Origin of the sequence: Bacillus sp. AP8 (assembly GCF_000321185.1) — a bacterium.
GTDB lineage: Bacteria > Bacillota > Bacilli > Bacillales > DSM-1321 > Bacillus_AD > Bacillus_AD massilioanorexius.
The window spans coordinates 230,686-346,028 of the sequence record NZ_CAPG01000027.1; the positions used below are offsets into that span (position 1 = coordinate 230,686).

The 115,343-nt window shown below is 33.7% G+C and carries 119 protein-coding genes and 2 pseudogenes (1 of these 121 running past the window's edge); 107 read left to right on the forward strand and 14 right to left on the reverse strand.

Features of this window, described 5'->3' with window-relative positions; all coding sequences use genetic code 11:
* Window positions 1-445 precede the first annotated feature (445 nt).
* Entirely contained in the window at window positions 446-643 is a 198-nt protein-coding gene (locus BN349_RS05800; RefSeq protein WP_034293760.1) for a helix-turn-helix domain-containing protein, read from the reverse strand.
* Between the two features lie 272 nt (window positions 644-915).
* Here BN349_RS05800 and BN349_RS05805 point away from each other — a divergent pair, with 272 nt between their 5' ends.
* The 19 genes from BN349_RS05805 (at window position 916) to BN349_RS05905 (ending at window position 11,523) form a co-directional block, all read left to right on the forward strand.
* A complete protein-coding gene (locus BN349_RS05805; protein WP_157381019.1) occupies window positions 916-1,284 on the forward strand; it encodes a hypothetical protein in 369 nt (122 codons plus the stop codon).
* The gene (locus tag BN349_RS05810) at window positions 1,278-1,523 is read left to right on the forward strand and encodes a hypothetical protein (protein ID WP_019241338.1); all 246 of its coding nucleotides are present in this window, start codon (window positions 1,278-1,280) and stop codon (window positions 1,521-1,523) included. Before BN349_RS05805 ends, BN349_RS05810 begins: the two co-directional genes overlap by 7 nt.
* A gap of 535 nt (window positions 1,524-2,058) precedes the next feature.
* Window positions 2,059-2,643 carry a hypothetical protein gene (locus tag BN349_RS05815; RefSeq protein ID WP_019241339.1) on the forward strand — a complete coding sequence of 195 codons (585 nt, stop codon included), beginning with the start codon at window positions 2,059-2,061 and terminating at the stop codon, window positions 2,641-2,643.
* A 24-nt stretch (window positions 2,644-2,667) separates the two neighbouring features.
* Window positions 2,668-2,895, forward strand: a complete 228-nt coding sequence (locus tag BN349_RS05820; RefSeq protein WP_019241340.1) for a helix-turn-helix domain-containing protein — start codon at window positions 2,668-2,670, stop codon at window positions 2,893-2,895.
* Between the two features lie 354 nt (window positions 2,896-3,249).
* The gene (locus BN349_RS05830; protein ID WP_019241342.1) at window positions 3,250-4,485 is read left to right on the forward strand and encodes a hypothetical protein; all 1,236 of its coding nucleotides are present in this window, start codon (window positions 3,250-3,252) and stop codon (window positions 4,483-4,485) included.
* Window positions 4,486-4,499: 14 nt separating this feature from the next.
* Complete coding sequence (locus BN349_RS05835) at window positions 4,500-5,486, forward strand: hypothetical protein (RefSeq protein ID WP_019241343.1); 987 nt, start codon at window positions 4,500-4,502, stop codon at window positions 5,484-5,486.
* A gap of 70 nt (window positions 5,487-5,556) precedes the next feature.
* Window positions 5,557-5,784, forward strand: coding sequence for a helix-turn-helix transcriptional regulator (locus tag BN349_RS05840; protein WP_019241344.1), 228 nt, complete (start codon window positions 5,557-5,559; stop codon window positions 5,782-5,784).
* Between the two features lie 193 nt (window positions 5,785-5,977).
* The gene (locus BN349_RS23430; RefSeq protein WP_157381020.1) at window positions 5,978-6,379 is read left to right on the forward strand and encodes an HNH endonuclease; all 402 of its coding nucleotides are present in this window, start codon (window positions 5,978-5,980) and stop codon (window positions 6,377-6,379) included.
* On the forward strand, window positions 6,372-6,584 hold the full coding sequence (locus tag BN349_RS05850) for a hypothetical protein (RefSeq protein ID WP_019241346.1): 213 nt from the start codon (window positions 6,372-6,374) through the stop codon (window positions 6,582-6,584). Before BN349_RS23430 ends, BN349_RS05850 begins: the two co-directional genes overlap by 8 nt.
* Before the next feature lie 132 nt (window positions 6,585-6,716).
* The gene (locus tag BN349_RS05855) at window positions 6,717-6,923 is read left to right on the forward strand and encodes a hypothetical protein (RefSeq protein ID WP_019241347.1); all 207 of its coding nucleotides are present in this window, start codon (window positions 6,717-6,719) and stop codon (window positions 6,921-6,923) included.
* Complete coding sequence (locus BN349_RS25805; protein WP_019241348.1) at window positions 6,913-7,086, forward strand: hypothetical protein; 174 nt, start codon at window positions 6,913-6,915, stop codon at window positions 7,084-7,086. Before BN349_RS05855 ends, BN349_RS25805 begins: the two co-directional genes overlap by 11 nt.
* Before the next feature lie 163 nt (window positions 7,087-7,249).
* Window positions 7,250-7,561 (forward strand): hypothetical protein, encoded by a 312-nt coding sequence (locus tag BN349_RS05870; protein WP_019241350.1) that lies wholly within the window; start codon window positions 7,250-7,252, stop codon window positions 7,559-7,561.
* The gene (locus BN349_RS05875; RefSeq protein WP_019241351.1) at window positions 7,552-7,986 is read left to right on the forward strand and encodes a hypothetical protein; all 435 of its coding nucleotides are present in this window, start codon (window positions 7,552-7,554) and stop codon (window positions 7,984-7,986) included. The genes BN349_RS05870 and BN349_RS05875 overlap by 10 nt, the downstream gene beginning before the upstream one ends.
* Window positions 7,970-8,593, forward strand: a complete 624-nt coding sequence (locus BN349_RS05880; RefSeq protein WP_019241352.1) for a hypothetical protein — start codon at window positions 7,970-7,972, stop codon at window positions 8,591-8,593. The genes BN349_RS05875 and BN349_RS05880 overlap by 17 nt, the downstream gene beginning before the upstream one ends.
* A complete protein-coding gene (locus tag BN349_RS05885) occupies window positions 8,586-9,035 on the forward strand; it encodes a hypothetical protein (protein WP_019241353.1) in 450 nt (149 codons plus the stop codon). The genes BN349_RS05880 and BN349_RS05885 overlap by 8 nt, the downstream gene beginning before the upstream one ends.
* On the forward strand, window positions 9,035-9,268 hold the full coding sequence (locus BN349_RS05890; RefSeq protein WP_019241354.1) for a hypothetical protein: 234 nt from the start codon (window positions 9,035-9,037) through the stop codon (window positions 9,266-9,268). Before BN349_RS05885 ends, BN349_RS05890 begins: the two co-directional genes overlap by 1 nt.
* A gap of 47 nt (window positions 9,269-9,315) precedes the next feature.
* Window positions 9,316-9,645, forward strand: a complete 330-nt coding sequence (locus BN349_RS05895; RefSeq protein WP_019241355.1) for a hypothetical protein — start codon at window positions 9,316-9,318, stop codon at window positions 9,643-9,645.
* The gene (locus tag BN349_RS05900) at window positions 9,635-11,239 is read left to right on the forward strand and encodes a hypothetical protein (protein WP_019241356.1); all 1,605 of its coding nucleotides are present in this window, start codon (window positions 9,635-9,637) and stop codon (window positions 11,237-11,239) included. The genes BN349_RS05895 and BN349_RS05900 overlap by 11 nt, the downstream gene beginning before the upstream one ends.
* Window positions 11,239-11,523: a hypothetical protein gene (locus BN349_RS05905; RefSeq protein WP_019241357.1), complete on the forward strand. Its 285-nt coding sequence runs from the start codon at window positions 11,239-11,241 to the stop codon at window positions 11,521-11,523. Before BN349_RS05900 ends, BN349_RS05905 begins: the two co-directional genes overlap by 1 nt.
* 114 nt (window positions 11,524-11,637) lie before the next feature.
* On the opposite strand, the gene BN349_RS05910 is transcribed toward BN349_RS05905, so the two are convergent.
* The gene (locus tag BN349_RS05910) at window positions 11,638-11,952 is read right to left on the reverse strand and encodes a hypothetical protein (RefSeq protein WP_019241358.1); all 315 of its coding nucleotides are present in this window, start codon (window positions 11,950-11,952) and stop codon (window positions 11,638-11,640) included.
* 538 nt (window positions 11,953-12,490) lie between these two features.
* Here BN349_RS05910 and BN349_RS05915 point away from each other — a divergent pair.
* From BN349_RS05915 to BN349_RS05930, 5 genes and pseudogenes are all read left to right on the forward strand, one after another.
* A complete protein-coding gene (locus tag BN349_RS05915) occupies window positions 12,491-13,120 on the forward strand; it encodes a recombinase family protein (protein ID WP_019241359.1) in 630 nt (209 codons plus the stop codon).
* A 191-nt stretch (window positions 13,121-13,311) separates the two neighbouring features.
* Window positions 13,312-13,845: a hypothetical protein gene (locus BN349_RS05920; RefSeq protein ID WP_019241360.1), complete on the forward strand. Its 534-nt coding sequence runs from the start codon at window positions 13,312-13,314 to the stop codon at window positions 13,843-13,845.
* A gap of 110 nt (window positions 13,846-13,955) precedes the next feature.
* A complete protein-coding gene (locus BN349_RS05925) occupies window positions 13,956-14,432 on the forward strand; it encodes a hypothetical protein (RefSeq protein WP_019241361.1) in 477 nt (158 codons plus the stop codon).
* A gap of 200 nt (window positions 14,433-14,632) precedes the next feature.
* Window positions 14,633-14,728: pseudogene (locus BN349_RS25810) on the forward strand (sporulation initiation factor Spo0A C-terminal domain-containing protein); the annotation flags it as partial.
* A 456-nt stretch (window positions 14,729-15,184) separates the two neighbouring features.
* Window positions 15,185-15,928: a glycerophosphodiester phosphodiesterase gene (locus BN349_RS05930; protein WP_019241362.1), complete on the forward strand. Its 744-nt coding sequence runs from the start codon at window positions 15,185-15,187 to the stop codon at window positions 15,926-15,928.
* A 77-nt stretch (window positions 15,929-16,005) separates the two neighbouring features.
* Here BN349_RS05930 and BN349_RS05935 read toward each other — a convergent pair whose 3' ends face one another.
* Window positions 16,006-16,239, reverse strand: coding sequence for a DUF2627 domain-containing protein (locus tag BN349_RS05935; protein ID WP_019241363.1), 234 nt, complete (start codon window positions 16,237-16,239; stop codon window positions 16,006-16,008).
* Between the two features lie 335 nt (window positions 16,240-16,574).
* Between BN349_RS05935 and BN349_RS05940 the strand changes: the two genes are divergently transcribed.
* The 11 genes from BN349_RS05940 (at window position 16,575) to BN349_RS05990 (ending at window position 31,824) form a co-directional block, all read left to right on the forward strand.
* Entirely contained in the window at window positions 16,575-18,644 is a 2,070-nt protein-coding gene (locus tag BN349_RS05940; RefSeq protein WP_019241364.1) for a sigma-54 interaction domain-containing protein, read from the forward strand.
* Between the two features lie 489 nt (window positions 18,645-19,133).
* Window positions 19,134-20,558, forward strand: a complete 1,425-nt coding sequence (lpdA, locus tag BN349_RS05945) for a dihydrolipoyl dehydrogenase (RefSeq protein ID WP_019241365.1) — start codon at window positions 19,134-19,136, stop codon at window positions 20,556-20,558.
* 256 nt (window positions 20,559-20,814) lie between these two features.
* Window positions 20,815-21,804, forward strand: a complete 990-nt coding sequence (locus tag BN349_RS05950; protein WP_019241366.1) for a thiamine pyrophosphate-dependent dehydrogenase E1 component subunit alpha — start codon at window positions 20,815-20,817, stop codon at window positions 21,802-21,804.
* A 17-nt stretch (window positions 21,805-21,821) separates the two neighbouring features.
* A complete protein-coding gene (locus tag BN349_RS05955; RefSeq protein ID WP_019241367.1) occupies window positions 21,822-22,805 on the forward strand; it encodes an alpha-ketoacid dehydrogenase subunit beta in 984 nt (327 codons plus the stop codon).
* Between the two features lie 26 nt (window positions 22,806-22,831).
* Window positions 22,832-24,088, forward strand: coding sequence for a dihydrolipoamide acetyltransferase family protein (locus tag BN349_RS05960; protein ID WP_019241368.1), 1,257 nt, complete (start codon window positions 22,832-22,834; stop codon window positions 24,086-24,088).
* A gap of 248 nt (window positions 24,089-24,336) precedes the next feature.
* A complete protein-coding gene (locus BN349_RS05965; protein ID WP_019241369.1) occupies window positions 24,337-26,202 on the forward strand; it encodes a methylmalonyl-CoA mutase family protein in 1,866 nt (621 codons plus the stop codon).
* Window positions 26,203-26,250: 48 nt separating this feature from the next.
* A complete protein-coding gene (scpA, locus tag BN349_RS05970; protein WP_232423527.1) occupies window positions 26,251-28,389 on the forward strand; it encodes a methylmalonyl-CoA mutase in 2,139 nt (712 codons plus the stop codon).
* Window positions 28,389-29,417 carry a methylmalonyl Co-A mutase-associated GTPase MeaB gene (meaB, locus tag BN349_RS05975; RefSeq protein ID WP_019241371.1) on the forward strand — a complete coding sequence of 343 codons (1,029 nt, stop codon included), beginning with the start codon at window positions 28,389-28,391 and terminating at the stop codon, window positions 29,415-29,417. Before scpA ends, meaB begins: the two co-directional genes overlap by 1 nt.
* Before the next feature lie 259 nt (window positions 29,418-29,676).
* The gene (locus BN349_RS05980; RefSeq protein WP_019241372.1) at window positions 29,677-30,114 is read left to right on the forward strand and encodes a BrxA/BrxB family bacilliredoxin; all 438 of its coding nucleotides are present in this window, start codon (window positions 29,677-29,679) and stop codon (window positions 30,112-30,114) included.
* 185 nt (window positions 30,115-30,299) lie between these two features.
* Window positions 30,300-31,304 carry an aromatic acid exporter family protein gene (locus BN349_RS05985; protein WP_019241373.1) on the forward strand — a complete coding sequence of 335 codons (1,005 nt, stop codon included), beginning with the start codon at window positions 30,300-30,302 and terminating at the stop codon, window positions 31,302-31,304.
* A gap of 10 nt (window positions 31,305-31,314) precedes the next feature.
* Entirely contained in the window at window positions 31,315-31,824 is a 510-nt protein-coding gene (locus BN349_RS05990; protein WP_019241374.1) for a L,D-transpeptidase, read from the forward strand.
* 286 nt (window positions 31,825-32,110) lie between these two features.
* On the opposite strand, the gene prli42 is transcribed toward BN349_RS05990, so the two are convergent.
* Complete coding sequence (prli42, locus tag BN349_RS25815; RefSeq protein ID WP_019241375.1) at window positions 32,111-32,206, reverse strand: stressosome-associated protein Prli42; 96 nt, start codon at window positions 32,204-32,206, stop codon at window positions 32,111-32,113.
* A 341-nt stretch (window positions 32,207-32,547) separates the two neighbouring features.
* On the opposite strand from prli42, the gene mce reads away from it, so the two are divergent.
* Both mce and BN349_RS06005 read left to right on the forward strand, forming a co-directional pair.
* Window positions 32,548-32,964 (forward strand): methylmalonyl-CoA epimerase, encoded by a 417-nt coding sequence (mce, locus tag BN349_RS06000; protein WP_019241376.1) that lies wholly within the window; start codon window positions 32,548-32,550, stop codon window positions 32,962-32,964.
* Window positions 32,965-32,966: 2 nt separating this feature from the next.
* On the forward strand, window positions 32,967-34,517 hold the full coding sequence (locus BN349_RS06005) for an acyl-CoA carboxylase subunit beta (protein ID WP_019241377.1): 1,551 nt from the start codon (window positions 32,967-32,969) through the stop codon (window positions 34,515-34,517).
* Window positions 34,518-34,805: 288 nt separating this feature from the next.
* Here the strand turns inward: BN349_RS06005 and BN349_RS06010 are convergent, their stop codons facing one another.
* Window positions 34,806-35,720: a class I SAM-dependent methyltransferase gene (locus tag BN349_RS06010; RefSeq protein WP_148335287.1), complete on the reverse strand. Its 915-nt coding sequence runs from the start codon at window positions 35,718-35,720 to the stop codon at window positions 34,806-34,808.
* A 288-nt stretch (window positions 35,721-36,008) separates the two neighbouring features.
* Between BN349_RS06010 and BN349_RS06015 the strand changes: the two genes are divergently transcribed.
* From BN349_RS06015 to BN349_RS06060, 10 genes are all read left to right on the forward strand, one after another.
* Entirely contained in the window at window positions 36,009-37,127 is a 1,119-nt protein-coding gene (locus BN349_RS06015; protein WP_019241379.1) for a M20/M25/M40 family metallo-hydrolase, read from the forward strand.
* Window positions 37,128-37,359: 232 nt separating this feature from the next.
* Window positions 37,360-37,848 carry a GNAT family N-acetyltransferase gene (locus tag BN349_RS06020; protein WP_019241380.1) on the forward strand — a complete coding sequence of 163 codons (489 nt, stop codon included), beginning with the start codon at window positions 37,360-37,362 and terminating at the stop codon, window positions 37,846-37,848.
* 219 nt (window positions 37,849-38,067) lie between these two features.
* A complete protein-coding gene (locus BN349_RS06025; RefSeq protein WP_019241381.1) occupies window positions 38,068-38,718 on the forward strand; it encodes a YfbR-like 5'-deoxynucleotidase in 651 nt (216 codons plus the stop codon).
* Window positions 38,719-38,870: 152 nt separating this feature from the next.
* On the forward strand, window positions 38,871-40,130 hold the full coding sequence (locus BN349_RS06030; protein ID WP_026089196.1) for a DNA polymerase IV: 1,260 nt from the start codon (window positions 38,871-38,873) through the stop codon (window positions 40,128-40,130).
* Between the two features lie 141 nt (window positions 40,131-40,271).
* Window positions 40,272-41,675, forward strand: a complete 1,404-nt coding sequence (gndA, locus tag BN349_RS06035; RefSeq protein WP_019241383.1) for an NADP-dependent phosphogluconate dehydrogenase — start codon at window positions 40,272-40,274, stop codon at window positions 41,673-41,675.
* Between the two features lie 468 nt (window positions 41,676-42,143).
* Window positions 42,144-44,507, forward strand: coding sequence for a penicillin acylase family protein (locus BN349_RS06040; RefSeq protein WP_019241384.1), 2,364 nt, complete (start codon window positions 42,144-42,146; stop codon window positions 44,505-44,507).
* Between the two features lie 289 nt (window positions 44,508-44,796).
* Window positions 44,797-45,303, forward strand: coding sequence for a TlpA disulfide reductase family protein (locus tag BN349_RS06045; RefSeq protein WP_019241385.1), 507 nt, complete (start codon window positions 44,797-44,799; stop codon window positions 45,301-45,303).
* A gap of 353 nt (window positions 45,304-45,656) precedes the next feature.
* Entirely contained in the window at window positions 45,657-45,788 is a 132-nt protein-coding gene (locus BN349_RS25270; protein WP_019241386.1) for an FbpB family small basic protein, read from the forward strand.
* Window positions 45,789-45,841: 53 nt separating this feature from the next.
* The gene (locus BN349_RS06055; protein ID WP_019241387.1) at window positions 45,842-45,985 is read left to right on the forward strand and encodes an acid-soluble spore protein N; all 144 of its coding nucleotides are present in this window, start codon (window positions 45,842-45,844) and stop codon (window positions 45,983-45,985) included.
* A 363-nt stretch (window positions 45,986-46,348) separates the two neighbouring features.
* Window positions 46,349-46,765, forward strand: a complete 417-nt coding sequence (locus BN349_RS06060; protein ID WP_019241388.1) for an acyl-CoA thioesterase — start codon at window positions 46,349-46,351, stop codon at window positions 46,763-46,765.
* 74 nt (window positions 46,766-46,839) lie between these two features.
* Here BN349_RS06060 and BN349_RS06065 read toward each other — a convergent pair whose 3' ends face one another.
* From BN349_RS06065 to BN349_RS06075, 3 genes are all read right to left on the reverse strand, one after another.
* Window positions 46,840-47,127: a HesB/YadR/YfhF family protein gene (locus BN349_RS06065; protein WP_019241389.1), complete on the reverse strand. Its 288-nt coding sequence runs from the start codon at window positions 47,125-47,127 to the stop codon at window positions 46,840-46,842.
* A 77-nt stretch (window positions 47,128-47,204) separates the two neighbouring features.
* Window positions 47,205-48,644 carry a methyl-accepting chemotaxis protein gene (locus BN349_RS23435; RefSeq protein ID WP_019241390.1) on the reverse strand — a complete coding sequence of 480 codons (1,440 nt, stop codon included), beginning with the start codon at window positions 48,642-48,644 and terminating at the stop codon, window positions 47,205-47,207.
* Between the two features lie 291 nt (window positions 48,645-48,935).
* Complete coding sequence (locus BN349_RS06075) at window positions 48,936-49,130, reverse strand: hypothetical protein (RefSeq protein ID WP_019241391.1); 195 nt, start codon at window positions 49,128-49,130, stop codon at window positions 48,936-48,938.
* A 194-nt stretch (window positions 49,131-49,324) separates the two neighbouring features.
* On the opposite strand from BN349_RS06075, the gene BN349_RS06080 reads away from it, so the two are divergent.
* Both BN349_RS06080 and BN349_RS26605 read left to right on the forward strand, forming a co-directional pair.
* The gene (locus tag BN349_RS06080) at window positions 49,325-49,714 is read left to right on the forward strand and encodes a protoglobin domain-containing protein (RefSeq protein WP_019241392.1); all 390 of its coding nucleotides are present in this window, start codon (window positions 49,325-49,327) and stop codon (window positions 49,712-49,714) included.
* A gap of 27 nt (window positions 49,715-49,741) precedes the next feature.
* Window positions 49,742-49,930, forward strand: a pseudogene (locus BN349_RS26605) (methyl-accepting chemotaxis protein); the annotation flags it as partial.
* 188 nt (window positions 49,931-50,118) lie between these two features.
* Here BN349_RS26605 and plsY read toward each other — a convergent pair.
* Window positions 50,119-50,700 (reverse strand): glycerol-3-phosphate 1-O-acyltransferase PlsY, encoded by a 582-nt coding sequence (gene plsY, locus BN349_RS06090; protein WP_019241393.1) that lies wholly within the window; start codon window positions 50,698-50,700, stop codon window positions 50,119-50,121.
* Window positions 50,701-50,870: 170 nt separating this feature from the next.
* Here plsY and BN349_RS06095 point away from each other — a divergent pair, with 170 nt between their 5' ends.
* The 7 genes from BN349_RS06095 to BN349_RS24785 all read left to right on the forward strand — a co-directional run bounded on the left by BN349_RS06095 (window position 50,871) and on the right by BN349_RS24785 (window position 60,956).
* A complete protein-coding gene (locus tag BN349_RS06095) occupies window positions 50,871-52,160 on the forward strand; it encodes a purine/pyrimidine permease (RefSeq protein ID WP_019241394.1) in 1,290 nt (429 codons plus the stop codon).
* 90 nt (window positions 52,161-52,250) lie between these two features.
* Window positions 52,251-52,664, forward strand: a complete 414-nt coding sequence (locus BN349_RS06100; protein ID WP_019241395.1) for a CoA-binding protein — start codon at window positions 52,251-52,253, stop codon at window positions 52,662-52,664.
* A 633-nt stretch (window positions 52,665-53,297) separates the two neighbouring features.
* Entirely contained in the window at window positions 53,298-55,280 is a 1,983-nt protein-coding gene (parE, locus tag BN349_RS06110) for a DNA topoisomerase IV subunit B (RefSeq protein ID WP_034293678.1), read from the forward strand.
* A 3-nt stretch (window positions 55,281-55,283) separates the two neighbouring features.
* Window positions 55,284-57,719 (forward strand): DNA topoisomerase IV subunit A, encoded by a 2,436-nt coding sequence (gene parC / locus BN349_RS06115; RefSeq protein ID WP_019241398.1) that lies wholly within the window; start codon window positions 55,284-55,286, stop codon window positions 57,717-57,719.
* Window positions 57,720-58,121: 402 nt separating this feature from the next.
* Complete coding sequence (locus BN349_RS06120; RefSeq protein ID WP_019241399.1) at window positions 58,122-59,525, forward strand: amino acid carrier protein; 1,404 nt, start codon at window positions 58,122-58,124, stop codon at window positions 59,523-59,525.
* Window positions 59,526-59,675: 150 nt separating this feature from the next.
* Window positions 59,676-60,182, forward strand: coding sequence for a hypothetical protein (locus BN349_RS06125; RefSeq protein ID WP_148335289.1), 507 nt, complete (start codon window positions 59,676-59,678; stop codon window positions 60,180-60,182).
* Between the two features lie 21 nt (window positions 60,183-60,203).
* Window positions 60,204-60,956, forward strand: coding sequence for a hypothetical protein (locus tag BN349_RS24785; RefSeq protein WP_019241401.1), 753 nt, complete (start codon window positions 60,204-60,206; stop codon window positions 60,954-60,956).
* Between the two features lie 234 nt (window positions 60,957-61,190).
* Here BN349_RS24785 and BN349_RS23445 read toward each other — a convergent pair whose 3' ends face one another.
* Window positions 61,191-62,105 (reverse strand): alpha/beta fold hydrolase, encoded by a 915-nt coding sequence (locus tag BN349_RS23445; protein WP_019241402.1) that lies wholly within the window; start codon window positions 62,103-62,105, stop codon window positions 61,191-61,193.
* A 267-nt stretch (window positions 62,106-62,372) separates the two neighbouring features.
* Here BN349_RS23445 and BN349_RS06140 point away from each other — a divergent pair, with 267 nt between their 5' ends.
* Both BN349_RS06140 and BN349_RS23450 read left to right on the forward strand, forming a co-directional pair.
* The gene (locus tag BN349_RS06140) at window positions 62,373-63,686 is read left to right on the forward strand and encodes a TrkH family potassium uptake protein (RefSeq protein WP_019241403.1); all 1,314 of its coding nucleotides are present in this window, start codon (window positions 62,373-62,375) and stop codon (window positions 63,684-63,686) included.
* 15 nt (window positions 63,687-63,701) lie between these two features.
* Window positions 63,702-64,355, forward strand: a complete 654-nt coding sequence (locus BN349_RS23450) for a potassium channel family protein (RefSeq protein WP_019241404.1) — start codon at window positions 63,702-63,704, stop codon at window positions 64,353-64,355.
* Window positions 64,356-64,589: 234 nt separating this feature from the next.
* On the opposite strand, the gene BN349_RS06150 is transcribed toward BN349_RS23450, so the two are convergent.
* Window positions 64,590-64,862, reverse strand: a complete 273-nt coding sequence (locus tag BN349_RS06150) for an amphi-Trp domain-containing protein (RefSeq protein ID WP_019241405.1) — start codon at window positions 64,860-64,862, stop codon at window positions 64,590-64,592.
* Window positions 64,863-65,004: 142 nt separating this feature from the next.
* Between BN349_RS06150 and BN349_RS06155 the strand changes: the two genes are divergently transcribed.
* The 44 genes from BN349_RS06155 to BN349_RS06375 all read left to right on the forward strand — a co-directional run bounded on the left by BN349_RS06155 (window position 65,005) and on the right by BN349_RS06375 (window position 108,157).
* Window positions 65,005-65,526 (forward strand): staygreen family protein, encoded by a 522-nt coding sequence (locus tag BN349_RS06155; protein WP_232423520.1) that lies wholly within the window; start codon window positions 65,005-65,007, stop codon window positions 65,524-65,526.
* A 230-nt stretch (window positions 65,527-65,756) separates the two neighbouring features.
* Window positions 65,757-66,275 carry a hypothetical protein gene (locus BN349_RS06165; protein ID WP_019241408.1) on the forward strand — a complete coding sequence of 173 codons (519 nt, stop codon included), beginning with the start codon at window positions 65,757-65,759 and terminating at the stop codon, window positions 66,273-66,275.
* Window positions 66,276-66,560: 285 nt separating this feature from the next.
* On the forward strand, window positions 66,561-67,220 hold the full coding sequence (locus BN349_RS06170; RefSeq protein WP_019241409.1) for a TetR/AcrR family transcriptional regulator: 660 nt from the start codon (window positions 66,561-66,563) through the stop codon (window positions 67,218-67,220).
* 25 nt (window positions 67,221-67,245) lie between these two features.
* The gene (locus BN349_RS06175) at window positions 67,246-68,388 is read left to right on the forward strand and encodes an acyl-CoA dehydrogenase family protein (RefSeq protein WP_019241410.1); all 1,143 of its coding nucleotides are present in this window, start codon (window positions 67,246-67,248) and stop codon (window positions 68,386-68,388) included.
* A 100-nt stretch (window positions 68,389-68,488) separates the two neighbouring features.
* Window positions 68,489-70,132, forward strand: a complete 1,644-nt coding sequence (locus BN349_RS06180) for an AMP-binding protein (RefSeq protein ID WP_019241411.1) — start codon at window positions 68,489-68,491, stop codon at window positions 70,130-70,132.
* Window positions 70,133-70,136: 4 nt separating this feature from the next.
* A complete protein-coding gene (locus BN349_RS06185) occupies window positions 70,137-71,498 on the forward strand; it encodes an acetyl-CoA carboxylase biotin carboxylase subunit (protein WP_019241412.1) in 1,362 nt (453 codons plus the stop codon).
* The gene (locus BN349_RS06190; RefSeq protein WP_019241413.1) at window positions 71,495-71,707 is read left to right on the forward strand and encodes an acetyl-CoA carboxylase biotin carboxyl carrier protein subunit; all 213 of its coding nucleotides are present in this window, start codon (window positions 71,495-71,497) and stop codon (window positions 71,705-71,707) included. The genes BN349_RS06185 and BN349_RS06190 overlap by 4 nt, the downstream gene beginning before the upstream one ends.
* 148 nt (window positions 71,708-71,855) lie before the next feature.
* Window positions 71,856-72,746 (forward strand): hydroxymethylglutaryl-CoA lyase, encoded by an 891-nt coding sequence (locus tag BN349_RS06195; protein WP_019241414.1) that lies wholly within the window; start codon window positions 71,856-71,858, stop codon window positions 72,744-72,746.
* A gap of 14 nt (window positions 72,747-72,760) precedes the next feature.
* Window positions 72,761-73,543, forward strand: coding sequence for an enoyl-CoA hydratase (locus tag BN349_RS06200; protein ID WP_019241415.1), 783 nt, complete (start codon window positions 72,761-72,763; stop codon window positions 73,541-73,543).
* Window positions 73,544-73,561: 18 nt separating this feature from the next.
* The gene (locus tag BN349_RS06205) at window positions 73,562-75,088 is read left to right on the forward strand and encodes an acyl-CoA carboxylase subunit beta (RefSeq protein WP_019241416.1); all 1,527 of its coding nucleotides are present in this window, start codon (window positions 73,562-73,564) and stop codon (window positions 75,086-75,088) included.
* Window positions 75,089-75,572: 484 nt separating this feature from the next.
* The gene (locus BN349_RS23455; RefSeq protein WP_019241417.1) at window positions 75,573-76,421 is read left to right on the forward strand and encodes a nuclease-related domain-containing protein; all 849 of its coding nucleotides are present in this window, start codon (window positions 75,573-75,575) and stop codon (window positions 76,419-76,421) included.
* Window positions 76,422-76,784: 363 nt separating this feature from the next.
* A complete protein-coding gene (gene nadE, locus BN349_RS06215) occupies window positions 76,785-77,618 on the forward strand; it encodes an ammonia-dependent NAD(+) synthetase (RefSeq protein WP_019241419.1) in 834 nt (277 codons plus the stop codon).
* A gap of 115 nt (window positions 77,619-77,733) precedes the next feature.
* Window positions 77,734-78,270 carry a GNAT family N-acetyltransferase gene (locus BN349_RS06220; protein ID WP_019241420.1) on the forward strand — a complete coding sequence of 179 codons (537 nt, stop codon included), beginning with the start codon at window positions 77,734-77,736 and terminating at the stop codon, window positions 78,268-78,270.
* Between the two features lie 300 nt (window positions 78,271-78,570).
* Window positions 78,571-79,317: a YveK family protein gene (locus tag BN349_RS06225; protein WP_019241421.1), complete on the forward strand. Its 747-nt coding sequence runs from the start codon at window positions 78,571-78,573 to the stop codon at window positions 79,315-79,317.
* Window positions 79,307-80,011 (forward strand): CpsD/CapB family tyrosine-protein kinase, encoded by a 705-nt coding sequence (locus tag BN349_RS06230; RefSeq protein ID WP_019241422.1) that lies wholly within the window; start codon window positions 79,307-79,309, stop codon window positions 80,009-80,011. The genes BN349_RS06225 and BN349_RS06230 overlap by 11 nt, the downstream gene beginning before the upstream one ends.
* 35 nt (window positions 80,012-80,046) lie before the next feature.
* The gene (locus tag BN349_RS06235; RefSeq protein WP_019241423.1) at window positions 80,047-80,814 is read left to right on the forward strand and encodes a tyrosine-protein phosphatase; all 768 of its coding nucleotides are present in this window, start codon (window positions 80,047-80,049) and stop codon (window positions 80,812-80,814) included.
* A gap of 235 nt (window positions 80,815-81,049) precedes the next feature.
* Complete coding sequence (galU, locus tag BN349_RS06240; RefSeq protein WP_019241424.1) at window positions 81,050-81,946, forward strand: UTP--glucose-1-phosphate uridylyltransferase GalU; 897 nt, start codon at window positions 81,050-81,052, stop codon at window positions 81,944-81,946.
* A gap of 83 nt (window positions 81,947-82,029) precedes the next feature.
* Window positions 82,030-82,629 carry a sugar transferase gene (locus BN349_RS06245; protein WP_087960616.1) on the forward strand — a complete coding sequence of 200 codons (600 nt, stop codon included), beginning with the start codon at window positions 82,030-82,032 and terminating at the stop codon, window positions 82,627-82,629.
* 41 nt (window positions 82,630-82,670) lie between these two features.
* Window positions 82,671-83,789 carry an EpsG family protein gene (locus BN349_RS06250; RefSeq protein WP_019241426.1) on the forward strand — a complete coding sequence of 373 codons (1,119 nt, stop codon included), beginning with the start codon at window positions 82,671-82,673 and terminating at the stop codon, window positions 83,787-83,789.
* Window positions 83,790-83,810: 21 nt separating this feature from the next.
* Window positions 83,811-84,812: a glycosyltransferase family 2 protein gene (locus BN349_RS06255; RefSeq protein WP_019241427.1), complete on the forward strand. Its 1,002-nt coding sequence runs from the start codon at window positions 83,811-83,813 to the stop codon at window positions 84,810-84,812.
* Between the two features lie 85 nt (window positions 84,813-84,897).
* Window positions 84,898-85,620, forward strand: coding sequence for a hypothetical protein (locus BN349_RS06260; protein ID WP_019241428.1), 723 nt, complete (start codon window positions 84,898-84,900; stop codon window positions 85,618-85,620).
* Between the two features lie 30 nt (window positions 85,621-85,650).
* Window positions 85,651-85,980: a hypothetical protein gene (locus BN349_RS06265; protein ID WP_019241429.1), complete on the forward strand. Its 330-nt coding sequence runs from the start codon at window positions 85,651-85,653 to the stop codon at window positions 85,978-85,980.
* Between the two features lie 83 nt (window positions 85,981-86,063).
* Complete coding sequence (locus BN349_RS23460; protein WP_019241430.1) at window positions 86,064-86,774, forward strand: glycosyltransferase; 711 nt, start codon at window positions 86,064-86,066, stop codon at window positions 86,772-86,774.
* A gap of 107 nt (window positions 86,775-86,881) precedes the next feature.
* Complete coding sequence (locus tag BN349_RS06275) at window positions 86,882-87,721, forward strand: 6-hydroxymethylpterin diphosphokinase MptE-like protein (RefSeq protein WP_019241431.1); 840 nt, start codon at window positions 86,882-86,884, stop codon at window positions 87,719-87,721.
* A gap of 309 nt (window positions 87,722-88,030) precedes the next feature.
* Complete coding sequence (locus tag BN349_RS06280; RefSeq protein ID WP_019241432.1) at window positions 88,031-89,035, forward strand: glycosyltransferase; 1,005 nt, start codon at window positions 88,031-88,033, stop codon at window positions 89,033-89,035.
* A gap of 78 nt (window positions 89,036-89,113) precedes the next feature.
* Window positions 89,114-89,509 carry a sugar 3,4-ketoisomerase gene (locus BN349_RS06285; protein ID WP_019241433.1) on the forward strand — a complete coding sequence of 132 codons (396 nt, stop codon included), beginning with the start codon at window positions 89,114-89,116 and terminating at the stop codon, window positions 89,507-89,509.
* Between the two features lie 82 nt (window positions 89,510-89,591).
* The gene (locus BN349_RS06290) at window positions 89,592-90,734 is read left to right on the forward strand and encodes a DegT/DnrJ/EryC1/StrS family aminotransferase (RefSeq protein WP_425457743.1); all 1,143 of its coding nucleotides are present in this window, start codon (window positions 89,592-89,594) and stop codon (window positions 90,732-90,734) included.
* A gap of 90 nt (window positions 90,735-90,824) precedes the next feature.
* A complete protein-coding gene (rfbA, locus tag BN349_RS06295; RefSeq protein WP_019241435.1) occupies window positions 90,825-91,715 on the forward strand; it encodes a glucose-1-phosphate thymidylyltransferase RfbA in 891 nt (296 codons plus the stop codon).
* Window positions 91,716-91,733: 18 nt separating this feature from the next.
* Window positions 91,734-92,771, forward strand: coding sequence for a dTDP-glucose 4,6-dehydratase (rfbB, locus tag BN349_RS23465; RefSeq protein ID WP_019241436.1), 1,038 nt, complete (start codon window positions 91,734-91,736; stop codon window positions 92,769-92,771).
* A 187-nt stretch (window positions 92,772-92,958) separates the two neighbouring features.
* Complete coding sequence (locus BN349_RS06305) at window positions 92,959-94,506, forward strand: lipopolysaccharide biosynthesis protein (protein ID WP_019241437.1); 1,548 nt, start codon at window positions 92,959-92,961, stop codon at window positions 94,504-94,506.
* Between the two features lie 30 nt (window positions 94,507-94,536).
* Entirely contained in the window at window positions 94,537-95,289 is a 753-nt protein-coding gene (locus BN349_RS06310; protein ID WP_019241438.1) for a 3-deoxy-manno-octulosonate cytidylyltransferase, read from the forward strand.
* Entirely contained in the window at window positions 95,282-96,898 is a 1,617-nt protein-coding gene (locus tag BN349_RS06315; RefSeq protein WP_019241439.1) for an aldolase catalytic domain-containing protein, read from the forward strand. The genes BN349_RS06310 and BN349_RS06315 overlap by 8 nt, the downstream gene beginning before the upstream one ends.
* Window positions 96,899-96,913: 15 nt before the next feature.
* Window positions 96,914-97,567: an HAD hydrolase-like protein gene (locus BN349_RS23470; RefSeq protein ID WP_019241440.1), complete on the forward strand. Its 654-nt coding sequence runs from the start codon at window positions 96,914-96,916 to the stop codon at window positions 97,565-97,567.
* 350 nt (window positions 97,568-97,917) lie between these two features.
* On the forward strand, window positions 97,918-98,481 hold the full coding sequence (locus BN349_RS06325) for a D-sedoheptulose 7-phosphate isomerase (RefSeq protein ID WP_019241441.1): 564 nt from the start codon (window positions 97,918-97,920) through the stop codon (window positions 98,479-98,481).
* A 1-nt stretch (window position 98,482) separates the two neighbouring features.
* Window positions 98,483-99,967 (forward strand): D-glycero-beta-D-manno-heptose-7-phosphate kinase, encoded by a 1,485-nt coding sequence (gene rfaE1, locus BN349_RS06330; protein WP_019241442.1) that lies wholly within the window; start codon window positions 98,483-98,485, stop codon window positions 99,965-99,967.
* Window positions 99,968-99,999: 32 nt separating this feature from the next.
* Window positions 100,000-101,142 carry a glycosyltransferase family 9 protein gene (locus BN349_RS06335; RefSeq protein WP_148335293.1) on the forward strand — a complete coding sequence of 381 codons (1,143 nt, stop codon included), beginning with the start codon at window positions 100,000-100,002 and terminating at the stop codon, window positions 101,140-101,142.
* Window positions 101,139-101,672, forward strand: a complete 534-nt coding sequence (locus tag BN349_RS06340) for a D-glycero-alpha-D-manno-heptose-1,7-bisphosphate 7-phosphatase (protein WP_019241444.1) — start codon at window positions 101,139-101,141, stop codon at window positions 101,670-101,672. Before BN349_RS06335 ends, BN349_RS06340 begins: the two co-directional genes overlap by 4 nt.
* 46 nt (window positions 101,673-101,718) lie before the next feature.
* A complete protein-coding gene (gene galE / locus BN349_RS06345; RefSeq protein WP_019241445.1) occupies window positions 101,719-102,699 on the forward strand; it encodes a UDP-glucose 4-epimerase GalE in 981 nt (326 codons plus the stop codon).
* A gap of 99 nt (window positions 102,700-102,798) precedes the next feature.
* Complete coding sequence (locus tag BN349_RS25825; protein ID WP_019241446.1) at window positions 102,799-103,638, forward strand: GNAT family N-acetyltransferase; 840 nt, start codon at window positions 102,799-102,801, stop codon at window positions 103,636-103,638.
* 29 nt (window positions 103,639-103,667) lie between these two features.
* Window positions 103,668-104,666, forward strand: coding sequence for a GNAT family N-acetyltransferase (locus tag BN349_RS23480; RefSeq protein WP_034293685.1), 999 nt, complete (start codon window positions 103,668-103,670; stop codon window positions 104,664-104,666).
* A 233-nt stretch (window positions 104,667-104,899) separates the two neighbouring features.
* Window positions 104,900-106,192 carry an O-antigen translocase gene (locus BN349_RS06365; RefSeq protein WP_019241449.1) on the forward strand — a complete coding sequence of 431 codons (1,293 nt, stop codon included), beginning with the start codon at window positions 104,900-104,902 and terminating at the stop codon, window positions 106,190-106,192.
* Between the two features lie 14 nt (window positions 106,193-106,206).
* Complete coding sequence (locus tag BN349_RS23485) at window positions 106,207-106,530, forward strand: hypothetical protein (RefSeq protein ID WP_034293688.1); 324 nt, start codon at window positions 106,207-106,209, stop codon at window positions 106,528-106,530.
* Window positions 106,531-106,535: 5 nt separating this feature from the next.
* Window positions 106,536-107,267, forward strand: coding sequence for a glycosyltransferase (locus BN349_RS23490; protein WP_034293691.1), 732 nt, complete (start codon window positions 106,536-106,538; stop codon window positions 107,265-107,267).
* A gap of 224 nt (window positions 107,268-107,491) precedes the next feature.
* Window positions 107,492-108,157: an acetyltransferase gene (locus BN349_RS06375; RefSeq protein WP_019241450.1), complete on the forward strand. Its 666-nt coding sequence runs from the start codon at window positions 107,492-107,494 to the stop codon at window positions 108,155-108,157.
* Between the two features lie 222 nt (window positions 108,158-108,379).
* Here BN349_RS06375 and BN349_RS23495 read toward each other — a convergent pair whose 3' ends face one another.
* Complete coding sequence (locus tag BN349_RS23495; RefSeq protein ID WP_019241451.1) at window positions 108,380-108,733, reverse strand: SGNH/GDSL hydrolase family protein; 354 nt, start codon at window positions 108,731-108,733, stop codon at window positions 108,380-108,382.
* A gap of 376 nt (window positions 108,734-109,109) precedes the next feature.
* On the opposite strand from BN349_RS23495, the gene BN349_RS24795 reads away from it, so the two are divergent.
* The 5 genes from BN349_RS24795 (at window position 109,110) to BN349_RS06415 (ending at window position 111,975) form a co-directional block, all read left to right on the forward strand.
* On the forward strand, window positions 109,110-109,433 hold the full coding sequence (locus tag BN349_RS24795; RefSeq protein WP_019241453.1) for a hypothetical protein: 324 nt from the start codon (window positions 109,110-109,112) through the stop codon (window positions 109,431-109,433).
* Window positions 109,434-110,028: 595 nt separating this feature from the next.
* Window positions 110,029-110,169, forward strand: coding sequence for a hypothetical protein (locus BN349_RS25830; RefSeq protein WP_019241454.1), 141 nt, complete (start codon window positions 110,029-110,031; stop codon window positions 110,167-110,169).
* 481 nt (window positions 110,170-110,650) lie between these two features.
* Complete coding sequence (locus BN349_RS06405; protein ID WP_019241456.1) at window positions 110,651-111,013, forward strand: hypothetical protein; 363 nt, start codon at window positions 110,651-110,653, stop codon at window positions 111,011-111,013.
* A gap of 331 nt (window positions 111,014-111,344) precedes the next feature.
* Window positions 111,345-111,488 (forward strand): hypothetical protein, encoded by a 144-nt coding sequence (locus BN349_RS25835; protein WP_019241457.1) that lies wholly within the window; start codon window positions 111,345-111,347, stop codon window positions 111,486-111,488.
* Complete coding sequence (locus BN349_RS06415) at window positions 111,475-111,975, forward strand: VanZ family protein (protein WP_148335302.1); 501 nt, start codon at window positions 111,475-111,477, stop codon at window positions 111,973-111,975. The genes BN349_RS25835 and BN349_RS06415 overlap by 14 nt, the downstream gene beginning before the upstream one ends.
* A gap of 926 nt (window positions 111,976-112,901) precedes the next feature.
* On the opposite strand, the gene tagU is transcribed toward BN349_RS06415, so the two are convergent.
* The gene (tagU, locus tag BN349_RS06425) at window positions 112,902-113,837 is read right to left on the reverse strand and encodes a polyisoprenyl-teichoic acid--peptidoglycan teichoic acid transferase TagU (protein WP_019241460.1); all 936 of its coding nucleotides are present in this window, start codon (window positions 113,835-113,837) and stop codon (window positions 112,902-112,904) included.
* Between the two features lie 205 nt (window positions 113,838-114,042).
* Window positions 114,043-115,343 carry the 3' portion of an AMP-binding protein gene (locus tag BN349_RS06430; RefSeq protein WP_019241461.1) on the reverse strand. Its footprint extends 643 nt past the window's final position, so the window shows 1,301 of its 1,944 coding nt (coding positions 644-1,944); its start codon lies off the right edge, out of view — the gene reads right to left on this strand; it ends in the stop codon at window positions 114,043-114,045.

Genomic DNA, 115,343 nt, shown 5'->3' on the forward strand with positions numbered 1-115,343 from the left:
CAACAACTTTGTCCAAAGCCGTTTTCCATGATCTCAACCAAAAGTAAAAGGCGCAGCATAGCTCGTCAACATATTTTCGCTTATATCCCGAAAAAATCATCCGGTACACTTTCTCCTAATTCCTTCAACGCCTTTTTTGATTCGATTAATAGTTTCAAATTTTGGCGACCCAACTTTCGCAGCAGCAGGTGCGGTAAATGGTGTCATAACACAAAAGGTCGTTAATGCGTTTGATCCGTTAATTCAATTAGTGCAAGCGCTCAGCTATCCCGTGGCAATGGTGTGTATGTTGCTTGGCGGAATCCAGGTAATGATCGGACATAGTGAGCGCGGGCTATCGGCAATACAGAAGGCCGGCGGCGGGTTCGTGCTAGTTCAGCTATTACCTACCTTGTTAGACTTATTGGTACAAATAACTAAATCGCTTTAAACAAAAAAGGCGCCGTTATTGGTCGCCTTCTTTCTTTTCGATGAATTCAACTATATCTACTATATTGCAGTTTAGATATTCGCAAATTAAAGCTATTATATCTAACGCAACAAACTCGTTATTCCCCATTTTCGCTAAAGTTGATGAGGAGATTCCTAAATCTCTTTTGAGGTCAGCTTTAGTCTTATCCTTCTTAATTAATGTAATTTCCATCGGTTTAAATGAGGGTATTAAATATTCCGGCTTTCTTCTTTTTAGTTTTTTCTTTTTGTTATCTTCCACTCTGTTCACCTCGGCTAGCTTTTTTATCATTATAACACAAATTCAAACTATAGATTCGAAAAATCAAACTTTTCTTTCGAAATGTGTTGACATCGATTCGTTATAAAGTTAATATAATAAACAAGAGGTTTGATAAAGCGAACCAAAGGTTTTCAAAATGAAATTAATTGGAGGGAATTAGTGTGAAAAAAGAAGAAGTATTAGTGGCTTATATCTATGAGGGTAAAGTTAAACAATGTGAAATTGAAAGAGGTATAGTGTTAAGTAAGGATAGAGTATTTGTTGACGGTGAGTCAGGACCTTCAGTATATGCGTATAGTCGAGTGCCGGGTTCGAATTTGGTCACAGTTAACTTAGACAACGGTTATACGGACTACTTGCGAAGAGATTACAGTTTGATCGACATTATCTTGGGGATTAACCGTAAACCTATTGCTAAGCATATAGCATACTACAAAAAGAAAGTGGCAGCAGATAAAGGTAAAATGACTCAATCGAGACAAAATCGTCTCTTTAAGTATAAATTGGCGCTCCGAGAACATTTAACAGAAATGGAGTGGTCACTATGTTAATTTGGTTCAATGCAGATGGCACTACGGCAAATGTGCAAGTGAAGTTTGTTAAAACGATTGTAGGTTGGTTCAATGTTTATCATATCGCAAGTGGTAAAGTCGTTAATTTGTCGCCAGAAATATTCGGCAAGTATTTTGGCGGAGTAGACAAGCGTGTAAAGATGGGATGCGCAGAGCTGAGCGAGAAAGATGCGGTTAAATTGTTCGGAAAAATCGCAAAAATTGTGCAACCGGCATAAAAAAGCCTATCCGAAAATGCACGGCAATGCATTGGATAGGCACAGCGAAAACTATTGTTTAGTTAAATGTAACATGTACAAGCCTGGCAGCGCAAGTATAAATAAAAAGGCATTATGTCGCACCAATTGAACGGATAAATACACGTCATTCGTTGCCATTAGGCGGGGCAATGAGTGGCGATAATATAAGATGATCGCTGCAACGGTCGTCTTTTTATTTTGCGATAAATTGTTCGAAATTAAATCGGCTGGCGTAAGTAAGGATGTAAAGCAGGAAAGTTTTGCGAAAAAGTGCGCGACTTTGTAAATTGAATCGGCAAATATTGTGTAGGACGAAAAAGTTTCGTAAAAAGTGCGCGAGGTTGCTTTTCAAAACGTCCTATAAAGTAAGGGGCGATAAAAAGTTTCGCAGAAAGTGCGCGGAGTTGTTAGTGACCGCCTATTATATTGTGTAGGTTGCGAAAGAAGTAAAGTTATTTTCAAACGCAGGCAACTGCGAAAAATAAAATTATGCGAAAAAAGGGAGAGATTATTTATGGAAAAGAGATTATATGTGATTGGTGAGCCTAATTCTGACAAATGGGGAGCTTTTATTGCTTTTAATGACGCTGAGATAAAACATATTGGTTCACATTTCTTCGGTATAAAAAAATCCGAAGTTATCATTCGTGAAAGTAGGGTTGCGACAGAACTTGAAAAAGCTACTCATGCTGCAAAAGTAGCCGAACATAAATTTCATCAAGTTGATACTCTGTGCCAATCATTTATGGATATAACTGATAATTACAGAAATATACCAAATTTACCTCCATACGAAATTGTAAACGGCATTCAGAGATTGAGAGAGCAGGTAGATGCCTTTTCTAATATAGAAGTGATGGCTAATTTAGTTGATGTAAAAAGGATACAAAGAGAATATGTTAAATACATAAAAGGAGTTATTTTATCGCTGATGAGCGGAGATGTGAAAAATTTTAATAAGAAAGATACAGAATTTCGCAAGCTAGTCGAAAGATGCGTGAATGTTCTAGGTAATGGTCGGATTTATTGGCAAGAAGAATATGACAAGGCGATTGTTAAGGTGATAGAAATTGACCCAAGCGCCGTAAGTGCTAACTAGGGTGATTGAAGAGGAGGAGATAACATGAGCCCGCAACTATTCCGATTCATGCGCCAGGCAGCCGGCTATACTCAACAACGGCTCGCTGCCGAGCTTGGCGTCAGTAATATATTAATCTCACGAATTGAGCACGGAGATCGACGTATAACAGAAAAGATTGAGCGAAAGTTCCGCGAAGTGGTCGGCATGACGGTAGAACGTGAGGAGAGCGCGAAGGCACTACTTAAAATAGGAGGAGATGCGAAATGGTAATGGATGATGCGCTCGATTATTTTGAGGACAAGCGCAAGGAATCGATGAAAAGCGAGCAAGAAGCGATTGAACGCTATACACCAGGCTAACGCCTGCCAGCTCCTAAAGTCGCTGGAATCTATCATTACACCTTTATCGCAAATAATTTAAGAGCGTAGCGATAAAATGATAAGTGGCGCCGAATGAAGCCCGTTTTTGGGCTGAATGAAGGCGCAGTGTTTTAAAAAAAGTTACTCTTTTTCTTTTAAGGAAGGGGCGCTATAAACCGCGTCATATCAACGTTTCTGAAAAATTTTAGGACGTTTGCTTCCTAAAAGCGAAATCGAGTAGCGACAATTTTAAGGAGGTTGTTGTATGGAGAAAATTACAGTAGTAGATTCAATTATGGGTAGCGGTAAAACTTCGTGGGCTATTCAGTATATGAATGAAGCGGACGACTCCGAGAAGTTTATTTATATTACGCCATTTTTAGCTGAGGTCGAACGTGTTAAATCATCCGTTACAAAAAGGACTTTCTTCGAACCTAATAACGCTAATGGTGACGGACGCAAAATGACGAGTCTAAAAGACTTGATTGTTAATGGTGAAGATATAACGAGTACTCATTCGCTTTTTCAAACGGCAGATGATGAATTAATTGAGCTTTTAAGGGATTCAGGCTATACGCTTATTTTGGATGAGGTGATGGATTGCGTTGAACCGGTGAATATTAAAAAGTTGGACATAAAAAGGCTTTTGGCTAACGGTGATATAGAGATAGTAGATAATAATGTTCGTTGGATTGGCGATGAAAACGATGATAGCCGTTATAGTGATATTTGCGTACTCGCTAGAGCTGGTAATTTATATTATCATCGCGGGAAGTTTCTCGTTTGGGCATTTCCACCGTCCGTTTTCAGAGTTTTGGACAAAGCATATGTAATGACTTACTTGTTTAGCGCTCAGATGCAACGATATTATTTCGATTTGTTCGCATTTGATTATGAATATAAGAGTGTGAAAGAAGTAGATGGACGATACGAGCTAACACAATATGAAAAAGGAAAAGAGAATAGAGAGGCGTTATATTCATTAATCGATATATACGATGGAAAGATGAACGAGTTAGGAAAGCGGAAAAACGCATTAAGTGCAACGTTTTTAAGAAATGCAAATGTTGAAGTATTGCAGGAGATTCGAAATAATCTCTATAATTTTTTCCAAAATGTTGCGAAGGCTAAACGCCATGAAGTTTATTTTTCAACCTTGAAGAAAGTTGAGGTAGTAGTGGCACCTAGAGGTTATAAAGAGCCGCGCAAAAAGGCTTCGGAAAGTAAAAAAGAAGTCTGTATTTCACTGAACGCAAGAGCAACTAATGACTATGCCGATCGTCGTGCAATTGCCTATATCTATAATCGCTATAATAATCCTCACATTAATAGTTTCTTCCAAGATAACGGAGTTAGTATCGATGAGAACTTACTGGCAGTGTCCGATTTGTTACAGTGGATTTGGCGATCTCAAATTCGAAATGGCGAACCAATTCAACTATATTTACCAAGTAGCAGAATGAGAGGATTGTTGCAGCAATGGGCTAAGTACGAAATATAAGGAGGGTTATATTATTGGAATACTCGGAAATAATATCTGAAATTAATCAATATTGTCCTAATAAATATCGCCGACATTTTAAGCAATATGTTCAGGAAGGATCGTTATGGTCGCGAATGAATATATCAGAAGGCTTGGCGCATGAAATAAATGAGCATTTTGTTGGACTACAGCGTGACGGATATAAGGCGAGCGAGCAGCCTCGCCCCGTTATGTTGCCGCCAAATAAGAATGGGCTAGCTGTGGAATTACTAACAGACTACGTGCTATCAAACTATCATTTGCAAGGAGTCACATTGCGCCGAGATTCGGTAATTGGACAATTGAAAGATGACGAAGAGTTTCCACCACTCGGTTCCGGTGCCAAAGAGTATCATCAACGCGAATGGGTTGCGGGCGTGCCGATTAGCATTGCGGAGCGTCGACTTACGAAAATCTGCGAAGGTTGTTATGCTCCATTTATCGATACAAGTAGAAATAAATTAGCAAAAGTCTGCTCGCAAGAATGCCGTAAAAGAAAGGATGCTATGCGTAAGAGGGCTGAATATAATGCGTCAGAACTTGGACTTTACGCTGAGAAACGATTAAAGCGATACCGTGATCGTCAGCAATTAGAATATCCGTTTTTATCGCCTTTAGAAATGAGGGATTCAGGACAGCGAAGTGAGTTCACTAAAGAAGATAAAGTTATTGACAACGTTGCTTATAAATTTGATGAAGAATTTGATGGAATCCGATTTGAAGGTAAAAGAAAGCCAGGATATATCGGACGTGATGAGTTTGATAAGAAGCCGTTTAATTATCGCCCAAAAGGAAGAAATCCAAAGGGAAAAGAAGAAAAACCAGGTCCGGTATTAGTTAGAAATCTATCAGAAATTTCGCAAGAAGAATTAGATGCTGAGAAGTTCGTTGAAGCAGATAAAATGAGAGGGGTATGGAGGTTTAAATTCAGTAATACCAACGGTTCAACGCATTATACCTCGGAGAAATATGCTATATGATGAGAAGGGCAAGGCATGATGTTTTGCCTATTTAATTTGAACGGAAATGTGAGAAAAGGGAGGTTTTGTAATGGATAGAGAAATGAAGTTAGATAAGTTTATAGCAATTAGGACGTTTCTTGAAAAATCACAGCCGGAGTTTGCTGAATTTTTGGGTGTGAGTCCTAGTAATATTTACATGATAGAGAAAGGATCACGTCGAATCTCAAAACAAATGATTGGAAGAATCGCTAAGAAATTCGATGAAAGCTCGGAGTTTATAGAGTACTACCAACGAACTAAAAAGCTAGTAGATTAATTTATTGGAGGTGTCAATAATGAAAACTAGAGTATGTAGTAAGTGCGGAGAAGAAAAAGTACTTGAGGATTTTTCGAGCAATAAAAAGTGCAAGGACGGTCGCGAAGGTGTTTGTAAAGCCTGCCGTCGTAAACATAGAGCTGAGAACGGTAAATACTTAGCGGAGAGGCTTCGCAAGTACCAACAAAGAGCTGTGAGTAGCGGAGTAGTTAAAATAACAGTAGAGGAGTTAAAGGAACTATTGCGCCAGGATGATTGTACTTATTGCGGGGAATCGGTGTCAGGTTACGATAAGACAGTCGATCATGTTTACCCGATTAGCGAAGCGTATGGAGGAACTAATATTATCCAAAATATCGTAGTCAGCTGTCGCACATGCAATATGTCAAAGGGCGGTAAGCATGTTTTTGACTTTTACAGCAATAGTTCGCGATTCACTGACGAAAATTGGACGGCATTTGTTCGCTATTATATGGAACGACTACTTAATCGCAAATTAACAGATTTAGAGGTTGAGCAAGCAAAGCGAAATTTTGCCGATGAAGCTGCAGACCTTGCGAGAAATAAACGAAAGCAGTTAGTTGCCAATGAGTAATGAATTATGGAAGCTCGAAACGGGATGGCTCGCTGGTTACACGGAAGATAAAAGTTTGATAAGAAGGATACGGCGATACAAAGACGATTGGCTAGTAATGGCTGAATACTACCAAAAAGACAAGCCGTTCGCTCTTCAATTTAAGATTCCGATAGAACAACGACGACCAGCTGAGCGAATGTTTGGCGTGACCGTTTCTAAGTAAAATTAAACGATTTTAGCGCGTTTAATCTGCTCATGATTAATTACTAGCCGTTAATATTTTAAAGGCTATTTCCAATCGATTTGATACAAAAATCTGTTCATTACACATATTTACGAAGGGGGTTTGCGAACGATGGCTAAGAAAGAATTAGAAGTAATGCTTTGCCCGGTATGTTTAGAATCTCAGCCAAATGAACGCTATCACTATGCGCGAGTATCAGACGGAAAAAGAACGGCAGTGTTTAAGTTCGGACGACATATAAAGCTACATTATGTAAAACAACAAGTTCCGGTTGTGTGGGATCGGTACACGAAAGGCGGTGGCAAACGTGACAGATAAATTACAAGTTAAATATTTCCGCAAAGGTAAGCTGATAGAAGCGCAGGTATTCGATGGAGAAACCGAGCGCTCTTTTTATTTTGGTGGAAATTATTCTTTAAGTCATATACATTCGCAGATTCCACGCCTTTATATGGATGAACGATTTGAAAGGAGTGCATAAGTAATGAAAAAGAAAAGGAAGCGAATACCACCAAAGCGAGGATTTAAGCTTGCGGTACTTATCGGGAAACAAACTGAACAAATGCTTAGAAAACAAGTTAGGAGGTCAGCGCCGTGATTTATTCGATTTTCTTAAAATATTATCGAAAGCGAGGTTGTAAATTGTGATAACATCACGCAATTTGTACGTTGAAGAGCCGAGGGACAAATATGACGTAGGTAAATGTTATAAAGAGGCACCACCATCGCCAGCAGTTGAGCCTACCGCAAAAGTAATAGTTAACCGCCATAAAGAATTCGGCTCAGTTTGGGCAACATTAAAGCTCTCGGCAGTTGACATAGAAACGGGCGAAATTATTAAAGAATCTGAATCGAGGCTACAAAGTTGGATTCCTAAAAATTCAGCGGAAGAAACGGGCCGCGTTGCAAGATTTATCGACGAGGTAAGAAATGAGGGCTATATAGTATGTACTTAATTATCGCAAATATTGAGCGAATTAGTATGAGCGAGTTTATTGTTGCTTGTGTTTATGATGATAACGGACAGTTAGTGGATCAGATTGCGAAACCTTTTGAAAGTTATGAGCAAGTTACTGATTTGTTATTAGACGAGTTATTCGCAATTAATCAGCGCCAATTTGAAGTTTGGACTAGTGACGGAAAGCTTTACGGTCATTTACTCGCTTTGCCTGGCGCAGCTGCTTTATTAAAGCATAGCGATGATACTTACGACACGAAACTAATCATCAAACAAAACGAAGAGATATTACGAGATTTATATGAACTCGGACCTGCCGTTGTGTTGCCAGCTTTACCAAAATGGCGCGAATGGTTGTATGACTTATCGCTGAAAATAACTTATTTCATTGGAGGTAACGGAAAATATGACAGTACAATTTAAAAAACTAGAAGAGTTTATAAAGGAAAGAGAAGCGTCGCAAAAAGTCCAGAGCGAAATGCAAGGGCGCTTAAACGATGCAAACGCGAAGTATGAACAAAAAAAGGCTGAGTATGAAGCAACAATAACGGCGGCAGCTCTCGAAGGCAAGGATATGACTGCGAAACTAGATAAATTAGATGAGGAAATAAAGGAAGCAAAGGCAGCAGTTGAGCGTCGACAGAAAGAAATACAAATATATTTGGCAGCTAACCCACTTATAAAAATAAAGCCAGAAGAAGTTGTTGCGTCATTTAATAGTGAAGTAATGCCGGAATTTAGAAAAGTTCGTTTTGACGCTGTATTAACTCGTCTACTGAAAGCGAAAATTGAGTACGAACAAGCCGAACTAGATTATCAAAAAGCTGTAGAAGAGTTTGAGGATATTAGAGATAAAGGGCGTGGAGCTCTTGGTGAAGAGTATTTCTACAAGTTTAATAGCATTAGATTTGGCACTAAGGACAGCAGGAGTAAATACTTAATCACTCAAAACGACCTAACGGATTTAGGAAGAGGACGCCAAATGACTAGTATCCAATATGTCGATAGAGAGGAGTTAATGAATGATTAATTATAAACAATTGGCAAACTTAAATGAAATGAAGATGATGGCTCGCGGTAATCCGCAAAAACTTGCTGAGTATACAATGAAAGAACGTCATTTAGAGTTAATAAAAGATGAACACTTTTCGGAGGAACATCCGTTTATTGACGGATTTTTAGAAAGTCATTTGCAGCAGCTTAAAGATTTCGCGGAAGCTAATCCCGATGATGAGTCGGCACAAGTTCGCTACAATTTGCAGAAGGAGCGCTTTGCAGTTCGTGAGGCAGAAAAAACACGTCATATTGATACTCGTATCATGAAAAGTGAAATTAATCAAAAGATGCAAGAAGGAAACATAACTACAAGTGACTTGAAAAAGGCTGAATACTTAGCGCGGACATATGGCTCATTGCAAGATTTAGCCAGATATGCGCAAATCAAAAGACAATTAGAAGGAGATGTTGAGTAATGAATATTTATAAAACGGGAGAAGGAAAATTTGTCTTTAAAGGTGACGAAGCGTTAGCGGAAAAATTAAACGGAGCAAGTTACGCAGATACAGATATAAGTGATTTACGAGTAACTGCCGATGACCTGGCGCGATTGTTTGCCATAGCAGAGAAAACCGGAACAGTTGGAAATATTAAGCGTTATTTTGCGCTAAAAGATAAATATATCAAAACGTATGAAGCTGCCGAATAATCGGTGGCTTTTTATTTTTACTATTAAAATTTGAGAGGATGAAGAAAATGAGAGTTAAACAGACGGAGAAACTAGTTGAATTTGGCGTACTAATTAATCGTATCGCTGAGTACCAAAGTAAGGTTCCACGCAATATAGTGCGCCAATTAAACAAGCACATTAAGTGGTTAAACGCTAATCAAAATGACGCAATATTTGGCAAGCTAATAACCGCAAATTTAAGAGTTGCCGAGCAAGTTGAACTATATGTAAAGGCACGTAATGCAGGCGACGAAATGGGAGCAACTGAAGCGAAGAAAAAGTCGGAAGAACTGTGGCATTTAACGGAATTGCTCGCTAATCACATTCATAGGGAGATGATGAGAAGTGGCGTTTGATTTAGTAGCGAAACTTAGCTTAGAAGATAAATTTTCCAACCCTATGCGTAAAGTTGAACGTCAGCTTAAGAGCACACAGCGAATAATGGACCAGATGAAAACGACTACTGAGCGTACTAGTTCAGCAACAAGTCGAGCTGGCGGTAGTTTCGCAAGTTTAGGGCGTGGTGCTGGCGGAGCTTTAAAGAATATCTTCAGCTTAAAGTCGGGCTTGCTCGGCTTAGTCGGAACCTATGCGACCGTTGCCACAGCGAATAAAACCTTCATGGCTACTGTAGGTCAAGCGATGGAACGTGAGCAGTCAAACGTTATGATTAAAGCGATGTTTGACGACAGCCAAGCGTCTAAACAATACGTGAAAATGGTTAGTGATATGGCGATAAATAGTCCGATACTTGACTCGAAGGCTATGCTCGGAAACTCAAAGTCTTTTATTACAGTTTCAAAAGATATGAAACAACTTGAAAAAATGTGGAATCTAGCTGAGCGTATGGCAGCCATCGACCCATTACAAGGTACGGAGGGTGCTGTATTTGCTCTAAGGGAACTATTTAGTGGTGATTCACAGTCGATCGTCGAACGATTCGAAATGCCTCGAGCAATTATGAACGATATTAAGAAACTTCCACTAGATCAGCAACTTGCGAAGCTAGATAAATACTTTAACAAAATAGGTATGACGCAGAAACTTATTGACGAGATGGGCGGAACAACGCTCGGTAAGTGGCAGCAAGTAAAAGAAAAATTTAATCTTATTCTTAGCGATATGGGTACGCCAGCCTTAGATACAGTTTCGACCTTTTTTGATGATTTACTTAAGCGTTTCGATAGTGATGACTTTACAAGGTTTGGAAAAATCGGTGGCCGCATGATAGATGGTATTTTAATAGGTCTAACTAGCGCTACTATTGACGTTTACGATTGGTTTACCGGTCTCGTTAACTCGGAGGACTTCAAGAAAAAGACAACTGTTTACGGAAAAGTTTCATTCGTGATTGATGACGTTTATAAACGCTTTTTAAAATGGCTTGATAAGGACGGAAAAGGCAAGATCGAAGCTACATCAAAGATACTTATACAATCGTTAGCAGCTGCGATCGATACTTCTTTGCCTATCTTAGTTCCTATCGCAATTAAAGTCGGAGCGGGAATCGGTAAGGGTGTTATCGAAGGATTTAACGCATCTGTTAAAGATTCATTCATCCTATCGGCATTAAGCGGAAAACAGGCTCAGCGAGAATATATAACTAAAAAAGTTAAGTCTATCGGTACGGATATAGTGGTTGATAAATTTAAGAAACACTTAGAGGTAAGGGGTAAGAAGGACGATTCTAAGAAGTCTCCAGGTAAAAGCCACAACGGCGGACTTAATTACGTCCCGTATTCAGGATACCAGGCAGTTTTGCATAAGGGTGAAACAGTCTTAACACGCGGTGAGGCGCAAGCATATCGCGAAGGTAAAAGCGGAGGAAACGGAGGTAATACGTACCACTTTAACGTTACCTTAGGCGCAGGCTCAATTAAGGCACAAGCCGATGAGTTTTTCGATTACTTCGTTACCAAAGTAGAAATGAGCGGGGAGGCTGGCGCATAATGGCGATTGAAAAACGACTAGGAATTGAGGGATCAAACGCGGCAAAGTTCGTCCAACTCATTCGTAAGTACGGGCATAACCGAGATACTAATGTTGAGATAGCGATAGTAGTTTCGCCATTTCCTTCGCTAAGCTTACGAGTATATGACGGTGTGGTGCTCGAGAGTGAGGACTTAATCATATCGCGCACAGTGCGTCAAATAGACTTGAAATCGGGCGATAAAGTAATCGTATTGTGTGATGAGAGTCAGCAAGCATTTTACGTGATAGATCAGATAGTATAGAGAATAATGGCGGAGTCCTTTCGATAGGGGCTTCGCTCTTTCTTGGGAAAGTATAGTATAGCAGAATGTTAAAAGCCGACCATTAGGACGGCTCATTTTCTTGTTTGGATTAAATTATTCCCAAGGCTTTTTCTCTTCCTTGTATTTTTCTAAAGGTGAATCCCAAGGGTGACTAGTAGGTGTACTATTTTGATTTCCTGAATCATAAACATCGTTAGACTCATAAGAGTCATTTGAATCATAATCATCGGATGTATTGTTAGAAGAACATCCATAAAAAAGAATTCCTAGTGCGATTACTAAACAGACAGCTGCTCCAATCCAATATTCCAATTTTACACTTGTAGATGTTGCGCGAAGTGCCAAATTGGCATTACGAGCTGCGAATCCGAGAAGAGCAATAGCGATTAGTGTAAATATGATACCCATTACAAATCAACTCCAATAAAAATAAATTCGACATTATTTATAATAATATAATTTTTTCGATTTTGCAGATAACTCAATGACTACTTTATGAACAATGTAAAATAGGGATAATTGTATTTGAACACAATGTTAATTGATAATTAGAGTACGTAAATAATTTTCTTTAAATAATAATTTTTGATACGTGGAATTGGAGTGCAAAATGAATTGGTAAGTGAAATTTACCTACAATAAGGGTTCGTTTTGATGTTGAAATGCGTTTTATATCGCATAATATAGAAGGAAAGCGGAATGATTACGATTTATATTCAACATAATACAACGTAAATCAATTGCGAGGGGCTGCCGGAGCGTGGACGCCTTCTGAACTCAGGGGGTTATTTCGTTCGTAAACGTATACTTCGCGAACTATCTCAGAAGCCTTGATATTACGGTCGTAAAGGCGTTATTTTTTATTTATGAACGTTCGTATATTTTGTTGATCTTTGCGGAATGATTGGCTTATAATGGTAGTAATAAACGTGAAGGAGCGGACGCCATGTTGAAATTAGGATATGTGCGAGTAAGTGCGAAGGATCAGAATGAAGGGCGCCAATTATATAAGATGCAGGAAAAGGGCGTTGAGCCGTTACGGATATATGTCGATAAGGCAAGCGGCAAGAACTTCGACCGACCGCAATATCAGTTAATGAGGCAAACATTGCGCAAAGGTGACTTATTATATATCGACGCATTAGACCGACTTGGACGTAATTATGACGAGGTTATCGCAGAATGGAAATACATAACGAGGGATATTGGCGCCGATATTGTTATCCTTGAAAATGAAACGTTATTTGATAGTCGTAAGTTTCGTGAGATGGGCGACATAGGACGCTTAATGGAGGATCAGTTCTTATCGCTGCTATCCTATGTTGCGGATCAGGAACGTAAGAAGATAAGGCAGCGCCAGGCAGAAGGAATTGCGCAGGCTAAGCGAGAAGGTAAGCACGTCGGTCGTCCGATTATTAGTTACGAAACTCTTAGCGATAAGCAGAAGCGAATTATAGAAGAGACTTATACAAAATGGAAAGCCGGGGATATAACAGCGGTGGACTTCATGCGTTCGCTTGATTTAAAGAAAACATCGTTTTATAAAGTTATTAAAGAATATGAATCGAATAAATAGCAACGAATAAAGGCGCAAAATCCCCATAGCGCCTCTCCTAATACTCTCCAACTGAACTACGCCATTAGCGCACAATTTTTCAAAACTCACTTTATCGCATTAAAGTATCTATAGTCGAAAAAATATACGCAGTATTTTTTAAACTCAGGGGTTGTGATATGGTAAAATATTACTGTAAAGGGGGCTGCTGAATGAAGAAGATAACGGGATTTATGGGCGCACTATTATTATTCTTACTTATCGCAGGATGTAGCGCAGAGCCAGCGGAAAAGCAAGAGCCGGACATAGTGACGGAAGAAGAGCCGGAAAAAGAGGAAGTTACGGAGCCGATTAAAGTAGAACAAGCGGAGGAAATTAAGCCTGCGCCACCGAGTCCACCGATTGTTAATTTCGCTAACTTTGACAAGGCAAATAAGCGTGACACAGAGGAAAAAGTCTATATGGACGGCTTATTTATCTTAGAGAATGGCGAAAGAGTTACAGCAGATTATATTATGTATGCTGACGGAGCTTACTACGAGTATGCAAGCGCTATATTTAGTGAGGGTAAACTCGCAAGAATTAAACTAGAAACTAGTGCAACTATTGGCGATATAGAAAAAGGATTAGGAATAACGTTTGATGATAGCATTAAGGTAGACGCAACTAGAATCGGCTACGAAATCATATTTAATCCGACTTTTGACTCTAATAATATATATCGCTATCCATTTGAATTAGATTAATAGAACGCCCCTACCTGGTAATACCTATTACTTTTATGTTTCTTCTCGTAAAAGGGAAATATTGGTATAATGATCTTGGTAAGTTATTTAGTTAGGTGGAGGTTGGCGAAATGGGGATAAAATTCGATAGAACTACGTGGAAAGTTATTATAATATTCGGGGTACTTTCAGTAATTTTGGTTTTTGGAGCGATCGGTAACTACGTTAATAGTGAAGATCGCACGTTCGAAAAAGAGTCGTTTTTTACAAGTGACTTCAACGGGCTAAAAGTAACAGCTCACGATATAAGTTTCGATAAAAATGCTGACACGGGTAAAGTCATTATGACAGTGGCGGTTCAGTTTGAAAATTCAAAAGAAACATCGTTTAAAGTAGGAAAACCGTTATTCAGCAGTCTATCTTTAATCGATATAGACAAAAAGGTAACTGGCGATACTACTTCGCGCGGATATATAGAATATCAAACAAAAACGAATTCAATTAAAGCAATCGAAAAGAGAACGCTAAGAATTGAAGTAAGCGACATGTCCACTGATGATTGGTCGTACATTGATATAAAAATTCCGGATAAATACTTTAAAGAGTAACATTTCGCCCTAGCCTTCGTGGTTAGGGTTCCTTTTTTTGCTAAATTTAACGAGTTTCTTCATATTATATACTTGCTCTTCCTCTATCGCTCAGATATAATAAAGACAACTATCACTCACCGGTAAATATTCGAGTGATAAACCGATAAAGAAAGCGCAGTTTACGTTATTTGAGTAACTAAAAACACTGTTAAATCAACGGTTACACCGTATCCATGTCTAAAGCCAAACCTACTAACTCAGAGTTCATCGCGATGGTCGCAGATAAGCTTCGATTAGAACATAAAGCTTCTTGAAAGAGTTAGGCAGGCTTTGAATTAAAGTCCTGATTTTCTATAGAATATGTAAAAAAGATCCAATCGATTTTTCATCAATTGGTCTTTTTTTATGTTTACTTCAAGCATTGTTAAGAAGTCAAAGAAGTGGCAGAAATGATATAATTATTAGAAAAAGGTCTTTTGATAGTACGACGAGATAAAATAAGGCTGATTTTGCATCTGTTGAAATAGTCTTATTAAAAGGGTTTAGGTGAGTTCCACTTCAGGATACTCGCTTTCTGAGGTACATTTATTAGGTGTTAGGGTCTCGCTTGTAACATACTTCCGCAGAAGTCTTACAGCTTACACTCAATAGCTTATATATGCTAATTTAATTTACTGAACTTATTTAATAACAACAATCTTTTTGAAAACAGCCAAAACAAAAAGATCTATTATGGATGTTTATCAAAGAATATGGAAAGGAGCTTGCTTGTGATTATTACGACACAAATCTTTGCGCATAGGGGAGCTGCTGGGACTTTTCCAGAAAATACAATGGTGGCCTTTAAAGAAGCAGAAAGAGTCGGTGCCGATGGTATTGAATTGGACGTTCAACTAACTAAAGATGGTAAAGTTGTTGTTATTCACGATGAACAATTAGATCGCACGACGAACCAAAAGGGTTTGGTCATGGACTATACTCTTAAAGAATTAAAACAGTTCGATGCTAGTTATAAATATGGGAAAAAAACAGGTTTTGTAGAAATACCTACACTTGAGGAAGTATTAACTTGGCTTCAAGGGAATAGTATGCTTCTAAATATTGAGCTGAAAAATAGTGTTATTTTATACCCTGGTCTTGAAGAAAAAGTTATTAACCTGGTAAAACAATATAATATGCAAGATCGTGTCATATTTTCTTCTTTTAATCACTATAGTATTGTGCATTGCTATCAGTTAGCTCCAATGATTGAAACAGCGCCTTTGTATCGAGATGGATTGTATATGCCTTGGGTTTATGCAAAAGCAATTCAGGCAAAAGCGATTCATCCGAATATTAAAGCTGCACCAAATATGATCATTACTAGCGCTATGAATGAAGGGATTGCTGTACGTCCGTATACCATTAACAATGAAGAGCAAATGACGAATCTTTTTTCCATTAATTGTTCAAGCTTTTTCACAGATTATCCTGAAAAAGCGATTCAGTTAAAGCAAAAGTTAATGAGTAAATGATATAAAGAAACAAGAAACAAATCAAATCCCTAACAGAACGAGGGTCTGTTAGGGATTGATTTCTGACTTTAGGGTTTTCATCTAATAAATCGCTTTTGAACTTTATTTCGTTTACGATCTCTATGTAGTATAAAACCTGCTATAAAACCAATTCCACCAACCATCATAATAAATCCGACCAAAAATTGTAGAATGAGTGAAGGAAAAGGAAATTGTAATATTCCGAAAATCATATCACGCATAAATTTAATCCCCATTGCAGCACATACACCTGGAATAAATAAAATTAGAAATGCTATTAATCTTCCCATTGTATTGTCCCCTTTAAAATATGTCTTCATCCCGTTAAAAAACCTGTGAAACTTCGTCATAAAATGTAATCTCGTAAGGAATAGAAAAGGAATTCCGAAGAGGAGTGTCTGAAGATGCTATTGAAGCTAAGGAATTAGAAACAAGGAAAAATGGTTTATCGAATATATACTCTCTTTATTGTAGAATAGAATATTTATTAAATTTGTCAATAGACATATCAGGTTTTTGATGGAAAAAATATATAAAATGTGGAAATTCTGCTAACATATAAGGGAATCATTAGTTAACTGTCACAAGATAAATTCTATAAATGCTGATGAAGAAGGTGAGCGGCTTGCAAAAGGTTATGATCGTGGGAGCTGGAAAAGGCGGAACTTCGATTTTGAAATTATTTTTAGAGGCTGATTTTTTACATGTTGGTTCCATTATTGATCAAAATGTTAACGCTGAAGGATTAGAGCTAGCAAAACAAATAAGAATCAATTACGGTACGGACTGGAGAGAGTTTCTTGATGAAACATACGATATTATTATTGATGTAACGGGGAGTCAAAAGACATTTCAGGAAATTCGTAAAGCAAAACATTCACATACTATTTTAATTCCAGGAACAGTTGCTTTTATTATTGCAAAACTACTTGAAGAAAAAGAGCTACTTATTGATACTTTACAAGATGAATCCTATAGAAGAGATCTAATTTTCAACTCGACTGAAGAGGGTATGATTGTAATTGATGAAAATGCGAGAATAACCTTATTTAATGGTAGTGCAGAAAAGATGGTTGGTGTACTACATAAGGATGCCATTGGCAAGCATGTTAAGGATGTTATTCATAATAGTCGCTTACCAATCATTTTAGAAAGTAAGCAGGTTGAGACTAATAAAGAACATGAATTAAGCAATGGGTTAAAAATCATCACGACGAGAATTCCGATGTTGAATGAAAATGACGAAATCATTGGAGCGTTTGCTGTATTTAAGGATATTTCTGAAGTCGTTAATTTAGCAGAAGAAATTACAAATTTAAAAGAGATTCAAACGATGTTACAGGCGATTATCCATTCAAGTGACGATGCTATTTCTGTCGTTGATGAGCATGGAAGAGGTATTTTAATTAATCCAGCTTACTCTCGTATTACAGGCCTAAAAGAAGAAGAGGTAATTGGTCAGCCAGCATCGACGGATATATATGAAGGAGATAGTATTCATATGAAGGTGCTTCAGACGCGAAACCCGATTCGTGGTACTAAATTAATTGTTGGACCACATAAAAAAGAAGTCATCGTAAATGTAGCACCGATTATCGTAGAAGGAAATCTTAAAGGTAGTGTAGGTGTAATACATGATATGTCAGAAATACAAGAGCTTACCCAAGAATTGCATAGGGCACGTCAAATTATCCGCACGTTAGAAGCAAAATATCGTTTTGAAGATATTATTGGCTGCTCCGAAGAAATGACGTTGGCTATTGAGCAGGCTAGAATAAGTGCTACAACACCTGTAACGGTTTTGTTACGAGGGGAATCTGGAACAGGAAAAGAATTATTTGCTCATGCTATTCATAATGAAAGTGATCGAAAATTTAATAAATTTATTCGTGTCAATTGTGGGGCAATTTCTGAATCTTTACTTGAGAGTGAACTTTTTGGTTATGTGGAAGGAGCATTTTCAGGTGCGAAAAGAGGAGGTAAAATAGGTCTGTTTGAAGAAGCGAACAATGGAAGTATTTTTTTAGATGAAATAGGAGAAATGAGCTTATCCATCCAAGTGAAATTACTTCGAGTATTACAAGAAAAAGAAATTGTAAAAGTAGGAGCAACTAAAGCAACTCCAATTAACGTTCGAATAATAGCAGCAACAAATGTTAATTTAGAGCAAGCGATTAACAATGGACAGTTTCGGGAGGATCTTTATTATCGATTAAATCGCATGCCAATATTTATACCTCCGTTAAGACAGAGAAAAGAAGATATCTCGTTATTAACGAATCATTTATTACAAAAACTCAATCAAGAGTATGGCAGAAAAATAGATGGGGTAACGGATGATGCGTTGCAGCTGCTCATTCGATATAATTGGCCAGGTAATGTAAGGGAATTAGAAAACGTATTAGGGCGAGCAATGATTTTTATGAAATTTAGTGAAAAAGTGATTGATGTACCACATCTATCTATTTCTTTAAACACAAAAGTAGAAAGTCAACAAGTAAATGATCAATTGACTGTTAAAGAAGCAACTTCACTAACAGAAAGAGTGGATGAATTCGAGAGACAAATCATTGAGAGATGTTTGGATTTGAATAATGGAAATAAAACAGCAACTGCTAGAGAATTAGGTATTTCGGTAAGAAATCTGTATTATAAGATGGATAAGTATATGTTAGAAAAAAATAGCATGCAATAATTTTCATGCTATGAAAATTATTGCATGGTTTATGATTCCTTCATTTGGGGTATTGTGGTATGGATGAAATATAAAGTAAGAGGTACGGTTAACGTGCCTCTTACTTTTTTGCATTATACAAAAACTGAATTCTTGTGATTTTATAAAGTTGGCATAGATTTTGCAATAATTTGTTATACAAGTAAATTCTCATTCTCTTATCTTCATACAATTTAGTTATTGTAAATATAAAGAAAAAGAATAATCTTCATTTTTTATTGATAATATGGAATCTTTCTGAAGGGCTATATATCAAAGAAAATCATACACCTATGATTTATAGTGTAAAAAAATAACAGTGCAACATTTATAATCTGTTGCTTTAATAATATGGAGGTTTATTCTAAATGTAAGGTGTATTTTAAATTGGATAAACATTTAAAAATATTAGTGTTTGCCTTACGAATTTAAGACTTCACTGATCGATCTATAACAGGGAGGTAGTTTTTTATGTCGAAAGAGTATGATTTAGTCATCATTGGTGGAGGTCCGGGGGGATATGTGGCTGCGATTCGCGCATCTCAATTAGGATTAAAAACAGCTATTGTTGAAAAAAATTTACTTGGTGGTACATGTTTGCATAAGGGGTGTATCCCATCGAAAGCGTTGCTTAGAAGTGCTGAAGTGTTTCAACAAACACAAAATAGCTTAGAGTTCGGAGTCATTTCTAATGATGTAACATTAGATTTCTCAAAAGTTCAAAATCGAAAAGAAAATATTGTAAACAGTTTATATAACGGTATAAAGCATTTGATGAAAAAAGGAAAAATTGATGTGTATGATGGGATAGGTAGAATACTAGGTCCGTCCATTTTCTCACCACTTCCAGGCACAATATCAGTTGAGATGAATGATGGTAGTGAGAATGAAATGCTTATTCCGAAAAATGTAATACTTGCCACAGGTTCAAGACCTAGCTCATTACCTGGATTAAACATTGATGGAGATAAAGTATTATCATCTGATGAAATGTTGAAACTAGAAAGTCTTCCTAAAAGCTTGTTAATTGTAGGTGGAGGAGTAATCGGTATCGAATGGGCTTCTATGATGAGTGATTTTGGCGTTGAAGTAACGGTTGTAGAATATGCGTCGAGTATTTTACCAGCTGAAGATCATGAGATTTCTAAAGAACTGCAAAGATTATTAAAAAAGAAAAATATACAAATTGTGACGAAGGCAAAAATTTTGCCGGAAACCATAAGTCACGAAAAAGAAGGAATAACGGTTAAAGCAGAAGTAAATGGGATTGAAAAAAGCTTTTCCGCAGAAAAAATGTTAGTTAGTGTTGGACGAAAAGCAAATTTAGAAAAAATTGGTCTTGAGAATACTGAGATTTTAGTTAATAATGGTTATATTAGTACCAACTCCTATTATCAGACAAAAGAAAGTCACATCTACGCAATTGGTGATTGTATAGGTGGATTACAGCTTGCTCACGTCGCATCACATGAGGGGATTATTGCTGTTGAACATATAGCAGGGTTGAAACCTCAAGTACTAGAGGCTACTTCTGTATCGAAGTGTGTATATTCTAATCCAGAAGTAGCAAGTGTTGGATTAACTGAAAATCAAGCAAAGGAAAAAGGATTCAATGTTAAAGTAGGGAAGTTTTCATTTAAAGGTATAGGCAAGGCGTTAGTACTAGGTGATAATAATGGTTTTGTAAAAATAGTTGCTGATCAAGAATCAGATGATATTCTTGGAATTCATATGATTGGACCTCATGTAACTGATTTGATTTCGGAAGCTGGATTAGCGAAGGTTTTAGATGCTACACCATGGGAAATTTCCCATACTATTCATCCTCATCCATCATTATCCGAAGCGATTGGTGAAGCGGCGCTTGCTGTTGAAGGAAAAGCACTACATTCCTAGGTTATGAATACTCTTCTTCATTTAAGGGTTTAGGAAAGTATATGAACTAAAATACTGTCTAGCTCCAGCACTATTAAACTTGCTAGGCAGTTGTAGCTTTCTTATTTTCAGAACTAGTCGAATCATTTCTAAATTGATAGTACTAAAACCTTCAACACTTTTTAGAAGATTGTTAACTGTCCTATAATAAGGCAAATTTTAATAACTATAGAAAACTTTAAAAGAGCAATTTGTAAAATGATTGGAGGATAAACATATGGAAAATCGCCATAAAGAACTGGGTTTGTCGAACGAAAAACTTATGGAAATGTATGAAACAATGATTCTTGCAAGAAGAATTGATGAGCGCATGTGGTTATTAAATCGTTCAGGAAAAATACCTTTTGTTATTTCTTGCCAAGGACAAGAAGCGGCTCAAGTAGGAGCGGCTTTTGCACTTAATACTGAAAAAGACTATATATTACCTTATTACAGGGATGTCGGAGTTGTATTAACCTTTGGGATGACTGCAAGAGAGTTAATGCTTTCAGGATTTGCGAAAGCGGAAGATCCGAACTCAGGTGGAAGACAAATGCCAGGACATTTTGGTCAGAAGAAGAATCGTATAGTAACAGGTTCTTCACCCGTTACTACACAAGTTCCTCATGCTGTTGGGATAGCATTAGCTGGAAAAATGGAAGGGAAAGATTTAGTCTCCTTTGTAACATTTGGAGAAGGGTCTAGTAATCAAGGAGATTTTCATGAAGGGGCAAACTTTGCGGGTGTTCATAAGCTTCCGGTAATCTTTATGTGTGAGAATAATAAATATGCGATTTCTGTTCCAATCGAAAAACAATTAGGTTGTGCTAGAGTTTCAGACCGTGCCATTGGGTATGGTATGCCTGGGGTTACAGTCGATGGAAACAATCCTCTAGAAGTATATAAAGTGGTTAAAGAAGCTGCTGAGCGTGCTAGAAGAGGTGATGGTCCTACTTTAATCGAAACGATTACTTATCGACTAACGCCGCATTCAAGCGATGATGACGATAGAGCGTATCGAGCGCAAGATGAAATATCTGAAGCGAAATCAAATGATCCAATTCAATCTTTTGCAACTTATCTAAAAGATTGCGGTATTTTGAATGATGAAAGTGAAAAAGAAATTAATGATCGCATTATGAAAATAGTAAATGACGCAACTGATTTTGCAGAAAATGCACCGTATGCAAATCCAGAACATGCTTTAAATCATGTATATGGTAACTAGTAAGGAGGGAGAATAATATGCCTGTAATTTCATATATAGATGCAGTGACGATGGCGATTCGTGAAGAGATGGAAAGAGACGAGAAGGTTTTTGTATTAGGTGAAGATGTTGGAAGAAAAGGTGGGGTCTTTAAGGCAACACAGGGATTATATGAACAATTTGGTGAACATCGAGTACTAGATACACCTTTAGCAGAGTCGGCAATAGCTGGTGTAGGTATAGGGGCAGCCATGTATGGAATGAGACCGATTGCTGAAATGCAATTTGCAGACTTCATTATGCCTGCTGTTAATCAAATTGTGTCTGAAGCTGCAAAAATTCGATATCGTTCAAATAATGATTGGAATTGTCCTATCGTCATTCGAGCTCCTTACGGTGGTGGTGTTCATGGCGCCTTATATCATTCTCAATCAGTAGAAGCGATGTTTGCTAATACACCGGGTTTAAAAATTGTAATGCCTTCTACTCCGTATGACGTAAAGGGTTTATTGAAGGCTGCTGTTCGTGATCCTGACCCTGTGTTGTTTTTTGAACATAAAAGAGCTTATCGACTTATTAAAGGAGAAGTGCCACAGGAAGATTACGTATTACCAATTGGAAAAGCAGATGTTAAACGTGAAGGTGAAGATGTCACTGTCATAACTTATGGTTTATGTGTTCACCATGCTTTACAAGCAGCTGAAAAACTTGCTTCTGATGGCATATCCACTCATGTTTTGGATTTACGAACAATATATCCTTTAGATAAAGAAGCTATCATTGAAGCGGCTTCGAAAACGGGTAAAGTATTGTTAATCACTGAAGATAACAAAGAAGGTAGCGTTATTGGAGAGGTAGCAGCTATTATTGCAGAGAATTGCCTCTTCGATTTGGATGCACCAATCATGAGATTAGCTGGTCCAGATGTTCCAGCTATGCCTTATGCACCAACAATGGAAAAATTCTTTTTAGTCAATAGTGACAAAGTTGAGAAAGCAATAAAAGAGCTCGCTGAATTCTAAATACTTACAGATAGGGGGGACCTAAGTTGGCAATTGAAACAATGAAAATGCCGCAGCTTGGAGAAAGTGTTACAGAAGGCACAATAAGTAAATGGTTAGTTGGACCTGGAGATTCTGTAAATAAATATGATCCAATTGCTGAAGTAATGACTGATAAAGTAAATGCAGAAGTGCCTTCTTCGTTTTCTGGTATTATTAAAGAACTAATTGCTGAGGAAGATCAGACTTTAGAAATAGGAGAAGTTATCTGTACGATAGAAGTGGAAGAGCAAAATGAGGAAAAAGTAGTTGTTCAGTCTAGTAATCAACCTGAAGTGACAAAAATCGAAAAGCCTTTAGCAAGCGCTCGTTACTCACCTGCTGTTTTACGTTTATCTCAAGAGCACAACATTGATTTAGCTCAAATCACAGGAACTGGGGCAGGTGGTAGAATCACTCGTAAAGATATTTTACAAGCTGTTCAAGCTGGTGGAATTAACGAAAAGCCAGTTGAAAAAGAGAGTGTTCAAACTAAAATGACATCAGCAGAAATTCAACCACTTGTATCTAAGTCGGCAGAGGAGAAATCTTATGTACCTGTAAATGGTGATCTTGCGTTACCTATAAACCCTGTCCGAAAAGCAATTGCAAACAATATGCTGAAAAGTAAACATGAAATTCCACATGCTTGGATGATGATAGAGGTTGATGCTACTAATCTAGTTGCTCTCCGCAATAAAGAGAAAAATCGCTTTATGGAGAAAGAAGGCTATAATCTAACTTATTTCGCGTTTTTTGTTAAAGCTGTTGCTCAAGCGTTAAAGGAATTTCCAGAAATTAATTCAACATGGGCTGGCGATAAAATCATTCAAAAACGTGATATACATTTAAATATTGCGGTAGCAACAGAAGATTCTTTATTTGTTCCTGTAATTAAACATGCTGATGAAAAATCTATCAAAGGTGTTGCTAGAGAGATTACAGATCTTTCTCGAAAAGTTAGAACTGGTCAGTTAAAGGCAGAAGAAATGCAAGGTGGTACTTTTACTGTTAATAATACGGGGTCATTTGGTTCGGTTCAATCAATGGGTATTATTAATCATCCGCAAGCTGCTATACTACAGATTGAATCGATTGTGAAACGTCCAGTAATCATTGATGGCATGATTGCGGTTCGTGATATGGTCAACTTATGTTTATCGTTGGATCATCGAGTGCTTGATGGCTTGGTTTGTGGGAAATTCTTAGCAAGAATTAAAGAAATTATTGAAAATATGTCAGACGAAAATACGTCGATTTATTAATGAAAAAGCACTTTTGAAGAGCGTATTGCTTGTTCTCAAAAGTGCTTTTTTTGATTTTTTTTGTAAAGGATAATTGCAGGAAAAGGTTAGCTGTACTAGAATAGAGTTAATAGTTGAAATATTTATACAAATTTCGACATTAGTTGCGTTTTCATTTCATAAAGGGGGGTGTAGGCTTTTATTAGGATTAAAACAGCATGAATTGAAAGCGTTCACGCTAGGATAGTACTTAATAAAAGCGAACAAACATGAATCTTCAAGAGACAAAAGCGGTTACTTTTCCACTAGCTACTATGGAAGATTGGGAAAAGAAGGCTGAGGCAAGTTTAAAGGGGAAATCTTTAGCTAAACTTAAGACATCAACTTATGAAGGTATAGAATTAAAGCCTTTATATACTGAAGATAGTTCTGTAATAAACGAAGAATGGCCAGGATTTGCACCATACACAAGAGGTACAGATGCTTTAGGTTATGCTAAGCGACCATGGTTAGTTTCACAAAAGATTTTTGGAGACAGTGCTGAACAAATTTTAGCAAACTTTAATCAATTGGTAAGCCGCGGCCAAAATTCATTAGCGGTTGATTTTAGCCAATTGGCAACGATGAATAGTGATGAACTACAATTCTTTTTACAAGAAGCGTCGAAAAAAGAACAACCACTTTTCGTAGATACTAAAGGTGGTCAAAAAGCTTTGCTTTCACAGGTGAAAAAATTATCCAAAGTAGAGCAAGAAGGACTTAAAGGCGTGTTAGCGGAAGATCCAATAGCTGAGGGAGTTATCCAAGGTAAAGGAATTTTAGATCCAGAAGCTTTTTTTGCTGAATGGTTTGAACATTTGAAAGAGGCGGATTTACCTAATGTAAAGAAAATCTTAGTGAAGTCTACAGCTGTTCATAACGCTGGTGGGAATGCTGTGCAAGAGTTAGCTACAGCTCTAGCGACTGCTTCAGAATATCTACACTATGGAATGAAAAATGGGTATACAGCAGAAGATGTGGCTAAAAATATCGTGTTTGCTTTTGGGATAGATTCAGCTTTCTTTATGAATGTTGCAAAATTACGAGCAGCAAGACGTTTATGGTCTTTATTAGGTCAAGAATTTTCTACGGATCCTGAATGCTTTAAAATGTACATTCATGCAGAAACTTCAACGTTCACGTCTACTTTATTTGATTCATATGTAAATTTACTACGCCAAGCTAACCAAGCTTTTGCAGCAGTTATCGGTGGTGTCCAATCATTAGAGGTAAAAGAATATAGTGTTGCTTCAAATGAAACATCATCTTTCTCAGATAGAATCGCAAGAAATATTCACTTAGTGATAAAAGAGGAAACGCTAGTGGATAAAGTAGTAGATCCTGCTGGTGGTTCATTTTATGTTGAAACATTAACAAATGAATTGACTGATAAAGCGTGGAGCTTATTTCTTGAAATTGAAAAACGCGGTGGGCTAATTGAAGTATTACGTACCGGTTGGCTACAAGAAAATGTTAAAGAAACATTAACAGAAAAGAAAGAAAATGTAGCTAAGCGTAAGGATAGTCTAATTGGAACCAATGTATATCCGAATTTAGAAGATACCGTTGTATTAAATAAATCTAAGTCACTTGAAGTGGCATTACCATATGAAATTGAACAGATTATACCTTTAAAAGGAGTTCGTCTAGCAGAGGATTTCGAGAATTTACGAATTGCTTCACTTAACTATAAAGAAAAGAACGGAAAATGCCCTGAAATAGGTTTAATTTGTATTAAAGATTTAAAATCATATAAACCTCGAGCTGATTTTGTTAAAGGATTTGTTGCAGCTGGTGGAGTTGAATCTATTCAACAACAATGTTCAACAATTGATGAAGTAATCCAGTTTGTTAAAACAAGCTCATTTAAGCATTATGTTTTATGTGGAAGTGATGCTGATTATGAAGAAGTTGCTGTAGCATGGACAAAAGCAATAGTAGAAGCGGATAAACAAGTGGAAATCTTCATAGCTGGTAAACAAAATGCAGAATTAGATCAACAATTGAAAACAGCTGGATTGAAGGATGTTATTGCTGTTGGAAGTAATGCTGTTACACAAATTACATCAATTTTAACAGACTTGGAGGTTTTGTAATTGTCTACACGTCGTGATTTTTCAAAATTAACACCTAAGAAAAAACAAATTGGCCAAAATGATTGGAAACAGACTGCTGCAAAAAGCATAGAAAACTTGGAAGAGCTTCTTTTTGAAACAAATGAAGATATTAAAATTAATACTTTATACAATAAAGAGGACGTTCAAGGATTAGAACAAATGCAACATCTGCCCGGAATCGCTCCATTTACAAGAGGGCCTTATCCGACTATGTATGTAAATAAACCATGGACAGTTCGCCAATATGCTGGTTTCTCAACGGCTGAGGAATCAAATGCTTTTTATCGACGTAATTTAGCTATGGGGCAAAAAGGTCTATCTGTTGCATTTGACTTAGCAACTCATAGAGGGTATGACTCTGACCATGAACGCGTTGTAGGTGATGTAGGTAAAGCGGGTGTTGCAATTGATAGTATGATTGATATGAAACAATTATTTGACGGTATTCCATTAGATCAAATGAGTGTTTCAATGACTATGAATGGTGCGGTATTACCTGTTTTAGCATTTTACATCGTAACAGCTGAAGAGCAAGGAGTTCCTCAAGAAAAGCTGTCTGGTACAATTCAAAATGATATTTTAAAAGAATATATGGTGCGTAATACGTACATTTATCCACCAAAAATGAGTATGAAAATTATTGCAGATATATTCGAGTATACTTCTAGGTATATGCCGAAATTTAATAGTATTTCTATCTCGGGTTACCATTTACAGGAAGCTGGAGCGCCTGCTGATTTGGAATTAGCTTATACACTTGCTGATGGAATTGAATATGTTCGAACTGGGCTTCAAGCAGGAATTCCTATCGATAAATTTGCACCAAGGCTTTCATTTTTCTGGGCTATTGGCATGAATTATTTTATGGAAGTTGCCAAAATGAGAGCAGCACGATGTATTTGGGCGAAATTGATGAAACAATTTGAACCTGAAAATGAAAAATCTACAATGTTAAGAACTCATTCACAAACATCAGGCTGGAGCTTAACAGAACAAGATCCATTTAATAATGTAGCTCGTACTTTAATTGAAGCTCATGCTGCAACAATGGGACATACACAATCCTTGCATACAAATGCGCTGGATGAAGCAATTGCTTTACCGACAGATTTCTCTGCCCGTATTGCTCGTAATACACAATTATATCTACAAGAGGAAACTTCAATGACTAAAGTTATTGATCCATGGGCAGGTTCTTACTATGTAGAAACACTAACAAATGAGCTTATTGAGAAAGCTTGGAAGCATATTGAAGAGATTGAATCATTAGGCGGTATGGCGAAAGCTATCGAAACAGGAATTCCTAAAATGAGAATTGAAGAAGCTGCGGCTAAACGTCAGGCGAAAATTGATTCTAAATTAGAGACAATCGTTGGAGTAAACAAATATCGTTTAGAAAAAGAAGAAGCGCTAGATATTTTAGAAGTTGATAATACGGCTGTTCGTGAAAGTCAATTGGAGAAATTAAAGCAATTAAGAGAAAATCGTGATGAAGAAAAAGTAATTGCAGCTCTTAATGCTATTACAAAAGCTGCTGAAACTGGAGAAGGTAATTTGTTGGCTCTTGCTGTTGAAGCAGCACGCGTAAGAGCGAGCCTAGGAGAGATTTCAATGGCTATTGAATTAGTTTCAGGACGACATTCAGCGGTTATTCGTTCAATTAGCGGTGTTTATAGTTCATCGTATGGTGTGGAAGACGATATTTCTGAAGTGAAAAGAATGACAGACGAATTCTTAGAGCAAGAAGGAAGACGACCTCGTATTTTAATGGCGAAAATGGGTCAGGATGGTCACGATAGAGGAGTCAAAGTTGTATCTACAGCATTTGCAGATTTAGGCTTTGATGTTGATATGGGACCTTTATTCCAAACACCAGCAGAAACTGCCCGTCAAGCAGTTGAAAATGATGTCCATGTCGTTGGAATGAGTTCACTTGCTGCTGGGCATAAAACGTTATTACCACAGCTTATTGAAGAACTGAAAAAACTTGGGCGTGAAGACATTATCGTTATTATTGGAGGGGTAGTTCCACAGCAAGATTACGACTTCTTATATGAACATGGTGCTAAAGCAATTTTTGGACCAGGAACAGTTATTCCTGAATCGGCAAAAACTCTTATGAAAGAAATCTATAAAGCATTAGGGTATGAGGAAGTGTCTTCATAATGACAGACCGAAATCAACATAAACCAAGGTTCGTTAAGAAGGATCGGAAAAGAATTGATACAGATGAACTATTACATGGTATTCTTGCCGGTAATCGAGCAGCACTAGCAAAAGGGATTACGCTAATTGAGAGTAATGCACCTCATCATTTTGATAGTGCTCAGGAGCTTTTGCAAAAAGTATTACCTTATACGAATAAGTCTGTTCGAGTTGGTATTTCAGGAGTTCCTGGAGCGGGTAAAAGCACGTTTATTGAACGTTTTGGTACTGAATTATGTGACTTGGGTCATAAGGTGGCTGTATTAGCCATTGACCCAAGTTCATCAATCACAGGTGGTAGTATTTTAGGAGATAAAACGCGAATGGAGAAGCTTTCTGTTAATGAAAGAGCCTTTATTCGTCCATCACCATCTGAAGGTACTTTAGGTGGTGTTCATCGTAAGACAAGAGAAAGTATGTTGCTTTGTGAGGCCGCGGGCTATGATGTCATCATTATTGAAACGGTTGGTGTAGGACAAAGTGAAGCCATCGTTAGAGGGATGACGGATTTCTTTATGCTTCTTGTGATAACAGGAGCTGGTGATGAATTACAAGGAATGAAAAAAGGAATTATGGAATTAGCTGATGCAATTGTTGTAAACAAAGCAGATGGGCATAATGTTGTACATGCTAAGACCACACAAGCTGAATATAATCGTATTTTACATGTATTACAGCCTGCAACTGTTGGATGGCAAACACAAGCATATACATGTTCTAGTATAGAGGGAACAGGTATTATGGAACTATGGGATCTTATTCAAGAGTTTGTTCAACAGGGAAAGGCAATGGGTGTTTTTGACGACAGAAGAAAAATGCAAACGAAAGAATGGATGAAACAATCACTATCTCATCAAATTCATCAGTTGTTTTTTAGTGATGAAAGAATTCGTAAATGTTTACCCCAGTTAGAGAATGATGTCATGAATGGAAATAAAACGGTTAGTAAAGCTGTTATGGAAGCTTTACAAATATTTGTGAATAAATAGACCAATCTATAATGATAAATAATTCTATTATTTCAGCTCTTATTCAGAACATGTACTCTGGATGAGAGCTGATTTGTTTGGTTAGATGATTATTCTGTTAAAATGAAGATGAATTGTATTAATACAATCAATAGCTGTAAGGCAAAAAGACGGAATAATAGGCAGTAATCAAAAATTGCTGGTTTAATGTGTTGAATACTCACATTTCTATTGTTATGATAATTATAATGATAGATTTTGTTTAAGAGAGGTAATGAGGATGAATATGGATTTTAATTTTTTTATGAATGATGTTGTAAAAACAGCACGAAATGAAATGAAATCAGCTGGTTATACAGAATTGACAACACCAGAAGAAGTAGATCAAGCATTTGCTCAAAAAGGTACAACACTAGTAATGATTAATTCTGTGTGTGGTTGTGCGGGTGGGATAGCAAGACCTGCTGCAGCTCATGCCGTTCATTATGATAAAAAACCTGATCATTTAGTTACTGTATTTGCTGGTCAAGATAAGGCTGCAACTGAACAAGCAAGAAGCTATTTTGATGAATATCCACCATCATCTCCATCATTTGCTCTATTAAAAGATGGAAAACTTTGTACTATGGTTGAAAGACATGAAATTGAAGGACATGATCCAGTGTCTGTTATGAATAAATTACAATCATACTTTGATCAATATTGCGAAGAAGTTTAATGAGATAAGAGGTTGGCTTATGATAAAAGCCAACCTCTTTCTGTTTTTTGGTAAAATTGTGAGTCTTTACATTTTCGTTTGAGTTTGAAAAATATTGAAGAAATATATAATATCTTGAAATCAATACATAGTAATGTGATACTAATCAATGGAGAAATCGATACTAATAAGTGCAGGAGAGAAGTATGTTTAAAATTGGATATAGAACCATCAAAACAGCGCTCGGTGTTACAATTGCAATATACATTGCTCAATTGTTTCAGCTACATAGTTTTCCCTCTGCTGGAATTATAACAATATTATGTATTCAGGTGACCAAAAAGAAATCGTTTCAAGCTGCTTTTTATCGATTTTTAGCCTGTATCATTGCTATGTTCTTTTCAACAATCTTCTTTGGGGGGCTTGGATTTAACCCTGTAATTATAGGATTAATGCTTCTAGTATTTATTCCTACTGTTGTTGCGATAGGAGCAAAAGAAGGAATTGTGACGAGTAGCGTAATCATTTTGCATATTTATTCAGCAGGATATGTTTCTTTTGATTTAATATTAAATGAATTGGGATTAATTGTAATTGGTATCACTGTAGCGTTAATTATGAATATTTACATGCCGAGTGTAGGGAAAACGTTAAAGCAATACCAAATAGAAATTGAGAGAAATTTTGCTTTTATCTTTAAAAAAATGTCACTTTATATTCGTACAGGAAAAAGTCAGTGGAATGGTAAGGAGTTTATGGAAGTGCAAGAGCTCATTCAAGAGGCGAAATTGCTCGCTTTTCGTGATGTGGAAAATCACGTAACAAAAAGTGATGACTTGTATTATCATTATTTCAAAATGAGAGAAAAACAATTTGAAATTATTGAGAGAATGCTTCCTTTAGTTGCTTCGTTACCAAAGTCGGTTCCTTGTGCAGAAATGATAGCGGAATTTATTGATGATTTAGGAGAACATATACATCCGTATAATACATCTTATATTTATTTAGAAAAGCTAGATAAAATGCTTAAAGAGGTTAATGACTTACCTTTACCCAAGTCTCGTCAGGAGTTTAATGAACAATCTTCTTTAATCACTTTAATAAAAGAACTTGAGAAATATTTAATAATAAAGAGTGTCTATAAAGGATTATCACGAGGTAAAAAAGGTATGGATAAAAAGAAAATCGTACAAACTAAGCAAAAATCATAGGGAGATAATTATGAGAACTCTACTTTCACTTTTTTTGATTTTTGCTTTATCTATGCCAAATATAGTGAATGCTGCTCCAGTTAAAACAGAGCCTTTTCTAATTGTAAATAAGGCGAATAATAAGTTAGCCTATATAAAAGATGGGAAAGTTGTAGAAATCTTTAATGTGGCAACAGGACGAAGTAATGAATTGACTCCTGAAGGTCTATTCACTATCGTTGTTAAAGCAAAAAATCCATACTATCGAAAGAAAAACATTCCTGGAGGAGATCCGAGGAATCCTCTAGGTAGTCGCTGGCTTGGTTTTGACGCAAATGGAACAGATGGTAGAACCTTTGGTGTGCATGGAACGAATGAACCTTGGTCAATTGGGAAGTATATATCAAACGGTTGTATCCGAATGAAAAATAGTGATGTTGAACGCTTATATGAACAAGTACCGCTTAAAACGAAAATTTTAGTAACACTTTCTTCAAAAAGTTTTGCGCAAATTGCGAAGGAAAATGGATATCTTTACTAGGAAAAAAGTTGCTTTTATATACTTTGTTATCTATGAACAAGTAGTAGAGATTGGCTAAGTTGAATTCTGCAATCTCCCGTTGGAGTCTCGCGCCTCGTCCAAATCAACCATAATTCTATTAACTGATTTTGTTCATCGAACTTATTTTAAAACAACAATCTTCTAGTAGTCAGCCTATGAAAAAAAGGTCATTCACTTAAGACAAAAGTATATGACCTTTTTGTTTTATTTTTATAATATGTCATGTTTACTATTTGTATTGATCTCTACTTTAAGTGAGATAGCACTAGAAAAGGTATCCAATACCTACTAGTAAAGTGGACATTAGCATTGTAATAATCATTAAATAAACTACGATTTTTTGCATTTTTTTTATCTTCATATGAACCTTCCTTTTTTGAAAGTAATCACTAGTATTCTACCTTCTTCTGATAAACAAAACAAGTTTTTTAGTAAAAATAACTTTTTAGTTCTTGGAAATTGTATTAGTACAGTTATTCCATTATAATAATATAAAATTCAAATATTTTTTTTATCTAGTAGAAAATGGTTGTGAATACGCTTTAAATAGGGAAATTTTAATAAAAAAACATAATGAATCTCAAAATTGATGGATTGTATTAATACAGTTTTTCTATTACAATAGTATCAAGGAAATATTTTTTAAAAATATAGAATAATTAAAAATGTATGGCAATTAGGGGAAATTGGGGGAAAGTGACTATGATAAAGAAAATTGACCATATCGGTGTTGCGGTGAAATCGATTGAGCAGTCGCTCGGTTTTTATCGAGACGTTTTGGGAATGAAAGATGAAGGCGTTGAAACAGTTGAGAGTCAAGGAGTTAAAGTAGCCTTTCTAAATGCTGGTAATACAAGAATAGAATTGTTAGAACCACTACATGATGATAGTCCAGTTGCTAAATTTATTAGTAAACGAGGAGAGGGTATTCATCATATTGCTTTGGGTGTCGAAAGTATTCAAGATCGCATTGATGAAGTGAAAGCAAAAGGGATTAAGATGATTGATGAGAAATCAAGAACAGGTGCTCATAATAGCCAAGTAGCGTTCCTTCACCCGAAATCTACAGGTAGTGTACTATTTGAATTATGCGAGCAAGAAACACATAAGGGGGAATAAGAATGAGTGATATGTTTGGTAAAATTTGTGAGCTTTATGATAAAAAGAGAGAAGTTGAACTTGGTGGCGGAGATGCTCGCATAGAAAAACAGCATCAAAAGGGAAAATTAACTGCTAGAGAAAGAATTGAATTATTAGTAGATCCGGGAACATTTGTGGAAATAGGGGCTTTTATTGAACATCGCTGTAAAGACTTCGGCCTTGACGAAGTAGATGGACCTGGTGATGGGGTTGTAACTGGTTATGGTAAAGTAAATGGTCGAGACATTTATTTATTCTCCCAAGATTTTACCGTATTTGGTGGAGCTCTTGGAGAAATGCATGCTAAAAAAATAGCTAACGTTATGGATTTAGCAGCAAAAAACGGAGCACCGTTTGTGGGATTAAATGACTCGGGTGGAGCGCGTATCCAAGAAGGTGTATTATCATTAGACGGATATGGACATATCTTTTACAGAAACTCCATTTATTCTGGGGTAATTCCTCAAATCTCCGTCATTATGGGACCATGTGCAGGTGGAGCAGTTTATTCACCCGCGATTACAGATTTTGTTTTCATGGTAGAGAAAACAAGTCAAATGTTCATTACTGGCCCAAAGGTTATTGAAACAGTTACAGGTGAAAAAATTAGTTCAGAGAACTTAGGTGGTGCCAAAGTTCATAATAGTATTAGTGGTGCTGCACATTTTAAAGCTGCATCAGAAGAAGAAGTACTACAGAATGTACGAACATTACTAAGTTATTTACCTCAAAATAATAAAGAAAAAGCACCAGGATCTGAATACAACATAGAAGATGATTATCGTCCAGATTTAATGGATTTAGTACCTATTGAAAGTACAAGACCGTATGATGTAAGAAAGGTTATTGAACAGGTTGTAGATGAAGAAAGCTTCATGGAAGTTCAAAAAGACTTTGCACGTAATATTGTAGTTGGTTTTGCACGAGTAAAAGGACAAGCGGTAGGTTTAGTTGCTAATCAACCGAAGTTCCTTGCAGGTGGATTAGATATCGATTCGTCAGATAAAACAGCTCGTTTTATTCGATTCTGTGATTCGTTTAATATCCCTCTTATTACATTTGAAGATGTAACTGGTTTCTTCCCGGGTGTAAAACAAGAGCATGGTGGAATTATTCGACATGGCGCCAAAATCTTATATGCTTATTCTGAAGCGACAGTACCGAAATTAACAGTAATTCTTCGTAAAGCATATGGTGGAGCGTATGTTGCACTTAATAGTAAATCAATTGGTGCTGACATGGTTTATGCTTGGCCGAATGCTGAGATTGCGGTTATGGGGCCTGAAGGCGCAGCAAACGTTGTATTTGCTCGTGAAATTCAGAATAGCGAAAATCCTGAAGAAACTAGACAAAAAAGAATTGACGAATATAGAGAAAAATTTGCAAATCCGTATGTTGCTGCGAATGCTGGTATGGTTGACGATGTTATTGATCCTCGTGATACTCGTATCAAAATTATTCAAGCTCTTGAAATGCTTCGTCATAAAGAAGAAACAAGACCTTATAAAAAACATGGAAATATTCCATTGTAATGTATATTCATAGCCGTTACCTGTTACAGTGATTCGAATAATTACTAAATAATGTTACAAAATATTTTTTCTGAAAATTCCCAAGTGTCCTAATGTTGTAGAGAAATTTTTTACTGTCATAAATAATAAAAAGAGGGTGTTCAAAATGATGAACACCCTCTTGTGTTGTATTTTCCCTATTACTCCTAATATCTATAATAACTTTGATGACTTAAAGCGTAGGTGCCTCTGAAAAACGATAAAACATCATTTTTAGACAACTTATATTTTTTACGAGAAAAACTTTTCTTATTTATGAACTGCTAAATGTGCAAAGTGAAAATGACTATAGGCATGTAACTCATCTTGTCTATTTTGAAAATATCTTTCTTCAATTTGATCAGGTGAAAGGTTTTCATAAACGAGCATTTCTGTGTTTTGTAATTCTAAATCAAGGAGTAGTGGATCAAAACTTGTAATAATAGGTTCTCCGGTTTGTGTTGCCAAGTGTTTCATTTTAACCAGCTTTTCAGACGCAAGGTTATCATCTAAAGCTGTATTATCTAAATAATCTAAAATGAAGGAGCTGCCATTAGGGGTAATTTCTGAAATATGCTTGAGAAGTGTTAATAGCTTCTGTTTATTTAAATACATGCTTACACCTAAACAACTGAAAAAACTATATTTGTGCTTATCATAACCATTCTTTTGAAGTTCTACATATAGATCGTCTTTATTAAAATCTACAGAAATATATTTTACATTGGAAGGTATTGTAAGCCTAGCATAATTTAGTCTGTTTATTTTAGCTGCTTGAGTGGATGGGTGATCCACTTCGTAAATCATGAAGTCTTTTGGAATGTTTTTTTGTCTATAAGAAAAAGTATCAAACCCAGCTCCTAATAAAATGTACTGTTTTAATCCACGTTCAATGGCTGCTTCGAGTGCTTCTTCTTCGTATCGAGCTCTACTCACAACTTGAGGAACACACTGTGTGTTCATGACCCATTCAAGCTTGTCGTTGGAAGTATATAGTTCCGTTTCTTTATGACTGTTAAAAAATTGGATGGCATTTGTCCAGTTCTCTTCTATCATTCTCTTTTCATCTTCAGATATGAAAGAAAAAGCCATTTTGTCATAGAAAATCGGATTCTTACTGTATGTTGTATGGAATCCTCTTGCGTAGCAACTGATTAAAGCTGTTAAGCTATTCTTATTATCCATGTTCATATACGCCACCTTTACCATTTTGAGATAGCCTTTTTTGCAAAAAAAGAAAACACCTGCTAATTAGTAGGTGTTAAGTATATAACGGATTTAATATGTTTCTAAAAAATAAATTATATCATGTAAATTCATTTTTGTCAATGTTTTTCTTCTAAAAAATCAAAGCTGGTTCTATTATTTATAGAGGAGTATAATATGATATGCAGCCTATAAAAATTGGATTTGCTACTACGGATTTCTAATAGGTATACTATAATTGTTAGTACATAGTTGGAGGGAATTAAAATGATTAATAAACAAAGATTACTTGATGAGTTTTTAGAACTAGTTCAAATCGACTCAGAGTCTAGATATGAAACAGAAATCTCAAAAGTATTAAAAGAAAAATTCACTTCTTTAGGTGTGAAAGTAGTGGAAGATGATGCAGCAGCTAAAACAGGTTTTGGAGCAGGAAATTTAATTTGTACATTACCTGCTACAAAAGAAGGTGTTGATACAATCTATTTTACTTCACATATGGATACAGTTGTACCTGGTAAAGGTGTGAAACCTTCGATAGTTGATGGTTATGTCGTTACTGATGGAACAACGATTTTAGGAGCTGATGATAAAACAGGTCTTTCAGCTATGTTTGAAGCTATTCGTGTTTTAAAAGAGCAAAATATTGCTCATGGAAAAATCGAATTTATCATTACAGTTGGAGAAGAATCTGGTTTAGTAGGTGCGAAAGCATTAGATTCAGCACTTGTGACAGCTAAGTATGGTTATGCGTTAGATAGTGATGGAAAAGTAGGGGAAATCGTTGTAGCAGCACCTACGCAAGCCAAAATTACAGCAACAATCAAAGGAAAAACAGCTCATGCAGGTGTGGCGCCAGAAAAAGGTGTTAGTGCCATTACAATTGCTGCGAAAGCAATTGCTAAAATGCCTCTAGGACGTATTGATGAAGAAACAACTGCTAATATCGGTCGATTTGAAGGTGGAAAACAAACGAATATTGTTTGTGATCATGTGGAAATTTTGGCTGAGGCACGTTCGCTAGTTGGAGAAAAAATGGAAGCTCAAGCGAAAACGATGAAAGAAGCTTTTGAAACAACTGCTAAAGAAATGGGCGGAGAAGCAATCGTTAATATTGAAGTGATGTATCCAGGTTTTAAATATGGTCATGGGGATCATGTAGTAGAAGTAGCTAAGAAAGCAGCGGAAAAAATTGGCCGTACACCATCTTTACAACAAAGTGGTGGTGGTAGTGATGCGAATGTCATCGCAGGCTTTGGTATCCCAACAGTCAATCTTGCTGTAGGATATGAAGAAATTCATACAACAAATGAAAAAATGCCTATCGAAGAATTAGAAAAAATTGCTGAAATGGTAGTTGCGGTTGTTCAAACTGTAGCTGAATAAACAGAAATTTGAGAGCACTATGAACTGGATGTAATCCGTTTATAGTGCTTTTTTTCATAGGTAATTAAATAAGTGAAGGCAGGAGCACATCGTGTGGAAAGAAAGAGAAGGCTTGTGTTCATGGTAAGCAAATGATACACCTTTTTAGATTATTCTACAGTTACCCCTTAGAAGTTTTTACCTAATATGATATTATTTTCTTATAATATTTGTATGCGAAGGGGAAATCATTATGACTGCAAAAACAAGGGATATGGAGTTAATGTACTATGAGGAACGCCATTATAATCAAGTTTGTGAGTATAATTTAGATGAGACTCAAAAGGATTTCACCGCTTTACCGAGGGAAGCTATTTCAAGATTTAAAGATAATCCAGCTTGTGAACTTATCGTCATGATTACTCATAATAATCCAGTTGGTTTTTTTGTCCTTCATAAAGGTGAAGATGTACTACAAGATGAAAATGCAAAAGGATCAATGCTCATTCGATCGTTATCTGTTAATCCCGTATATCAAGGTAAGGGATTAGCTCAAAAGGCAATGAGAATGTTACCATCTTTTGTAAAGAAAAATCACCCAGATATGTTAGAGTTGTTTCTTATGGTAAATGAAGGGAATTTGAGAGCATACCATGTGTATAAAAAAGTCGGATATATGGATCGTGGATTAAGAAGAGAGGGGCCACATGGTATGCAGAAAGTTCTTCATTATAAGTTATAGGTAGCCTAAATAATAAAATAGTTTGGATTTAATACTAGCTTTATGACTCAAAATGATGTATCATAATTAAAAATTATTCGGTTGTGTTAGAAAATGTAACATCAAGCATTGGTGATTTGTTTATATGTAAAGTCGATCATTTTTATTACGATCGGCTTTTTTCTAAACAATAAACTTTCAACATCAACTTTGAAAATTGTAATGAAGGAGTGTTAGAGAATGGGAATTCATACGTATTTTAAAAGTTTAACAAAATTAGAACGCATTGAGCGTTGTCCGGGACAATTTAAGCTTGAGCGGCACAATGTTGCTTCTCACTCTTTTAAGGTAACTCAATACGCACAATTTTTAGCAACGGTTGAAGAAAGCTATGGGACAGAAATCAATTGGAAAGATCTTTATGAGAAAGCGTTAAATCATGATTTTCCTGAAGTTTTCATATCGGATATTCCAACCCCAGTTAAATATGCCACCCCAGAATTACGTTCTATGCTACGAAGTGTAGAAGAAGGGATGACTGAGAAGTTTATCGAATCTGAAATTCCTGAAGAATATCAAGGCTATTTTAGAAATCTTATGAAAGATGGTAAAGAAGGTAGCTCTATTGAATCTAAAATCTTATCCATTTCTGATAAAATTGATCTTGTGTATGAAGCCTTTTTAGAAATTCAAAAAGGGAATAGTGAACCTGTATATATAGAAATATACCGAGATGCTTTAACATCGATAAAAAGTTTTGATTATTTAAGTTGTGTGCAATATTTCTTTGAAAATATATTACCTGATATGATTAATGAAGATACTACATCTACGATTGATATAAAAAAAATAACAGAAGAAGTTTTAATGGAAAAAACAAAGTGTTCATAAGTTGTTCGCTTTGTTTTTTTCTATTAAAGAGAATTATTGCTATAGGAAGATGGAGATAGAGATAAGTCCTTGTAAATAATCTTTAGAAAGTGTATTTCTATAACTTCTTTTGTTAAAATAACGGTATAATAAGCGACGGTATGGTGAGAGATTTGAATAGTATGTATCCAGTAAAAGGTAGAGTCATCTTACATGTTGATATGAATAGTTTTTACGCTTCAGTTGAAATGGCTTATGATTCTAGTTTAAAAGGAAAACCATTAGCTATTGCAGGAAACCCTGAGGAAAGACGCGGTATTATAGTTACATGTAGTTACGAGGCTCGTAAATATGGTGTTAAGACTACGATGTCTTTATGGGAAGCGAAAAAGCTATGTCCACAATTAATTGTGAAAAGTCCTGATTTTGACAAATATCGTACTGCTTCACAAGGGATATTTGAATTGTTGAGAACCTATACGGATTTAGTGGAACCCGTTTCTATTGATGAAGGTTACTTAGACATTACCAATTGCAGTCATTTAGGTTCTCCAATCGAAATAGCTCGTAGTATCCAACAAAGAGTATTTCAAACGCTGGATCTTCCTTGCAGCATTGGCATTGCTCCTAACAAATTTCTTGCTAAGACAGCTTCTGATATGAAAAAACCTATGGGAATTACTATCTTAAGAAAGCGAGATGTTCCAACAATCTTATGGCCTAGAAAAACAGCTGAAATGCATGGAATTGGCGAAAAAACAGCTGAAAAATTGCGTGCCATTGGAATAGAAACGATAGGAGATCTAGCTCATGCTAGTGAAATTCAGCTAAAAAACCTATTAGGTATAAATGGTTTAAAGTTAAAAGAAAAAGCAAATGGCATTCATCATTCACCAGTGGATCCTGAATCTGTCTTTGATTATAAAAGTGTAGGCAATTCTACTACCCTACCTAAAGATGTAAGTAATCAAAAGGAATTACTAAATGTAATTAAAAAGTTATCGAAGAAAGTGTCATCACGATTAGATCAAAAACAGCTTTTAGGTACGAAAATAGGTATAACAATTCGATATCAAAATCGAAAAACAATTAACCGTAGTCAAACGGTGCTGAATCCTATTTATAAAGAGGATGAAATATATGAAAAAGCAAAAGAACTTTTTCAAAATAATTGGGATGGGAATCCAGTTCGATTATTAGGTGTAACAGCTTTTGATGTTATTGAAAGTACAGAAGCTACAAAGCAATTAGATCTTTTTTCTTATGAAGAAGATGCTAAACAAGAACCATTATTGAAAACAGTTGAAGAATTGAAGAAAAAATATGGACAAAACATTATTCAAAAAGCTGCTAAATCATCAAAAAATCAATCATCAAAAACGATAACAAAAACGAGTTTTAGTAAAGATTTTTTAGATGACTTAATGAAATAGTTGTATTACTAGGAAATAGCTATGAAAATAGTATAGAATATAGAGAGTAGTTTTTATTTTAAAAATAATTGTTTTATTATTTTGAAAGAATAATGTAAAAGGAAACTAGAAAAAGATTGACTACAGAAGGGGAGTTACATTATGCAACAATTTGGTGTTATTGGTCTTGCTGTTATGGGTAAGAATTTAGCGTTTAACATTGAGAGTAGAGGATATGCAATTTCAGTTTATAATCGTTCTCGTGAAAAAACAGACGAAATGATGTTAGAAGCCAAAGGGAAAAAGATTTTACCTACATATACATTAGAGGAATTTGTTCATTCGCTTGAAAGACCAAGAAAAATTATGCTAATGGTTAAAGCTGGAGCAGCAACAGATGTTACTATTCAACAATTAAAACCTTTATTAGAGAAAGGTGATATTGTAATTGATGGTGGGAATACATTTTTCCAAGATACTATTCGTCGAAATAAAGAATTAAGTGAACTAGGTATTCATTTTATTGGAACAGGTGTATCTGGTGGAGAAGAAGGAGCGCTTAAAGGACCTTCTATCATGCCTGGTGGACAAAAAGAAGCGTATGATTTGGTAGCGCCGATTTTTCAAGAAATTTCCGCTAAAGTAAATGGCGATGCTTGCACAACGTACATCGGACCGGATGGTGCTGGTCATTATGTGAAAATGGTTCATAATGGAATTGAATATGGAGATATGCAATTAATCTGTGAAGCATATTTCTTATTAAAAAATGTTCTAGATTTAGATGCGAAAGAACTTCATGATGTATTTACTGAATGGAATCAAGGTGAGCTTGATAGTTACCTAATGGAAATTACAGCGGACATATTTAGTAAATATGACGACGAAACAGGAAAACCTATGGTTGATATTATCTTGGATCGTGCTGGTCAAAAGGGAACAGGGAAATGGACGAGTCAAAGTGCTCTTGATCTAGGTGTACCTCTTCCAATCATCACTGAATCTGTTTTTGCACGTTTCCTTTCAGCGATGAAGGAAGAAAGAATCATTGCTAGTCAAAAATTAACAGGTCCTAAAGCTATGAAGTATGAAGGGGATAAAAAAGCGTTAATCGAAGCAGTTAGAAGAGCGCTGTTTATGAGTAAAATATGTTCCTATGCACAAGGATTTGCACAAATGCGATTAGCATCAGAGGAATATAATTGGAATTTACAATACGGAGATATTGCCATGATTTTTAGAGGAGGCTGTATTATTCGAGCACAATTCCTACAAAATATTAAAGAAGCATATGATCGAAACCCGAATTTACAAAATTTATTACTAGATGACTATTTTAAAAACGTTGTAGAAAGCTATCAAGCTTCTCTTCGTGAAGTGATTGCACTAGCTGTCATGAGTGGAATTCCTGTTCCATGCTTCTCAGCAGCACTATCATATTATGATAGCTATCGTGCAGAAAGATTACCAGCGAATTTACTGCAAGCGCAACGTGATTATTTTGGTGCACATACGTATGAACGAGTTGACAAGGATGGTATTTTCCATACGGAATGGCTTAAATAAAAGAAAAAAGTTCGAATTAAAGGATCCTTTAATTCGAACTTTTTTTATTGGGTAGCTTTCTAAAAAGAATCACCTCTCGCAAATTGAGCATCATAGAGGGGAATTTTAATTCAACCCTATGTTCATTACTTATTCATAGACTACAAAGGATGCGAATACAGCCATTTATTGTTAACCAGAACGGTTTCATTTCGGTGCAAATAAAAACAAAATATTTCCTAACTCGAAATATAATTTTAGTAAAAAAAGGAAAGCGAGAACTCTTGTCGAATTATGTATCGAGGAATTATTTGTGATTTTTCATTCTAACAAACTCTTTCAGTCACGTTGGTTAACACTAATAAATGAGGAAGTTGAAGTTGTGATTTAGCGTAGAATTTGTTAGAACTTGATTCGTTCTACTTACCTCCAGTGGTGGGTGAACAACATCGCTGGGGTAAGTTCACTTTATTTGAAGGGGTTGGAAGGATGGAAGCTGTTCTGCAGCAAAAAAAGCCAAAGAAACGATGGAAAAAAGTCGCGCTTTGGTCTATTGGTATTATTATTTTTTTGTTTATTGCGGCACTTGTAGGAGCCAATATGTATGTTTCTCGATCGTTGCCACAAATTGACGGGGAGGTAAAATTAGCAACTTTAACAACTCAAGTTACAGTATTAAGAGATTCATCAGGAGTTCCACATGTAAAAGCGGAAAATGAACGTGACTTATACATAGCTCAAGGATATGTTCAGGCACAAGATCGATTATTTCAAATGGATTTAAGTAGAAGACTGGCTTCAGGCCGATTAAGTGAAGTTATAGGTGAAGCTACTGTTGAAAAGGACAAATTTTTTAGGACTCTTGGTTTAAGAAGAGCTGCTGAAGAATCTTATAATGCTTATACTCAAAATGGTAAGGATGTTCTAGCTTGGTTTGCTGAAGGTGTAAACTTGTATATGAAGGAAGCGATAGAAGACGGTAAATTACCAGTTGAATTTACGATACTAGGTTATGAGCCAGAAAAGTGGTCTGAGATTGATTCATTAACAATAGGTAAATATATGGCTTTTGATTTAGGTGGGAATTGGGAAGATCAGGCATTTAGACAATACTTATTACAAACGTTTTCAAAAGAAAAAGCGTACGATTTGTTTCCCTCATATCCAAAAGACGCCCCCTTTATTATTAGTAAGCAAGAATTAGATTTACAAAAAAGCTTTGCAAGTGCTATAGTACCTTACGAGTTTAATGGTAGTAATAACTGGGTTGTCAGTGGAGAGAAAACGAAAAGTGGGAAACCACTGTTAGCTGATGATCCTCACCTAGGATTAGCAACCCCTTCCGTTTGGTATCAAATGCAGTTAGAGGCACCGACAGTAAATGTAAGCGGTGTCATATTTGCTGGAATACCAGGGATTATTCTAGGTCATAATAACAAAATTGCCTGGGGTGTTACAAATACAGGACCGGACGTGCAAGATCTTTATATTGAAAAAAGAAATGAAAATAATCAAGATGAATACTTATATATGAATAACTGGGAAAAAGCAAAAATCGTAAAAGAACCTATTAAAGTGAAGAAACAAAAAACGATAGATTATCAAGTAGCTATTACTCGTCATGGTCCAATCATATCAGAATTTGCGGGTGAAAGTGGTTCAAATACTGTACTATCATTAAGATGGACGGCACTTGATCCATCTGCTGAATTAGAAGCAGTTCTAAACATGAATAAGGCAGAAAATTGGCAACAATTTGAAAAGGCATTAGAAAAATTCAATACTCCTGCTCAAAACTTTGTTTTTGCTTCTACAGATGGAACTATTGCTTATAAAGCAAATGGTACTATCCCGATTCGTAAGAAAGGTGATAGTATGCTTCCAGTACCGGGCTGGACCAATGAATATGAATGGACGGGCTTTATACCGTATGATAAATTACCGAAAGTGGTAAATCCTAAAGAAGGCTTTATTTCAACGGCGAATAATAAAGTTATTTCAGATGATTATCCTTATCATATAAGCAATCATTGGGCTCAACCATACAGACAAATGCGTATCCAAGAGTTTCTAAAGTCAAATAAACAATTAACTGCTAAAGATATGAAAAACCTTCAAATGGATGTGACTAATCTTCAAGCAAAAGAGTTTGTACCTCAATTTATAGAAACTCTTGATGAGGTAAAGGATAAGGAAATGAAGAAGGCATTGGACATTTTAGAGAAATGGGATTTTCAAGATAAAGAAGAAGCTTCTGCTCCACTCATATTTAATTTATGGATGACAAAGATTCAAAATGTCTTATTTGAGGAGCAAATTCCTGAGGAAACTTTAAAATTATTTAATGGGAAGAGATCGGTCGTCGATCAGCTGCTTCGTAATGGCTTGGATAAAAATCCAGGTCCATGGATTAATGATCAAGGTGGTGTTGAGAAGCTATTAGAGAAATCACTTAAAAAAACGCTTGCTGATATTACAGATATGCAAGGCAAGAATATGGAAAAATGGAAGTGGGGAGATTATCACCAAATCCGTTTTGATCATCCTATTTCTAGTGTTTCTCCTCTAAAATATCTATTTAATAGTAAAGGCAGTATCCCGGCTGCTGGTAGCTCTGTAACCGTTCAAGCAGCTGCTTTTACAGAAGAAGGCATAGTAAATCATGGAGGTTCATGGAGGTTCGTAGCAGATCTATCGGATTTAACCAAAGCAGAGCATTTAGTTGGCCCAGGTCAATCTGGACATTTGAAAAGTAAGTGGTATCAAGATCAAATGGAAGATTGGGTGAATGGCACTTATCATGTAACCAAAACAAAAGATGTTTCAGGGAAAAAGCTTATTTTAAAACCATAGTGAATGAAAGGTAAGATTGGAAAAAAGCTAGCTTTAGTTATTTTAAGCTAGCTTTTTCCTGTTATTGGGTAAATGATAAGGGATTTTACTAAATGAACCGTTTTTTTATTCTTGTAAAATTGGGGTAAATAGGGAAGAGGAGTCTATTATCGATCACGGTTAAAATTTGAATAGGTTGTGACGGTATTTCCATTATGTGTACATTATTTACAAAAATTACATTGATAGGTTTGTACTGGGATTTTTTCTACGCTAAAATAAAGACTAGGGGAAGATAAGGGGGATGGGTATGGTAAAAAAAATAGTAGCAGGAGTTATTCTAGTGCTTCTAATTTCAGTGGCTTTAGTGCAAGCGATGGATCGTAAAGAGGAAGCTAAGTTACCTGTTGTAAAGGATAATCAAAAGGCACCTGACTTTACTTTGGAGAATCTTCAGGGTGAGCAAGTTTCTTTATCTGATTATAAAGGGAAGAAAGTCATATTGAACTTTTGGGCAACCTGGTGTGGACCCTGTCGAGAAGAAATGCCTGATATGGAAAAATATTATCAAGAAGCAGGTGATTCGATCGAAATACTAGCTGTAAATATGGATACAGACAATGATGTAAAAGGTTTTGTAGAGAATTATCATTTAACGTTTCCTATTCTTTTAGATATAAAGGATGAGATGAGTAGACCTTACGATATTATCTCCTTTCCAACTACCTATTTTATTGATGAACAGGGAATTATTAAAGAAAAACATATTGGTCAAATGTCCTATGAGACGATCGTGGAAATAATGGGAAATATGTAGGTTTTAACCTACAAAAACAGGGTATTTATACAAAGGATACTATATTGTATGAATACCTATTTTTAACATGGTTTGAATAAGGTGAGCATAAAATAGTTGATTGGAGCGAAAATCAACTCACCCTTTTTTCAGTTGATAGTTGATAGGCGACGAACGATGTGAAAACATCATTTAACAAATACTTTATTCAGCTTTTCTTTTAAGTAAATTGTTTAAATAATCTTTTTATTAGCCATACTAATCCTATGATCGTTAGAGTCAGATAATTAGTTATTATCTGTAACAATAACGCTATAATTTGTTTGAATTTTTAGAAAAATGGGTAATATCATTAAATGTAAGAGGGTGATTAAATGAAAAGAAGAAGAAAATTATCGTTTGAAGACCTAGTCTTAGAAAATAAAATGGAATTATTAAAAGACAGTAAAGCAATTGAAAAGATAGAAGATCGATTAGAAAAACGTCATTTACAAAAGGCAGAATAGCTTGATACATCTTTCTCTTTCAGATGTACATAATATGAAGGAGGAGGGGTCACATGGGTAATCCTAAAAAAGATTCAAAGCATTTTGCTCCTAACCATATCGGGACAAAGTCCAGAGCCTTTGGTGGCAATAAAGGGAAAAAAATGCAAGATCAATCTGGCCAACATGCTCAGGTCATACAGACTAAGGGTGAGTAGGTTGTCTACTCTAATCTAATATGAAGTGTAACAGAAAGGATAAAGGCTTTCATCTGAATGCTTTTATCCTTTTCTGTATCCGATAAGGATTGACGATGTTTGCTTCTTTTACTAAATACATTTAGAGGCTCTATCAGATGTGACTTATGCTTTTATTCGTCTGATTTAAGCTTCATATGGTAAACTTATTAAATAGGCTCTTTGTTAATATTCTTGGAAAGGGAGAAAAGTCATACTTTCGGTAGTAAACTCGTGAATATCCTTTCATAATCAGACTTTTCTTTATATATGAATGTAAGCCGACATTAAAGATAATTAGAGCTATTAAATCAGTTTTTTAGTCAAAGAGGAGTGAATACATAAATGTTTATATCTAAAAAAGAAATAGAAGTTAGGTATGCAGAAACAGACCAAATGGGCATCGTATATCATGCTAATTATGTTATATGGTTAGAGTTAGGAAGAACTCAAATTCTAAAAGATTTAGGTTTTAACTATGCAGATTTGGAGAAGGATGGCATTTTATCACCTGTTTTAGATGTTAATATATCCTATAAAAAGCCAGTAACATACGGTGAGGTTGCTACAGTATATACTTGGATTGAAGAATATAATGGAATAAAGACTATATATGGTTATGAAATTTTAAATAGTAATGGAGAAGTGGCGGTAACGGCAACTTCCTCACATGTATGTGTGAAAAAAGAGAGCTTCCGTCCGATTTCTGTGAAACGCCGATATCCTGAATTACATGAAGCCTATGAGAATAATAAAAAATAACTAATACATATCGTAATAAAGAAACGAGAGGACTTTTCCCTCTCGTTTTTTCTCACTATATGTTATTGTTTGGTTTACTCAAATGAAAAGATAGGCTCTTCTAAAATAGTATCAAATTTCACATGTAAATCATGTTGATCGAAATACCATAAATCATTTTCTTCAATATAATATAAAATGTTATTTTTTTCGATTTTAGCACCAATAGCATTTGGTTCATCCACAGATATACCAAGAGAAAAACCACTTTGAATAGTACTTACTCCGCCATATCGAGCAAAAAAACGGACTTGATCTCCTTCTTGTAAGTCAAATTCATTTTCATACCATTGTGCTGCTTCATTTGAAATGTAGATATTCATACATGATCACTCCCTCGCTCCTATATACTATCATAATTATAAGAAATCTGTGTGATGTAGAGAACTAATTTATCATTTTAAATTTGAAAATGCGAAATGTGAAGACGAAGCTCATTTGTTAGCACTTTTAGATTTTTTGATATTTCTTTTACAGATTCTACTGAACGTTTATTTTCATCAGACGTACTTGCAACTTCTTGAACACCAGCACTAGTTTGTTCAGAAATAGAAACTACGCTATCCACTGAATGAGAGATAGAATCACTACTTTGATTTAAAATATCATTGGCTGCGGCAATTTCTTCGATATCAACAGCAAGATTTGAAATAAATTGATAGATTTGATTAATGCTCTTTTCAGTTTCTTTAGATAATTCAGCACCTTGATTGGCGATTCGTTTGCCTTGTTCAATATTAAATAAAGCTTTTGAAGAAGAACTCTGAATATCTTGTATTAAAGTTGAAATTTTTTCAACAGAATGACTACTTTGATCAGCAAGTTTTTTTACTTCTTGGGCAACTACGGTAAAACTTCGACCATGCTCACCTGCTCTTGCAGCTTCTATAGATGCATTTAACGATAGAAGATTCGTTTGTTCAGAAATAGAATGAATAAGCATTGTAATATCTGATATCGTTTGTAATTTACTATCTAATGACTTCATGATACTTGTAGATTCATTCGCTTGATTGCTTATATGGATCATTTTAGTACTTAAGTTTGCCATGGCATCCTTTCCTTGAGAAGTATAGGATTTTGTTTTGTCCATATGTGTAATAATGGTTTGGATATTATTATTCATTGAACGAACAGCACCTACATTACTTTCTACATTGTACGATATATTAACCATATCCTCTGCAAGTTGTTCTGAACCAGAAGCAATTTGTACCATTGCTACACTCACTGTTTCGGAAATTGAAGATGTAGCCTCAGCTTGTTGATTTAAAATGTGAGAGTCATGATCGACTTGATTCACAATACCAGTAATTTTAGATATCATTTCTCTGAAACTCGTAATCATTTTGTTTACAGATGAGAATAATATGCCTACTTCATCTTGTTTATCTACCTGCATAGTTTCGCTAAGGTTTCCATCTGATACTTGTTTCATAAATGAAGATAAATCTTTAATAGGTTTAATAAAATATCTAGTAATATAAATGCTAATTCCAACGGAAATAGAGATTAGAACAGCTAAAATAATTAATTGTGCAATGAATAAATGACTTAGCATTGTCTCTGAACGTTTCTCGACTTGATTAATTTCAGAATTGATATCTTTTAACAGGGATTTCGAATAGGATTGAACCTCTTTTTGTGTAGTGACAGATCCAGTCTGTTGCTCTGAAATTCGATTGACTTTTTCTGACACTTCTTTAGAGATGTCAGCTGTAAGTTGTCTGCTATTATTTGTAAGCGTTTGGGAGACGATGTACGTAAAGGATGTGCATATCGTAATAATCAATAGTAATGAACATAGAATAGTTGCGATAAATTTCGTTTTTAATGACATAAAGTAACCTCACTTCATAGGAAAAAAGTTAGTGGAAATTGAATAGAAAGATGGATCTACGGATAAATGGTGTATAAATATACCTATTTTACTATTAAATAACATTATAAGTATGAACATGGAAAAATACAATAAAAAGCATGGAATTCTATATATTGAATTCCATGCTTTAAGTAGTAATCAATATTGAAGTAGCATTCAGAAGAGGGATATCAACAATTAATAACAATATTAGACTTTTATTGGCATAATACGACAAAGAGACAATAATAAATGTATGTTTGTAATTCTTTAGTCCCATTCTTCGATAAAATGGATTAAGTCGTCAAATGTTGTTATTTTTGTAAGAAATTCTGTAGGGAGAATTTCATTATCATTTTTCATTCGATAAATTTCTAAGGGGAATTCATTATGTTGTTCATAATCAGTTGTTGAGATGCAAAGAAAGGGCTTTCTTTTAGCTAATTGTTGATGATGAAGCTGCATGTTTATTAACCTCCTCTTTTTTTGGTTTTAATTTTCATTATATTCATAATATACGAAAATATTAAAAGATAATTAGGTGACATGTGACAATGCTATAACATTTTTAACTCATCTTTAAATTGGGAAAGGAGAACAAAGTATGGAGGTTTTTGGAGGTAAAAAGCAAATAAAGCCAATATGGATAGAAAAAGCAAATGGGAGATAGGCAAACGATTATTATTGATCGAATTGGTCATCTAGTTGAAAGTTTTTATCAAATTTTATATCAAATTGATCAACTGAAAAAAATTATAGAGGAAAATAGCTCTTGGGCAAAGTTAAAGTCTAATTTATCATCTCAAAAAATTGAAATGTTTAACGGAACAATAGACACTCCATATATTAATAAACGTTTGAAAGTAGCTCATATTCATTATGTAATTGGCTTGGAGCCAAAGTGGTATATTACAGCATTTCAAAACTTTCTAAGTGAAATCATTTATCTTATTTATCAATTTGCAAATCATCAAGAAGATCAAAAACATTTAATTTTAGCTGCTACTAAAATTCTCAATTTCGAACAACAGATTGTTTTGGAAGCGTAATCTCGTCTTGGAAATCTTTCTGATCAAATTTATAGTATAAGAATACATACCCAGGATGTAGAAACGAATATAGTCTCTTTTAATAAATCTCTCAAGCAAATATCCGAATTTGTCATACTTGTACAGGGGATTGCTGTTCAAACTAACTTGTTATCTTTAAATTCTGCTATAGAGGCTGCTAGAGCTGGTGAACATGGAAAAGGTTATGCTGTGGTAGATTTACTATAATATCTCGCAGACTTAGAAGAATTGACATTATTAGTAGCGAAACAAGCAGAAATATTAAATAAAACAGCTTTAACGCTATAGATATAAAGAAAAACCATAGTTACGGTATCATCCATTCACTATGGTTCTTCTTTATCATTTAGGTTGCTTATTGAAAATAAAGTATGTATATAACTTTATATCCACTTCACTTTAGGTTCAGTACCTTCCTTGATCCTTTTTATATTTGCTCTGTGTCGATAAAAAATAAATACCACAATTAATCCAATAACGATAATTAATGGAATATCTTTAATGAAAAATGAAATGATAAATGCAACAACAGCGCTAATCATACTTGATAAAGATACGTATTTTGTGATGTATAAACAAATAAAAAAAGTAAAGAACAAAGCTACAAATAGTAATGGAGCAAAGCCTAAAATAATTCCAGCAGAAGTGGCAACAGCTTTTCCACCCTTAAAGCCTGCAAATACAGGGTATATATGTCCCAGTACAGCAATTGCTCCCGGAATTAATGGGTGTATGTCTACACCCAAGAAAAAAGGTAAAAAAGTGGCAAGTGTACCTTTTAAAACATCCATAATGGTCACTGTTAAACCTGCTTTTTTCCCAAGTGTTCTAAAAGTGTTCGTTCCACCTAAATTCCCACTACCATACTGACGAATATCTTTCCCATAAAAAATTTTACCAATCCATAACCCTGAGGGAATGCTACCTAGAAGGTATGCAAGAATAACTACTAAAAAAATCATCATAATTATAAAGCCCTTTCTTTAACACAATCTCGTGTTATTATTTTACCATGAGATTTGTAAAATTCCATTTAAAGTCTTAAAATTTGTTTATATCATTAAATAATTTGTAAGATTTTCTTCGTAAATCATCCAGAGAATCATATTGCGAATTAAAAGTAGGGGAAATGAAAATGAAATTATTTTTATCATCAGTTCAATGGGTTGCCTTCATGTTTTCAAGCTCAATTGTAGCGCCTATTGCAGTTGCCGCACTATTTCAACTAAATACTGTTGAAACGGCTGGATTTATTCAACGCGCCGTGTTTATTTTAGGATTAGCGGCATTATTACAAATCCTTTTCGGTCACAAACTTCCAATTAATGAAGGTCCAGCAGGCTTATGGTGGGGAGTTTTTGCTTTATATGCTGGTTTGTCGACTACACTGTTTACATCACATTTAGAGACATTACAAGCACTTCAAGGGGCATTAATTGCTGGAAGTATCTTTTTTATTTTATTAAGTGCATTTGGAATAATTGAAAAACTAAGTCATTTATTTACACCTACGGTAACAGGTGTGTATTTGCTGTTACTCGTTCTGCAACTCAGCAGTTCGTTTGCAAAGGGGATGATGGGTCTAGGAAACTCTCAATCTACTGTTAATATGAAAATGCTATTATTAAGTGTATTCATTGTAGCCATTACCATTTGGTTTACCAAAAATAAAATTCGTTTTATTAAACAATATGCAATACTTTTGGCTTTAGTAGTCGGATGGTGCTTATTTTTACTATTTGGTTTAGCGCCAACTCCTAAGTTATCAGGGATTTCTATTTTGTCTTTTCCTGATTTGTTTGCTTTTGGGAAGCCTATTTTTAATACCGGGATGATTGTGTCAGCGTTGTTTGTTACGATTCTTTTGATTGCTAATATGATCGCAAGTATTCGTATTACAGAAAACATTTTAAAAGGTATGAATGTGGAAGTGGATCAAACGAATGTAAATCGTACAGGTATAATTAGTGGTATTATTCAAGGATTAGCGGGAATGTTTAGCACAATAGGCTCTGTACCGATTTCAGGTGCAGGAGGATTCATTCAAGCCACAGGTATAACTTCTAAACTACCATTTATTTTAGCTAGTATTGCTGTTGTCATCATAAGCTTTTTTCCACCAATTATGAGTGTTTTTGCGGCAATGCCACCAGCTGTAGGATATTCAGTTAGCTTTGTTATCTTCGCAGGAATGCTCAGTATGGCATTAAGTGATATACAAAAAGATTTAACAAATACGAGAATGATAATTGGAGTATCCTTATTAAGTGGAGTGGGTATCATGTTTATACCTACTGAAGCGTTCAATGGGTTACATCCAGTCCTCATATCGTTGTTATCTAACGGTTTGATTATTGGTACTATCATTTGTATATGTGGCGAACAAGGGTTAAAATTAGTAAAGAAAAAGTACCGTTCAAAGTAAATGTAGCTTTACATTTCTAATCTAATACATAAAGATTTTACATCATGATTCATAATGGTATTAAAGTATGGAAAAGAAAGGACGATATGAATGAATATTGAAAACCCATCAAGAGAAGAGATAGGGAAAATATTAAAAAAGGCTAAGACTATAGCGGTTGTAGGTTTGTCTAATAATCCTGAGAGAACTTCCTACATGGTATCAAAAGCCATGCAAGATAGTGGTTATGAAATTATCCCAGTTAATCCAGCAGTTGATGAAGTGTTAGGAAGAAAGGCAGTAAATTCATTAAAGGAAATAGAAGGACATATTGATATTGTTAATATCTTTAGACGTTCCGAATTTCTTCCAGAACTAGCGAAAGAATTTGATGAAATGGATGCTGATGTATTTTGGGCACAATTAGGTGTAGAAAATGAGGAAGCTTATCAATTTTTAAAAGAAAAAGGTTACACTGTCATTATGGATCGATGTATTAAGGTGGAGCATGCTATTACAAGATAATGAAATATTATGCAAATTAGGCTGAACTGTTCCTTAAAACGAAGTAGAATCAAAGATGTTTTTCGTGTGAGTTAGCACTTGATAGAAACGGATTATATTTTCACTTTATTTTAGGGTGTCATTAAAGAATGGTCTTCTTTGACACCCTTTTTCTATTTTTAGCATATAGAAAAGTAGATGAAGTGATATTTATTCATGAGGCGCCTCACCGCCCGCGCATTATTAAGCGAGCAACATGGTACTTGTTCATTGGCAACAAAATATGCGAAAACAGCCAATTAAAAAATCTATCTGTAGTAGCACCTACTCAGTATTTTTTAGGAGATTTTTTAATATTTTAAACATAAATGTGAAAACAAATGAAGGTATGTGAGTTTTTTTCTAGAAATCATATAAAAATATTGCATATTAATGTTTTATTTATGTTACTATCACTAATGTTGTAAAATCAAAGAAAAAAAACCAAGTAAAGTTTACATATTTGTGAAAATAAAATTTAGCGATACAATAGGCAAGGAGCTAAACGAAAGAATATCGAACAGATGTTCTTGTTGTGTTATAATATAACATATTACATATTAGTTTTACTTTCAAGCAAATATAGAGTAATGTAGATTTGCTTGTGGAAGGAGAATGTTAGTGGCAACAAATAGTACAAAACAATTTGAGTATAATGATGATGCCATACAAGTATTAGAAGGACTTGAGGCAGTAAGAAAAAGACCTGGTATGTATATAGGAAGTACCGATGCAAGAGGCCTACATCATTTAGTATATGAAATTGTAGATAACTCAGTAGATGAAGCGCTTGCAGGCTATGGAAATCATATTATTATTAAGTTACACAAAGATAATAGTGTTAGTGTTATAGATAAAGGTCGCGGAATGCCAACAGGTATGCATAAATTAGGTAAACCAACACCTGAAGTAATTTTAACAGTATTACATGCAGGCGGTAAGTTCGGACAAGGAGGATACAATACTAGTGGTGGTTTACACGGAGTAGGTGCTTCTGTAGTAAATGCTTTATCTGAATGGCTTGTCGTAACAATAAAAAGAGATGGTTCAATTTATGAACAAAGATTCGAAAATGGTGGAAATCCAGTAACTACTTTAGAGAAAAAAGGAAAAACAAATAGTACGGGAACAACGATCCATTTTAAACCAGACGCAACGATTTTTTCGACAGTTGTGTTTAATTATGAAACACTATCCGAACGTTTAAGAGAAGCAGCGTTTCTTTTGAAAGGTATGAAAATTGAATTAATTGATGAGCGTAATGGTGAAAAAGAAGCCTATTTCTACGAAAATGGTTTACAGGCTTTCGTGGAATATTTAAATGAAGAACGTGATTCGTTACATGATGTTATTACGATAAACGGTCAAAATAATGGAATAGACGTTGATTTTGCGTTTCAGTTTAATGATGGATTTTCAGAAAATATTCTAAGCTTTGTTAATAATGTCCGCACGAAAGATGGTGGAACGCATGAAGTAGGTGCGAAAACAGCAATGACTCGTGTTTTTAACGAGTATGCGCGCAAAACTGGTTTATTAAAGGAGAAAGATAAGAATTTAGAAGGAACAGATATACGTGAAGGCTTAGCAGCTATTATTTCTGTCAGAATTCCCGAAGAGTTGCTTCAATTTGAAGGTCAAACAAAAAGTAAGCTTGGTACTAGTGAAGCAAGATCCTGCGTAGATAGCGTTGTATCAGAGCATTTAGCTTATTTCCTTCAAGAAAATCCTGAGACAGCAGCATTACTAATAAAAAAGGCTTTTAAAGCATTCCAAGCTCGTGAGGCTGCTCGAAAAGCTCGAGAAGAAGCGAGAAGTGGTAAGAAGCGTAAAAAAGGAGAAACTATTCTTTCAGGGAAACTGACTCCAGCTCAATCACGTAACCCGAAGAAAAATGAATTATATCTCGTTGAGGGTGATTCTGCAGGTGGCTCTGCAAAACAAGGTCGTGATCGTCGTTTCCAAGCAATTCTGCCTTTACGAGGTAAGGTAATTAATACTGAAAAAGCTAAGCTTCAAGATATATTTAAAAATGAAGAAATCAATACAATTATCCACGCAATTGGTGGAGGAGTAGGACCTGATTTCAATATTGAAGATATTAATTACGACAAAGTTGTTATCATGACGGATGCCGATACAGATGGTGCTCATATTCAAGTATTACTTCTAACTTTCTTTTATCGTTATATGAAACCATTAATAGAACACGGGAAGGTTTTTATTGCCCTTCCGCCACTATATAAAGTGAGCAAAGGTTTAGGAAAAAAAGCGGTAATAGAATATGCCTGGAATGATGATGATTTGCAAGATGTAATGAAAAAAGTGGGTAAAGGAGCTGTCCTTCAACGATATAAAGGTCTTGGTGAGATGAATGCAGACCAATTATGGGATACTACAATGAACCCAGAATCAAGAACATTGATTCGAGTATTAATTGATGATGCTGCTCGTGCGGAACGTCGTGTTACAACATTAATGGGTGATAAGGTAGAACCACGTAGGAAGTGGATAGAATCGCATGTTGCCTTTGGTTTGGAAGAGGAAGATAATATTTTAGACAATACTAATATGATTATTTCTGAGGAAGGGGTGTAAGACTTGTCAACAGTTGAGAAATATCGCGACTTGCCTCTTGAGGAAGTAATTGGTGATCGCTTTGGACGTTATAGTAAATATATTATTCAAGATCGTGCACTCCCAGATGCTAGAGACGGTCTTAAACCGGTACAACGACGTATTTTATTTGCCATGCATACAGAAGGTAATACCAATGAGAAGCCTTTTCGTAAATCGGCGAAAACTGTTGGTAATGTAATTGGAAATTATCATCCACATGGTGACTCTTCTGTATATGATGCTATGGTACGTATGAGTCAAGATTGGAAACTTAGAAAAGTTTTAGTAGAAATGCATGGAAATAACGGTAGTGTTGATGGTGATCCACCTGCTGCTATGCGTTATACTGAAGCACGTTTATCAGCCATTTCAAGTGAACTGTTAAGAGATATTGAAAAAAGAACGGTCGATTTTGTTCCTAATTTCGACGATACGGCAGAAGAACCTGTAGTTCTTCCAGCTATGTTCCCAGCTTTATTAGTCAACGGTTCTACCGGAATTTCTGCTGGTTATGCAACAGAAATTCCGCCTCATCAGCTTGGAGAAGTTATTGATGCAGCAATGATGAGAATGGATAACCCGAATTGTACAGTCGATGAATTAATGACGGTCATAAAAGGACCAGATTTTCCAACTGGTGGAATTATTCAAGGGATTGAAGGTATTAAAAAGGCATACGAAACGGGTAAAGGGAAAATAATCATTCGTGGTAAGACAGATGTTGAAACTGTTCGTGGTGGGAAACAACAAATTGTTATAACAGAAATCCCGTATGAAGTGAACAAAGCAAACTTAGTAAAAAAAATGGATGAGCTACGAATCGATCGTAAAGTGGAAGGTATTTCTGAAATTCGTGATGAAACGGATCGAACAGGTCTAAGAATTGTTATTGAATTAAAGAAAGATGCTGATCCACAAGGTGTCTTACATTATTTGTATAAAAACACCGATTTGCAGGTTCCATATAATTTTAATATGGTAGCAATTCATCGAAAGCGACCTGTTTTAATGGGCTTATGTTCTTTATTAGACGCCTATATTGAACATCGTAAAGAGGTAGTTACGAATCGTTCTAAGTATGAATTACAAAAAGCGCGCGATCGCGAGCATATTGTTGAAGGATTAATGAAAGCTTTATCTATTTTAGATGAAGTCATTGCTACAATTCGTGCATCTCAAGATAAAAGGGATGCAAAGAATAATTTAATAGCTAAGTTCCAGTTTTCTGAAGCACAAGCCGAAGCAATTGTTTCTTTACAGCTTTATCGCTTAACGAATACGGATATTACAGCACTACAAGCAGAGCAAGAAGAATTAAAAGCAAAAATTGCCGAGCTTTTATCGATTTTAGAAAGTGACAAAAAGCTTTTATCTGTTATAAAAAAAGAATTAAAAGCTGTCAAAAAGCAATACAACGATGAGCGTTTATCAAAAATTGAACATGAAATTGAAGACATCGTGATTAATTTAGAGGTATTAGTTGCTAGTGAGGATGTCATTGTTACAGTTACGAAGGAAGGTTATGTAAAACGTACATCACCACGTTCCTATGCAGCATCTGGCGGTCAAGATTTCGGTATGAAAGAAACCGATTTGTTGTTGTATCAAGAAGAGGTAAATACAACCGATCATCTTTTATTATTCACAAATAAAGGAAATTATTTATTCTGTCCGGTTCATCAACTACCAGACATCAGATGGAAGGAAATCGGACAACACGTTGCAAATATCATACCGATAGAACGCGATGAAATGATTGTTAATGTGATCAATGTAAAAGATTTCCAAACACAGGAATATTTATTGTTTATAACGAAAAATGGTATGGTTAAACGAACAGAATTATCTCAATATAAAGCTCAACGTTATTCAAAACCTCTTGTAGCTGTAAATTTAAAAGATGATGATGAATTGCTTGCAGTGTATCTCACAGATGGAACGAAAGATGTCTTTTTAGCCACACATTTAGGTTATAGTCTATGGTTCTCTGAAGAAGAAGTAAATATTGTCGGGGTTCGTGCGGCTGGTGTTAAAGGTATAAATCTTAAGGAAAACGATTATGTAGTTAACGGATGTTTGATTTCTGACGACAAAGAAGAACTTGTGATTGTAGCCACACATCGTGGTGCTATTAAAAAGATGAAATTGAAGGAATTCGATAAAGGTACGCGAGCGAAGCGTGGTTTGATAATGCTTCGTGAATTGAAGAAAGATCCTCATCGTATAGTAGGAATGACTATAGGTAAAGAAACGGAAGAAATTCTATTATTCACATCGAGAGGTCATGTAGAAAAAGTAGGTTTGAGTACATTAAGTTATTCGGATCGTTATTCTAATGGGTCTTTTCTCATTGATGTTGCCGATAGTGGCAATGTTGAAAAACTTTGGGCCATAAATAAAGCTGAAGTTGGAGAATAGACTAGTCATTCTTAATTATTTTTTTTCATCTAGAATAAGTTTTCATTAATAAAAGCTGTAAGTTTGTTGCAAACTATTTATGTTAGATTGCAATGTACTTTCAGCTTTTTTGCTGTTCATAAATCAAGATGTGCTCTTGATTTCACAAGCTGTGTTAAGGTTTCTAACCAAAATGATTTAGGTAGAATAAACCCGATTTTCGCATAATAGTATAACGTTGATTAAAAGTAAATAAAAGGAAATATTGTAAGCGGTCATACAGATTAGTAAAAATAAACAGTTTATGGATTTTATATTTAATGCTTGATGGAAATACCATTTTAATGATAGATTATTATAGTAGGCTAATTGTTATATTAATATAACGATTATCACAAATATTTAGAAAATGGAGGACACAATTTGATTAGCATTTTAGAAAACATTAATAATGGTATTTTGACGTACATACTAATTGCAGTATTATTATCCTTGGGTTTGTTCTTTTCAATTAAAACAGACTTCGTACAATTTCGCTATTTTGGCGAGATGTTTAGACTCTTAACTGATAAAGCGACTATTACAAATGAAGGTAAAAGAGGAATTTCTTCATTCCAAGCTTTTTGTATTAGTACTGCTTCACGTGTAGGAACAGGGAACTTAGCTGGTGTTGCTACCGCTATTACTTTTGGTGGACCTGGGGCAGTTTTTTGGATGTGGCTTATCGCTTTTCTTGGGGGAGCATCAAGTTTTATTGAAAGTACTTTAGCACAAGTATATAAAGTAAAAGATAAAGACGGGTACCGTGGTGGTCCTGCTTACTATATGGAAAAAGGTTTAAAGAATAGAAAACTAGGTATTGTTTTTGCAGTTATTATTACATTTTGTTTTGGTTTAGTATTTAACTCTGTACAAAGTAATACCATTTCTATGGCATTTAAAGAGTCTTATGGAATCAATACATTTGTCATTGGTTTAGTATTAGCTTTATTAACAGCATTAGTTATTTTTGGTGGTGTTAAAAGAATCGCTCATGTTGTACAAATTGTTGTACCGGTTATGGCTCTTCTATATTTAGCCATTGCGATTTTTGTAGTCATAATTAATATCACTGAAATTCCAAGATTATTTAAGCTTATTATCGAAAGTGCATTTGGTTTAGATCAAGCATTTGCAGGTGGTATGGGTGCTGCCATTATGTACGGGATTAAACGAGGTTTATTCTCAAATGAAGCAGGTATGGGTAGTGCACCGAATGCAGCTGCTTCAGCTGCTGTTACGCACCCGGTAAAACAAGGTTTAATTCAAACTCTTGGAGTGTTTACAGATACAATCCTAATTTGTAGTGCTACAGCGTTTATCATCTTACTATCAAATGCCACAACCACAGACGCACAAGGTATTAACTTAACACAAGTTGCTTTAATGGAGCATATTGGACCTTGGGCTGGCACCTTTGTCTCAATCGCTATCTTCCTCTTTGCATTCAGTTCTATTATTGGGAACTATTATTATGGTGAAACAAATATTGAATTTATTAAGGATAACAAAATTGCTCTTTATGTATATCGTGTAGGAGTAATCCTAATGGTTATTTTTGGAGCAGTTGCAAATCTTTCTGTTGTATGGACGCTTGCTGATGTCTTTATGAGTGTTATGGCGTTAATTAACCTCGTAGCAATTGCTTTACTTTATAAAGTAGCTATAAGAGCATTACAAGATTATCGCGCACAGCGTAAACAAGGTAAAGATCCGATATTTAATCGTGATGTATTAGATGATACATCTGGTGTTGAGTATTGGCATGGAGAAATTAAAGAAAAATAAAGATGTAAAAAATAAATCCGAGTATTCGACAATTTTTGTTGAGTACGCGGATTTATTTTTGTTTATAAAGGAAAGGATATAGTTATTTTGTAATAATTTCATAATTATTACAGTTTTGGGCATGTTAAATAAAAAATGGGTGGAGGTTAAATGATGAAATTATTAAAAGTGATCCTTCCTTTGACAAGTATCATAACCTTTTCTAATGGTGCTGAAGCCATCAATCAAACTCAAAATAAAGAAAGGACTAATCATTTAGTCGTTCAAAAAAATAAAATGATGCAATCACCACCATTACTTGAAATTACTGCACTTTTATTGGATGGATACAAAGTAGAAATACGTATTGCATGTGAAACTTATGTGTTAGATATGACGTCTAAGAAAAGAAATTGGGATCGATATGAAATTTATTCGAATGGAAAAGTAACAAGGTCGTATTCATTTAAGGGTGAGGGTTATATACAGCTGATGCCGATTGTAACGAAAAATGGGAAAGGGGTAAGAGCCGTCCAAAAGTTAAAAGGACCACTTCCTGACACTTCAATTGGAGAAATTGTTTCTGTATGGTTTTTTCGAAATAATGAATGGATCTTAAAAGATATTGAATTAAACAGTTCATATAAAGTAACAGATTATTTTATCAATTTGAAATAGCAGAATAAAGGAGTGTAAGAGATGAAGAAATGGAAGCGACTCATTCTGATTAACAGTCTATTTGTTATGTTTATAGGAGCCGATCAGATTTCAGCTACGGAAAGAAAAGATTATCAAGAAATACAGGTACAAGATGTATCTGGAGATAAAATTCGCGATAGACTTGTAGTAAAGGGAACACCCTTAAATGATCAAACATTGACTTTAACAAATCTAACTTTACAGATTAGTTTTGGAAACAATCACAATAAGCCAATAAGCATAACTTTGCCAGATGGAAGAAAGCCTTTTTTAACTCTAACCGATTTAAATCACGATAGTATTAAAGATGTTTTTGTTGTAATAGAGCCTTCGAATCAAGAAGAAACAGTTAAAGCCTTAGCATTTTCTTTTAAAGATGGTAAACAAGTGAGTATGGATGCTCCTCTACCAGTTAATGCACAAGCGAGTTTTTTAAATGATTATAAGGCAGAAATAAAAGTTTTTGATAAAACTTTTAAAATCGATGTAAGCTCGAGAAAGGAGATGTATGAAAAGCTCGGATTTTATCATAATGGAAAACTGAATGAACCTATTGAGTTAATCATTGGAGAATATTCAATCTTAAAGCCAACGTATATCCTCCAAGGAAGAGGACTTGTAGGCATTCAAAAAGTTAGTGGTGTATCTGATTCTGATAAAATCGGGATTTTGAAGTCAACATGGTTTTTTCAAGGTGGAGAATGGAAACTGAAAAATGTATCATTTAAAAATATGGTAACGAAAAGTAAATAAATACCACATGTAAAAGAGCGTAAACTAAATGACATCTATCATTTTGTATGGCCGTTTTCTAAAAGATTATTGATTTTAAATAAGTTTAGTTAATAAAAAGGTCGATTGGAGCGGAGGAGGCTCAACGTCCTTCTAGCAATAAAGTTTGTGAAAACAGCCTTTTGCTTACGCTCTGTTATTTTGTAGTATTCTAACTATAAAAAAGCACATCTATACAGTTTAAAGTGTCCGATTTCATTGTGTATTGTGAATGGTAGATTCAAGCCAAGTCAAAACATCATTATATACCAAAACGCGATCATAATCATTTAGAATTTCATGTCGGCCTTTTGAATAAAGCTTATAATGAACATTTGTAAAAGATCGGTCTTTATATTGATTATAGAGCTTTTTTACACCTTTACTGTATTTTCCTACAGGGTCGTCACTTCCTGAAATGATATAAATAGGAAGGTTGATGGGCACTTTATCGACATTATCTGATTGGAATACCAGATGTAGAAAAGCTAGAAATTGTCTATAGAAGCTTGGTGGAAAGATATGCGAACAGTATGGATCCTGTATAAAATGATCTACCACGATTGGATCATTTGCCAGCCAGTCATAATTTGTTCGTTTTTCAAATTTTGAATTATAACCGTTAAAGATAATATCCTCTAATAGTTTTGATCTACTATCTTTATTTATCTTTTCAAAAATCGTAGCTACATAGCTTCCTAGTAAAGCATCTGATCGAGCTCCTCCGCTTCCGACTAAAATTGCTCCTGTTAGCTCTTTCCCAAATAGTTGTATATAGCGTTGTGTTATGAAAGATCCCATACTATGACCAATAATAAAATGGGGTTTATTGGGATATTTAGCTTGTATAAACTGCTGTAATTGATGCTCATCTGATACCATTTTTGAAAAACCATTTTCTCCAATATAGCCAATTTGATCTATCGATAAAGCAGACTGGCCATGGCCACGGTGGTCTGTTGCATAAACACTGTAACCATGTTGATTCAAAAAGATCGCAAAATCATTGTATCTATTAGAATGTTCATTCATCCCATGAACGAGTTGTACAATGGCTTTTGGTTTTTCAATTGCCCAATTTCTAATGAAAATGGAATGTTCATCATTAGCTGGTAAATGAAATGTATTCATATATAGAAATTTCTCCTTTCAATTGATTATTATGACGTAATAATAATTAAGAATGACCTCGTATAAGTTCTGATACAATAATATTGTAGTATGAGAGTTGAATCGCGAAAAGAATATTGAATAGGAAACATTTCCAATTTATAGGGTGTTAAAATATATACATTTATAGTTTAACGATATTATCGTTCATTATATAATATTATGATTCTATTTCAATTATTGTGGTATATGAAAAATAGTATTATTCTAAATAGAAGGAGGCTAAAAATGCTGCTTACCAAATCCACCATTAAATCATTTCGTTCAATCTTTTTAATATACATAACGGTTATTTTTATTTTTGGATTTTTGTACTTATTACCTTTTGCTAGAGTTGATTCATTATCAATAATCGATTCATTGTTTGTTTCTACAAGTGCACTTAGTGTGACAGGCTTATCGACAATCAATGTCGCCGATGAATTGACAAGATGGGGACAAGCATTGCTCATTTTTGAAATGCAATTAGGTGGAATCGGAATTCTTGTATTAATTAGTTATTTGTTTTTAATGATGGGTAAAAGAATGACGATGTCTAGCATGATATTAATATCTCGAGATCAAAATCAAACCAATTTAAAGACGATTAAATCTTTAAGTTTCTCTGTGTTAATCATTGCACTTCTTATTGAAACTATAGCTTTTTTAATGATGTATGGGCAGATTGAGCCTTATTATTCATCAACGAAGGATGCCGTTTTTATTACGACATTTCATGTTGTCGCCAGTTTTACTAATGCAGGGTTTGACTTATTTGACGGTGGCTTTTCTAGTTTCCAACATAATCCCATCGTATTATTAACTACATCGGCGACCATTTTTTTAGGAAGTATAGGTTATCCGACGATTATCGAATACATATTTTCTTTTAAGAAAAGAAAAAGTTTATTTACAAAAATTAACATAAGATTACATTTTATTTTATTATGTTTTGGTACAATTATATATTTTTTTCTTGAATATAAAGGAGCATTTGATAAGCTTTCTCTTATCGACAAGTTTTCAAATGCGGTCTTTTTATCTGCTACAAGCAGAAATGGAGGATTATCAACAATTGATTTATCAACTATAACTATAACAACTGTTTTAATCATATCTTTATTAATGTTTATCGGAGGAGCTTCGTCAAGTACAGGCGGTGGAATAAGGTTAACGACATTTGCTGTTTTAATTGCTAAAATGATTTCCGTTGCGAAATCACAAGAGCACACGGTTATCTACAAAAAAACAATCTCACAAGAGACAATTAATAAATCTTTTCTTATTTTTATAAGTTTCATATTATTTATTTTTACTTCAACGGTTATCTTAACTTTATTTGAAAAAGCTCCAATCGAGCAAATATCATTTGAAGTAATTTCGGCATTAACGAACACAGGGCTGTCTATGGGGATTACTGATCAGCTCGCAGCAGTATCTAAATGTATTTTAATATGTTTGATGGTAATCGGTAGAATCGGTATTTTTACACTTATTTATTTTGTATTTAGAGTTGAAAGCTCAAAAGTTAAATATCTTAAAGAAGACATTGCAGTCGGTTAAGAGGAAGGTGAAATAATGAAACAGTTTTTAATAATTGGAGCAGGAAGATATGGGACAGGAATCATTAAAGAATTATTTAAACAAAATGCTGATGTTGTTGTTGGTGATACAGATGAGAAGAAATTAGACGAAATAGACCAATATACAACACATTGTTTAATTGGTGATTTTCGAGATAATGATGTATTAGATCAAATAAAAATCGAGGAATTCGATACAGTTTTTATCGCGATAGGAACAGATGCCTATTCTGCCATATTAATAACGAAAAAAATGAAAGAAAGAAATGCAAAAAGAATCGTTTCTAAGGCAATTAATAGAGAAGTCGGCGAAATATTACAAAGTATAGGTGCCGACCGTGTGATCTATCCTGAAGAAGAAGCAGGAAAGAAAGTAGCACGGCAAGAAATGATGAATGGTGTATTAGAATATTTAGAAATTACGAAGGATGTATCGATAGTGGAGATGGAGGTTCCATCAAGATTATTTGGTAAATCATTAAGCGAATTAGACTTTTCAAGAAAGTATGATCTTACAGTATCATTAATTATTCGAGAAGATAAACCGATTGTAACACATTTCGCCAACGTTATTTTTCAACAAGGAGACCGCTTTTTTGTAGTAGGTGAAAATAGTAAGATAGTTCGTTTTCGAAAAAGAATGGAATAGTTTAATAGAGAAATAGACTCAAAAGAAATTGTGTTATACGTTTAGTTGAATTCCATTGCAGGATACTTGCTTTCCGTGAGGCAGGCGGGTGAGCCTCCTCGGCAAAGATACATCAGCTTTTATAAACAAGGTAAAATACACTCATAAAAAAGATGATTGCTAAAAATTATGTAATAGAAGCGTAGAGGGGTCCAAAAGTGATGGAGCATAACTTTTGAGACCCCTCTATTGGTTTTATCGTATTTCAAGTTTACTTTTTTCTATTGTAGCTTCATCCCAATCAAATTCTATTTCAAATGAGTGTTTTGAGCCTTTATTCGTATATTTTATTTCTGTTTTAACCGTTCCTTTTGGACAAACTTCTATTTCTTTTTCATTTCGAACAAATGTGAATTTCGCTTGCTGTTTCAATTTCTGAGCGATCATTTCAAGCATATTGGCTAATTCTTCAACTGATTGTTTCTCTTTGTGGTCAATAATTATATTTTTCATTCTAGGTTGTTGCATAAGTCATTCCCCCAATAGTTTTTTATATCTTTACCTTTCAATGTTTGAAATGAAACATTTTTATTGGTCGCTATTTGATGTTCACCATATATGGGCATTTGTCATACGATACAGTATGTTTATAGCGGAAAAGGGGTAGAGGATGATGACAAGAATTAGGAATAATCAATTGTCTACAACAATACTTCCACCAGCAACAGAATTTGCACCTGTTGAGGGTAGAAAATATACTGTAACACATGATGATGTTAGTGGTCATATTTTTGTTAGTATAGGATACTCATATGATGAGAGTAATCTAACGGATATGAGAGACGAAGTAATAGCTACATGGGTACCACACTTGGGACAGTATGCTTTAATCGGTAAAGTGTATGTGACAGGTGGAGAATTCGATGAAAATACTTCGCAAATTCGGTATATGATCTTTAAAATGGAAATGGAAAAGGCATTACGAGCTATTATTGCAGGCGATAATGCGTTTTATCATCATTTACCTTGGTTTTTGGATTTTCCTATTTTTATACATTTTGATAGTATCATAGCAAAATATAATCAAGTCATCTATTTTGGCACGCCACGAAATTACTTAAAGAATAATGGTTTAGATGTAACCGATACCATGAATTCCTTATCAAATCATAGAATTAATTGTGTTGGTTAATGTAAGAGAAACTAATAAAGCAGGTGAAGATAAAGCACTATTTCTTCAGCTGCTTTTATTTATGCTTCATTTAATAAACAGTCATTTAAGAGTAGACGTTCAATTATTAGAAAATATTTTTTGATAATTTTATATATGTGTATTTATTCACAAGGATAATAGGGTATGTAAATAGTAGTTTCAAAGTTATAAGTTTATTAAAAAAACGACGAGAATGGAAGTGAAAAGCTATGCTAATGAGTTCTACATTAAATTGGACAATTTCAGATTCCATAAAAACATGCTTTGAAAAAGAACAGGTTAATTTTTTCGTTGATGAAAGCAAAAATGTGTATGTTTGTATTAGTAAAAAGAATCCTACCAACCATGAAATTGCTAGCATTAATAGTCAAAAAGTACGTTTTCGTTTTTATGAACTAGGTGATGCTATATTTTCAATTGTTTGTTTTGGTGAAGATCAGTTGTATAAATTACCTTACAATCCCTTTGAAACAAGTATTGCTTCATATAAAGGATTAGGGAAAACGCTCACTGTTATACTAGCTGATCTTTCAACGAAAACTGTCTATACAAAATATGAGCTTGAGATGGGTGATTGTTTCCGTTATTATTTAGAATCACATTGGGAAAACGCGATGCATAATCCAGAGTGTGATGATTTCTTCTATGATATCTATCATTCAATGGAAGAGATCCCATTACATCAAGTGTTTCTTGATTGTCCAAATGAAGTTGAATGGTATCGTTAATGATAAAAGTTCTATCGATTCTTTTCGGTAGAACTTTTTTATGTAAGAGTTTGATAAACAAGCTATTTTAAAAAAGGGTATCAAAAATGTGAGGTATATCTAGCTCCGTGTGGAATCAACGATCACCAAGTAATAAAAAGTAAGTACACTGGAACGAAATGTTCTAGGTAATAAAGTTTGCGAAAACGGCTTCCATATTAAATTTCCTGTTGAATTGACAAAAGCAAAAAAAATGGTAAAATATTCATGTGATAAATGTAAACGTTTACACTATGGTAATCGGAGGTGAATAAATCGGAATTAAAGGATAAGATTATTGAATCGTCTTTGTATTTATTTGAAAAGCACGGTTTTCATGGTGTTTCTGTTCATCAAATTGTAGAACATAGCGGGACATCTAAAGGTGGATTTTATCATTATTTTCAATCAAAAGATGAATTACTTTATGTCATTCATGATTATTTTATTTCTTATGTATTAAGAAATGCTGAAGAAGTAATAGCAACAAGTGATTCTCCAACAGTGAAACTTCATAGAATTATTCATTCATTTGTAAAAGTGTTTGACCTCTATAAACCTCATATATCAGTATTCTATCAAGAAAGCAATTATTTAAAACCACAGTATGTAACAATTATTAAAGAAAAAAGAAATCGCTATCGAAAGATTATTTTCGAAGTATTACAAGCAGGTATGGATGAAGGAGAATTTCGTTCAGAGTTACCAGTTGGTATAACAGCAATGTCTATTCTAGGGATCGTGAACTGGACATATAAATGGTATAGACCTAATGGCGAAAGTACCATCGAGGAAATCGCTGCCATATATGCAGACATTATTTTTCAATCTATATGGACGGAAAAAGCCAAACGTAATCTTTCTTATGCTCCTTATCAATTACATACGATGAATAGAAATTACGTTTGTTCACAACAGACCGATTAGTCGGTCAATTAAGGGAGGAACGTCAATGGAATTCACATTAACAAAAGAGCAACAAATGATTAAAGAAATGGTACAAGAATTTGCAACAAAAGAAATAAAGCCAATAGCCATAGAATTAGACCGAGAAGCTCGATTTTCTCAACATTTATTTAAAAGAATGGGGGAGTTAGGTCTATTAGGAATACCTTTTCCTGAAAAATATGGTGGCTCCGGAGCAGATACGATTTCTTATGCTATTGCAGTGGAGGAAATCGGTAAAGTTTGTGGAGGTACTGGGTTAAGTTATGCGGCAGCAGTTTCCTTGGGAGCAAGTCCAATCTACTACTTTGGATCCGAAGAACAAAAACAAAAGTATTTGGTACCTCTAGCTAGTGGAGAGGGGATAGCCGCGTTCGGTTTGACAGAGCCAAATGCTGGATCTGATGCGGGTGGAACACAAACAAAAGCGGAAATAGATGGAGATGAATATGTAATAAACGGTGAAAAGTGCTGGATCACTAATGCATCTTATGCAAAAACAGTAACGGTTACAGCAGTAACTGGTAAGGATGAGAGAGGCAAGAATATTATTTCTGCCCTACTTATTCCAGCTGGAACACCAGGTATGTCTATTACAACTCCTTATGAAAAAATGGGAGTACGGGCTTCAGATACGACACAAATTGTATTAGATAATGTTCGAGTTCCAAAAGAAAATATTTTAGGAGATTCAAAAAAGGGCTTTAAACAATTTCTTTATACACTGGATGGTGGACGGATTTCCATTGCTGCTTTAGCGGTTGGATTAGCACAAGGTGCATTTGAAAAGGCACTTCAATATGCCAAGGAAAGAAAGCAATTTGGACAGTCAATTTCATCATTTCAAGCCATTCAATTTAAATTAGCTGATATGGCAATGGAAATAGAGTTAGCGCGTAATATGGTTTATAAAGCCGCTTGGCTGAAGGATCAAGGTAAACCATTTACAAAAGAAAGTGCATATGCCAAACTTTTTGCTACTGAAATGGCATTCCGCACTTGCAATCAAGCAATTCAAATTCATGGCGGATACGGCTATATGCGTGAGTATGAAGTTGAGAGGTTTTTAAGAGATGCCAAATTATTAGAAATTGGAGAGGGGACATCAGAAATACAAAGACTTGTTATCGCTAGACAATTAGGTTGTTAGAATTCTGAAATTTGCCTCTCTATTAGTAAATAAAACAATATTAAAAGTATTGCGAATAAATAAAAATAATGTGCAAGCCTTAATAAGGAAGGGTGAAGTTATGTCTAGTATTTTACATACAACAATTGGACAATTACTTCAAGAAAAGGCAGAAAAACAACCAAATAGAGAAGCGGTTGTATATCATGATCGGAATCTTCGTTATACGTATGCAGAGTTTAATCATATTTGTGAAATGGCAGCCAAAGGTTTCATGTCACTTGGAATTGAAAAAGGAGAGCATGTTGCCATATGGTCTACCAATACTCCAGAATGGCTGATATCACAGTTTTCAACAGGAAAAATGGGGGCAGTATTAGTAACGGTTAACACGAATTACCAAGAGAAAGAATTAGAATACTTATTACGTCAATCCGATAGTACTACTTTAATTTTAATTGATGCCTTTAAAACGCATAGTTACATGGATACATTATACAAAATAGTGCCAGAGTTAAAATTGGCTCAACCAGGCGCTTTACAATCTAAAAAACTACCATTTTTAAAAAATATTATTGTATTAGGAGAAAAAGAATATCCAGGAGCTTTCTCATGGAATCATATTTTAGAAATGGGACAGAAAGTAACTGATGAAGAACTTAAGGTTCGATTGAATTCTCTTCATTATGATGATGTGATTAACATGCAATATACTTCGGGTACAACAGGCTTTCCAAAGGGAGTAATGCTAACACACTCTAATCTAGTGAATAATGCAAGAAATATAGCTGAAAGTATGAAGCTGACAAATGAAGATATCATGTGTATTCCAGTGCCTTTTTTTCATTGCTTTGGCTGTGTGTTAGGAACATTAGCCTGTGTAACTGTTGGGGGAACAATGGTTCCTATTCAGGAATTTGATGCTGCTCAAGTTTTAGAAACTGTTCAAAATGAAAACTGTACGGCATTACATGGTGTCCCGACAATGTTTATTAATGAGCTGAACTTAGATTCATTTGATTTGTACGATTTATCTTCATTAAGAACCGGTATAATGGCAGGTTCTAACTGTCCGATTGAAGTCATGAAAGCAGTCGTTGAAAAAATGGGGGCCAGTGAAATTACGATTGCGTACGGTCAAACTGAAAGCTCACCAGTTATCACTCAAACACGGACAGATGACCCAATTGAGCTCCGTGTTTCATCAGTAGGGAGAGCATTACCTAATGTAGAGGTGAAAATTATCGAGCCTGGAACAAATCAAGAAGTAGCGTTTGGTGTCCAAGGAGAACTATGTACTCGTGGTTACCATGTAATGAAAGGCTATTATAAAAACGAAGAAGCAACAAGAGAAGTAATTGATGAAGATAATTGGCTTCATACAGGTGATTTAGCTGTTATGAATGAAGATGGATATGTAATGGTAACTGGCCGTTTGAAAGATATGATTATTCGCGGTGGAGAAAACATTTATCCACGTGAAATCGAAGAATTTTTATATACTCATCCGAAAATATTGGATGTTCAAGTAGTTGGGGTACCAGATGCGGTCTATGGTGAAGAGGTTATGGCATGGATTATTGTTAAAGAGGGTGAGGATATAAAGGCGGAAGATATTCGCAATTTCTGTAAAGGGAAAATTTCTTATCATAAAATTCCACGATATATTGAGTTTACAAAAGCCTATCCGATGACAGCCTCTGGAAAAATTCAAAAATATAAACTTCGTGAGCTATCTGAAGAAAGAATCCATTCAAAGGGGTGATATTTTGTTTAAGAAAATACTAATAGCTAATAGAGGAGAAATAGCCGTTCGAATTATTCGAACATGTAAAAAAATGAATATTATGACTGTTGCAGTATATTCTGAAGCAGATCATCTAGCTCCCTTTGTAAAAGAAGCAGATGAAGCGTATCTATTAGGTGGTCCCAGACCTCAGGATAGCTATAATAATATCGAAAAAATCATAGAAATAGCAAAATTAGCTCAATGTGAAGCTATTCATCCTGGCTATGGATTTGTGAGTGAAAATGCGAAGTTTGCAGAAAGATGCTTGGAAGAGTCCATCATTTTTATTGGACCTAAACCGGAAGTTATTGAAAAAATGGGAAGTAAAATTCAAGCTAGAAAAACAATGAAAGAAGCAAGTTTACCGCTTGTTCCTGGTATTTCTTTTCCTTTGAAAGATGTAGAGGAGGCGGCTATTGAAGCAGATAAAATTGGCTACCCAATTATGCTTAAGGCATCTGCCGGTGGAGGCGGCATTGGAATGGGAGCGGTGCATAATGAAAATGAATTAAGAAAAGCTTTTGCTGGCCATCAAAAACGAGCTGAAACATTTTTTAATAATAATGAAATGTTTCTTGAGAAATTAATTGAAAATCCACGACATATTGAAATTCAAGTACTTGCAGACCACTACGGTCAGGCGGTTTATTTAGGAGAACGAGAATGCTCTATTCAAAGACGTAATCAAAAGGTCATAGAAGAAGCACCTTCACCGATCGTTGATGAAGAAACTAGGAGAGCTATGGGGAGTGCCGCGGTGAAAGCTGCATTAGCTATAGGCTATGAAAATGCAGGAACTTTTGAATTTATTATGGATGAGGCCAAGAACTATTACTTTTTAGAAATGAATACAAGATTACAAGTCGAACATCCGATTACCGAAGAAATTACGGGGATTGATATAGTCGAACAGCAAATAAAAATTGCTTCGGGAGAAAAGCTAGGTTTCTTGCAAGATGATGTCACATTACAAGGGCATGCTATCGAAGCAAGATTATATGCAGAGGACCCAAAGACCTTTTTTCCTACTCCAGGCAAGATAACAGTCATCGAGCTCCCGAATGAACCATATATTCGACATGATATTGGAGTCAAAGCTGGGTCAACAATCACACCATTTTATGATGGGATGTTTGCCAAGCTGATTGTTACGGGAAAAAACCGTTCTGAATGTATAGAACATTTACAATTTGCTTTGGAACATTATCGTGTAGAGGGAATAAAAACGAACATTCCTATGGTTCAAGCTGTTGTTCAACATGAAGAATTTTTAAAAGGAAACACATCCACTGGTTTCGTCAATCAATTCTATTTAAATAAGGAAGGGAGCAATGTTAGATGAATGAAATTACTGCAAGTATGGCAGGTAGCGTTTGGAAAATACATGTTAAAGTTGGAGATTCTGTAGCAAAGGGACAGGAAGTCATCACTTTAGAATCTATGAAAATGGAAATTCCGATTGTTGCAGAAGCTGCTGGCACGGTTACAGAATTAAGAGTAGGTGAAAATGATTTTGTGGATGAAGGAAACGTGTTGTTAATACTGGAATAAATGGAAATTCTAATCATTTTCGGAAAATGAATAGGAAGTGATAGCGCCCTAGTACAACTAAGGGCGTTCTCCTTCTCTATTATTCTATTAATTCAAAAAACCTAAGCTTGAATTCTATCATAATAAATCAGAATGAGTGGTGAAGCTGATGAATAATCAGAAAATAATGATCAAAGAAGTCGGCCCTAGAGATGGTTTACAAAATGAAAAAGAAATCATCTCTTCTAAACAAAAAATTCAATGGATTAATTATCTTTCCGAAACAGGCCTTTCCTATATAGAAATAACCTCATTTGTCCCTCGTAATTGGATTCCTCAGCTCAGTGATGCGAAAGAAGTAGCTCGAGGTATTGAAAGGAAAAAAGGTGTTACATACGCTGCTTTAGTTCCGAATTTAATAGGTCTAGAAGCCGCTTTAGAATCTAATATGGATGAGATTAATATTTTTATGTCAGCCAGTGAAACACATAATCAAAAAAATATTAATAAAACTATTACGAACACATATCCGATATTAAAATCTGTTGCTATCGAGGCCTTAAAGGCAGGGAAAACTGTCAGAGGCTATATTTCAACTGTTTTCGGCTGTCCATATGAAGGAGAGGTAAACATAAAGTCTGTGTTAGAAGCGTGCGATCACTTATTGCAGTATGGTGTGAATGAAATTTCTTTAGGAGATACAATTGGCATTGCGAATCCTGTTTCAGTCGAAAAAACATTAACAGAGATTGGTAAGCATTTTGATCGTAGTCATTTTGCTCTTCATTTCCATGATACGAGAGGAATGGCACTCGCTAATATATTGAGATCATTAGATTTAGGTTATACGACATTTGATTCCTCATTGGGTGGTTTAGGTGGCTGCCCGTACGCACCAGGAGCTTCCGGTAATGTTGCTACGGATGATTTAGTCCATATGCTCAATAATATGGGCTATAGTACGGGAATTAGCGAAGAGAAATTACGTGTAGCAGCTGTGTTTATTCAAAATCGTATACGTAAATCCTTACGTAGTCACCAAATGAAAATGACAAAATAAGGGGGAGGATACAAGTGGAACCAGCTATATCGTTCATATCCGATGAAAAAGGAATTGCAACAATCACATTACAAAGAGAAGCGGCTGCTAATTCTTTAAATAGTGAAATACTTCAACAGTTAAACGCAACTTTAGATGATATTTCTGTAAATCCATCAATACGTTGTGTCATTTTAACAGGAACTGGTCAAAAAGCATTTTGTGCAGGAGCTGATTTAAAAGAAAGAAAAAAGATGATTTCGAATGAAGTAAAGCAGACGGTTGCTCTTATCGGCCATACGTTTACAAAGCTAGAGACTCTCCCGCAGCCAGTTATAGCGGCCATTAATGGAGTCGCTCTTGGTGGAGGTTTAGAAATGGCTTTAGCATGTGATATAAGAATCTCTGTTCCACATGCCATTTTTGGGTTACCAGAAACCTCTTTAGCGATTATTCCTGGAGCAGGAGGTACGCAAAGATTACCGAGATTAATTGGTATTGCTAAAGCTAAGGAACTGATTTTTACAGCAGCGAAGATTGATAGTAATGAAGCTTTGCAAATAGGTTTAATCTCAAAAATAGTGGATTATGATTCTCTATTAATAGAAGCAAACCAGTATGCTACAAATATCATACAAAATGGACCAATTGCTTTAAAACAAGCGAAAAGAGCAATTCATTATGGGATGGATATGGATTTGCAGTCGGGGTTAAAGCTAGAAGAAATATGCTATGAAGCTACCATTCCTACAAAAGATCGCTTGGAAGGCTTACTAGCATTTTCAGAAAAAAGAAAACCTATTTATAAAGGTGAATGAGAAGGAGTTGCGGGGTATATGACAAAGCAAAATACGTATTTTCAAACAGTGGAAAGAATTAAACAAGGCGGAAGTGATAAGTATCATAAAGCTAATAAAGCTAAAGGTAAGTTACATGCACGTGAACGCTTGGCTTTATTATTTGATGAAAACTTTAAGATTGAAGATAGTATGTTTGCCAATTGTGATCATGGAGAATTACCTTCAGACGGAGTAATCACAGGAATAGGTACGATTCATGGAAGAAAAGTATGTGTAATGGCTAATGACTCAACTGTTAAAGCTGGCTCATGGGGTGCTAGAACTGTAGAAAAAATCATACGCATTCAAGAAACCGCTCTTAAACTAAATATACCGATTCTATATTTGGTCGATTCAGCGGGAGCAAGAATTACCGATCAAGTTGAAATGTTTCCAGGTAGACGTGGAGCAGGAAGGATTTTTTACAATCAAGTGAAGCTCTCTGGTAGAGTGCCACAAATATGCTTGTTATTTGGTCCTTCAGCAGCTGGCGGTGCTTACATACCAGCATTTTGCGATGTAGTTGTAATGGTTGATGGAAATGCATCTATGTATTTAGGTTCGCCTCGTATGGCCGAGATGGTTATTGGTGAAAAAGTTACACTTGAACAGATGGGTGGAGCTAAGATGCACTGCTCCGTTTCTGGTTGTGGTGACGTTCTTGTTGAGAATGAAGAAGAAGCGTTATCGTTTGCTCGCCGCTATTTAAGTTATTTCCCACAAAATTATAGTGAAAAACCAGCTGACATTGATAGCAGAAGTTCAAAGCTAGAATTCGAGTTAGATGAAATCATACCTGCAAACCAAAACGCTCCTTTTAACATGTATGACTTTATCGAAGGCTTAGTAGATCGGGATAGTTTCCTAGAAATAAAAAAATTGTTTGCAGCCGAATTGATCACTGGGTTTGCCCGTTTAAATGGAAAAGTTGTCGGTATTATCGCCAACCAACCGAAAGTAAAAGGGGGCGTTCTGTTTCATGATAGTGCTGATAAAGCAGCTAAATTTACTACTTTATGTGATGCCTTCCATATTCCCTTATTATTCCTAGCAGATATACCAGGCTTTATGATTGGTACGAAAGTTGAACAGGCAGGCATTATTCGACATGGCGCAAAAATGATTTCGGCAATGAGCGAAGCAACCGTTCCGAAAATTTCGGTAATTGTTCGAAAAGCATATGGAGCTGGTCTTTATGCTATGGCAGGCCCAGCCTTTGAACCGGATTGCTGTATAGCCCTTCCAACAGCGGCCATTGCCGTAATGGGACCAGAAGCAGCAGTTAATGCAGTCTATGCCAACAAAATTGCCGAATTACCACCTGAAGAAAGAGCTGCATTTATCGAACTGAAGAGAGCGGAATATCGACAAGACATCGATATTTACCACTTAGCATCTGAAATGATTGTTGACGCCATCGTCCACCCAAGTAATCTGCGAACAGAATTAATCGAACGATTTAAGGCGTACGAAAGCAAAAATACCGTCTTCACCGAAAGAAAGCACGGTGTTTATCCAGTATAAAAGGATGAGCCAAAGACTTCTATAGGAGGTCTTTGGTTTTTTGTTTTATCTATTCATGAATGGGGCTGTGAAACAGTGCTAATTATAGGAGTTGAACCAAAAAAATCGAAGTTGGCGAAATTGCGCTAAGATAGGGAGTTGAACGGAAAATCTCTAAAGTTGAATCACAATCATGTAAAGTTGAACCGAAAGCGAAGAAAGTTGAATGAAGAGCCGCAAATCAAGCAAGGGAGAGCGTAAGTAACTGGCTTTTCATAAACTAATCTATCTTGAAACTGCGCAAAGATAAGGAGGAGTTGAACATAATGAAGCAAAAGTTGAACGGAAAATCTCTGGAGTTGAATCACAATCATGTAAAGTTGAACCGATAGCGAAGAAAGTTGAATGAAGAGTCGCAAATCAAGCAAGGGAGAGCATAAGTAACTGGTTTTTCATAAACTAATCTATCTTGAAACTGCGCTAAGATAAGGAGTTGAACCAAAATGTGCAAAAGTTGAACGAAAAGTTGTTGAAGTTGAATCACAATCATGTAAAGTTGAACCGAAAGCGAAGAAAGTTGAATGAAGAGTCGCAAATCAAGAAAGATAGTGCATCAATATCGAGCTTATCCGAGTTAGAACATTTACATGAAAAAACTTCGAATTATCGACAGTTTTTGCAGGAGAATTCATTCACTTATCGAAATTTGTATATATTAATAGAAAGGTGTGTTGCTATGATTGTAAAAGAACGTGAGGTACCACTTGTAATTCAGCAATTGCAAGCACTTATTCCTCGACTTTCTCCAAATCACCCAAAAAGGTCTCTAATCAAAGAGCATTTTTTAATACTACAAGCTGGTTATAAAGGTGAAACTTCTATCGATTATTATTTAGAATCACTTCCCCAAAAAGAATACTATATACTGCATGATGTGAGATTACGGCAAAATGATCAATACTTTCAAATGGATACGCTCATAATAAACGAAAGGTTTCTCCTTATTTTAGAAGTGAAAAATATCCAAGGTAACTTGCATTTTGATCAAAATTTTCATCAACTTATTCGAACTTTTGAGGGTGTAGAGAATGCATTTCCTGATCCAATCCTACAAATCAATCGACATAAGCAATTGCTTACATATTGGCTCCAAAGCAAAAAACTCCCACTTCTTCCTATCATTCCACTAGTTATTATCAGTAATCCTCATTCAGTTATTTCTTCTTCTATAATCAATATTAAGGATATGGTTATACACAAAAACTATATTCCTGAAAAAATGAAAAGATTGAACTTACAATACCAACAAAAATTGATTGAACCCCAAGTGCTAAAAAATGTCTCAAAACTATAAAAACTCATCATAAACCTAAAAAAGACTCGATAATCGAACGTTTTGCTATTACACGGGATGAGGTCATGAAAGGGGTGCTATGTAATAAATGTCAAACAGCTATTATGAAGAGGTATTATGGAGGCTGGATATGCCTTCAATGCAATCATCAAGATAAAGATGCTCATAAAAAAGCATTACATGATTATTGTTTGCTTTTTAGTGATAACATATCAAATAAAGACTGTAGAGATTTTTTGCAAATAACTTCGAGTTCATTAGCGTGGAGATTATTAAAACAGAAGAATTTTACGTAGGAGCTGTTAAAAACGTTGAATAGTTATGTTAAAATCAAAATTACAAATAAAGAAAGAAGTGTGACAAATGAGACCTTTGCAAGCTGAAATTATTAAAGTGTTAAAAGCGAAACCGACAATAGATCCCGAACAAGAATTTAGAAGAAGTGTAGATTTCATTAAAGATTATGTGAAAAAATATCCATTTATTAAAAGTGTTGTCTTGGGGCTATCAGGTGGTCAGGACTCAACTCTTTGTGGTTATATGGCACAAACGGCGATTAATGAACTGAACGAAGAAGTTGGCAATAATGAGTACTCGTTCGTTGCTGTTCGTTTACCATATGGTGTACAAATGGATGAAGATGATTGTCAGGATGCTATTCAGTGGATTAAGCCAAGTATTACAGTTACTGTTAATATTAAAGATGCTGTCGATGCCAGTGTGAAATCGGTTGAAACTGCAAGTGGTAAACAAATGACTCACTTCCTTAGGGGAAATGTTAAGGCTCGTGAGCGTATGAAAGTACAGTATGATTTAGCTGGTGTTTATTCAGGAGTAGTTCTTGGAACAGATCACGCGGCTGAAGCAATTACAGGATTCTTTACAAAACATGGTGATGGAGCTTGTGACTTGGCACCTTTATATCGATTGAATAAACGTCAAGGGAAAGCTATTTTGAAATATCTAGGTTGTCCAGAGCACTTGTACATGAAAAAACCAACGGCAGATTTAGAGGATGATAAACCACAAATTCCAGATGAAGTCGCATTAGGTGTTACATATGATGATATTGATGATTATATTGAAGGAAAAGAAGTAAACGAATCTGCTGCTCAAAAAATCGAAAATTGGTATATTAAAACTGAACATAAACGTTTCGGACCAATCACGGTTTTTGATGATTGGTGGAAGAAATAAACCTAAGTCACTCACAACATTGCATTTTTTACGAGTTGTGAGTGACTTTTTATTTAAATTTTCAACTTGTAGGTTTAAGACGTTTTCATAATGTGTTATAAGGGGGAAGAAATACATGGTGATTCGAAAAGCGGTTATAGGGGATGAAAGAGGAATTGCCTCTGTACAAGTTCAATCCTGGAAAGAGACGTATAAAGGAATTATTAAAGACGAAATATTAGACAATATGGAAGTGGATAAAAGAGAAGATATGTGGAAAAAAATTCTCGAAGAAAATGTGCCAAATAGGTTTACTTATATAGCTGTAAATGAGGATAATCAAATCGTTGGTTTTGCTTCGGGTGGAGAGAACCGTACCAAAGCCTATTCGTATGATGCTGAATTATATACCTTGTATTTGTTGGCTGAAAACCACGCTCGTGGAATTGGAAAAGAATTGTTTTTACATACAGCAAGAGACTTAATCAATGTTGGTTTTCAATCAATGCTTGTATGGGTGTTAAAAGATAATAAAACGAGAGGATTTTATGAGAAATTTTCGTCGAAGTTGGTAGGGGAAGAATTTATTGATGGATTAGAAGTATTTGAGGTTGCTTATGGGTGGGAGTCTCTAGAAAATATTATAGGTAAAAATAACTTAAGAAATAAATAAGTAGGGAAAAGCGAAATTCTATTTTTGTAGAATTTCGCTTTTTTGTGATGAATCATAAAGATTTATAGATTTTATAAAGAATGGATATTTTTAGATAGATATTCATAAATTTTCAGTCACTAAATTATAATTTGCTCTTCTTTTTCACTATGAAAGCGATATTAATGAAAAAACAGAGTGAAAAAGTAGTTCTTTTTACTCAATTTTCGTTATAAAGAACAAATTTTTCATTAAATAGTTTTATTTTTGGAGTAAATGTTATATTATGGGAAAAACGAATTACAAAAAGTGGAGGGGAAAATGGAAGAAGCCTTTAGTATAAAAGAAATAGTCCTTACATTATGGAAAAGATGGAAGCTGATTTTTGGAATTGTTTTTTTATCAGGAATAATATGTGCAATCGTTACATATTTTTATTTGTCTCCGGTTTATCAATCATCGACACAATTACTAGTAAATCAATCGCAGAACGGAGAGGATGGATTTAATTACAATGAAGTGCAAACAAATTTGCAATTAATTAACACATACAACGTAATTATTAAAAGTCCGGCTATTTTGCAGTTAGTAAAAGAAAAATTAAACCTTGATTATTCTACTGAGAATCTTAGCCAAAGAATTTCTGTTAGCAATCAAGCACAATCTCAAGTAGTGAACATTACTGTTGAAGACCAGGATCCAGTACTTGCTGTAAATATAGCAAACACAACATCTGAAATTTTTCAAAAAGAAATAATAAATATTATGAATATTGATAATGTTAAGATTTTGTCTAAAGCAAAAATTAGTGAAAATCCAGTGGCCGTAAAGCCGAAACCTTTAATGAACTTTGCTATTGCACTGGGAATAGGTCTATTGATATCCGTAGGTTTATCCTTCATCTTGGAGTACTTTGATAATACAGTAAAAGGTGCTGAAGATATAGAGTCGTTATTACAAATACCAGTTTTAGGAGTAATCACACTAATAGAAGATACAAAAGACAAATCACCTAAACACAAAAAAAGTAAAAGGGCTTATCAAAGAGGTGAAAATATTGGTATTTAGAAGAAACAAAAAGAAAAAACACTTAACTCATAAAAATAGATTAATCACTCAAACACTCCCTAAATCTCCAATTTCTGAGCAGTATCGAGTAATACGGACAAATATTCAGTATACGACGGTAGATAAGGAAGTTCAGTTGCTTATGGTGACTTCATCAGATCCTGGAGAAGGAAAGACAACAACAGCGGCTAATTTAGCCATTGTTTTTGCACAACAGGGAAAAAAAGTACTCTTAGTAGATGCTGATTTAAGAAAACCGAACATTCATTATCTTTTTAATTTACCGAATGCATATGGATTAACCTCCATATTAGTTAAAAGTCTAAATATTTCCAATGTAATAACAAGTACAGAAGAAGAGAGGTTGTTCATATTAACTAGTGGACCTATCCCACCTAATCCTGCAGAATTACTATCTTCAATTATCATGAAGGATCTTATTGAAGAACTTAAACAAGAGTTTGATTTAATTATTTTTGATACTCCACCTCTATTAGCGGTAACTGATGCTCAAATAGTTGCCAATATATGTGATAGTTCGATTTTAGTAATAGCTAGTTCGAAAACGGAAAAGGAAAAGGCATTAAAATCAAAGGAATTATTAAGTAGTTCAAAGAGTGACTTATTAGGAGTTGTTGTAAATAAGAAAAAAATTTCAAGAAAAATTCAAGCTAGTTATTATTATGGTGATTAACACTAATTCTAATAATAGGAAGAAAGGATTATTTTATGATTGATATTCATTCTCATATTTTACCAGGAATCGATGATGGAGCTGCAAAGGAAAGTGACAGCATTGAAATGGGAAAATTAGCCGTGAAAGAGGGAATACATACTATTATTGCTACACCACATCATCAGAAACATAGATATGAAACGAACAAACAAGACATTTTAAATAGAGTACGAGATTTAAATAATCTATTTGAAAAAGAAAAGATATCTTTAAAAGTGTTAGCTGGCCAGGAAATCAGTATATATGGTGACATCATACCGGAGTATAAACAAGGGAAAATTTTATCTTTAAATGATGGCGGACGATATATTTTAATAGAATTTCCAATGACAATTGTACCAAATTTCACAGAACAACTTTTTTATGACCTTCAATTAGAAGGATTAACTCCAATTATTGCACATCCAGAACGAAATCAAGAAATCTTTGAAAATCCGAATCTCATATATGAGTTTGTGAGAAAGGGAGCATTAACTCAAATAAATACATCTAGTTTAATGGGGAAATTTGGAAGTAAAATACAAAAACTCTCCATGAAACTCATTGAGGCTAATTTAACTCACTTCATAGCATCTGACGCACACAATATAAAAAAACGAAACTTTAAAATGGATCAAGCATTTTCTAAAATCAAGAAAAAATTTGATTTGGATACAGTTGACTATTTTATGAATAATTCTGACTTACTTGTTCAAGGAAAACAAATTGTAAAAGAACAGCCAAACAAGATTAAGAAGAAAAAGGTATTAGGAGTTCTCTAATTTAATATTTTGAAAATCGGTGAGGCTTCCTGTCCGTTATTAATGGAGGCACTCGGCTATGCTGTGGGATTATTCTATGTCCTTAGACACGTTCGTTGTCAGTGGTATGGTGTGAGGGTGGGTTAGATGCCCAAACTTTTTAAAAATTAAAAGTTAATGATATGTATTTGGACTTAATGCCGTATTGTTAACTTTTGATTTTTAAATTAATAAAGGATAGAGAGGGTAGATTTAATTGAAAAGTGTAAAAAAAGCTATTATTCCTGCTGCAGGTTTAGGAACAAGATTTTTACCAGCTACAAAGGCGATGCCTAAAGAAATGCTTCCAATTGTAGATAAACCAACAATTCAATATATTGTTGAAGAAGCTATTGAATCAGGGATAGAAGATATTATCATTGTGACAGGAAAAGGAAAAAGGGCTATTGAGGATCATTTTGACAATGCTTTTGAACTTGAAGCAAATTTAATGGAGAAACATAAGTTTGAACTTTTGGAAAAAGTGCAAGCCCCATCGAAGGTTGACCTTCATTATATTAGACAAAAAGAACCTAGAGGATTAGGTCATGCAATATGGTGTGCTAGAAAATTTATAGGAAATGAACCATTTGCAGTGTTATTAGGAGATGACATTGTTCAGGCTGACGTTCCGTGTTTAAAGCAATTAATCAATGAGTATCATCAAACAAATTCATCTGTCATTGCTGTGCAAAAAGTACCGGATTACGAAACGAATCGATATGGAATTATTAGTCCTAAAAAACAACTAAATAGACGATATGAAATAAATACTCTAATAGAGAAACCGCAAATTGGCAGTGCGCCATCCAACTTAGCTATTATAGGTCGATATATATTAACCCCAGAGATCTTTTACTTTTTAGAACAACACACTATAGGTGCAGGAGGAGAAATACAGCTAACGGATGCTATACAAAAAGTATCAGAAATACAATCTGTATATGCATATGAGTTTGAAGGAAATCGATACGATGTAGGTGAAAAGTTAGGTTTTATTAAAACGACATTGGAGTTTGCATTGAAAGAAAAAGATTTGAAACATGAATTATTTCGATATCTAGAGGAGGTGCAGCATCGTAATTCTAAAGTAGCAGGAGTGAGTGAAGAGTGAGTACTGAAAATACAAAATTACAAACATATAAGAAAGAATCTGTAAATTTTGAACAAAAAAATACTCATCTTTTTTATCTGTATATGAAGAGGTTAATAGATATTTTTGGCTCTTTAATTGGTATCTGTATTACTAGCATAATTATGGCTTTTTTGTTTGTCTTTTATATCGTTGGAGAACATAAAGGACCGATGTTCTATAAACAAAAAAGGATTGGTAAGTATGGAAAAAAATTCTATATTTATAAATTTAGATCTATGATTGTGAACGCAGAAGAAAAGTTAGTAGAAAATGAAGTTCTATATAAAAAATATATTAATAATAATTTTAAGCTGGAGCAAGATGATGACCCTAGAATTACAAAAATAGGTCGTTTTTTAAGAAGAACAAGTCTAGACGAATTCCCGCAATTTTTCAATGTATTAAAAGGAGAAATGAGCTTAGTCGGACCTAGACCAACAGTTGAAGAAGAACTCAAATATTACAATGAAAAAATAGGTGATTTTCTTTCAGTTAAACCAGGTGTTACTGGTTATTGGCAAGCGAGCGGGAGAAGTAATATTGGTTACCCAAGGCGTGTTGATATTGAATTGTACTATATATATAACCAAAGTCTAGCTTTAGATATAAAAATACTTTTTAAAACGATTATACAAGTAGTAAAACGAAAAGGAGCATATTAATTGTAAAATAATGTATAAAACATGGGGAGTAAGGAGTAATAATGCTAATTTATTTATTATTACCTTTAGCTATTTTATATTGTTTATTTCTTTCAAGGCTAACTATTAAAAGAAAATACAAATGGACTAATGGTGAGATATTTACTGCTAGAAGTAATACCATTTTGATATTATGGGCTTTAATTTTATTAGGATTGGCAGCTTTTAAAGGGGTAGGAGTCGGTGTTGATTATCCCATGTATTATGGTTTTTTTCTTCATGAATCATATACTGGAATTGAACCTGGAATAAGCTTTTTCTACGACCTTGCTGTAAAATATGAGAATTTTTTTATATTTTCAATAGGAACTTATGCACTTTTTATCTTCTTTATGTTCTATGGAATTAAGAAAAATTCTCCCAACTATTTAATTAGCTTATTGTTCTTTCTTCTGACCTATGTTTATTTGAATAGTTATAATCAATTACGTCAATTGATTGCTGTTTCAATAATCTTTTGCTTTGTGAATATCTTACTTTCTGATAAAAAAATAAAAAAATGGATGTTTATATGTATTATTCTTCTAGCACTTTTATTTCATAACAGTGCTATTTTTATGTTTTGCCTATTTCTAATACCTAAGAAACCATTTAATCGCAAGATTGTTATTCCTCTTTTTTTATTGACCATTGTACTATATTTTATTCCGGAATTTAAGAATGTAGCAGGTGATATCATTATTAAAATCTCAGGAGTCTATGCGGAAAAGTACACTTCCAATCTGGATTTCTTTTTTGAAGTGAATAAAGAAAAAGGGCTATTACAACTAATGCCAGTTATCATACAAATGTTTATCGTAACAGTTTCTTTATATCTCCCAAAGAATGAATTGAATTTAAGTATTAATTATGGGTTATACCAATTTAGTACAAATGCTGTTGTGATAAATTTATGGCTCTACTCAATAGCAGGGATTGAGTCAGTAGACAGAATACAACTTTATTTTTCAGCTTTTAATATATATTATTACTCTATTTTAATACATCTTTTATTGAATAGTAAAAATAGACGTAATGGACAAATATTTATGTTATTTATAGTTGGATTTTGGATGCTTTACTATGTTTTAAGACTTTTTATTAACATAGCAGGTGTTGTACCATATAGTTTTTTTAGCTAATAGTAAGTAAGGAGAGTATTTATGGAAGGACTTAGTATAATTATACCTTTCTATAATGTAGAAAAGTATATAGAAGCATGTTTGCAATCAGTTGTGAATAGTATGGACAAATTGTCCAATGTGCAAATCATTCTAGTGGATGATGGATCAAAAGATTCATCAGGACAAATTGCTAAAAGGTTTGTTAAACAATATTCCAATATTACTTACGTATCTAAAGAAAATGGTGGATTATCGGACGCTAGAAACTATGGTCTTCGATACGTTAAATATAATTACGTTACTTTTATAGATAGTGATGATTATATAGCTGAAGATTATTTTTTTGAAATATTTAAGGCGATACAAAGTAAACCAGACTTAATCGTTTTTGATTGGGTAGATGTAGGTGAAAAAAATTATAGAAATATTGTTAATGGAATGGAACTTCCAAATGTTTTGTGGACCATACAACCAAGTGCCTGGAATAAAGTTTATAGAAAGAACTTATTTGATGAAGTTCTGTTCCCTAAAGGTAAGATTTATGAAGATGTAGGAACAACTTATAAATTACTTTATTACGTGAATGATTTTGTTTATTTAAAAAAACCGTTATATATGTACCGAAAAAACAGAGTAGGAAGTATTCTTACAACAATTTCTCCTAAAATTAATGATATATATCATGTATTAGAGGATACTTATTCTTTTTATAAAGAAAAAGAAGCATTATCTGTTAAAAATACAAAGGGTCTATGTTATCAGTACGTCAAAATTCTATTATGGTCAAATATGTATAGACAATTAAAATTATATAAATTTAATCTAGTAGGTTTTCACATGAAAATGAAGCAGACAAGAAGTTTAATATATGATCTTTTTCCAGAATGGAAAAGTAATACATATATTAACGAAAAGGAAGATTTTTTTAAAGAAAGATTGGGAAGGGATTTTGTTGGAAAAGTCGATAAAATTGGTAAAAGTTTTATTGAAACTACAGCAGTTATTTTTTTCTTGATTCTTAAGAATAGAAAAAGATATTAATATCTTTTTCTGAGGTGAGAGGATAAATGGAGAAAGTGATGTGTAGTAGTTCTATTTTGGTGACAGTGTAACGCTATATGCCAATATGAAGAAAAAGAATATAAATATCCATAATGAAGTCTATCTAAAGACTGTTGTTTGTCTCTTTAGTTCAATAAGATATTTTTCACACAATATGCAATTGATTTTCTTTGTAAATGATATACAAAAATTGCAACAGTTACAATATGGATATTATATCCAAATTCTAAATAAGTTACATGTTGAAATCATTGAAGTTTCATCTGAATTTGTAGATACAACTAAACCGTGGGCTGGTTATGCTCAATTTTGTGAATTTGGTAGACATAATACCTGGTTAGAGGATTTCCTTGGTCTCAATATTGAGAAGGAAAATGAATTTGCATTACCCTACGGAGGAGAATTTTTTTATTTAAATACGAATACAATGATTCCTTTTTTTGAAAGGTTTTTTCTTGAATATAATAAAAATGAAAATTTTTATCATACTGAGGAACATTATTTTACGACTATTTTTAATAGTGAGGAATTTTTGGTTAAGAAAAGTATGGAAGTAAACCCATTTTTTAAGAGAGTTATTCGGGCCAATAAAAGCCTTGATGATCAGTATTTATGGGGAATTTATTTTCCAGGTGAAAAGGATTATAAGTTGAAATATCTATTTAACTCTTTGTCTAGGAATAATTTTGTATTTTCACAAAGAAAGGCGAAACAAATCTTAAGAATAGCTACTTTTTTTAGAATATTCCCAGTTATTGGAAAGGTTATGAAAGGAATTTATAGGTAATCAAATAAAAAGGTGAGAGAGGCATAGTATGTGAAAACAAAGAAAAAATTATTATTTATCATGAGAAACTTTGAAGGAGGAGGTGCTGAAAGAGTAACGATTGATATTATTAAAAATCTTGATAATAACAAATTTGAACCAATCATTTTCGTGATAAATTATCAGGGAGAGCTAATATCATCCATACCGAAACATGTGAAAATAATTAAAGTATTAACGGCAAATAAAAAAGGAATTTTTCATCTATTTAAACTAATTAAAAGTATAAAAAAAGCCGTAAAAAAATGCAGATTTGATTATTGGAACATTAGAAGCAACACCTACATACCTAGCAGCTATAGCTTCATATTTAACCAATAAGCCAGCTATTGGATGGGTTCATATAGATTGTTGAACACTATTCAAAAACGAATAAAAAGATTCATAAGTATTTAATTAATAAATTGTATCGTAAGTTAAAAACGATAATAGCTGTTTCAGATGGAGTGAAAGCCTCGTTTGAGAAAAAGTTTCCAAAGGTTAATGTACCAATTAAACGAATATATAATCCTATAAGGCTAAATGATATATCTAGTATGCTCGTTGAAAAAAATGATTTAGATGTAACAGCTGAATCAATCTTATTAGGTGTAGGACGATTGACAGAAATGAAGGGATTCGATGATTTAATAAAGGCTCATAAGTATTTATTAGATAAAAAAGTGAAAACTAAATTGATTATACTGGGTGAAGGAGAACAAAGAGAAAATCTAGAAAAATTAATACTAGAATTAAACGTACAAGAAAGTGTGATATTAAAGGGATTTGTTAATAATCCCTACAAATATATGAAAGCTGCAGATGTATTTGTGTTAAGTTCTAGATATGAAGGATTTTCAGTAGTTATAGCCGAAGCTTTAGCAGTAGGATTACCGGTTGTATCGACTAATTGTCCGAGTGGACCTTCTGAGGTTCTTGAAGAGGGGAAATATGGATTATTATCTCCGGTGAATGATTATAAGGCACTTGCAATGAATATTATCGAAAGTTTGAAAATAGATAATGATGGAGTAAAAAACATTAGAAAAAAACGAGCAAACGATTTTTCATTTCATAAAATTATGCCTGAATTTGAAGAATTATTTCATGAGATAGTTGAAAAAAATAGCATTTAAGAGTTGTATGGATGTTTCAATATCTATCATTCCTAATGAAAATTGTATTCATGAATAGGATTTATTTTGAAGCATTACTTTATATACTGTAGGTGGTGAAAGAAAATTTGACCATAAAAAGCATTTTAAAGAAGAATAAATACATTTATTCTTCGCTTGTAATAGTAATGAACGTAATTCAATTCTTAATATCTACTGTAAAATTTCAAATAAGTAAGTTTCTAAGAGTAAGTCGAATTTGTAGAAAGAGTCGTTATGAAAAGTTAAAAAATCTTAAAGATAAACATTTAGGAGAAAGATGCTTTATTGTTGCTACTGGACCTAGTTTAGTAATAGAGGACTTAGAAAAATTAAGAAATGAAATAACGTTTAGTATGAATTCCATATTTTTATCTTTCGATGAAACGAAATGGAGACCAAACTATTACGGGATTCAATTTCCTGAATTTTATCAAAAGTATAAAAATGAGATTGACCATTTAGATGTCGAAACTAAACTTTTTGGAGATGTTATTTCGAAACAGATCAAGATTCCAGACGATTATTACATATATCCACTCAATATGCTCAATCATAATTGGGCCCATAAAAAGTATCATTCCAAATTTAGTGATGATGCCTTTAAGGTTGTTTATAGTGGGTATACAATCTCATATTCTTTAATTCAATTAGCCGTTTATATGGGATTTAAAGAGATTTATTTAATCGGTGTAGATTGTAATTACTCTATTAATAATAACAATCACTTTAAGGATTATGGGATAGTGGATCCAGAAGTTGCTGAAGCGAGTAAAAAAATGATATGTGCCTATGAAGAAGCAAAAAAATATGCAGATTATAGTCAGATAAAAATCTATAATGCATCAAGAGGAGGCATGCTAGAGGTATTTGAAAGAGTCGATTTTGATTCATTGTTTATTAAAGAAAAGGTTGAAAACATTGGCTAATGCAATTAGAGATTTTCTCTAGCGGCATTTTTTTATTTAAAAGTTGTTTTCTAAAAGATTGTTGTTTTTAAATAAGTATCGTGAATAATACCAGCTGATGGAAGGATTGGTTGATTGGGAATGTGTGGTACGAAACTCCTGCGAGAGCAGCAGGGCTGATGAGAACACCATACGTGCTATGCACCGAGGAAATTCACTGCCTTCTCATAGAGAGCGATCATCCTTGTGCGGATGTCAATCTAAACTCACTACTTGTTAATAGGTAACAAAGTTTGCGAAAACAGCTTAATTAAAAGTTGGTGAAAATGTATGCAAAATAAGAAAGTGAGTATTATCATCCCAGTATATAATAATGAAAAATTCTTAGACAAGTGTCTTAACAGTGTTATCAATCAAACGTTAAACGATATAGAAATTATTATAATAAATGATGGATCAACTGATAATAGCTTAAACAAACTTAAGTGGTACGAAAGTAAATATTCAAATATTAAACTTCTTAATCAGCCAAACTCAGGTCAAGCTGTAGCAATAAATCGCGCTTTAGATTTAGCTTGTGGTGAGTACGTTGCATTTGTTGATGCAGATGATTATATTGAAAACAATATGATTGAAACATTATATAAAGAAGCTAAGTCGAGTAATCTTGACTTAGTTATATGTAATTATACTAAAGTTGATATGGATGGCAGAATCTTAAGTTATAATGACCATTCAACTTTTGATAATAAACTTCTTGATAGAAATGATTTAATCCGAGAATTTTTACTGAATGAAAATAATCTAGTTGAAGGTTTTTCATGGAATAAATTAATAAAGATGAAATTATTCAATGAATTTAATATTAGATATCCTCATATTAAATATGAAGATATTCCTACTATTTTCAAGATATTGACAAAGATAAAATCCTGTAAATATATAAATGATAATCTTTATTATTATGTACAGCATAATGATTCAATAACGAACACTAAAAGTATACAAAATGTCAAAGGATATATTGAAGCTATCGAAATGGTGAATGACATATTGAAAGAAGAAAATTTAATTTCAGTATATAAAGAAGACTATTTTATTTATAGGAGTCATTCTTTGCTTTCAGAATATATGGTTTCGATTGAAGTAGTTAAAGATTCTAAAGAATTGACAAAAACCTTTAAAGAAATTTTTCAATCAATAAAAATAAATAAATTATTAAGGTTAAATAAACAAGTAAGTATAAAATTTTTTATTAAAGCAGTGTTATGTAAACTTTGGTTATTTCCTCAGTTTGTAATGACCTATCATAAGGTAAAGTCTATATTTCATTAATATTAATTACTCCACTACATTTTTAAAATATGGCTTTTTGTTTTTAACTAAAATTCTCTAAAAGGATTGATTTTTACAATGAACGATTTTTTATTAGACTTTCCGACTATTAGTGATCAGAGAGGCTCTTTAGTCGCCCTTGAACAGTTTAAAAATATCCCCTTTGAGATTAAGCGAGTTTATTATATACATGGAACAAAGCAGAAAGAAGCAAGAGGTTTTCATGCACATTTAGAATTACAGCAGGTGCTTATTTGTGTAAGTGGATCTTGTAAGGTAATCAAGGATGACGGAAAAGAAAGAAAAGAATATACATTAAATAAACCAAATCAAGGTTTATTTGTTGATAGATATATTTGGCGGGAAATGTTTGATTTTTCCGATGATTGTGTTTTGTTAGTTTTAGCAAGTGAATATTATGATGAAAACGATTATATCAGAAGTTATGAGGATTTTCTTAAAGTTATAAAGTAGTAAATGACTTGAGTTTTAAGGGAATTAAATTTCAAAATGTGGATAGCGATAAAGCATGTAATTAAGGGATTATAAGAAAGAGGTGGGGAAATTGATAAAGTTCTTAGATCTTGAAGCAATTAATAATAGACATCAATCGGATATACAAGAAAGTTTTCAGAGGGTTCTTCAGAATTCAAGATATATTTTGGGAGAAGAAGTAACTAAGTTTGAACTTGAATTCTCTAAATATTGTAATACGAACCATTGTATTGGGGTAGGAAATGGACTTGATGCTTTATCCTTAATATTAAAAGCTTATGATATTAAGGAAGGTGATGAAGTAATTGTTCCTGCTCATACATATATCGCAACAATATTAGCTATAACATCAACAGGTGCCACACCAATATTAATTGAACCGGATATCAATACGTTAAATATTGATTTAAGCTTAATTGAGAGGCATATTAATGAAAATACAAAGGCAATTATGGTAGTACATTTGTATGGCAGGGTAGTTGAAATTGACAAACTTATTTCATTAGCAAAAAAGCACAATATTAAAATAATTGAAGATGCTGCTCAGTCTCACGGGGCTGAATTACATGGTAGAAAAGCTGGTAGTTTAGGTGATGCGGCTGCGTTCAGTTTTTATCCTGGAAAAAATTTAGGAGCTCTAGGTGACGGTGGAGCTGTTACTACAAATGACGATGATCTAGCAAATAGAATAAAAGCTCTTAGAAATTATGGTAGTTTTAAAAAATATAAAAACATTTTCAAAGGAGTTAACAGTAGGCTGGATGAAATTCAAGCTAGTTTTCTTAGAATAAAGTTACCTTTGTTAGAAAGAGATAATGAAAGAAGGAGAGAAATAGCTAGATTTTATTGTGACAATATAAAAAATCTACACATTACTCTTCCTCAAATGCCAAATGAGGAGAGTAATCACGTTTGGCATTTATTCGTAGTTAGAGTTAAAAATCGGAGTGATTTTATGGAATATTTGTTATCAAATGGAATCGAAACTCTAGTACATTATCCAATACCAGTTCATAAACAAAATGCTTATGAAGAATTAAATGAGTTGTCTTATCCAATTTCAGAGTTAATTTCAAGAGAAGTGGTAAGTTTACCTATTTCGCCTGTTTTAAGTAATGAGGAATTAAAGCACATAGTATTTATAGTGAATAACTATAATCAGCAAAATTCTATTGTTTATGATAATGAATTTATTTCTACATAATTGAATTTATATAGGATTAAGTTTATTTGAATAAATAATGCTTTATAAGTTTCTTAGGTTAATGAAATACTTAAAGAAAAAGGTGATTTTTTGAAAGGTATTATTTTAGCAGGTGGTTCCGGTACTCGTCTGTATCCTCTGACGAAAGCTATTTCGAAACAAATCTTACCTATTTATGATAAACCTATGATTTACTATCCCTTATCCGTGTTAATGTTAGCAGGAATAAGAGAGATATTAATTATTTCAACTCCAAGAGATATTACTGTGTTCCACGAGTTATTAGGAGATGGGTGCCATTTAGGTATTAAAATTGAATATGCTGTACAAGATCAACCGAAAGGTCTGGCTGAAGCATTTATGATTGGTGAAGCGTTTATAGGTAATTCTCCTGTTGCTTTAGTATTAGGTGATAACATTTTTTATGGGTCAGATTTTGGAAATCGCGTACAGGAAGCCGCCTCTTTAGTGAAAGGAGGCATTATTTTTGGCTGTTTTGTAAAAGATCCAAAGGCTTATGGTGTTATTGAAGTAGATGAAAATGAAAATCCTATTTCAATTGAAGAAAAACCTGAAAATCCAAAGTCGAAATTTGCAGTACCAGGGTTATATTTCTTTGATAACTCTGTAGTTCAGACAGCCAAAGAGGTTAAGCCTTCTGCGAGAGGTGAACTTGAAATCACCTCTATTATCGACCAATATCTTTCAAGGGGAGAATTAGCAGTAAAACTATTAGGTAGAGGAATAGCATGGCTTGATACAGGAACAAATGAGTCTTTATTGGAAGCCTCAAATTTTGTTGAAGCTATTCAAAAACGTCAAGGTTTATATATTGCTTGTATAGAAGAAATTGCTTTTAGGCGAGGATACATTACAAGAATGCAACTATTAGAACTAGCACGGCCATTAATGAAAACAGATTATGGAAAATATTTAATGGATATAGCAGATGAAAAAGTTCCATTACTGTTTTCTATGTGAAGTTTTGGGAGGAACAATATGAATATTTTAGTGACAGGTGGAGCAGGGTTTATTGGATCGAATTTTATTAAACATATGTTAGGAAATCATAATTATAAAATTATTAACTTAGATTTATTAACGTATGCTGGAAATTTAAGTAATTTGTATGAAGTAGAGGACCATTCTCATTATCGATTTGTGAAAGGAAATATATGCGATCGTGACCTTGTAGATGAATTATTTATCAAATATGAAATAAACGTCGTCATTAATTTTGCAGCTGAATCACATGTTGATCGAAGTATTGATTCTCCGGAAATCTTTTTGAAAACAAATGTTTTAGGTACTCAGGTATTATTGGATGCAGCAAAAAAGCATTGGAAAAATTATGGGTCTTTAAAACAAAGTGGAGAATTTAAAGGTGGAGTAAAATTTATACAAATTTCTACTGATGAAGTTTATGGAACTTTAGGAAAAGAGGGCTACTTTACAGAAAAAACAAATTTAGAACCAAATAGTCCTTATTCAGTATCAAAAGCAGCAGCAGATATGATGGTTAGGGCTTATTATCAAACGTATGGATTACCAATGATTATTACAAGATGTTCCAATAATTACGGTCCTTATCAATTTCCAGAGAAACTTATTCCGTTGATGATTAACAACGCTCTTCATGACATACCACTTCCTGTTTATGGAGATGGTAGACAAATACGTGATTGGCTTCATGTTTATGATCATTGTAGGGCGATTGATACTGTTATTCATAAAGGAAAAGCTGGTGAAATATATAACATTGGTGGAAATAATGAATTGGAGAATATTGAAGTAGTAAAACTGATACTTCGAAAAATAGGTAAAACAGAGACATTAATTCAATATGTGGCAGATCGCTTAGGTCATGATAGACGATATGCCATTGATCAACGTAAAATAACAACAGAATTGGGATGGTCGCCCATCTATTCATTTGAGGATGGGATAATGCAGACGATTAATTGGTATATGGATAATCAATCGTGGTTGGAAAATAAAAATCCTTTTAAAAGATCATATATAGCAAATCCTTCTTAGTAGTAGAGTTTTGCCAAACTGATTTTGATATCCGCAGTGAAGCGAAAATGAAACGGGAAGGTAAGGGAAAAGGTAAGATTGCCATTATTACAGAGATATTAGGTAAAGAAGCATAATACGTTGTCGTAATGTTTTCAAACGAACGATATATTACTCGTAATGAATTACGAGCTAAGAAGGTATATTTATGGTAAATAAAAAGCAGCTTAGTATAAATTTATTAGCCAATATAATGTCTTTTTCTATTGGCATTGGTGTAAGTTTTATACTTACACCATTTTTAATTAAACATATAGGGAAAGAAGCTTATGGTTTTTTTCCTTTGGCTAATAATTTTGTTACTTATATCAACGTAATTGTACTTGCATTAAATTCAATGGCAGCAAGGTTTATTATGTTAGAAGTAATGAAAAAGGATTATGCACAAGCTAACGTATATTTTAATTCAGTTTTGTATTCAAATGTTATTTTGGTAACGGTACTAGCTATTCCACTCTGTATAATCATATTTTTTATTGATCGTTTTTTAGACGTACCAGAATATCTGCACAGTGAAATTCAATTTCTTTTTAGTCTGATTTTTTTAACCTTTTTGATTTCTGTGTTAGGTTCAGTATTTAATGTGGCAACAATAGCCATGAATAGAATCGATTTACGATCCTATCAGGATATTATTCAAAGCGGTTTAAAAGCTGCTTTATTTCTCATTTTATTTACGCTTTTTACTCCATCTATATTTTACGTTGGGATTGTTAGTCTAAGTGTATGTCTTATTGGAACATGTATGGCAATTTATCTAACAAAACGCCTATTGCCAAAGTTATCAATCTCATTTTCTTACTTTAAAATGAAAGCGGTAATGGAACTACTGAGTTCAGGTTTATGGGTTTCGATTAATCAATTAAGTGTCATCTTACTAACTGGTTTAGATCTTTTATTAGCCAATATGTTTTTTGGAGCTGCTGTAGCAGGCGAATATTCTATAGCTCAGACTGTACCAATGTTTTTGGTGTTTTTGATTTCGATGCTGGTTGGGGTATTTGTTCCACCTTTAGCATCTCGATATGCTGAAAATGATATTGATGGTTTAGTACGTGAAGTTCATTTTTCCAGTAAAGTATTAAGTTTATTAATTAGTGTACCAATCTCTGGTTTTATTGTCTTTGGTGATGAATTTTATCGTCTATGGGTGCCAGGAGAAAATGCCGATTATTTACATTTGTTATCAGTTATTATGATGGGACCATATTTAATTAATGGATCTATTAATATACTATTCAATGTGAATACGATTTTAAACAAAGTAAAGCTACCTTCCATTATGTTACTTGTTTCGGGAGGATTGAATGTAGCTTTACTTTTTATATTACTAAATTTTACTGATCTTGGTCTGATAGCTATTCCAATATCAAGTTCAATAATAAGTGTAATACGTAATATTATTTTTACTCCTATCTACCCAGCTATATGCCTAGGAATCAAGTGGAATACTTTTTATAGTTTACTATTACGAAATATTATAACAACGATAATAATAGTGTGTTTATATAGTTTGATTAAAAGCGTTATATCATTTGACCAATGGTTAGAGTTCGCTCTTACTGTGATTGCATGTGGAATACTTGGTTATATTACTAGTCTTTCTACGACTTTAAATAAAAATGACTTTAACAAGTTTAAAAAGCTTGTTGAAACAAAGCTACTGAGAAAAAAGAATCTACAACAAACAAATTAAATGAATTGAAGGATATTAGGAGGTTTTTAAATGAAAATAATAGGTGTCATTCCAGCCAGATATAATTCTTCAAGATTCCCCGGCAAACCACTTGCAGATATTTGTGGTAAGCCTATGATTTGGTGGGTTTATAATAAACTAAAAAGAGTTTCAGAATTGGATGACGTTTTCGTTGCTACGGATGATATTAGAATTAAAAATGTCTGTGATGAATATAAAATGAAAACGGTAATGACATCAACTAGTCACAAAACTCATTTGGATAGACTATTTGAAGTATCTACCATGGTAAAAGCGGATTTTTATATTAATGTGAATGGTGATGAGCCATTAATAGAAGAAGATGCAATAAAAAAAATGATTCCTAAAGATGTTGACCCTAATTCATTGTTTGTTTCAAATCTTATGACTGAACTGAAAAATCCTTTAGAAGCAGTTGATTTTTCCAAGATTAAAATTGCCACGGATGTATATGGATATGCGCTATACATGGCGAGAAGTCCTATCCCATATCCAAAAGGAACGTATAACTTTATCTATAAAAAATTTGTTGGGGTTCAATGCTTTACGAAAAGTGCATTGGAATTTTGTTATAAAGCTGAAAGGGGTCCTTTAGAAGCAGCAGAGGATATAGACGAGTTTAGATTTTTAGAAAATGGACAAAAAATTAAATTTGTTGATGCTTCGGTTACTACGTTATCAGTAGATACTCCAAAGGATTTAGAAACAGTTAAGTCAATTATAAAAAAGAATCTCGAACAGGGAGACTATATTTATGAGTAAAATAATGATTCTTGACTGCACACTTCGTGATGGAGGTTATATTAATGAGTGGTCCTTTGGAAAACGAACGATAAAAAAGGTAATTTCTAAGTTATCAAAATCTAAGGTCGATATTATCGAATGTGGTTTTATAGAAGAGGAAGATTCTGATGAAAATAAAAGCTTATTTAACAGTGTAGAAACAATTAGAGAATATATTGAGCCTAAGAATGAAAACGTCATGTATGTAGGAATGATAGCACAACCATATATTTCTATTGATAAGATTTCTGACTGTGATGGCAAATCAATAGATGGTATACGTGTAACTTTTCATGAAAATGAAATAGATGAAGCGTTGATATACGGCAAACAACTGATGGAAAAGGGATATAAGGTATTTATTCAACCAGTAGGCACAACCAGTTATTCTGATTCTAGTCTATTAACATTAATAGAGAAAGTGAATGATTTGAAACCATATTCTTTTTATTTAGTAGATACACTCGGTATTATGTATAAAAATGATCTACTTAGAATGTTCCATCTTTTAGACAATAATTTGAATGATTCAATAGCTATTGGGTTTCATTCACATAATAATCTTCAATTGTCTTTTTCAAATGCACAGGAACTATTAACTTTGCATACAAGAAGAAGTATTATCATAGATTCATCTGTATTAGGTATGGGGAGAGGAGCTGGAAATCTATGCACAGAGCTGGTCACTCACTATATTAATGAAAATATAGAAGAAAAATATGATACTATACCTTTATTAGAAATAGTTGATGAGGATTTACGAAATATTTTTTCTGAGGCTAAATGGGGTTATTCAATACCATATTATCTCGCGGCTGTTAATGGTTGCCATCCTAATTACGCTTCTTATTTAATCAATAAACAGACTATCACAGTGAAGTCAATAAATACTATTTTAAAGCAAATACCAATAGGAAAAAGAGATCTTTATGATAAAAAATTTATAGAAGATTTATATATAAACTTTCAAAGCCAATTTGTCAATGATTATGATGATCTTGAAGTACTAAGAAATTTGACACATGGAAGGAAAATATTAATTATTGCACCTGGAAAATCAATTGAAATGCAAAAGGAAAAGATTGATGATTTTATTAAAGAACACAATCCTTTTATATTTAGTGTTAATTTTATTCCAACATCATTCATAATTGATGCTGTGTTTATAAGTAATCTAAAACGCTTTAATAGCATATTAGATGTTATGAATGAGAAGTCTGAAAATTCATTCTTGGTAACGACTTCTAATATTGCGACTTCTAAGGAGTATTCATCTGTAATTATAAACTATTCGGATTTATTAACTGGTAATTCGATTATTTCGGATAATGCTGGATTGATGTTATTAAATCTTTTGAATCAGCTATCAGTGAAAAATGTATATTTGGCTGGTTTTGATGGCTTTAGCATAAATAAGACTAGCAATTATTTTTCTAAGGATATGAACTATAATGTGGAGCTTGAAGAACTGGTAAAGAAAAATGTAGCAATAAGTGAACACCTAACATTGATAGAAAAGAAAATGAATATTCAATTTATAACATCAACAGTTTATAACGATATTTTTACAGATACGATAATGAAATAGTAAAATGGAGGATTTATGAAATATTCTACAATAATATTCGATTTAGATGGAACTTTACTTGATACATCACATGGGATAATGTCAGATGCTAGTTATACAGCAAATAAAATGGGGGTTGAAAAATTAACAATTGATCAGCTCAAAAGCTTTATTGGGCCCCCACTATTAGAATCTTTTATTCGGGAATGCGGTTTTTCAAAAGAGGATGCAAGAAAAGCTGTTGAGTTATATCGGGAGAGATACAAAGAAAAAGGATTATATCAGGCAGAGCTTTATCAACAGATTAAAGAGCTACTCATTTTATTAAATGAAAACAATTGTAAAACAGCAATTGCTACTCTTAAGAGAGATGATTTTGCTAAGAAAATGATTACTCATTTTGATTTATCACCCTACTTCAATTCAATTAACGGTATAGATGAGAAAGATACACATAGTAAATTCGATATTATTTTGATGTGTCTTAAAGAGCTGATTCAAGATGATTTATCAGAAGTTGTCATGATAGGTGATAGTATTTATGATGCAAAAGGAGCCGAACAAGCTGGAATAGATTTTATTGCAGTTACGTATGGGTATGGATTTAGAAATAAAGAAGAAGCGAGTCTTGTTAAGAATGTTTATATTGCTGAAAATGTTGATGATGTTATAAGATTTTTGATTCATTGAGTAAAAACAGACTTTAAAAAGGCGTACAGTGACCTTAGCAATAAGGTTATTTTATTTTTACAGACAAAGGATGAAATTTTTCTAAACATGAAATCTTTAAAGAAGAATGTCATGAAATGGATACGCTAATTATTATGGAGACATGTACTTAAGCGTTTAGGTAAGACATAAAAGGAAGGGTTACTCTACATAGGGTAAATTCAAGATACATTACATGAAAATATTGAATGCCACTAAAAAATGCTTCTGGGGGCATTTTTTCATTTGCAAGAAAGGTAGATTATCCTCTTAACATTGATTGAAAAAGACACAAGTGATAACCAATAAATTTTTATTAGGGAGTTAATCATATGACTGTATCTATATTATCGGGTTTACTTGAGCATCAAGAAGTAATTGAAAAAGTAAAAATCCAGTTAATGAATGAAGTAGAATTAATAGGAGACAAATGTAAAAATGCCGTAGAGCGTGGAAATACGATCTTCTTTATGGGGAATGGTGGAAGTGCAGCTGATAGTCAGCATCTAGCAGCTGAGCTAGTGGGTAGATTTTATAAAGAAAGAAAAGGCTTACCATCTATTGCCTTAACAACCGATACATCTATTCTTACAGCTGTTGGAAATGATTATGGATTCGATGAGGTATTTAGTAGACAAGTAGAAGCTTTAGTAAAACCGAATGATATTGTAATTGGTATTACTACTTCAGGAAATAGTTCAAATATTATTAAGGCTATGTATAAAGCTAATGAAATGGGGGCTTTAACCATTGGTTTAACAGGTAAGAAAGGTGGACAGCTAAAAGATATTTGTGATCATTGCTTAATTGTTCCATCAAATAATACTGCTAGAATCCAAGAAGTTCATATTTTAATAGGTCATATTATTTGTGAAATCCTAGATAAGGAGTACTAATATGATTAAAAATGCTCATTCTTTAATTAAGTTATTTAATTCAAAAATTAAAGATTGTAATGTTATTGTCATAGGCGACGTAATGCTTGATAGGTATTACTTTGGTGATATAAAAAGAATTTCTCCTGAAGCACCTATACCAATTATCAATGTAAGAGACGAAATGAAGACACCGGGTGGAGCGGCTAATGTTGCGAATAATCTTGCTCATCTAGGCTGTAAGGTTTCTTTGGTTGGAGCTGTTGGTGATGATTTGGAAAAAAATGAACTAATGGATATGTTGAAATTTGTAAATATAGACTCTTCGGGAATCTTAACAGGGAAGAGTTGTACCACTACTAAAACAAGAGTGATTAGTGGGAATCAGCAAGTTATAAGAATCGATAATGAAGAACAAACAGATATGTCAGAAATGATGTTTAAACAGTTTCAAGAGTGGATTTTGAATGAATTAAAATTTCAATCAATTAATGTAATTATTATTTCTGATTATGAAAAAGGATTTTGTACAAAAGAACTATGCAAATTTGTAATTGAAGAAGCCAATGAGAGAGCTATTCCTATCATTATTGATCCAAAAGGAAATGATTGGAGTAAATATTCAAATGCAACTATGATAACTCCAAACCTCAAAGAACTAAGCAAAATTATTGGAAGAGAACTATTCAATACAAATGAAGTTATACAGCAGTTTGTTCCTGAACTTCGAAAACAGTATAATTTAGATTATTTGTTAGTTACACGGTCTGAAAAAGGAATGACTTTGGTCGGAGAGGAGGAAATCGTTCATATTCCAACTGTAGCAAAAGAAATTTTTGATGTTTCTGGAGCTGGAGATACTGTTATTTCAACAATAGCAGCATTTATTGGAATTGGGGCAAAAATTGATGATGCTGTAAAAGTATCAAATGTAGCCGCAGGTATCGTAGTTGGAAAAGTAGGCACTTATGCTGTAAGAGATTTTGAATTACTTGATAAACTTGAAGAACTAAATGAACATTCACTGAAACTGTCTAGTAAAATTACATCTAAAACAGAGCTAAAACTGTTAATTAATAAATGGAGAACAAATGGTGAAAAGGTTGTTTTTACTAACGGTTGCTTCGATCTCCTTCATATAGGGCATGCTACATATCTAAAAGATGCCAGACAATTAGGAGATAAACTGATTGTTGGACTTAATAGTGATAAATCAGTGAAAAATTTGAAAGGCCCAACTAGACCAATCATAAATGAGAATGATCGAGCAAAAATGTTGTCATTTTTCGAATTTGTGGATGCAGTAATAATATTTGATGAAAACACACCTTTAGATCTAATATCCGAAGTGAAACCAGATATTTTGGTGAAAGGTGGAGATTATAAAGTAAACGAAGTTGTAGGAAGGGAATTTGCGGATAGAGTAGAAATAATCTCTTTCGTAGATGGATATTCTACATCCGGTATTATTAAGAGTATTTCTTATAAAACAAGTCTTAAAGTATGATTGATGTAAATATGAAAATAGGCGGAAGATTTATGGAAGAAAGAGGAAATGCAAAATTAAAATTAATTGATAAATATATCGGGATTCCTATCGTTTTTCTCCTGGGGATGTTAAGGGGAAAAAAAGAAAAAAAAATACTAAACCCCAAAAGTATTATTATCGTGATGATAGCTGCTATTGGAGATACAATATTACTCTCTTCAATCATAAAAGAAATAAAACATCGATATCCCAATAGTAATATTACTATCGTCTGTTCAAATGAAAATGCTCAAGCAGCAAAAAACATACCTTATATAAATAGAATGATAAAGTTTAATATGTCCAGCTTACTAGGAAGTTTTATATTGTTGAGGAAAGAAACTCCCTATGATTTGTTATTGGATTTTGGGGCATGGTCAAGACTAAATGCAATAATATCCTTTGTTATTAAAGCAAATATCAAAGTAGGATTTAAGAGAAAGAAAATGTTTAGACATTATATATACGATCGAACAGCAGAACATTTAGACAGTATACATGAATTAGAAAATTATAGAAATGTATTACGTTCATTGGAATTCAATTTAATAAAAATAAATCCTGAATTTTTGATTAGTAAAGAAAGTAAGGAGAAAATTGGCACTTTACTTGACTCAAAGAATAAATTTATCATTTTTCATTTGTTTGCCTCGGGTTCGCATAAAGAAATCAAACAATGGACTGAGTCATCTTGGATTGAGTTAGCTAATCGCTTAATTCGTGAAGGATACAAAATTATTCTAACTGGTGGTAGACAAGATAGTGAGTTAGCGAATGAAATAGTTCAAAAAATGGATTGTAAAGGTGGTACAGATTGTATTTCTTTAGCTGGTAAACTTAGTTTAGAAGAAACAGCTGCCTTAATAGAAGAAGTCAATATAATTGTCACTGTTAATACAGGGATCATGCATTTGGCTGCAGCTGTCGGTTCTAGTATTATCGCTTTACATGGTCCGACATCACCGTTAAGATGGGGACCAGTATCTGAAAAATCTGTTATTCTAACTCCTCGAATAAAGTGTGATCATTTACTTAGTTTAGGATTTGAAAAACATCGTTGCGTTGTTGAAAATGGCTGTATTTCAACAATCCATGTTAATGATGTTTACAGTGCTCTAAAAAATAAGGAAAATAATCTAAGGCGGTTATCGTGAACAAACCAGCTGTTTTCTTTGATAGAGATGGTGTTTTAAACGAGGATTTAGGATATGTATATAAACGAGAAGATTTTATTTGGATTCCAGGTGCTATTGAAACTATAAAATATTTAAAATGTCAGGGGTATGCTATTTTTGTAGTAACAAATCAATCTGGAATTGCACGAGGTTACTATACTGAAAACGATGTGAAAACATTACACAATCGAATTAATAAAGAACTATTACAAGAGCATGACGTATTTATCGATGCTTTTTTTTATTGTCCACATCACCCTACATATGGAGGAGCTTCTTATCAAAAACAATGTCAATGTCGGAAACCAAGACCTGCCTTACTTATGCAAGCATTTTCTGAGTTTAACATTGACCGTAAAAGGAGTGTTCTTATTGGGGATAAAGATACCGATATAGATGCAGCAGTTGCTGCAGGAATAAAAGGATATAAATTTCAATCGGAAAATTTATTTAGCTTTGTGAAACAAATATTTACTCAGTCTTACAGTTGGAATAATGATACTGACTAGAAAATGTATAAGTAGGAAGGTAAATTATTAAAAAAGGAGTAAAAATATGATTCTTGTTGTTGGTGGAGCTGGATATATTGGGAGCCATACAGTAAAGAAATTGGTAGAAAAAATGGATGTGATTGTACTAGATAATTTGTCTACTGGTAACAGATGGGCTGTAAATGAAAGAGCTATATTCTATGAAGGTGATATGGGAAATGAAGAAGATTTAGAATATATTTTTAAAACATATCATGTAGATGCAGTTATACATTTTGCAGCAAATAGTTTAGTTGGGGAATCAGTAGTTGATCCACTAAAATACTATCGTAATAATGTTTCATCTACTATAACTCTTTTACATACTATGCTGAAGAATAATGTTAAAAATATCATATTTTCGTCTACGGCAGCAGCTTATGGGATACCAGATGATGAAGTGTTGACTGAAGAAACAATGGCTAATCCTATTAATAGTTACGGACGTTCAAAACATATGATTGAGCAGATTATGGAGGACTTTTCAAATGCATATGGACTACGATATGTGGTTTTTCGGTATTTTAATGCAGCGGGAGCAGATTTTTCTTCCAAAATAGGAGAAAATCATGATCCAGAGACACATTTAATTCCAATAGTATTACAACATCTGCTAGGAGAAAGGGAAAACATATTTGTTTTTGGTACGGATTATGATACAACAGATGGCACATGTATTCGAGATTATATACATGTGAATGATCTTGCTCAAGCTCATATTATGGCTTTAGAAGCAGTGCTAAGCGGAAAGGTACAGTCGAAAATATACAATTTAGGAAATGGAACGGGCTATTCCGTCAATGAAATCATTCGAACCTGTGAAGAAGTAACAGGACGTAAAGCAAATATTGTTTATACAGATCGCCGGGTTGGAGACCCAGCTCGGCTTATTGCATCATCTGAAAAAATTTATAGTGATCTTGGTTGGAGGGCAGAGGTAAACTTATTTAAAATCATTGAAAGCGCATGGAAATGGCATCAAAGAAGTTTAACATTAAAAGAATAAGGACCAGTTTTATGATTCGAATTTTATTTATCCAATAAGACATGTCTTTCTATCTTAATAGTAATATTTATAAATTTATATAAAACTGGGTGTGAAAAGATGATAATCGATTTAAAGAAAAGTGTAGAGAAAGAGTTTGAAAGATTGAGCGATGAATGTGGAACACTCGAATCACTAGAAATATTTAATAATGCCCCTTTTGAAATCAAGCGAGTTTACTATATTGATAATTTTAAAATGAAGCTAGCAAGAGGCTTTTATGCTCATAAACACTTGCAGCAAATACTAATATGTGTTCGTGGATCATGTGAAGTAATACTGAATGATGGTAAGGAAAAGCGAAGGTATCAATTAAATAACCACCATAAAGATCTCTATATTGATAAATTAATATGGTTTGAAATGCATGATTTTTCTGATGATTGTGTACTCATGATGTTGGCAAGTGAAGATTTTGTTGAAGAGGATTATATTAGAAATTATGATGATTTTGTTTATGAAACTGTAAATATTTCATTTGTTCCATATGATTCTATTTTTTTGCAATTATCAAAGAAATGGCTAAGTGATGCGGAAATCAAAGGATTAACTATGACACCAGATTTTGATGATGAAATCCAGATAAAATGGTTTAATTCTCTTCAAGATAGAGACGACTATTATATTAGAGGGATCCAGTATAAATTAGAAGAAATAGGTGCGTTGGGTATAAAAAATATTCATGATAAGTGTGGAGAGTTATGGTGTTACATTGGAGAAAAACAGTATTGGGGGAAAGGATTAGCATACTATATAGTAGATCATGCTATTCGAACCGCAAGGATGCTAGAATTAGATTATTTGTATTTGAAAATAGATGTGAATAATAAAATGTCATATAGAGCAGCAAAAAAAATAATTTTAAAACATTGTTCGAGGATAATCAAAAAATTTATATGATTCGATATATTTGTTAGAGTTCTAGGAGGATGAAAGTGAACGATTTCGAAAAAATTTCAATTAAGGAATTTGAAGAGGGAGACAAGGGAGAGTGGGATGAATTTATTGATTGTTCAAAAAATGGTACATTTATCCATAAAATCGATTATCTTCACTACCATTTAGATAGATTTAAAGATTGTTCACTAATAGTCAAAAAGAAAAATCGAGTAGTTGCATTAATGCCAGGGAATATAGAAGGTTCCACATTTTATACTCATAAAGGATTAACTTATGCTGGGTTACTCATATTACCAGAAACTAAAATTGGTGAAGTAATTATGTGTTTTAATATGATTAATCACTATTTAAAAGAAAAAAAACAAATACGTAAAGTGATTTATCGATCCATTCCTTATATTTATTCGAGTATTCCTTCTCAAGAAGATGAATATGTGCTTTTTTTACTTGAAGCAAAATTGATAAGTAGTGGATTGTCATCGGTTATTTGTAAGGATGAAAGAATTCCCTTCACTTCTTTAAGAAAGAGAGGGATCAAGAAAGCCAAAAGAAATGAATTAGAAATAAGAACTGATAGTTGTTATGAAGATTTTTGGAGGGTTCTAACAGAAAACTTGAACAAAAAGCACAATACTAACCCTATTCATACTTTATCAGAAATACAAAAGTTAAATAGTCTCTTCAAGGAAAATATTCAGCTTTTTAGTGTGTATTATAAGAATGAATGTATTGCTGGTGTTGTAATGTATATTAGTAAAAATGTAGCCCATGTTCAATATATTTCAGCAAGTGATAAGGGAAAACAAATGTCTGCTTTGGACTATTTATTTAATTATTTAATAAATCAAGTTTTTATAAATAAAATGTATTTTGATTTTGGTACGTCTGTAGAGAATAATGGATTTAATTTAAATGAAGGTCTTGTTTTCCAAAAACAAGGGTTCGGAGCACGGTGTGTCTTATATCAACAATTTGAATATGATGTAAATAGAACTTTAGTCCTTTCAAAAGAAGTACAAAAGATATAACTTCATTTTCAAATATGCAGGATGCAGAATAATGAAAAAGTGGATGGAGCTACTTGATTTAGAGGTAGAAGCTTTTGAATTGATTTCGCCAAAGTATGTCAGAATTAACAGCTATACTTCAAATGTGTAAAGCCATAGTCAAGTATTAAGTATTGAAATTTCATCTATTCAGTCTGGCAGAAATGATAGGATATTCATCAAAGCTATTAATGAGATCAGGTAGGTATTAGAGTATGAATTTCATTAAAACGAGTGTTTTCTCAAGTATTTCCACTATTATTAAGTTAGCGTCGGGGTTGGTGATAAACAAGATCATCGCTGTATATATTGGTCCAGCAGGTATTGCTTTAATCGGACAGTTTCAAAATTTTTTGGATGTTATTTTAACAATTGGAAACGGTGCAATTAATTCTGGAGTAACAAAGTATGTAGCAGAATATCATGAAACAGATGAAAAAAAGCGAAATGATGTAATAAGTGCATCGTTCATTATGACAGCTATTTTTTCATTAGTAATAGGTGCAACCACATATTTTGGTAGCGCTTTTTTTTCTGTTTGGATTTTAAAGTCAGAAGAATATACAATTTTATTCAAACTTTTAGGTATAAGCTTATCATTTATATGTTTTAATACAATTCTTCTATCAATTATAAACGGTTTGAAAAAAATAAAACTGTTTATCATTATTAACATATCTAGTAGTTTGCTCTCTCTCGTCGTTACATCGGTGTTGACGATTAAATATACAATGGTTGGAGCGCTATTAGCAATGATAATCGTTCAAGCAATTATTTTACTGATTACTTTACCTATATCAATAAAAAAGTTAGATTTTACATTTACATTTAATGAATGGGTAGATAAGAGTCATTATAAAAAATTACTTAGTTTCTCCTTAATGGCGATTGTATCCATCATTTCAGTATCTGTTACACAAATGATGATTAGAAATCATTTAATTAATCAACTATCTATTAAAGAAGCGGGATATTGGCAATCTGTTTGGAAAATTTCAACGATGTATTTACTAGTTCTAACGACAGCATTTTCAACATATTATTTGCCAAAGCTTTCAGAATTACAGAATCCAATGGAAATACGAAAAGAGATATTATCTGGATATAAAGTGATCTTACCGTTTGTTTTAGTATCTGCGACATTCATTTATCTTTGTAGAGATTTAATCATTACTATATTGTTTTCACCTGATTTTATTGAGATGAGAAAGTTATTTTTATTTCAGTTAATTGGGGATGTTTTAAAAATGGCGAGTTGGACTTTATCCTTTTTAATGATAGCGAAAGCGATGACGAAAACATTCATTATTACTGAAGTAGTATTTGCACTATCTTTTTATGGAATAACGATTTGGCTGACCCACTTAAATGGGTTGGTTGGTGTGACACAAGCATATGCGTTGAACTATTTTGCCTATTTTATACTAATGATTGTTATATTTTTTAAAATGTTATTTATCAAAGGAAATCAAAAATATGCAAAACAAGATCAATCTTTAGGCGTTTAAATGAGGTGATAGTATTGAGTAAAATTCTTCTATTGGGAGAGTACAGTGGGGTCCATCAGAATTTAAAAGAAGGGTTAAAAGAGTTAGGTCATGATGTAGTAGTGGCATCAGATGGTGATGAGCAAATAAGAATTAATAGCGATATCGATTTATCACTACAATCAAAATATAACATAACAAAATTATATGAATTAAAAAAAAATTATCGAATTTTGAAGGCTATGATCTTGTACAATTTATTAACCCGTACATCACTCATAAATTTGGCGTGTTTTTCTATGATTCCATTTTTAAAAATAATAGAAAAGTTTATTGTTTGTCAGCTGGTGACGATGTAGAAATAATGAAATTTGTTCTATCTGGAAAAATGCATAGATACACACCTCATGATGATTATTTAAAGGGTGAACTAAAAAGAAAACCCGCATACACAAGCAGACTGGATACTTTTCTTCAAAATAAATTTATGAGTAAAATCGATGGAATTATTCCGATTATGTGGGAATATGCTGAAAGCTATAGGAACAGTAAATTTGCAAATAAATTGAATAGCACTATACCATTACCTATTAATACAAAAAAAATACAATATGAAAAAAATGTTTTGAAGAACAAAATCGTCTTTTATCATGCATCCAGGAGATCAAAGTATAAAGGTTCTGACATAATAGTTGAAGCAATGAATATATTTCAAAATAAGTATCCTAATGATGTTGAAATGATATATGCGGACTTTCTACCTTTAAATGAGTACTTAGAAGTCATATCTAAGACGAATGTCGTAATAGACCAATGCAGATCATATACTTATGGGATGAATGCCATTTATTCAATGGCTAAAGGAAAGATCGTCATGAGTGGATCAGAACCTGAAGCTCTAGAAGAATTAGAAGTAACAAGTTGTCCAGTGATAAACATTACTCCAAATGTTCAACAAATGATAAGCCAATTTGAAAGAATTTTAGAAAGTAAACAACAAATTGAAGAACTTAGTCAAGATTCCAGAAGATTTATAGAGGAAAAACATGATTATATTATGATTGCCAATAGATATATGGAAAGTTGGCAATTATAGTTTGTTTAATTACTTCATATAAAAGTGTTTAATTATATCTATATTAGATATAAAGAATATAGACATAATTGAATGCGGTTATAAAGAATATAGAAGAAAATTAATCTTCTTATTGGACAAGTAAGAGTTTGATAATGTTTCTTTAATAATCATAACGCTCATAGCTAATTTTTTGTAATAATTGTCGATAATAATTTTCAACCTAAATCTAAGGAGAAGTAAATATGGAAAAATTAATCATTATTGGCTTAGGAAAGACTGCAGAATTAGCTCATTATTATTTCACCAATGATTCAGATTATGAAGTTGTAGGTTTCACTGTCGATGCAAAATATATGAACTCTAATGAATTTTGTGGTCTTCCAGTTTATGATTTTTCAATCATTGAAGATTATTTTTCTGTTGATGAAGTCTATATGTTTGCTGCTATTACTTACACAGAAATGAATCAGTTAAGAGAGCGTAAAATTAAAGAAGCAAGGGAAAAAGGATATCGATTAGCAAGCTATATAAGTACTAAAGCTATAATTTTTAATAACGTAAAGATAGGCGAACATAGTTTTATCCTCGAAAACAATACAATTCAGCCTTTTGTGGAAATTGGCGAAAATAATATTTTGTGGAGTGGAAACCATATTGGTCATCATACAAAAATAGGAAACAATAATTTTATTACTTCACATGTTGTCATCAGTGGAAATGTTGTTGTTAAAGATAATTGTTTTATTGGTGTTAACTCAGCAATTAGGGATGGTATATTCATAGAGAATCAAACTTTAATTGGTGCAGGAATTTTTATTAATAGAAGTACAAATCAAAATGAAGTTTATAAGGCAAATTATGCAAAGGTTTCTGAAAAAACAAGTAATCAACTAAAAATTTCAATATAGTATTAGAGAAAATGATTGATAGGTGGATGTGAATTAGAAAAGTGAATGATCCTGATATTGTTCATTTTTCATGACTAAGTAAATAGGGAAAATTATACACAGATAACATCTTTTTAGAAATGTTGAAGTTTACCTCCGGCGCCATGTCTCTTTCTTCAAGGGGCGCTGCACCGGAGGTTTTTTTGTTGTTTAAGAAATTGTGAAAAAACAACCTTGTGGAGATTACTTGCTAATGAAATATTTTTCTACATAGTTTGTCCATATATTATAGCCCATTTGATTTGAATCATTAAAATCCTCCTTATATACTTCTTTCATTTCTTTCGTACCTTGCGCTGGCCACTCACTCCAATAATCAAGATAAGGAATGTTTTGTTCTTGTGCAAAGTTTTTTAAATCTTCTACTTCCTTCGGATATTTAACAGCTTTATACATCGGTGGTGGAGGCTGAATGACAAACGAAATATTGGGATTTGCCCTTGTTACATCATCTATAATTGTTTTTATGTTGTCTAGTGAACGTTTTACATCCGGTAAACCATTGTCTTTCTTAGTGAAAGGTTCAAAAAGAATCAAATCGGCATTACTGTCTATAAAAATCTTTTTGCTTATTATTTTCAACAAATTTTGTTGAAGTTAAATCATAGGTTAAAGCAGAAATTTCAACGGTATTCCCATATGATTGACGTATGATATATTTCACTTAGTCTCTCTTCTAGGCTAAAGGAATTATTATTTGACGATAATGAACTCATAACTAAAATCTTAAATGATTCATTTTTTCTATACGCTCTGCAAAGACTTTCTGACTAGATTTTGGCCAGTCTTTCGTGAATTCAACCATATTTACTGTATTTGACGACTTTTTTGTATGTACAACTGCAAATTGATTTGAACCATTATTTACAATTTTTGTTTTTTCTTTGAAGGATATATTACCTAATAATGAAAAATGACGAATAATCATGCACGTGTTAATCTACATATACCGGGACCTGGTGTAGGGGGACATTGTCATGCGGTCAATCCATTTTTTATTGCTATGAAATCAACTAAAACAGCACAATTAATTAATTTATCTCGTACTATTAATACTTCTATGCCAAATTATGTAGTAGAAAATGTGAATAAACTGATGGAGCAAGTGAAGGGTAAAATCATAACTACTTACAAAGGTAATGTGGATGACATTCGTGAAAGTCTAGCGATGGAGATTTATGAGATATTACAGGATCAAACTCATTACGAAGTAAGATCTTATCATCCAAACGATTAGATTGGGTAATACGTGACATGAAAGAAGCATTGAATCAATCTGACTTACTTTTGGTTCTATTGGCCATAATGAATTTAAGGTTTTAAAACAATCTAGTTTAGATTATATGAATCATAAGAAAATTTTTGACACAAAAAATGTGGTTAATGTGGTTCCGAAAGAAGTAGATTATATGTACTAAGGGAATTTATATGAGTATATTAGTGAAAGTGTGTTATCAATAAAATAATCGTTAAGTATCATTAGAAAATTTTTTCCTCGGTTATAGGTATGAATAATCTGTACCAAAGATGAAAATATATATGAGAGTAAAAGGCCCAAATAATCAAAAGCCATATGAAGCTACAAAGACTAGAAGAGGCAATAACGCGTAAAATGGACATATTATTAGGGGCTAGTACTCAGGGATAGATTTTAATATCCGCGAATTATCCAAATTTGTGAATATTTAGATGAAAATGATATGATAGTGATGTCATAAATGAAAGGTTTTAAATAGGAATAGCAGTTTCACTACTTAGTATTTTATAAATAATAGAAATATAAATAGTCGAGATTTATTAGAAAAATGATATGGTTGGTCAGAGGTGAAAGCTTGAAATTTATCAATATGCAGCAAATTATTCATGATTCTAGTTTAATTATGGCAATCATTGCAATTAATATGACGATAATCGGTTTAACTTCACTATCAGAGTTTAAGAAGATTTTAGGGATTGATTATGGAAGCTTTTAAATTAACGGTTTAGAATATTTTTGAAGATGAAGATTTATCATTTATTAGTTGGATTTGCCATAGTTAATGTAAGCTCTTTATTTTTCTTGTTTGTAGATAATCCTGTATTCAGGTTAATCAATTTTATACTCTTAGTTTCCAGTTTGATTTTTGCTATCTATTATTTTTTTTCATTCATTATTGTAGAAAATATATTAGTAAAAAAACAAATATTTCAGACAGAATTAGAAGGCTTGTATATTGAGAGTAATAATATTAAACACCAAGAAGCGGATATACTAATAGGCATGAATAGCGGCTCTAGTCAGCCTAAATGCATTTCAAGAGACATTTGGTTCAGAATCACTGCTCAACGATTATTCCAAAAAACGTTATAGAAGATATCAAAAAATGAATGTAAAACCATATATTTATAGTGAAAGTAAGTAAGCACTTAGCGTATATCTCCTTTTAACTTTTTCAATTTTTTATAAATAACGAATTGTATGATAACCAAGTAAAAGCTGTTGAAAAATATTTGTATCAACAAATACTATTGTTAATATATGATGATAATAAGGATAAGTTATTTAGGCAATATGCAATCGATTGGATTGTTGAAATAATTGAAAAAGATGTTTATCAAGGAACATTAACGAACCACGATTTCCTAGATCTCTTATTAGACACATCGTTACAACTGAATGATCAAACTATTAAGAAGGCTTTCACAATGTCCTTATCAGACTATTATAAAATAACGGTAGAATCAGAAATTTCCAACTCTCTAAAACTAGAAGAAATCAAAAAAACGATTCGTGAAAACGAAAATGACAAAGAAAAAATATACAGCATTAAACCATAAGAATTATGGGGGTAATGATCCATTGTCTTATCGATATCGTATTATTCTAAGTTATATTTAGAAATTTGGCTTTTTTCTATTAAACGTAATATTGAAGCAATCAGATGATTCGATTTAGGAACCACTTCTTCAACATGTAATCTCGTGTTTTTGAAAAATTTATATAAATTGTAGTGTAGGTTGTGAAGAGTGATAGAAATTCAATGAAATAAACCAGCTTTTTATAATAGAAGAAATTATATCTGCTATTAGATGAACGATTTTGTTACATATGAATAAATTACCTGATAGTTTTTTATTGTTTGACTAAAACAAAGGTAAGGATTATAACATGAAAGATCGTAAAGAATTATTTATTGAGATATTAAAAGATTTCTATAGTATGGAAGGAGATAGAAATATAACAACAGAACAACTCATGAGTGAACTGAAGGAAAGATTAAAGAAAGTAGTGACTAGTGGTGAAAAAGACTAGAATTGGGTATATTGTTGGAGCAGTATTGATGATGCTTGTCATTTTTTATTCCTCCTCTCAAACCTATGGAGAACAAGATATGAGGTCTGAGTTAGGGATGATTTTTGAACATCCTTTTTGGGAGAACATTTTTTCACCAATCTCCTTTACTTATGTTGGTAGTGAGATTAGTGTAGCTGCACTTGGTGTTTCTGGCTTTGTTGAATTTTTTGTTAGGAAGTTTGCTCATTTGTTTGTATACTTTTGTCTAGCTTTCTTTATAACAGGCATTATGCGGTACTTTATTAAAGAGAAAAAGAAATATATTCTCTTTTCATTGTTGTTTGTTGTACTATATGCCATTTTGGATGAGGTCCATCAGTATTATACTGGAGATCGAACGCCATTGTGGCAGGATGTGGTGATTGATAGTATTGGTGGCTTCATTGGGATTGTTTTTTTTTCTCTTCTGCGTAAGTATAAGGTTCACAAGAGTAAATCAATATAGGTTCGATTAATTCATTTATAATTTGTATAAACTTATGGTCACATTCTACTTACGTTAATAGTAGAATGTGATTTTTTTATTCTCCTCAATATATAAAAGTCATGCTATGTCAAAGACAAATTAATCTCCCTCTGCAATTAAAGTATTCTTCTACTTTTAAGTTAAAGGTTAGTACTTAAATCATATCAATTCCTTGAATATATTTCTAAATAGTAGTTATTAGAAAACAACTTTTTTAATGATGGGTTGATCATAGAGAATCAATAAGTTTTTAGCAGTGACTAGAAACTCTAGTAATAAAAGGACTATCAAAGGGTAGCTATACAATTACTCAAACGATAGACAATGTTGAAAGTGATAAATTTATTGTTCCAATTGAGGAAGAATATACTTTAAATGATATTAAAAAATCAATTGTTAATTCATTTAATAATGCTAATGTTATGGCGGAATTAGATGAACAAAAAATATCGTTCTTAGTAAGAAAAATGAGGGGGCAGTTGGTAGCATTGAATTTGATACGGGAGCGATGTTAATTTTATCATTTTCTAATATAGTAGATTATAATAAATTTTATGAACAAATAGGTGTTTTAACATAATGAACGCCACTGCACTTACTGCAGTATTGAATGAAAATTATGATGACGTAAAAGCAAATATAAGGGATGGACGTCTGATTATAAATGGTCAATATAATAATCAACACTTTAACTTTGATATAATATTCAAATGATTTCTTTCTGTAATTGAAATAGTTTAATCCGTTTAGAGGCTGGCCAAATGAACTTGTATATTTGGCCAGCTTTATTTATTTATAGACTAATATGTAGATATGGTTTCTTACAAATATATAAACTAAAGGATATGTATTAATCAATTCAAAATATAAAAGAAACCGCTAGAATACATGCGGTTTCTTTCTCATTAAGAAATTTCCAAATGTTCCTTCAAAACGCCTTGAATGTGTTCTTTCTCTTCATCAGGTACCAAGTAGTAATAAATCCCGTCAATCTTTGTACCTTCACCCTCAATGGTCATTTCTTCGATACTACCGCTAGCTGCACGGTAATTATTCTGAATATCCATCATTTCATCGAAAGTAAGATTTGTTTGGATATTACTTCCTAATGCATTGAAAATAGCTCTATAATTGGTTAAAGATGATACGCTCGCACCTTCGGCAATAATACCTTCGATAATTTGACGTTGTCTTCCTTGACGACCAAAATCTCCATTTGGATCGTTATATCTCATTCGCGTATAGCTGAGAGCTTCCGTTCCATTTAAATTAATTTCACCTTTTGTAAAATGATGGCCATCTTGTGTGAAATCTAAATCATTTTGTACGGTAATGCCATCTACAGCATCCACAATGTCTTTAAAGCCTTCCATATTGATTTTCACATAATAATCAATCGGAATGTCTAAGAAGTTTTCTACTGTATCCATTGCCATCTCTGGTCCGCCAAAAGCATAAGCATGGTTAATCTTATCTGTTGTATTATGTCCGATAATTTCAGTACGTGTATCTCGAGGAATACTAAGCATTTTTACATTTTTTGTGGTAGGATTCACGGTTAAAACAATCATTGTATCCGATCGACCTTTATCGCCATCTCGCTCGTCAATGCCTAACATAAGAACAGAGAAAGGTTCTTTCTTGGTTAATGCTAAATTTTCTGTTCTTTTTTCCGTTTTTCGATCAATCGGTGTGTGCATCGTTTCAACAGATTTTGTTAGTGAATGGTAAATTGAAAAAGCATAACCTCCACCAGCTACAAGTAGTAATAGAAATAAAATACCTATTACTTTTAGCCATGTTTTACTCTTTTTCTTTATTTTTTTTGATTTTTTTTCCATTCGTATTATATCGTCCTCTCGTTTTGTATAATACTTCAAATTCTATTATATAAAAAAACTAGTATATGCACAGAAAAAAAGTATGTTTTAAGTGTGGTGAAATAAAAAAATAAAGAATTTTGTCTAAATATTGAATATGATTGAGATTTTAGTCGTTCGAAATTAAACGGCATTTTTTGGAACTTTTGTTAAGATGTACGATAGTTTAAGATTTCTTGCGAATACCTTCAATATCTTTAACAGCTTCTCGATTCTCTAAAGCAGATAAATCTCCTATAGAGGTGTGTAAATAGGCAGCTTTAATCACTCTTCTCATCACTTTGCCGTTTCGTGTCTTAGGGAGCTGATTGACGAAATGAATCGCTTCAGGCTTCAATGCTTTACCTAGTGAAGCAGCTACAAGATTAAGCAATTCTTCTGCAAATTGTTCACAAGGGTTGTTGTTGTTTAAAACGACAAAACAGACTGCACATTCGCCTTTAACGGGATGAGGAACACCAATACTAGCACATTCGATCACATTTGGATGAGAAATGATTGCCGATTCAATTTCTGCTGGCCCGATTCGTTTTCCGGCGATATTCAAAATGTCGTCAGAACGGCCTGTAATGGTCCAAAAGCCATCAGAATCTTTGATGACCCAATCTCCATGAACCCATGTATGAGGATAGACGTTCCAATAAGCGCTTTCATAACGGTCAAGTTCTTTCCAAAATCCAGCTGTCATTCCTACCCATGGTTTCGTTATGACTAATTCGCCCACTTGGTTTTCAACTGAGCTTCCACTAGAGTCGTATACATCAACACTCATTCCTGGAATAGGAGAGTTAAATGTAATAGGGGAAATCGGCTTTAAAAGAACGTTTCCAAGAATGCCACCAGAAATTTCGGTACCACCTGAATAGTTGAATATCGGAATCTTTTCTTTACATACGTGCTTAAATAACCACAGCCATGGGTCTGGGTTCCATGGTTCACCAGTTGATCCAATGGCTTTTAAGGAGGATAAATCATATTGATCAATAAAAGTTGGATGATTGGTCATTATTGATCGGACAAATGTCGGTGATATACCTAGATGTGTAACTCGGTGCTGGCTACATATTTGCCATATTCGATCTGTTGTTGGATAGTCAGGTACGCCTTCAAATAATAGAATGCTAGCTCCATTTAAAAGTCCTCCGAATACGAGGAAGGGGCCCATCATCCATCCCATATCGCTATACCAAAAGAAAACATCTTCTTTATCAACGTTCATACATATTCCGGCATCAAAAGCGGCTTTAATAGGGAAGCCACTATGGGTATGAATGGCACCTTTTGGTTTTCCTGTTGTGCCTGATGTATAAATAAGCATGAGAGGATCATCGCTGTTTGTTTGGACGGTTTCGATTGCTTGATTGTAGGTTAGAAGAGAATGAAAGTCGATGTCACGCTGATCATTCCAAGGGGTGGGCTCTGAGGTGTGATTGACGACAATGACCTTTTGAATGGTTGAACATTGGA

Bases quoted from the DNA above. Each gene is read 5' to 3' on its own strand.
- BN349_RS06235 (WP_019241423.1), top strand. From the start codon at position 80,047: ATGATTGATATTCATTCTCATATTTTACCAGGAATCGATGATGGAGCT.
- BN349_RS06220 (WP_019241420.1), top strand. From the start codon at position 77,734: ATGGTGATTCGAAAAGCGGTTATAGGGGATGAAAGAGGAATTGCCTCT.
- nadE (WP_019241419.1), top strand. From the start codon at position 76,785: ATGAGACCTTTGCAAGCTGAAATTATTAAAGTGTTAAAAGCGAAACCG.
- BN349_RS05800 (WP_034293760.1), bottom strand. From the start codon at position 643: ATGGAAATTACATTAATTAAGAAGGATAAGACTAAAGCTGACCTCAAA.
- BN349_RS06080 (WP_019241392.1), top strand. From the start codon at position 49,325: ATGGGAGATAGGCAAACGATTATTATTGATCGAATTGGTCATCTAGTT.
- BN349_RS05955 (WP_019241367.1), top strand. From the start codon at position 21,822: ATGCCTGTAATTTCATATATAGATGCAGTGACGATGGCGATTCGTGAA.
- BN349_RS06375 (WP_019241450.1), top strand. From the start codon at position 107,492: ATGGAAAAATTAATCATTATTGGCTTAGGAAAGACTGCAGAATTAGCT.
- BN349_RS24795 (WP_019241453.1), top strand. From the start codon at position 109,110: ATGACGAATAATCATGCACGTGTTAATCTACATATACCGGGACCTGGT.
- BN349_RS05885 (WP_019241353.1), top strand. From the start codon at position 8,586: ATGATTAATTATAAACAATTGGCAAACTTAAATGAAATGAAGATGATG.
- BN349_RS06225 (WP_019241421.1), top strand. From the start codon at position 78,571: ATGGAAGAAGCCTTTAGTATAAAAGAAATAGTCCTTACATTATGGAAA.
- BN349_RS05935 (WP_019241363.1), bottom strand. From the start codon at position 16,239: ATGGGAAGATTAATAGCATTTCTAATTTTATTTATTCCAGGTGTATGT.
- BN349_RS06305 (WP_019241437.1), top strand. From the start codon at position 92,959: ATGGTAAATAAAAAGCAGCTTAGTATAAATTTATTAGCCAATATAATG.
- BN349_RS05950 (WP_019241366.1), top strand. From the start codon at position 20,815: ATGGAAAATCGCCATAAAGAACTGGGTTTGTCGAACGAAAAACTTATG.
- BN349_RS05880 (WP_019241352.1), top strand. From the start codon at position 7,970: ATGACAGTACAATTTAAAAAACTAGAAGAGTTTATAAAGGAAAGAGAA.
- BN349_RS06010 (WP_148335287.1), bottom strand. From the start codon at position 35,720: ATGGATAATAAGAATAGCTTAACAGCTTTAATCAGTTGCTACGCAAGA.
- parE (WP_034293678.1), top strand. From the start codon at position 53,298: ATGTTAGTGGCAACAAATAGTACAAAACAATTTGAGTATAATGATGAT.
- BN349_RS24785 (WP_019241401.1), top strand. From the start codon at position 60,204: ATGAAGAAATGGAAGCGACTCATTCTGATTAACAGTCTATTTGTTATG.
- BN349_RS06190 (WP_019241413.1), top strand. From the start codon at position 71,495: ATGAATGAAATTACTGCAAGTATGGCAGGTAGCGTTTGGAAAATACAT.
- BN349_RS06325 (WP_019241441.1), top strand. From the start codon at position 97,918: ATGACTGTATCTATATTATCGGGTTTACTTGAGCATCAAGAAGTAATT.
- BN349_RS05890 (WP_019241354.1), top strand. From the start codon at position 9,035: ATGAATATTTATAAAACGGGAGAAGGAAAATTTGTCTTTAAAGGTGAC.
- BN349_RS06195 (WP_019241414.1), top strand. From the start codon at position 71,856: ATGAATAATCAGAAAATAATGATCAAAGAAGTCGGCCCTAGAGATGGT.
- BN349_RS05920 (WP_019241360.1), top strand. From the start codon at position 13,312: ATGAAGAAGATAACGGGATTTATGGGCGCACTATTATTATTCTTACTT.
- prli42 (WP_019241375.1), bottom strand. From the start codon at position 32,206: ATGAAGATAAAAAAAATGCAAAAAATCGTAGTTTATTTAATGATTATT.
- tagU (WP_019241460.1), bottom strand. From the start codon at position 113,837: ATGGAAAAAAAATCAAAAAAAATAAAGAAAAAGAGTAAAACATGGCTA.
- lpdA (WP_019241365.1), top strand. From the start codon at position 19,134: ATGTCGAAAGAGTATGATTTAGTCATCATTGGTGGAGGTCCGGGGGGA.
- BN349_RS23490 (WP_034293691.1), top strand. From the start codon at position 106,536: ATGAAATTTGTTCTATCTGGAAAAATGCATAGATACACACCTCATGAT.
- BN349_RS05855 (WP_019241347.1), top strand. From the start codon at position 6,717: ATGGCTAAGAAAGAATTAGAAGTAATGCTTTGCCCGGTATGTTTAGAA.
- BN349_RS06260 (WP_019241428.1), top strand. From the start codon at position 84,898: ATGAAGAAAAAGAATATAAATATCCATAATGAAGTCTATCTAAAGACT.
- BN349_RS06255 (WP_019241427.1), top strand. From the start codon at position 83,811: ATGGAAGGACTTAGTATAATTATACCTTTCTATAATGTAGAAAAGTAT.
- BN349_RS06280 (WP_019241432.1), top strand. From the start codon at position 88,031: ATGCAAAATAAGAAAGTGAGTATTATCATCCCAGTATATAATAATGAA.
- BN349_RS05820 (WP_019241340.1), top strand. From the start codon at position 2,668: ATGAGCCCGCAACTATTCCGATTCATGCGCCAGGCAGCCGGCTATACT.
- BN349_RS05925 (WP_019241361.1), top strand. From the start codon at position 13,956: ATGGGGATAAAATTCGATAGAACTACGTGGAAAGTTATTATAATATTC.
- BN349_RS06140 (WP_019241403.1), top strand. From the start codon at position 62,373: ATGCTGCTTACCAAATCCACCATTAAATCATTTCGTTCAATCTTTTTA.
- BN349_RS06045 (WP_019241385.1), top strand. From the start codon at position 44,797: ATGGTAAAAAAAATAGTAGCAGGAGTTATTCTAGTGCTTCTAATTTCA.
- BN349_RS05915 (WP_019241359.1), top strand. From the start codon at position 12,491: ATGTTGAAATTAGGATATGTGCGAGTAAGTGCGAAGGATCAGAATGAA.
- BN349_RS06245 (WP_087960616.1), top strand. From the start codon at position 82,030: ATGAAGAGGTTAATAGATATTTTTGGCTCTTTAATTGGTATCTGTATT.
- BN349_RS05840 (WP_019241344.1), top strand. From the start codon at position 5,557: ATGGATAGAGAAATGAAGTTAGATAAGTTTATAGCAATTAGGACGTTT.
- BN349_RS06075 (WP_019241391.1), bottom strand. From the start codon at position 49,130: ATGCAGCTTCATCATCAACAATTAGCTAAAAGAAAGCCCTTTCTTTGC.
- galE (WP_019241445.1), top strand. From the start codon at position 101,719: ATGATTCTTGTTGTTGGTGGAGCTGGATATATTGGGAGCCATACAGTA.
- BN349_RS06175 (WP_019241410.1), top strand. From the start codon at position 67,246: ATGGAATTCACATTAACAAAAGAGCAACAAATGATTAAAGAAATGGTA.
- BN349_RS06125 (WP_148335289.1), top strand. From the start codon at position 59,676: ATGATGAAATTATTAAAAGTGATCCTTCCTTTGACAAGTATCATAACC.
- BN349_RS06020 (WP_019241380.1), top strand. From the start codon at position 37,360: ATGACTGCAAAAACAAGGGATATGGAGTTAATGTACTATGAGGAACGC.
- BN349_RS23480 (WP_034293685.1), top strand. From the start codon at position 103,668: ATGAAAGTGAACGATTTCGAAAAAATTTCAATTAAGGAATTTGAAGAG.
- BN349_RS06065 (WP_019241389.1), bottom strand. From the start codon at position 47,127: ATGAATATCTACATTTCAAATGAAGCAGCACAATGGTATGAAAATGAA.
- BN349_RS06040 (WP_019241384.1), top strand. From the start codon at position 42,144: ATGGAAGCTGTTCTGCAGCAAAAAAAGCCAAAGAAACGATGGAAAAAA.
- BN349_RS23450 (WP_019241404.1), top strand. From the start codon at position 63,702: ATGAAACAGTTTTTAATAATTGGAGCAGGAAGATATGGGACAGGAATC.
- BN349_RS06095 (WP_019241394.1), top strand. From the start codon at position 50,871: ATGAAATTATTTTTATCATCAGTTCAATGGGTTGCCTTCATGTTTTCA.
- BN349_RS06005 (WP_019241377.1), top strand. From the start codon at position 32,967: ATGAGTGATATGTTTGGTAAAATTTGTGAGCTTTATGATAAAAAGAGA.
- BN349_RS06250 (WP_019241426.1), top strand. From the start codon at position 82,671: ATGCTAATTTATTTATTATTACCTTTAGCTATTTTATATTGTTTATTT.
- BN349_RS06315 (WP_019241439.1), top strand. From the start codon at position 95,282: ATGAGTAAAATAATGATTCTTGACTGCACACTTCGTGATGGAGGTTAT.
- BN349_RS05850 (WP_019241346.1), top strand. From the start codon at position 6,372: ATGAGTAATGAATTATGGAAGCTCGAAACGGGATGGCTCGCTGGTTAC.
- BN349_RS06165 (WP_019241408.1), top strand. From the start codon at position 65,757: ATGCTAATGAGTTCTACATTAAATTGGACAATTTCAGATTCCATAAAA.
- BN349_RS06150 (WP_019241405.1), bottom strand. From the start codon at position 64,862: ATGCAACAACCTAGAATGAAAAATATAATTATTGACCACAAAGAGAAA.
- BN349_RS06055 (WP_019241387.1), top strand. From the start codon at position 45,842: ATGGGTAATCCTAAAAAAGATTCAAAGCATTTTGCTCCTAACCATATC.
- BN349_RS05980 (WP_019241372.1), top strand. From the start codon at position 29,677: ATGAATATGGATTTTAATTTTTTTATGAATGATGTTGTAAAAACAGCA.
- BN349_RS05875 (WP_019241351.1), top strand. From the start codon at position 7,552: ATGTACTTAATTATCGCAAATATTGAGCGAATTAGTATGAGCGAGTTT.
- BN349_RS06180 (WP_019241411.1), top strand. From the start codon at position 68,489: ATGTCTAGTATTTTACATACAACAATTGGACAATTACTTCAAGAAAAG.
- meaB (WP_019241371.1), top strand. From the start codon at position 28,389: ATGACAGACCGAAATCAACATAAACCAAGGTTCGTTAAGAAGGATCGG.
- BN349_RS05815 (WP_019241339.1), top strand. From the start codon at position 2,059: ATGGAAAAGAGATTATATGTGATTGGTGAGCCTAATTCTGACAAATGG.
- BN349_RS23435 (WP_019241390.1), bottom strand. From the start codon at position 48,644: ATGTCATTAAAAACGAAATTTATCGCAACTATTCTATGTTCATTACTA.
- BN349_RS05910 (WP_019241358.1), bottom strand. From the start codon at position 11,952: ATGGGTATCATATTTACACTAATCGCTATTGCTCTTCTCGGATTCGCA.
- rfbB (WP_019241436.1), top strand. From the start codon at position 91,734: ATGAATATTTTAGTGACAGGTGGAGCAGGGTTTATTGGATCGAATTTT.
- BN349_RS25825 (WP_019241446.1), top strand. From the start codon at position 102,799: ATGATAATCGATTTAAAGAAAAGTGTAGAGAAAGAGTTTGAAAGATTG.
- BN349_RS05990 (WP_019241374.1), top strand. From the start codon at position 31,315: ATGAGAACTCTACTTTCACTTTTTTTGATTTTTGCTTTATCTATGCCA.
- BN349_RS06310 (WP_019241438.1), top strand. From the start codon at position 94,537: ATGAAAATAATAGGTGTCATTCCAGCCAGATATAATTCTTCAAGATTC.
- mce (WP_019241376.1), top strand. From the start codon at position 32,548: ATGATAAAGAAAATTGACCATATCGGTGTTGCGGTGAAATCGATTGAG.
- BN349_RS05830 (WP_019241342.1), top strand. From the start codon at position 3,250: ATGGAGAAAATTACAGTAGTAGATTCAATTATGGGTAGCGGTAAAACT.
- BN349_RS06285 (WP_019241433.1), top strand. From the start codon at position 89,114: ATGAACGATTTTTTATTAGACTTTCCGACTATTAGTGATCAGAGAGGC.
- BN349_RS06015 (WP_019241379.1), top strand. From the start codon at position 36,009: ATGATTAATAAACAAAGATTACTTGATGAGTTTTTAGAACTAGTTCAA.
- plsY (WP_019241393.1), bottom strand. From the start codon at position 50,700: ATGATGATTTTTTTAGTAGTTATTCTTGCATACCTTCTAGGTAGCATT.
- BN349_RS05985 (WP_019241373.1), top strand. From the start codon at position 30,300: ATGTTTAAAATTGGATATAGAACCATCAAAACAGCGCTCGGTGTTACA.
- BN349_RS06155 (WP_232423520.1), top strand. From the start codon at position 65,005: ATGATGACAAGAATTAGGAATAATCAATTGTCTACAACAATACTTCCA.
- BN349_RS06100 (WP_019241395.1), top strand. From the start codon at position 52,251: ATGAATATTGAAAACCCATCAAGAGAAGAGATAGGGAAAATATTAAAA.
- BN349_RS23445 (WP_019241402.1), bottom strand. From the start codon at position 62,105: ATGAATACATTTCATTTACCAGCTAATGATGAACATTCCATTTTCATT.
- BN349_RS05810 (WP_019241338.1), top strand. From the start codon at position 1,278: ATGTTAATTTGGTTCAATGCAGATGGCACTACGGCAAATGTGCAAGTG.
- rfaE1 (WP_019241442.1), top strand. From the start codon at position 98,483: ATGATTAAAAATGCTCATTCTTTAATTAAGTTATTTAATTCAAAAATT.
- BN349_RS23470 (WP_019241440.1), top strand. From the start codon at position 96,914: ATGAAATATTCTACAATAATATTCGATTTAGATGGAACTTTACTTGAT.
- BN349_RS06365 (WP_019241449.1), top strand. From the start codon at position 104,900: ATGAATTTCATTAAAACGAGTGTTTTCTCAAGTATTTCCACTATTATT.
- BN349_RS06205 (WP_019241416.1), top strand. From the start codon at position 73,562: ATGACAAAGCAAAATACGTATTTTCAAACAGTGGAAAGAATTAAACAA.
- BN349_RS06025 (WP_019241381.1), top strand. From the start codon at position 38,068: ATGGGAATTCATACGTATTTTAAAAGTTTAACAAAATTAGAACGCATT.
- BN349_RS06060 (WP_019241388.1), top strand. From the start codon at position 46,349: ATGTTTATATCTAAAAAAGAAATAGAAGTTAGGTATGCAGAAACAGAC.
- BN349_RS05905 (WP_019241357.1), top strand. From the start codon at position 11,239: ATGGCGATTGAAAAACGACTAGGAATTGAGGGATCAAACGCGGCAAAG.
- BN349_RS25835 (WP_019241457.1), top strand. From the start codon at position 111,345: ATGAAAGATCGTAAAGAATTATTTATTGAGATATTAAAAGATTTCTAT.
- BN349_RS05965 (WP_019241369.1), top strand. From the start codon at position 24,337: ATGAATCTTCAAGAGACAAAAGCGGTTACTTTTCCACTAGCTACTATG.
- BN349_RS05895 (WP_019241355.1), top strand. From the start codon at position 9,316: ATGAGAGTTAAACAGACGGAGAAACTAGTTGAATTTGGCGTACTAATT.
- BN349_RS25270 (WP_019241386.1), top strand. From the start codon at position 45,657: ATGAAAAGAAGAAGAAAATTATCGTTTGAAGACCTAGTCTTAGAAAAT.
- BN349_RS06335 (WP_148335293.1), top strand. From the start codon at position 100,000: ATGGAAGAAAGAGGAAATGCAAAATTAAAATTAATTGATAAATATATC.
- gndA (WP_019241383.1), top strand. From the start codon at position 40,272: ATGCAACAATTTGGTGTTATTGGTCTTGCTGTTATGGGTAAGAATTTA.